The sequence below is a fragment of the Neolewinella marina genome, assembly GCF_002631205.1.
Lineage (GTDB): Bacteria > Bacteroidota > Bacteroidia > Chitinophagales > Saprospiraceae > Neolewinella > Neolewinella marina.
Genome location: NZ_PDLO01000001.1, coordinates 1 through 115,343, shown reverse-complemented (window position 1 = coordinate 115,343; position 115,343 = coordinate 1). Strand labels below are relative to the sequence as shown.

Annotated in this window: 79 protein-coding genes and 3 tRNA genes (1 of these 82 running past the window's edge); 39 read left to right on the top strand and 43 right to left on the bottom strand. The window is 61.6% G+C overall.

The window, feature by feature from the left end:
* A protein-coding gene (gene ccsA / locus CGL56_RS00410; protein WP_099104531.1) for a cytochrome c biogenesis protein CcsA crosses the window boundary here: on the bottom strand, window positions 1-1,432 show its start. Its footprint begins 1,433 nt before the window's first position; only the first 1,432 of its 2,865 coding nucleotides appear in the window; its start codon is at window positions 1,430-1,432; its stop codon lies beyond the left edge, outside the window.
* A 7-nt stretch (window positions 1,433-1,439) separates the two neighbouring features.
* A complete protein-coding gene (locus CGL56_RS00405; protein WP_099104530.1) occupies window positions 1,440-1,838 on the bottom strand; it encodes a cytochrome c maturation protein CcmE domain-containing protein in 399 nt (132 codons plus the stop codon).
* Window positions 1,839-2,058: 220 nt separating this feature from the next.
* Between CGL56_RS00405 and CGL56_RS00400 the strand changes: the two genes are divergently transcribed.
* On the top strand, window positions 2,059-2,754 hold the full coding sequence (locus tag CGL56_RS00400) for an L-type lectin-domain containing protein (protein WP_099104529.1): 696 nt from the start codon (window positions 2,059-2,061) through the stop codon (window positions 2,752-2,754).
* On the opposite strand, the gene CGL56_RS00395 is transcribed toward CGL56_RS00400, so the two are convergent.
* On the bottom strand, window positions 2,751-4,325 hold the full coding sequence (locus tag CGL56_RS00395) for a carboxylesterase/lipase family protein (protein ID WP_099104528.1): 1,575 nt from the start codon (window positions 4,323-4,325) through the stop codon (window positions 2,751-2,753). The genes CGL56_RS00400 and CGL56_RS00395 overlap by 4 nt on opposite strands.
* Window positions 4,326-4,440: 115 nt before the next feature.
* Between CGL56_RS00395 and ggt the strand changes: the two genes are divergently transcribed.
* On the top strand, window positions 4,441-6,135 hold the full coding sequence (ggt, locus tag CGL56_RS00390) for a gamma-glutamyltransferase (RefSeq protein ID WP_099104527.1): 1,695 nt from the start codon (window positions 4,441-4,443) through the stop codon (window positions 6,133-6,135).
* A gap of 2 nt (window positions 6,136-6,137) precedes the next feature.
* Here the strand turns inward: ggt and carB are convergent, their stop codons facing one another.
* Entirely contained in the window at window positions 6,138-8,972 is a 2,835-nt protein-coding gene (carB, locus tag CGL56_RS00385; protein ID WP_099104526.1) for a carbamoyl-phosphate synthase large subunit, read from the bottom strand.
* A 225-nt stretch (window positions 8,973-9,197) separates the two neighbouring features.
* Between carB and CGL56_RS00380 the strand changes: the two genes are divergently transcribed.
* Window positions 9,198-9,285: transfer RNA gene (locus CGL56_RS00380), tRNA-Ser, on the top strand.
* A 63-nt stretch (window positions 9,286-9,348) separates the two neighbouring features.
* On the opposite strand, the gene CGL56_RS00375 is transcribed toward CGL56_RS00380, so the two are convergent.
* Both CGL56_RS00375 and CGL56_RS00370 read right to left on the bottom strand, forming a co-directional pair.
* Window positions 9,349-10,872 (bottom strand): hypothetical protein, encoded by a 1,524-nt coding sequence (locus tag CGL56_RS00375; RefSeq protein WP_099104525.1) that lies wholly within the window; start codon window positions 10,870-10,872, stop codon window positions 9,349-9,351.
* A gap of 345 nt (window positions 10,873-11,217) precedes the next feature.
* Window positions 11,218-12,051 carry an alpha/beta hydrolase gene (locus CGL56_RS00370; RefSeq protein WP_167641541.1) on the bottom strand — a complete coding sequence of 278 codons (834 nt, stop codon included), beginning with the start codon at window positions 12,049-12,051 and terminating at the stop codon, window positions 11,218-11,220.
* A 91-nt stretch (window positions 12,052-12,142) separates the two neighbouring features.
* Between CGL56_RS00370 and fmt the strand changes: the two genes are divergently transcribed.
* Together fmt and CGL56_RS00360 are read left to right on the top strand one after the other, a co-directional pair.
* Window positions 12,143-13,087: a methionyl-tRNA formyltransferase gene (gene fmt, locus CGL56_RS00365; protein WP_245183952.1), complete on the top strand. Its 945-nt coding sequence runs from the start codon at window positions 12,143-12,145 to the stop codon at window positions 13,085-13,087.
* A 47-nt stretch (window positions 13,088-13,134) separates the two neighbouring features.
* The gene (locus CGL56_RS00360; RefSeq protein ID WP_099104522.1) at window positions 13,135-16,239 is read left to right on the top strand and encodes a S41 family peptidase; all 3,105 of its coding nucleotides are present in this window, start codon (window positions 13,135-13,137) and stop codon (window positions 16,237-16,239) included.
* On the opposite strand, the gene bshC is transcribed toward CGL56_RS00360, so the two are convergent.
* Window positions 16,236-17,825 (bottom strand): bacillithiol biosynthesis cysteine-adding enzyme BshC, encoded by a 1,590-nt coding sequence (gene bshC / locus CGL56_RS00355; RefSeq protein ID WP_099104521.1) that lies wholly within the window; start codon window positions 17,823-17,825, stop codon window positions 16,236-16,238. The two genes, CGL56_RS00360 and bshC, sit on opposite strands and share 4 nt — an antisense overlap.
* 70 nt (window positions 17,826-17,895) lie before the next feature.
* On the opposite strand from bshC, the gene CGL56_RS00350 reads away from it, so the two are divergent.
* A complete protein-coding gene (locus CGL56_RS00350; RefSeq protein WP_099104520.1) occupies window positions 17,896-18,990 on the top strand; it encodes an endonuclease/exonuclease/phosphatase family protein in 1,095 nt (364 codons plus the stop codon).
* Window positions 18,991-19,008: 18 nt separating this feature from the next.
* The gene (locus CGL56_RS00345; RefSeq protein WP_143470559.1) at window positions 19,009-19,803 is read left to right on the top strand and encodes a hypothetical protein; all 795 of its coding nucleotides are present in this window, start codon (window positions 19,009-19,011) and stop codon (window positions 19,801-19,803) included.
* Here CGL56_RS00345 and CGL56_RS00340 read toward each other — a convergent pair.
* Window positions 19,800-22,463 (bottom strand): AAA family ATPase, encoded by a 2,664-nt coding sequence (locus CGL56_RS00340; protein ID WP_099104518.1) that lies wholly within the window; start codon window positions 22,461-22,463, stop codon window positions 19,800-19,802. The genes CGL56_RS00345 and CGL56_RS00340 overlap by 4 nt on opposite strands.
* Before the next feature lie 159 nt (window positions 22,464-22,622).
* On the opposite strand from CGL56_RS00340, the gene CGL56_RS00335 reads away from it, so the two are divergent.
* The 5 genes from CGL56_RS00335 (at window position 22,623) to CGL56_RS00315 (ending at window position 26,835) form a co-directional block, all read left to right on the top strand.
* Window positions 22,623-23,093 carry a ribonuclease H-like YkuK family protein gene (locus CGL56_RS00335; RefSeq protein WP_099105479.1) on the top strand — a complete coding sequence of 157 codons (471 nt, stop codon included), beginning with the start codon at window positions 22,623-22,625 and terminating at the stop codon, window positions 23,091-23,093.
* A 45-nt stretch (window positions 23,094-23,138) separates the two neighbouring features.
* Window positions 23,139-24,437 (top strand): amidohydrolase, encoded by a 1,299-nt coding sequence (locus CGL56_RS00330; RefSeq protein WP_099104517.1) that lies wholly within the window; start codon window positions 23,139-23,141, stop codon window positions 24,435-24,437.
* A gap of 85 nt (window positions 24,438-24,522) precedes the next feature.
* The gene (locus CGL56_RS00325; RefSeq protein ID WP_167641542.1) at window positions 24,523-25,383 is read left to right on the top strand and encodes a DUF4421 family protein; all 861 of its coding nucleotides are present in this window, start codon (window positions 24,523-24,525) and stop codon (window positions 25,381-25,383) included.
* 6 nt (window positions 25,384-25,389) lie between these two features.
* Window positions 25,390-25,740 carry a DoxX family protein gene (locus tag CGL56_RS00320; protein WP_099104515.1) on the top strand — a complete coding sequence of 117 codons (351 nt, stop codon included), beginning with the start codon at window positions 25,390-25,392 and terminating at the stop codon, window positions 25,738-25,740.
* A gap of 123 nt (window positions 25,741-25,863) precedes the next feature.
* On the top strand, window positions 25,864-26,835 hold the full coding sequence (locus CGL56_RS00315) for an energy transducer TonB (RefSeq protein WP_099104514.1): 972 nt from the start codon (window positions 25,864-25,866) through the stop codon (window positions 26,833-26,835).
* A 7-nt stretch (window positions 26,836-26,842) separates the two neighbouring features.
* On the opposite strand, the gene CGL56_RS00310 is transcribed toward CGL56_RS00315, so the two are convergent.
* From CGL56_RS00310 to CGL56_RS00295, 3 genes are read right to left on the bottom strand one after another with little or no spacing between them, the layout of a single operon-like run.
* A complete protein-coding gene (locus tag CGL56_RS00310; protein ID WP_143470558.1) occupies window positions 26,843-29,005 on the bottom strand; it encodes a hypothetical protein in 2,163 nt (720 codons plus the stop codon).
* A gap of 38 nt (window positions 29,006-29,043) precedes the next feature.
* Window positions 29,044-31,062, bottom strand: a complete 2,019-nt coding sequence (locus CGL56_RS00300) for an adenylate/guanylate cyclase domain-containing protein (protein WP_099104511.1) — start codon at window positions 31,060-31,062, stop codon at window positions 29,044-29,046.
* 11 nt (window positions 31,063-31,073) lie between these two features.
* Window positions 31,074-32,408 carry an FAD-binding oxidoreductase gene (locus tag CGL56_RS00295; protein WP_167641543.1) on the bottom strand — a complete coding sequence of 445 codons (1,335 nt, stop codon included), beginning with the start codon at window positions 32,406-32,408 and terminating at the stop codon, window positions 31,074-31,076.
* A gap of 344 nt (window positions 32,409-32,752) precedes the next feature.
* Here CGL56_RS00295 and CGL56_RS00290 point away from each other — a divergent pair, with 344 nt between their 5' ends.
* A complete protein-coding gene (locus CGL56_RS00290) occupies window positions 32,753-33,325 on the top strand; it encodes a hypothetical protein (protein ID WP_099104509.1) in 573 nt (190 codons plus the stop codon).
* Here the strand turns inward: CGL56_RS00290 and CGL56_RS00285 are convergent, their stop codons facing one another.
* The 4 genes from CGL56_RS00285 to trxA form a co-directional block, all read right to left on the bottom strand.
* Window positions 33,326-34,084, bottom strand: coding sequence for a succinate dehydrogenase/fumarate reductase iron-sulfur subunit (locus tag CGL56_RS00285; protein WP_099105478.1), 759 nt, complete (start codon window positions 34,082-34,084; stop codon window positions 33,326-33,328).
* A gap of 15 nt (window positions 34,085-34,099) precedes the next feature.
* Window positions 34,100-36,094, bottom strand: coding sequence for a fumarate reductase/succinate dehydrogenase flavoprotein subunit (locus CGL56_RS00280; RefSeq protein ID WP_099104508.1), 1,995 nt, complete (start codon window positions 36,092-36,094; stop codon window positions 34,100-34,102).
* A gap of 21 nt (window positions 36,095-36,115) precedes the next feature.
* Window positions 36,116-36,859: a succinate dehydrogenase cytochrome b subunit gene (locus CGL56_RS00275; RefSeq protein ID WP_099104507.1), complete on the bottom strand. Its 744-nt coding sequence runs from the start codon at window positions 36,857-36,859 to the stop codon at window positions 36,116-36,118.
* Window positions 36,860-37,126: 267 nt separating this feature from the next.
* A complete protein-coding gene (gene trxA, locus CGL56_RS00270) occupies window positions 37,127-37,453 on the bottom strand; it encodes a thioredoxin (RefSeq protein ID WP_099104506.1) in 327 nt (108 codons plus the stop codon).
* A gap of 156 nt (window positions 37,454-37,609) precedes the next feature.
* On the opposite strand from trxA, the gene CGL56_RS00265 reads away from it, so the two are divergent.
* A complete protein-coding gene (locus CGL56_RS00265; RefSeq protein WP_167641544.1) occupies window positions 37,610-38,668 on the top strand; it encodes a DUF3810 family protein in 1,059 nt (352 codons plus the stop codon).
* Here CGL56_RS00265 and CGL56_RS00260 read toward each other — a convergent pair.
* The 3 genes from CGL56_RS00260 to CGL56_RS00250 are packed head-to-tail and all read right to left on the bottom strand — an operon-like array spanning window position 38,652 to window position 41,781.
* Window positions 38,652-39,626, bottom strand: coding sequence for an OmpA family protein (locus CGL56_RS00260; protein WP_099104504.1), 975 nt, complete (start codon window positions 39,624-39,626; stop codon window positions 38,652-38,654). The genes CGL56_RS00265 and CGL56_RS00260 overlap by 17 nt on opposite strands.
* Window positions 39,627-39,641: 15 nt before the next feature.
* Window positions 39,642-40,490: a septal ring lytic transglycosylase RlpA family protein gene (locus CGL56_RS00255; protein WP_099104503.1), complete on the bottom strand. Its 849-nt coding sequence runs from the start codon at window positions 40,488-40,490 to the stop codon at window positions 39,642-39,644.
* A 34-nt stretch (window positions 40,491-40,524) separates the two neighbouring features.
* Window positions 40,525-41,781, bottom strand: a complete 1,257-nt coding sequence (locus tag CGL56_RS00250) for a PDZ domain-containing protein (RefSeq protein ID WP_099104502.1) — start codon at window positions 41,779-41,781, stop codon at window positions 40,525-40,527.
* A 364-nt stretch (window positions 41,782-42,145) separates the two neighbouring features.
* Between CGL56_RS00250 and CGL56_RS00245 the strand changes: the two genes are divergently transcribed.
* The 3 genes from CGL56_RS00245 (at window position 42,146) to CGL56_RS00235 (ending at window position 47,550) form a co-directional block, all read left to right on the top strand.
* Window positions 42,146-45,226: a SusC/RagA family TonB-linked outer membrane protein gene (locus CGL56_RS00245; RefSeq protein WP_099104501.1), complete on the top strand. Its 3,081-nt coding sequence runs from the start codon at window positions 42,146-42,148 to the stop codon at window positions 45,224-45,226.
* A 100-nt stretch (window positions 45,227-45,326) separates the two neighbouring features.
* Window positions 45,327-46,901, top strand: a complete 1,575-nt coding sequence (locus CGL56_RS00240; protein WP_099104500.1) for a RagB/SusD family nutrient uptake outer membrane protein — start codon at window positions 45,327-45,329, stop codon at window positions 46,899-46,901.
* Window positions 46,902-46,998: 97 nt separating this feature from the next.
* Window positions 46,999-47,550, top strand: coding sequence for an NUDIX hydrolase (locus tag CGL56_RS00235; RefSeq protein WP_099104499.1), 552 nt, complete (start codon window positions 46,999-47,001; stop codon window positions 47,548-47,550).
* Window positions 47,551-47,745: 195 nt separating this feature from the next.
* On the opposite strand, the gene kdsB is transcribed toward CGL56_RS00235, so the two are convergent.
* The 4 genes from kdsB to CGL56_RS00215 all read right to left on the bottom strand — a co-directional run bounded on the left by kdsB (window position 47,746) and on the right by CGL56_RS00215 (window position 51,267).
* Window positions 47,746-48,483: a 3-deoxy-manno-octulosonate cytidylyltransferase gene (kdsB, locus tag CGL56_RS00230; protein WP_099104498.1), complete on the bottom strand. Its 738-nt coding sequence runs from the start codon at window positions 48,481-48,483 to the stop codon at window positions 47,746-47,748.
* 2 nt (window positions 48,484-48,485) lie between these two features.
* Window positions 48,486-49,145 carry a 3-oxoacid CoA-transferase subunit B gene (locus CGL56_RS00225; protein WP_099104497.1) on the bottom strand — a complete coding sequence of 220 codons (660 nt, stop codon included), beginning with the start codon at window positions 49,143-49,145 and terminating at the stop codon, window positions 48,486-48,488.
* Between the two features lie 3 nt (window positions 49,146-49,148).
* Window positions 49,149-49,838 (bottom strand): CoA transferase subunit A, encoded by a 690-nt coding sequence (locus CGL56_RS00220; protein WP_187305557.1) that lies wholly within the window; start codon window positions 49,836-49,838, stop codon window positions 49,149-49,151.
* A 91-nt stretch (window positions 49,839-49,929) separates the two neighbouring features.
* Window positions 49,930-51,267 (bottom strand): DNA recombination protein RmuC, encoded by a 1,338-nt coding sequence (locus CGL56_RS00215; RefSeq protein WP_167641545.1) that lies wholly within the window; start codon window positions 51,265-51,267, stop codon window positions 49,930-49,932.
* 70 nt (window positions 51,268-51,337) lie between these two features.
* On the opposite strand from CGL56_RS00215, the gene CGL56_RS00210 reads away from it, so the two are divergent.
* Window positions 51,338-53,269, top strand: coding sequence for a serine hydrolase domain-containing protein (locus CGL56_RS00210; protein ID WP_099104496.1), 1,932 nt, complete (start codon window positions 51,338-51,340; stop codon window positions 53,267-53,269).
* A gap of 14 nt (window positions 53,270-53,283) precedes the next feature.
* On the opposite strand, the gene CGL56_RS00205 is transcribed toward CGL56_RS00210, so the two are convergent.
* Window positions 53,284-53,934, bottom strand: a complete 651-nt coding sequence (locus CGL56_RS00205) for a protein-L-isoaspartate(D-aspartate) O-methyltransferase (RefSeq protein ID WP_099104495.1) — start codon at window positions 53,932-53,934, stop codon at window positions 53,284-53,286.
* A 1-nt stretch (window position 53,935) separates the two neighbouring features.
* Complete coding sequence (locus tag CGL56_RS00200; RefSeq protein ID WP_099104494.1) at window positions 53,936-54,400, bottom strand: pyrophosphohydrolase domain-containing protein; 465 nt, start codon at window positions 54,398-54,400, stop codon at window positions 53,936-53,938.
* A 414-nt stretch (window positions 54,401-54,814) separates the two neighbouring features.
* On the opposite strand from CGL56_RS00200, the gene gltB reads away from it, so the two are divergent.
* The 3 genes from gltB (at window position 54,815) to CGL56_RS00185 (ending at window position 62,009) form a co-directional block, all read left to right on the top strand.
* Window positions 54,815-59,368 (top strand): glutamate synthase large subunit, encoded by a 4,554-nt coding sequence (gene gltB, locus CGL56_RS00195; protein WP_099104493.1) that lies wholly within the window; start codon window positions 54,815-54,817, stop codon window positions 59,366-59,368.
* Window positions 59,369-59,390: 22 nt separating this feature from the next.
* Window positions 59,391-60,872 carry a glutamate synthase subunit beta gene (locus CGL56_RS00190; protein WP_099104492.1) on the top strand — a complete coding sequence of 494 codons (1,482 nt, stop codon included), beginning with the start codon at window positions 59,391-59,393 and terminating at the stop codon, window positions 60,870-60,872.
* 150 nt (window positions 60,873-61,022) lie between these two features.
* Window positions 61,023-62,009, top strand: coding sequence for an aldo/keto reductase (locus CGL56_RS00185; protein WP_099104491.1), 987 nt, complete (start codon window positions 61,023-61,025; stop codon window positions 62,007-62,009).
* Between the two features lie 14 nt (window positions 62,010-62,023).
* Here the strand turns inward: CGL56_RS00185 and CGL56_RS00180 are convergent, their stop codons facing one another.
* Entirely contained in the window at window positions 62,024-62,239 is a 216-nt protein-coding gene (locus CGL56_RS00180) for a hypothetical protein (protein ID WP_099104490.1), read from the bottom strand.
* Between the two features lie 312 nt (window positions 62,240-62,551).
* Here CGL56_RS00180 and CGL56_RS00175 point away from each other — a divergent pair, with 312 nt between their 5' ends.
* Window positions 62,552-63,430 (top strand): hypothetical protein, encoded by an 879-nt coding sequence (locus CGL56_RS00175; protein ID WP_099104489.1) that lies wholly within the window; start codon window positions 62,552-62,554, stop codon window positions 63,428-63,430.
* Between the two features lie 5 nt (window positions 63,431-63,435).
* On the opposite strand, the gene CGL56_RS00170 is transcribed toward CGL56_RS00175, so the two are convergent.
* Window positions 63,436-64,665, bottom strand: coding sequence for a DEAD/DEAH box helicase (locus CGL56_RS00170; protein ID WP_099104488.1), 1,230 nt, complete (start codon window positions 64,663-64,665; stop codon window positions 63,436-63,438).
* 113 nt (window positions 64,666-64,778) lie between these two features.
* On the opposite strand from CGL56_RS00170, the gene pncA reads away from it, so the two are divergent.
* Entirely contained in the window at window positions 64,779-65,408 is a 630-nt protein-coding gene (gene pncA / locus CGL56_RS00165; protein WP_099104487.1) for a bifunctional nicotinamidase/pyrazinamidase, read from the top strand.
* 66 nt (window positions 65,409-65,474) lie between these two features.
* Window positions 65,475-66,674: a redoxin domain-containing protein gene (locus CGL56_RS00160; RefSeq protein ID WP_099104486.1), complete on the top strand. Its 1,200-nt coding sequence runs from the start codon at window positions 65,475-65,477 to the stop codon at window positions 66,672-66,674.
* A gap of 252 nt (window positions 66,675-66,926) precedes the next feature.
* Here the strand turns inward: CGL56_RS00160 and CGL56_RS00155 are convergent, their stop codons facing one another.
* Together CGL56_RS00155 and CGL56_RS00150 are read right to left on the bottom strand one after the other, a co-directional pair.
* Window positions 66,927-68,579 (bottom strand): RagB/SusD family nutrient uptake outer membrane protein, encoded by a 1,653-nt coding sequence (locus CGL56_RS00155; protein ID WP_209280272.1) that lies wholly within the window; start codon window positions 68,577-68,579, stop codon window positions 66,927-66,929.
* A gap of 24 nt (window positions 68,580-68,603) precedes the next feature.
* Window positions 68,604-71,723, bottom strand: a complete 3,120-nt coding sequence (locus CGL56_RS00150) for a SusC/RagA family TonB-linked outer membrane protein (protein ID WP_099104485.1) — start codon at window positions 71,721-71,723, stop codon at window positions 68,604-68,606.
* Between the two features lie 472 nt (window positions 71,724-72,195).
* On the opposite strand from CGL56_RS00150, the gene rimO reads away from it, so the two are divergent.
* The 3 genes from rimO (at window position 72,196) to CGL56_RS00135 (ending at window position 73,799) form a co-directional block, all read left to right on the top strand.
* A complete protein-coding gene (rimO, locus tag CGL56_RS00145) occupies window positions 72,196-73,509 on the top strand; it encodes a 30S ribosomal protein S12 methylthiotransferase RimO (protein ID WP_099104484.1) in 1,314 nt (437 codons plus the stop codon).
* Window positions 73,510-73,551: 42 nt separating this feature from the next.
* A tRNA-Leu gene (locus tag CGL56_RS00140) sits at window positions 73,552-73,633 on the top strand.
* A 79-nt stretch (window positions 73,634-73,712) separates the two neighbouring features.
* A tRNA-Leu gene (locus CGL56_RS00135) sits at window positions 73,713-73,799 on the top strand.
* Between the two features lie 71 nt (window positions 73,800-73,870).
* Here CGL56_RS00135 and CGL56_RS00130 read toward each other — a convergent pair.
* Both CGL56_RS00130 and CGL56_RS00125 read right to left on the bottom strand, forming a co-directional pair.
* The gene (locus tag CGL56_RS00130; RefSeq protein ID WP_099104483.1) at window positions 73,871-74,887 is read right to left on the bottom strand and encodes a hypothetical protein; all 1,017 of its coding nucleotides are present in this window, start codon (window positions 74,885-74,887) and stop codon (window positions 73,871-73,873) included.
* A 59-nt stretch (window positions 74,888-74,946) separates the two neighbouring features.
* A complete protein-coding gene (locus CGL56_RS00125) occupies window positions 74,947-75,519 on the bottom strand; it encodes a YqgE/AlgH family protein (protein WP_099104482.1) in 573 nt (190 codons plus the stop codon).
* Between the two features lie 139 nt (window positions 75,520-75,658).
* On the opposite strand from CGL56_RS00125, the gene CGL56_RS00120 reads away from it, so the two are divergent.
* The 3 genes from CGL56_RS00120 to CGL56_RS00110 all read left to right on the top strand — a co-directional run bounded on the left by CGL56_RS00120 (window position 75,659) and on the right by CGL56_RS00110 (window position 79,444).
* Window positions 75,659-76,816 (top strand): cytochrome c biogenesis protein, encoded by a 1,158-nt coding sequence (locus CGL56_RS00120; RefSeq protein WP_099104481.1) that lies wholly within the window; start codon window positions 75,659-75,661, stop codon window positions 76,814-76,816.
* A gap of 4 nt (window positions 76,817-76,820) precedes the next feature.
* Complete coding sequence (locus tag CGL56_RS00115; RefSeq protein WP_099104480.1) at window positions 76,821-78,386, top strand: S8 family serine peptidase; 1,566 nt, start codon at window positions 76,821-76,823, stop codon at window positions 78,384-78,386.
* A gap of 140 nt (window positions 78,387-78,526) precedes the next feature.
* A complete protein-coding gene (locus tag CGL56_RS00110) occupies window positions 78,527-79,444 on the top strand; it encodes an OmpA family protein (RefSeq protein ID WP_099104479.1) in 918 nt (305 codons plus the stop codon).
* A gap of 39 nt (window positions 79,445-79,483) precedes the next feature.
* On the opposite strand, the gene tilS is transcribed toward CGL56_RS00110, so the two are convergent.
* The gene (tilS, locus tag CGL56_RS00105; protein ID WP_099104478.1) at window positions 79,484-80,815 is read right to left on the bottom strand and encodes a tRNA lysidine(34) synthetase TilS; all 1,332 of its coding nucleotides are present in this window, start codon (window positions 80,813-80,815) and stop codon (window positions 79,484-79,486) included.
* The gene (locus CGL56_RS00100; RefSeq protein ID WP_099104477.1) at window positions 80,812-81,285 is read right to left on the bottom strand and encodes a 23S rRNA (pseudouridine(1915)-N(3))-methyltransferase RlmH; all 474 of its coding nucleotides are present in this window, start codon (window positions 81,283-81,285) and stop codon (window positions 80,812-80,814) included. The genes tilS and CGL56_RS00100 overlap by 4 nt, the downstream gene beginning before the upstream one ends.
* 303 nt (window positions 81,286-81,588) lie before the next feature.
* Between CGL56_RS00100 and prmA the strand changes: the two genes are divergently transcribed.
* Both prmA and CGL56_RS00090 read left to right on the top strand, forming a co-directional pair.
* Window positions 81,589-82,416: a 50S ribosomal protein L11 methyltransferase gene (gene prmA, locus CGL56_RS00095; protein WP_099104476.1), complete on the top strand. Its 828-nt coding sequence runs from the start codon at window positions 81,589-81,591 to the stop codon at window positions 82,414-82,416.
* The gene (locus tag CGL56_RS00090) at window positions 82,416-87,128 is read left to right on the top strand and encodes a hypothetical protein (protein ID WP_099104475.1); all 4,713 of its coding nucleotides are present in this window, start codon (window positions 82,416-82,418) and stop codon (window positions 87,126-87,128) included. The genes prmA and CGL56_RS00090 overlap by 1 nt, the downstream gene beginning before the upstream one ends.
* Here the strand turns inward: CGL56_RS00090 and CGL56_RS00085 are convergent.
* Entirely contained in the window at window positions 87,125-88,051 is a 927-nt protein-coding gene (locus CGL56_RS00085) for a DUF58 domain-containing protein (protein ID WP_099104474.1), read from the bottom strand. The two genes, CGL56_RS00090 and CGL56_RS00085, sit on opposite strands and share 4 nt — an antisense overlap.
* Window positions 88,052-88,126: 75 nt before the next feature.
* Here CGL56_RS00085 and CGL56_RS00080 point away from each other — a divergent pair, with 75 nt between their 5' ends.
* A complete protein-coding gene (locus CGL56_RS00080; protein WP_099104473.1) occupies window positions 88,127-88,591 on the top strand; it encodes a hypothetical protein in 465 nt (154 codons plus the stop codon).
* Between the two features lie 51 nt (window positions 88,592-88,642).
* Here the strand turns inward: CGL56_RS00080 and CGL56_RS00075 are convergent, their stop codons facing one another.
* Window positions 88,643-89,536, bottom strand: a complete 894-nt coding sequence (locus tag CGL56_RS00075; protein WP_099104472.1) for a dienelactone hydrolase family protein — start codon at window positions 89,534-89,536, stop codon at window positions 88,643-88,645.
* A 966-nt stretch (window positions 89,537-90,502) separates the two neighbouring features.
* Between CGL56_RS00075 and CGL56_RS00070 the strand changes: the two genes are divergently transcribed.
* From CGL56_RS00070 to CGL56_RS00060, 3 genes are read left to right on the top strand one after another with little or no spacing between them, the layout of a single operon-like run.
* Window positions 90,503-91,555 (top strand): pyridoxal-phosphate dependent enzyme, encoded by a 1,053-nt coding sequence (locus tag CGL56_RS00070; RefSeq protein ID WP_099105474.1) that lies wholly within the window; start codon window positions 90,503-90,505, stop codon window positions 91,553-91,555.
* 9 nt (window positions 91,556-91,564) lie between these two features.
* Window positions 91,565-92,653 (top strand): DUF1611 domain-containing protein, encoded by a 1,089-nt coding sequence (locus tag CGL56_RS00065; RefSeq protein WP_099104471.1) that lies wholly within the window; start codon window positions 91,565-91,567, stop codon window positions 92,651-92,653.
* A complete protein-coding gene (locus CGL56_RS00060; protein ID WP_099104470.1) occupies window positions 92,634-93,680 on the top strand; it encodes a mandelate racemase/muconate lactonizing enzyme family protein in 1,047 nt (348 codons plus the stop codon). Before CGL56_RS00065 ends, CGL56_RS00060 begins: the two co-directional genes overlap by 20 nt.
* 8 nt (window positions 93,681-93,688) lie before the next feature.
* On the opposite strand, the gene CGL56_RS00055 is transcribed toward CGL56_RS00060, so the two are convergent.
* From CGL56_RS00055 to CGL56_RS00020, 8 genes are all read right to left on the bottom strand, one after another.
* The gene (locus tag CGL56_RS00055) at window positions 93,689-95,395 is read right to left on the bottom strand and encodes an RluA family pseudouridine synthase (RefSeq protein ID WP_099104469.1); all 1,707 of its coding nucleotides are present in this window, start codon (window positions 95,393-95,395) and stop codon (window positions 93,689-93,691) included.
* 20 nt (window positions 95,396-95,415) lie between these two features.
* Window positions 95,416-97,122, bottom strand: coding sequence for a CRTAC1 family protein (locus CGL56_RS00050; protein WP_099104468.1), 1,707 nt, complete (start codon window positions 97,120-97,122; stop codon window positions 95,416-95,418).
* The gene (locus tag CGL56_RS00045) at window positions 97,104-98,360 is read right to left on the bottom strand and encodes a vanadium-dependent haloperoxidase (protein ID WP_245851887.1); all 1,257 of its coding nucleotides are present in this window, start codon (window positions 98,358-98,360) and stop codon (window positions 97,104-97,106) included. The genes CGL56_RS00050 and CGL56_RS00045 overlap by 19 nt, the downstream gene beginning before the upstream one ends.
* 89 nt (window positions 98,361-98,449) lie before the next feature.
* Window positions 98,450-101,761: a VCBS repeat-containing protein gene (locus tag CGL56_RS00040; protein WP_099104466.1), complete on the bottom strand. Its 3,312-nt coding sequence runs from the start codon at window positions 101,759-101,761 to the stop codon at window positions 98,450-98,452.
* 86 nt (window positions 101,762-101,847) lie between these two features.
* Window positions 101,848-103,740 carry a RagB/SusD family nutrient uptake outer membrane protein gene (locus CGL56_RS00035; protein ID WP_099104465.1) on the bottom strand — a complete coding sequence of 631 codons (1,893 nt, stop codon included), beginning with the start codon at window positions 103,738-103,740 and terminating at the stop codon, window positions 101,848-101,850.
* Between the two features lie 20 nt (window positions 103,741-103,760).
* On the bottom strand, window positions 103,761-106,946 hold the full coding sequence (locus CGL56_RS00030) for a SusC/RagA family TonB-linked outer membrane protein (RefSeq protein WP_099104464.1): 3,186 nt from the start codon (window positions 106,944-106,946) through the stop codon (window positions 103,761-103,763).
* Window positions 106,947-107,246: 300 nt separating this feature from the next.
* A complete protein-coding gene (locus CGL56_RS00025) occupies window positions 107,247-108,725 on the bottom strand; it encodes a M14 family zinc carboxypeptidase (RefSeq protein ID WP_099104463.1) in 1,479 nt (492 codons plus the stop codon).
* Between the two features lie 7 nt (window positions 108,726-108,732).
* Entirely contained in the window at window positions 108,733-109,599 is an 867-nt protein-coding gene (locus CGL56_RS00020; RefSeq protein ID WP_245183955.1) for a 3-keto-disaccharide hydrolase, read from the bottom strand.
* Window positions 109,600-109,964: 365 nt separating this feature from the next.
* On the opposite strand from CGL56_RS00020, the gene CGL56_RS00015 reads away from it, so the two are divergent.
* Entirely contained in the window at window positions 109,965-112,703 is a 2,739-nt protein-coding gene (locus CGL56_RS00015) for a TonB-dependent receptor (protein ID WP_099104462.1), read from the top strand.
* Window positions 112,704-113,096: 393 nt separating this feature from the next.
* Window positions 113,097-113,432: a hypothetical protein gene (locus CGL56_RS00010; RefSeq protein ID WP_099104461.1), complete on the top strand. Its 336-nt coding sequence runs from the start codon at window positions 113,097-113,099 to the stop codon at window positions 113,430-113,432.
* A gap of 739 nt (window positions 113,433-114,171) precedes the next feature.
* Here CGL56_RS00010 and CGL56_RS18595 read toward each other — a convergent pair.
* Window positions 114,172-114,384 carry a DUF6364 family protein gene (locus CGL56_RS18595; RefSeq protein WP_406603289.1) on the bottom strand — a complete coding sequence of 71 codons (213 nt, stop codon included), beginning with the start codon at window positions 114,382-114,384 and terminating at the stop codon, window positions 114,172-114,174.
* A 232-nt stretch (window positions 114,385-114,616) separates the two neighbouring features.
* Here CGL56_RS18595 and CGL56_RS00005 point away from each other — a divergent pair.
* Window positions 114,617-115,343 (top strand): hypothetical protein (locus CGL56_RS00005; protein WP_143470557.1); only part of this gene is annotated, 727 nt, incomplete at its 3' end.

The following is a 115,343-nucleotide window of genomic DNA, read 5'->3' as shown; positions in this document are numbered from 1 at the left end:
GGGCCAGTCCGGTGTGGCGGGCAAACCACCGGAAGTGGTTGCTGAATTTCCTTTCCCGCCAGCGCAGGTACTGGGCCGCCCCGCTCAGGAGGCCGACGAAGATGCCGATCCAGATCTGGAAGCGGTTGTGGTGGGCTTCCGGATCGGTGAGGGTAAGCCCGTCGAAAACGGGGTCGAAGGCCTGGCGGATCTCATTGTACACCGGCAGGCTTGTCGATCCGGTGATGAGCACCGCCGACATGAACAGCGTCAGGCTGCCGATGAACATCCAGAATTCACGGCTGCTGGTGGATTCCTCCTTTTCCGGTACCGGAATGTGGCGCCACCGCCAGATGACCAGGCCCAGGCTCAGTACGAAATAGAATCCGAGGAAGAACAACAGCTGGGCCTCCAGTCCCATCTCCGTGAAGGCGTGGACGCTGGTGTCGCCCAGCACGCCGGAGCGGGTGAGGAAGGTGCTGTACACGATCAGCACGAAGGTGAACAAATAGAAAAGGTAGGTGGCGCGGATGCCCTGTCCGGTGGCCCGGCTGATAAGGTTTGTGTGGATGCCGGCCACCAGCATCAGCCAGGGTACGAGGCTGGTGTTCTCGACGGGGTCCCAAGCCCAATAGCCCCCGAAGTTCAGGGCTTCGTACGCCCAGGCGGCGCCCATCAGGATGCCAATGCCGAGGATTCCGGCACTGAACAGGCTCCACTTCAGTCCGGGGTTGAGCCACTCCTTGTGGCGGCCCGTCCACAGGCCGGCGACGGCGTAGGCGAAGGGCACGACGGTGCTGGCAAATCCGAGGAAAAGGGTGGGCGGGTGGATGGTCATCCAGTAGTTCTGCAGGCTGGGGTTGAGCCCGTTGCCGCGCAGCAGTTCCACGTAGTCCGCCTGCTGGAAGATGGGGGCATTGACCGTTTCCCGGAGCAGCAGCAGCGGATTGGAGCCCAGCTTCACGAGCAGGTCACCGAAACCGAAGTGGACCCCCAGTAGCATGGAAACAATGATGACCTGTACGGAACAGACCACCGCCATGACGGGCTTCTCCCAGCTGCGGGCCGTAACCATGAGCACGTAGCCCAGGATGACGTGCCAGAAACTCCAGAGCAGGAAACTGCCTTCTTGTCCTTCCCAGAAGGCGGAGAAAATGTAGCGTTGCTGCAGCTGTCCGTCGACGTGGGCCGTCACGTACTGGTACTCGTAGTACTGGTTGAGCATCGCGTAGAAGATGCAGCCGATCACGGTGAACACGGCCGCACCGTGCGCCAGGAAGCTGAGCTGACCCAGGCGCTGCCAGCTGCGGCTGCGCAGGACCTCCCCCCGGTACTGGGTGGCGAGGAAGTAGCTCACCATGCTCAGAATAGCGGCGAAGAAGGAGAGCAGAATGGCAAAGTGGCCGATGTAGCGGGGGCCGAGGTGCTCGTTTAAATACTGTATTTCTTCCATGCAGGGGTTAGCTCTCGGTGAGGTTCTTGATCATTTCCTCCTCATCCTTGTATTTGCTCGGGCACTTCATCTGGATGTCGCTCGCGATGAAGCGGTCATCCTGCATCCGGCCCGTGAGCACGATGCTCTCGCTCATCTCAAAATCCTGGGGCTTGCCCTTCAGCAGGATCACCTCCCGCTCGGTGCCGGTAAGGTCCTCGAGAAAAAAGCTGAAGTAGTTCGGGTCGGTCAGGGGGTCGTAGATGGTCGGCTTGTCCTTCACGTAGGTGCCCACCAACTGCACCTTGTCCCCACTCTCCGCCGCTTTGGTGAAGTTGGCGTATTCGGAGGTCGCATTGCCGGTTTGCAGCAGAAGGACGACGGCGATCACTACGAGAAGCACGGCCAGCAGATAGGACTTTTTCATTCTTGGAACGACTGATTTGACAAGGGTATACACGGAGCAAACGCTAAGGTAACCGGAGCGTTGTCGCGCTGGGTCAGGACAGGGTAAAATGGCAGGATTCGTCGCTTGTTTCGCCGTGCTCCCCAAAGGCTGGCGGGGCGGCAGTCCGGCCTCGAGAATTAGCCCGCAACATTCTGCGACTTTCCGTATTTTACTGCAAGCCGTTGTAAACTAAGGACCTATGCACTTTCGCTCCCTGCCTGCTCTCCTGGCGCTGTCGCTGTTTTTCCTGGCACCCGCGCTCGCCGCCCAGAGCAGCGTGAGTGAATTCCGGCTGGGAGGAAGTGCCGCCGTGCTAAACGATGAATGCATCCGGCTGACGCCGGCCACGCCCTACGTCTCCGGCTCGGCCTGGTTCCAGAACCCGATGGACCTGGAATACCCTTTCGAACTTACGGTGGACCTGGTGCTCGGCGAGAACGATGAATTGGGGGCGGACGGCATCGTTTTCGTCTTCCACCCCAATATGCAAACCGGCTACCGCGGCGAGGGCATGGGCTTTGCGGGACTGTATCCCTCCCTGGGCATTGAATTTGATACCTACCAGAACTTCCACCTTGGCGACCCCTCAGGGGATCACGTGGCCATCATGCCCCACGGGCAGGCCCACCACGCCCGCAGCATGGTGGGGCCGGTGGAGGTGCCCAACCTCGAGAACGGCGCGAAACGGCCCCTGACGATCAGCTGGCACCCGGGCAAGCATACGCTGGAGGTGCGCCTCGACGGACAGCTCCGGGCGAGCTATACCGGCGACATCGTGGCCGAGATCTTCGGCGGCAACAGCAAGGTGTACTGGGGCGCCACGGCCGCTACCGGCCGCAAGATCAATTACCAGGACGTTTGCATCCGCAAGCTTGTCTACGCCATGGTAGACTAGCGGCGCGCGCCTTCCGCCATTTTCCTCAGGTAGCGGTAGCGGGGCTCGGCGGCGAAGGGCTCGGCGCGGCTGTCGGCGTCCAGGATCATCACCCGGGGCGTTTCCCCCTCTTCCAGCGCCGGCCACTCCGGCAAATTCTCCCCGTTGGGGTTCCCACTTTTTACGAAGTTGGCCAAGTAGGTCAGCATGGTTGCGGCGGCGGCGTGATCGTCTTCTTCCCAGCTGTACTGGTCGGACAGCTCAAGGTTGTCCAGGAAGTACTCGATGTCGGTGGCGTGGGCCGCCCCGGGGGGTTCCTGCTGGCGGGTCTCTCCCTTCAGCGGCGGGCGGATCTGGTCGAAGCGGTAGCGGTAGACGGGCTGGTCGCTGTAGCGGCGTTGGAGGTCCGCCCAGTTCCAGGTGCCCAGCACGATCCACATGTCGGAGACCAGCTCGATGGCCGAAAGGGAGGGGCGGTCGGCGGGGTAGTACTTGACCAGTTCATCGGCGTTGCCGGGGTATTGCTCGGCCACCATCTTGCGGTAGGCCTCCGGGGTAGTGGGGAATTGTCCCCAGGGGCGCTCGGTGCTCGTCCATCCGGCCATCAGCGGGATCTGGGCCTGCTTGCGGTTACGGAAGGTGACGGTAGGTTCCTCCGTAATGAAATGGCCATCTACTACCACCGGTGGACCACCCAGGTTCCCGTATACGTAGGCTTCGTAGATGTCGCGGGTGGGAGCTTTGCGGAGTTCGGCGATCGCGGAGTAGCCGGTGGCTTCCAGGAATTTCTTGCCCCATTCCTCGCCCTCGGCCAGGGGAGGGACGGGCCGCTGGGGGTTCACCGCGGCTCCGCTTTGGCCGACGGCCCCGGCCAGCAGGTCGCGCGACAGGGGGGATACCATCTGCAGGCTCACCGACATCGAACCGGCGCTTTCCCCCGCGATGGTGATCCGCTGCGGGTCGCCGCCGAAAGCGGCAATGTTGTCCCGGACCCACTGCAGGGCGGCCGCCTGGTCCAGTAATCCGTAATTGCCCGAACTGCCTCGAGCCGATTCCGCGGTCAGTTCCGGGTGGGCCAGGAACCCGAATACGTTCAGGCGGTAGTTCGGGGTAACCACCACTACGCCCTCCTGCGCCAGCCGCTCACCGTCGTAGCGGCCCTCGTCGCCGGAGCCGGCACTGAAGCCGCCTCCGTAGAAGTACACCAGCACCGGCAGTCCAGACTCGCCTTTTTTTGCGGGGGTCCAGACGTTCAGGTACAGGCAGTCTTCACTCACCTCCGGGGAACGGAAGCGCATGTCGTCGTAGATGTAGCGTTGCACGGGGCGGGGACCAAATTCCTTGGCCGGGCGTACTCCTTCCCAGTCGGCTGCGGGCTGGGGCGGACGCCACCGCAGGTCACCTACCGGCGGGGCGGCAAAGGGAATGCCCAGGTAGCGCTGGACGCCGGTCCGGGTGCTGTAGTGTCCTTCAAGCACGCCGTTGGCTACCTCCGTCTGTACGGGGAAGCCGAAGTTGATTTCCTGGGCGCGGACGCGGGTGCCAAGGCCCAGGATTAGTAGCAAAAGGATAAGGTTGAGGGGGGTACGCATATCGACGGTTTGACTGCAGCCCAAGATAGGGTATGTCAGGGTGAGGCCCCTCCGGAATTAAACGCTGTAGAGCATCTCACTGGCGATCACTACCTTAGGCAGCCAACCCTCAACCATGCGCTACCCCTTACTCCTCTCCACCCTCCTTTTCGTACTGCAATCTCCCCTGACCGGGCAGGACCGGGTCACCGGAGCACTCCACGCTACCCGTTCGGAGGTCCTCGCCGCCAACGGAATGGTGGCTACCAGTCATCCCCTGGCTACCCAGATCGGATTACAGATCCTGAAGGACGGCGGCAACGCCATCGACGCGGCCATCGCCGCCAACGCCGCGCTCGGGTTGATGGAGCCCACGGGCTGCGGCATCGGAGGCGACCTCTTCGCCATCGTCTGGGATGCGGAAACCCAACGGGTGTACGGACTGAACGCCAGCGGTCGCTCTCCCCTTGGCATGACCCTGGCCGATCTGCAAGCCAAGGGGTTGAACAAGATACCGGCCCTTGGGCCACTGCCGGTGAGCGTGCCGGGCGCGGTGGACGGCTGGTACAGCCTGCACGAGCGCTTCGGCTCGCGGCCGATGCCTGAACTTCTGGCACCGGCCATCCGCTACGCCGAGGACGGCTTCCCCCTGACCGAACTGATCGCCTGGTATATGCAGCAGTCAATCACCCGCTACATGGATGAGGGCTTCCCCAACATCAGGGAGACCTACATCGCCCAGAATGGCGGGACGCTTCCCGGAGAAGGGGATATCTATCGCAACCCCTACCTGGCCAATACCTACCGCCGGATCGCCCAGGGCGGGCGGGATGCCTTCTATAAAGGGGAGATCGCCGCTACCATCGCCGGCTTCATCCAGCAGCAGGGTGGTTACCTGTCGGAAGAAGACCTGGCCGCCCATCAATCCGAGTGGGTGGAGCCCGTCTCCGTTAATTACCGCGGCTACGACGTCTGGGAGCTGCCCCCGAACGGACAGGGAATCGCGGCCCTCCAGATGCTGGCCATCCTCGAGGGTTTCGACTTCAGCGGCATCGATTTTGGCAGCGCCGAGCACCTGCACCTCTTCACCGAAGCCAAGAAGTTGGCCTTTGAGGACCGTGCCCGGTACTACGCGGATATGGACTTCGCGGATGTGCCCGTCGACTGGCTCATCAGCGAGGAGTACGCCGGCCAGCGGCGGGAACAGCTGAGCGACCGGGCCTCCGTGTATACGGCAGGTCAGATCAGCGCCGGTGAAACCATCTACCTGACCACGGCCGACAGCGCCGGCAACATGGTCTCCCTGATACAAAGTAATTACCGCGGCATGGGGTCCGGCATGGTGCCCCCGGGACTGGGGTTCATGCTGCAGGACCGCGGCGAACTATTCAGCCTCACCCCCGGGCAGGCCAATACCTACGCCCCCGGGAAGCGGCCCTTCCACACCATCATTCCGGCCTTCATCAGCCAGGACGGCAAGCCGTGGGTCAGCTTTGGCGTCATGGGCGGTGATTTCCAGCCCCAGGGACACGCCCAGATCGTGATGAACCTCATCGATTTCGGCATGAACCTCCAGGAGGCCGGCGACGCGCCGCGCTGGGACCACACCGGAGGTTCCTCACCCACCGGCGCGGGGCCGGAGGAGGGACAGGTCCGGGTCGAGTCGGGCATTCCCTACGAAACCATTCGCGGCCTCATGGACCGCGGGCACTCGGTTGGGTTTACCCGCGGCAGCTACGGCGGATACCAGGCCATCCTGCGTGACCCCGCAAACGGGGTATACCACGGCGCTTCGGAAAGCCGAAAGGATGGACAGGCGGCGGGCTACTAGCCCTAGCGGGTCAGGTACTGGCTGCGGTTGCGGTCGAGTTCGCGGAAGAAAGGATCGGTCATGTCCTTCACGAAGCGGATGGCCTCACCGGTGGACTTCATTTCCGGCCCCAGCTGCTTGTCGACGTTCGGGAACTTGTTGAAGCTGAACACCGGCACCTTGATGGCGTAGCCGCTGGGCTGGGGGTTGATCTCGAAATCCTTCAGCTTGTGGGAGCCCAGCATCACCTTGGTGGCGATGTTGAGGTAAGGCACCTTGTAGGCCTTGGCAATGAAGGGCGTGGTACGGGATGCCCGCGGGTTGGCTTCGATCACGTATACCCGCTCTTCCCCGGTCTCCTTGTCGGTCTTGATGGCGAACTGCACGTTCAGCAGGCCCTGGATCTTGAGGGCGTAGGCGAGTTTCTCCGCGTACTCCCGCATCTTGTTGACGGCCGAGACGCTCAGGGAATAGGTGGGCAACACCGCCGAGGAATCACCGGAGTGAATGCCCGCGGGTTCGATGTGCTCCATGATGCCCATGATGTGTACCTCGTCTCCGTCGCAGATGGCGTCGATCTCGGCCTCCTTGGCGCGGTCGAGGAAGTGGTCCACCAGGACCTTGTCGTCGGGGGCCTTCTTGAAGATCGAGAGCACGTGGCGCTCGAGCTCGGCGTCGTTGATGACAATGCGCATGTCCTGACCGCCGAGTACGTAGCTGGGGCGGACCAGTACGGGGTACTTCACCCGATTGGCTACCTCCAGCGCCTGGTCGGCGTCCTTGGCGGTGCCGAAGTCGGGGTAGGGGATTTCGAGTTCCTTGAGCAGTTCGGAGAAGCGGCCGCGGTCCTCGGCCAGGTCCAGGGCGTCGTAGCTGGATCCCACGAGGCGTACGCCGCGGCGGGTCAGTTCCTCGGCCAGCTTAAGGGCGGTTTGTCCGCCGAGCTGGACGATCACTCCGTCGGGTTTCTCCAATTCAATGATCTCCCACAGGTGCTCCCAGAACACCGGCTCGAAGTAAAGCTTGTCGGCCGTATCGAAGTCGGTCGACACCGTCTCCGGGTTGCAGTTGACCATGATGGCCTCGTAGCCGGCTTCCTGCACTGCTTTCAGTCCGTGAACGCAACAGTAGTCAAACTCAATGCCTTGGCCGATCCGGTTGGGACCAGATCCCAGGACGATGATTTTCTTCCTGTCGGAAACCACGCTCTCGTTCTCCCCGTCGAAGGTGGAGTAGAAATAGGGGGTGTTGGATTCGAATTCCGCGGCGCAGGTGTCCACCATCTTGTAGGTCCGGCGAATGCCCAGTTTGTAGCGTTGTTTGGTGACGGCCTCCTCCTCGACCCGCAGCAGGTAGGCGATCTGGATGTCGGAGTACCCCACTTCTTTGAGTTCCCGGAACAGTTCCTCCGGCAGGTCCTCCGGCACGTTGTACTTCAGTACCTCGGCGTCGTAGTCGACCAGTCGTTTGATCTGGTTGATGAACCAGGGATCAATCTTGGTCAGTTTGTGGATGGTCTTGCGGGGCACACCCAACCGCAGGGCATCCTTCAGGCGGAAGATGCGGTCTTCACTCACGTTCTCCAGCCGGTCGAGGATGTCGTCGGTCTTGATCCACTCCTTCATGTCGGAGCCGAGTCCGGCGCGGCCGTTTTCCAGCGACTGACAGGCTTTCTGCAGGGCTTCGAGGAAGTTGCGGCCGATGCCCATGACCTCACCTACCGACTTCATCTGCAGTCCCAGGCGGTGATCGGCGCCGGGGAACTTGTTGAAGTTCCAGCGCGGGATCTTTACGATTACGTAGTCCAGGGTGGGCTCGAAGAAAGCCGAAGTGGTTTTGGTGATCTGGTTTTTAAGTTCGTCAAGGCGGTAGCCGAGCGCCAGTTTGGCGGCAATCTTGGCGATGGGGTAGCCGGTTGCCTTGGAAGCCAGGGCCGACGAACGGCTTACCCGGGGGTTGATCTCGATGACGATCAGCTCCTCGGTCTCCGGATTCTGGCTGAACTGGATGTTACAGCCCCCGGCGAAGTTGCCCATCGAGCGCATGGCCAGGATGGCCTGGTCGCGCATATCCTGGTAGGCGGTGTCGGACAGTGTCATGGCCGGAGCCACCGTGATGGAGTCGCCCGTGTGGATGCCCATCGGGTCGAAGTTCTCTACCGTACAAATGATCACCACGTTATCGGCCGAGTCGCGCAGCAGCTCGAGCTCGAATTCCTTCCACCCGAGTACGGCCTTGTCGATTAGTACCTCGTGGGTGGGGCTGGCGTCGAGCCCCCGCCGCAGCATTTCCGGGTATTCGTCCTCATTGAAGCAGAATCCGCCGCCGTAGCCCCCCAGGGTGTAGGAGGGGCGGATCACCAGTGGGAAGCCAATTTCCTGGGCCGCCTCCATACCTTCCAGGAAGGAGTTGGCGATCATGGCCGGGGCGCACTTCAGCCCGATGGACTCCATATGCTTGCGGAACAGTTCGCGGTTCTCGGCCAGCTCGATGGCCTCCAGGTCGACCCCGATCAGCCGGGTCTTGTACTTGTCCCAGAGCCCAACCTCTCCGCACTCGATGGCGAGGTTCAGGGCCGACTGCCCGCCCATGGTGGGGAGCACGGCGTCGATTTTCCTTTCCTTCAGGATCTGTTCGACGCTTTCGATCGTCAGCGGCAACAGGTAGACGTAGTCGGCCGTCATCGGGTCGGTCATGATCGTGGCCGGGTTGGGATTGAGGATGGTCACCTCAATGCCTTCCTCCCGCAGGCTGCGGCTGGCCTGGGTTCCGGAGTAATCGAATTCACAGGCCTGGCCTATGATGATGGGTCCGGAGCCGATGATCAGTACGGAGGTAATGCTAGTATCCTTTGGCATGGGGGAGTGGGTAGGTCAAAATTCGGGCAAAGATAAGCTACCGCGCCGCAATCGGGGCGACGGAGCGCGGGTGCAATGTTTCCGCTTCCGCCCGCCCGCAACCGGTTTGAAACCGGAAAAGCCCGGAAAAAAGGGGGCGGGCCCCGAACGCAATTGGTCCAGGCCGGTGGCTTGCAACTTCCCCGGCCCCGTGCTACCTTTGCCGCCCGAAGCGATCACCCTTCCGGAGGAATGGCAGAGTGGTTGAATGCACCGGTCTTGAAAACCGACGTACCGCAAGGTACCGGGGGTTCGAATCCCTCTTCCTCCGCCACTACACGCTAACACCCCGTACGCCCGGCCACGCCGGCTCCGTACGGGGTGTTTTCATTTGTACTCAGGGCTTATCCTTCGGCCCGTTTCGGACGCGTTTGTAGCCGAGTTGCTGCAGAATGAGGTCCCAGAGTACGTCGTAGGGCACCAGCTCCATATAGTAATCCAGCCGGGACTCATTCAGGGGGTGCTGGTTCATGAGGGTGATGTACCGCCGGGTATGCCGCTCCACGGCCGCGCGATGGTACTGCTGCACCGACAGTTGGGCCAGCGCCTTGAGGAAGTACCTCACCCGACGGTAGTCCCGCCCCCGTAGGTGGCGGCTGGCGTATTTCCCGATGGCCTCAATGCTGTAGGATGCCTTGCGGTGTTTCCGGTTCACGATGCCCTCCACGATCTCTACGATGAGGAGGTGAACGTTGCGGTGACTCTTTTCGCCGGGAACGTGCTCAAAGGAATTGATGAAGCGACTCACCCGAAACCCTTCGAAGGTCTGGTCGTCAGGCCGGGGCTCAACCTGCCCGAGCTGAATCAGTATATAGAGGTAGGCCTCAATGATGTGGAAGGTTTCCCGGAAGTAGCTGCGCAGGTTCCGGGAAAGCATCTCGGGGCGGATCGTCAGAAAGCTTTCGTAGGCCTCCTGAAACTTGCCCGCCCGCAGGGATAACATCAGCATCAGCTCGTATACCTTGATGTAATTGTAATCCTTAGGGCTGGTTTTGGCCAGCAGGCGGCGGGCGAAGGCCGTGCCCCGGTCGTAATCGTTCAGCTGGGTGTAGGCCAGGGACAGGTTGGCCTCGAAGACCTGGAACATGGTCGGCCGGGCGGTGGGGCGCGATTCGAGGTACGCCAGGGCTTCCTCCGCCACCCGGATCACACCCTCGTAATCACTGACGGCCAGGTAAATATTGAGCTCCAGCAGGAAAACGATGTAGCTGATGATCGGCAGGTCGTAACGTTCCACCAGACTGGCGTGACGGGCGTGACCCCTGATGGCCGCAGCCTGCACCACCTCCGCGGGTTGGTGGGTATTGCGCAGAAAGATGACCTCGTTGAAGGCCGCTACCGCATCTTCGTAGCGGCGCAGCCGCCGCCCGTACCACCGCGCCCGCTCCGCGTAAAACTGATACTTCGCCCGGTCGAACCGGCGGTTCACGTACTGCCGCCGCAACATCGCGGCGGCCTGATAGGCCGCATCCAGCATTTCGTAGCGGTCCGCCAGGCGGAACGCCTCTTCCAGATACCCCAGCAGAGCCGTAGAATTAGTTGAGGTGCGCAGTTGCTTGCCGACTGCGATCAGCTTCCATACGTAGGCGTAGATCCGCTTGTCGCGGTCCTTCGACTTGGCCAGCGGACCCAGGGCGGTGGCGGCGTTGAGTACCTCCAGCTTGAGGTGGTGCTTCAGTTTCCGGAAGCTGGCGCTTCCGGCCACCATCCCCAGTTCCCCGGCCGCCGCCTCGGCGGTCGGGTGTTCGGTTCGTTTTACGTAATCGTAGAGGCGGCGCAGCGCCGCGGCATCCCGGTGGGTGTCCAAACACGGGGATACATCCTTGTCCAGCAGCCCAATGAGCTCGGAAAGTTGTTTCATATACCAGCAACACGCCGGGGGGACAACCTAGCCTGGTCCGGCCCCGGCCACGAAGAATAGGAGAAAACCGGCGGGAATACGGTGCGCATTCCCCGGGTAGTGAATGATGGGCGATACCAAGTTACAAATGAATTTATCGGACATGTATTGGCGTTTGACCACCCAATTATCGCTGTTTAACCACCCTGTCAGCCGTGTTTACGGTTGCGCCATCAGTTGGGCGGGGGATGGGAAAGCGGATGTCCGGGATGAGCACGGCATCGCCGCTACTTCCTACTGTATGGGGAAAAGGTTCGCAAAGGTTAAAACTGAATTATTTCTCACATCTGCGAAATCCCTTGACGGTCATTTAGTCCCCTTTATGTGCCGGTTTAACCACCCAAGTACCAGGAAGTGGAACTTCTCCCGGTCGGGTTCGTGGTGCAGTTCGTGGTAGGCGCCGGGGAAGCTGTGAAAGGTGACGTGTTCCGGGTTGCGGCGAGCGAAGTCCGCGGTGGCCGCATGGGAAGTAACGCGGTCCCCGGTGCCGTGCAGCAGCAGGGTCGGGACTGGCAGCCCTCCCGCATATTGTTGCAGGAAAGCGGCGCGCTCCAGCATGTCGATACCGGTCTGGCTGCTCAGCCGGTCGTGATTGTGCGGATCGTTTCGGAAGTCTTCCACCACCGCCGGATCCCGGCTGAGGTCCTGAGGGTCCAGCTGGTTGTGCAGGCTGAAGGTGGGGGAGAGGCGGCGCATCAGCTTGCCAATAGCGACCACCAGGGGATTGGGCCGGAACGCCTCCGCGATGTGGGGGGAAGCGACGATGGCACCCCGAATGGCGGGCTTGCGGTGGATCAGGTAATGGAGCAGCAGTTGACCGCCCATGCTCTGGCCGTACAGGAATACGGGTGCCCGGGGGTAGCGTTTCTCGCACTGCACCCTCAGCTGGGCCACGCCGTCCAGGTAATTCCGGTAGTCGGGGGTGTACCCCCGCCGCCCCTCGCTGCGGCCGAATCCCTGGCGGTCGTAGCCGATCACGGCGATGCCCCGGGCGTTCAGGAACGCCGCCAGCCCGTCGTAGCGACGGCAGTGTTCGCCCAGGCCGTGGATGATGCCCACCACCGCCCGGGGGTTGGCGGTCTTCCAGTCCACGGCGTAGATCTGCAAACCTTGCTCGTTCTTCCAGCTGAATTCTTCCATGGCGATAAGGTAAGTGCTGGACGGATTATTCCAGCGCGGCGGCGCGGCGTCTCGCTGGCCCGGACTGTATCCATGTCCTACCTTTGCTAGCATGAAAGACCATCCGCGCATCGTTTTCATGGGTACCCCCGAATTTGCCGTTCCCAGCCTGGAGCGACTAGTGGACGCCGGCTACCCGGTGGTGGGGGTGATCACCGCGACGGACAAGCTGGGCGGCCGGGGCGGCAAGCAGTTGTTGGAATCCCCGGTGAAGCAGGCCGCCATTCGCCTCGGCATCCCCGTCCTTCAGCCCCGGAACCTCAAGTCCCCCGAGTTCCAGGGTGAACTGCGTGCCCTCAGTGCCGATCTGCAGATCGTGGTCGCTTTCCGAATGCTGCCAGAAGCCGTGTGGAATATGCCCCCGCTCGGCACTTTCAACCTTCACGGTTCCCTCCTGCCCAAATACCGGGGGGCGGCCCCGATCAACTGGGCGGTAATTCGCGGCGAGGAGGAAACGGGCGCCACCACCTTCTTCATCCGCCACGAGATCGATACGGGTGACGTACTGCTGCAGTGCCGCATCCCCATCGGGGAAAACGACACCGCCGGCGACGTCCACGATCGCATGATGGTTGAAGGAGCGGATCTGGTCCTGCAAACGGTTCAATTGATCGAGGGGGGCGATTACAAACTCCGGCAACAGGACGATGCCCTGGCCACTTCCGCGCCGAAGCTGAACCGGGAGATGGCCCGCATTGACTTTGATCAGCCAGTAGGTGAGGTGCACAACTTCATCCGCGGCCTGAGCCCCTGGCCGGCGGCCTGGACCACCCTGGAAGACAAACAACTGAAGTTGATCCGGACCCGCGTGGAGAAAGGAGATCACGACCTGGCTCCCGGGACCATCCGTACCGACGATAAATCCTACCTGCGGGTCGCCGCCCCCGGAGGCTTCCTCGTCGTAGAGGAACTGCAACTGGCGGGCCGCCGCCGCATGCATACGGAAGAGTTCCTGAGGGGAACGGAGCTGCCAGTGGATACCCATCTGGGGCAGTAGTTCCTCCCGCCCGGGCCTCCGTACATTGGTGGCCTAACCCGGGCAACATGAAACTGACCTTCTTTCTCCTCTTTCTCTCTCTTGGACTGTGCGCCCAGGAGAGCCCCTATTTTGTAGATGCACCTGCGCTTACCCCCGACGGAGGCGCCATCATCTTCAGCTACCACGAAGACCTGTGGCGGGTGCCGGCCGCGGGTGGCACCGCCGTACGGCTTACGGCCCTCGAAGGACGGGAATCGAATCCCGCCGTAAGCCCCGACGGACGCTTTCTGGCTTTCACGTCCAGCCGCTACGGCAACCAGGACGTAATGGTAATGCCCCTGGCCGGCGGACAGATCACCCAACTCACCTTTCACGAAGCCGACGACAAGGTCGAGGGCTGGTCCTGGGACGGACAGCGGGTTTACTTGACCTCCGACCGCCACAACCGGATGTCCACCTACGCGGTGGAGGTCACTGGAGGGACGCCCCGGCGGCTGTTCGGCGACCACTACTTCAACAACATCCACAATGCGGCGGAGCACCCCGACGGCAGCATCTACTTCAACGAAAGCTGGGAAAGCAGCCTGTTCGCCCACCGGAAGCGGTACCGCGGCCCGTTCAACCCCGACATCAAACGCTACGACCCCGTCTCTGACAGCTACCAATCGCTGACCGGGTGGGACGGCAAGGACATGATGCCCGTCATCGACCGGCAGGGAACGGTTTATTTTCTCTCCGATCGCGACAACGATCAATACAACCTGTACCGGCTGACCGCCGACGGCACGGCTACCCGCCTGATGAGCAGTGCCGAGTCCGCCTATGCACCCACCGTCAGCGCCGACGGCAGCCGGCTGGCCTACGTAAAGGGCTACCAACTCTACACCCTCGACCCCGCTGGCGGGGAAGAGCGCAAGGTGCCCGTGACCATCATCGATCACGAAGGACTGAGCAAGGACCAGGACTTCAACACTAAGGGAAAAGTGACCGCATTCGACGTAGCCGGCGACGGGCGGAAGCTGGCCTTCGTCTCGCGGGGAGAACTCTTCGTATCCGATCTCAAGGGCAAGTTCATCCGCCAACTGTCGACCGGCCCTGGACGGGTGCGGGAAGTCCACTGGCTGAAAGACCACCGTACGTTGCTCTTTAACCAGACCGTCGACGGTTACCTCAACTGGTTTACCATGAGCGCCGACGGCAGCGGGTCGATGGTGCAGCGGACGGACGTGGGGCGCAACAACCGTAACCTGGTCATCAGCCACGACTCCACCCGCGCCGTATACCTCAGCGGGCGGGACGAATTGCGGTTGTTGGACCTCGAAGATTTCAGTGACCGGCTGCTGGTAACCGACGAATTCTGGGCCATCCAGAATACCCTGCCGCGGTGGTCGCCCGACGACGCTTACCTGGCCTTTAACGTCCGCCGCAATTTTGAGATGGACGTGATGGTCTATGCGGTAGCCAGCGGGGAACACTATAACCTCACGCGCACCGGCGTTTCCGAATGGGCCCCGTACTGGTCGCCCGACGGCCGCTACCTCTATTTCCATTCCGCCCGCCACCAACCCGGCTACCCGCGGGGTGGGGGTGACGCCAACGTGTACCGCCTGCCGCTGCGGCGCATCCAGGAGCCCTTCCGGGGAGACCGGCTGGCACAGTTGTTCCGGGACGAAGAGGTGAAACCGGATTCGGTTACCGTCATTGAGCCCGAGAACATCATGGAGCGCATGGAGCAAATCGGCACCGCCTTCGGTGACCAGGGCAGCGTAGCGGTTATCCAGGACGGGGAGACCCAGATCATACTCTACGGGGGCGATCAGGAGGGCGGAAAAACCAGGCTTTTCAAAACGTTGCTCGAACCTTTTGAGGAGCCCAAGACGGAGTCCATCGCAGGCAAGGGGCTGGGTGGGGCCGCGGACCTGGTTTCCGTAGACGGCAAGCACTACCTCCTCGGCGACGGCAAGGTGGTCCGGCTGAACCTGGAAAAGAACGAGACGGAAGAAATTGAACTGGACTTCTCCTTCCGCCGCAGCCTCCGCCCGGAGTTCGAGCAGATGTACTACGAAACCTGGGCCAACCTGGAGGAAAACTTCTACGACAAGGAGTTCCACGGCGTCAACTGGCGGGAGGTGCGCGAACACTACGCCACCTTCCTGCCCCACGTCACCAGCCGCCACGACCTGCGCCGCCTCATCAATGATATGCTCGGGGAGTTGAATACCTCCCACTTCGGCTTTTACTCTACCGGGGAGGAAGAAGAGACCACCTTCGGCACGAAGTCCATGGACCTCGGGCTCGCATTTGCCGACGATGACCCCTACCGGGTGACCGGCGTACTGACCGACGGACCGGCGGACTACTACGGCGTGGACATCCGCCCGGGAGATCGACTGGTAGCCATCGATGGCGAGCGGACCGACGCCGACCGCAACCGCGAAGCCTACCTGGCCCGACCCAGCGTGGCGGAGGAGGTGGTGATCACCCTGTCGCGCGACGGTCGTGAGCAGGCGGTAAGGGTGCACCCCTGGCCCTTCGCCCGGGCCCGGAACCTGCGCTACGACGCCTGGGTAAAGGAAAACCAGCGGCGGGTGGATACCCTGACGGATCGGTCGGTGGCCTACGTGCACATGAAGAATATGGGCGGCGGGGAACTCGACAACTTCCTCAACGAGATGATCAGCGAGGGGCACCAGCGCAATGGGCTCATCCTCGACCTGCGGTACAATACCGGCGGCAACGTTCACGACGCCGTACTCCAGTTCCTGAGCCAGCGGCCCTACCTGCGGTGGGGCTACCGGGAGGGGGAGACGACCCTGCAGCCGAACTTCACCCCCGCCGCCAAACCCATCGTCCTGCTCATCAACGAACAGAGCCTGAGCGACGCCGAAATGACGGCCGAGGGGTTCAAGCAGCTCGAACTGGGTACCGTGGTAGGCATGCCCACCTACCGCTGGATCATCTTCACCAGCGGGCAGGGACTGGTCGACGGATCATCCTACCGGCTGCCCAGCTGGGGGTGTTATACCCTGGAGGGCGAAAACCTGGAAAAGACGGGCGTGGAACCGGACATCCAAGTGAATAATACCATGCTCGACCGGCTGCACCGCCGTGATCCCCAGCTGGATAAGGCTATTGAGCTCATCCAGGCGGACAGTCGCCTGCGGCGCTAGGGCTGAATGACGACCAGCCCTTCCTCGAGCGGGTTCAGCTCTTCGATCAGCACCTCGAAAAAGGCGTCCCCTTCCTGGAGGTAGAAGTTCAGGAAGCTGTCGTAGCGCTCCTGCATGCCGTTCCGGGGGAAGAGCTTGTCGCGCAGTCCCCGGATCTGGTTCATGGCGGTTTCGAAGCGTTGCTTTTCGGTGCGCCGCAGCCGTCCTTCGAGGTTCTCCACGGCCTTGGCCTGGCGGGCGTGTTCCCCCATCACGGCCTTGGCCAGGGTGGGATCGATGCCCGCCGCCTTTTCGGCGATGCGGTTGAAGAGTTGCTCCAGCTCCTGCAGCTCTTCCGCCAGGCTCAGTTCGTTTTCGGACTGCCGGGCCACGTAATCGCGGATGATGAGGTCGGCTTCCCGGAACAGCTCGCGGTAGTCCAGTTCCAGCTTGTCCAGCTTCTTTTGGTTGCCCTTGTCGATCCAGAGAACGGAATTGCGGCGGATGAGCATCGGGAAGTTGATGCCGAAAGCAGCAAACTGCTCCTTGCGTTCCAGCCAGTAGGCCAACTCGCCGCCGCCGCCGATGTAGGCCAGGTTCGGGAAGATAAGTTCCTCGAAGAGGGGGCGCATGACGACATTGGGACTGAAGCGCTCGGGGTGTTCCTTCAGCTCCTGGCGCAGCGCGTCGGCGGTGAACTGCAGATCAGTATCCAGCACCCGGAAAGTATCGCCTTCACGCACGATGCGGTCGCGGCGGTGGGGCGTCAGGTAGAAGAGGTTTATCTCCCGGGCGTGGGCCTGTCCGCTGTAGCCCAGCTTTTCCAGCTTCTGCTGGGCGGCCTCGATCAGGGGCTGGCTGACGGATTCGAACAGTTCCCGCTCCATATAGGGCTGGAAGGCACGCTTGAAGGCGGTGCGGCTCATGTCGGCCACGACGAGTCCGTAGCGCCCGAACAGCTCGTGGACCAGGGCCAGGGTCGCGGTGCCGTAGCGGCCGTGGGTGGTGTAGGCCTGCTCAATCTTCTGGTAGATCTCCCGGGCCGTGTCCCGGTCGCCGAGCACCTCCCGGAGTTGTTCCAGCACGGGGGCCAGGCTGTCCGTTGGGTAGTCGGCCACCGGCCCGCCGATCTCGTTGTCCCAGCTGATCCGGTTGCCGTAGACGTGGGTGTGGTTCACTTCCGGGAAGTCGTGGTCCTCGCCACCACTGATGAATACGGGAACGACCTTTCGCTCCGGGTAACGGGCGTTCAGCTGCCGGGCCAGGTTGATGGTCGAGCAAATTTTCAGCACGAAGTAGAGGGGGCCAAAGAAGAGGGAAGGCTGGTGGGCGGTGATCACCGTATAGGTTTGCCGGGAACGCAGGTGCCCGAGGGCCTCCGTAACCGCCGGGTGTGGCGGAAGGTCGGCGAACTGCTTCGTCAACTCATCGACCAGGAGCTCCCGGTCCGTCGCGTCGCGGTCCTTGTCTTCCATCACCTGGGCAAAGGCCTCCAGGGAAACGGGATACTTCTGGAAGGGGAGCAAATCCTCGCTGCCGGTAGCGTAGGCAACATCGCGCTTGGAAAACTGGGGAACCTCGGAAAAGGGCAGGCGGTCTACTTTCATGGCTTAGGGTACAACTTTTGCCCGTAAAGGTTTGCTATGGCCGGCCGCCGCGCTACCACTACCTTTGGGCATGCGCAAGATCTGGCGGGTGCTGCGGTACCCAATTTATTTCGCGGCGGTATACGTGGCCGCCATTCTGCTCTACGGCACCCTCACCGACTGGCAGCCCCGGGGCACGGCAGACCTGACCCCGGAACCCGCGTCCCCCGCCGCCCCAACCGTCATCGAAGACTCGGTGCTTACGTTCGTGACCTGGAACGTCGGTTACGGCGGCCTGGGCTCCGAGGACTACTTCTTCTACAACCGGGGCGACGTGCTGTGGACCGAACTGGGCCGCGCGCGCACTTCCCGCGAAAACGTGGACCGCTACGTGGACGGACAGCGGCTCACCCTGACGAGCACCCTCAGCGACTTCTTCCTGCTGCAGGAGGTGGACACCGCCAGCCGCCGCAGCTACTTCACCAACCAGCTCGATACCGCCCGGCGGGCCCTACCGGGATATTCAGTTACCTACGCGCCCAATTTCCAGAGTAACCTGGTGCCCATCCCCCTGTTCCAGCCCTGGGACCACTACGGGCAGGTGCAGAGCGGGCTGGTCACCCTGAGCCGCTACGCCCCCGCTGCCGCCCAGCGCATCCAGCTGCCGGGGGAATTTCCCTGGCCCACCCGACTGTTCCAGCTCGACCGCTGCGCCCTGCGGCAGGAATTCCCCACCGCCTGGGGCACCCCGCTGGTGGTGTACAACATCCACCTGTCGGCCTACGACAGCGATGGCAGCCTGCGGCGGGAGCAGATGAACTACCTGCGCGAGCTGGTGCTGGCGGATTACGCTGCCGGCAATTACGTAATCGTAGGGGGGGACTGGAACCAGGTGCCCCCGGGCTTCAACTGGTTCAGCCTGAACCCAACCGTGGAGGAAACGGTGCTGCCCCCGGCCGTTGACTTCGACTTTCTGCCCGACGGCTGGGCCTGGGCGTATGCGCCCACCGTGGCTACCGTCCGCAAGTCCGACGAAGCCTACGACGCCCACCGCTCGGAACGCAGCGTGATCGACTATTTCCTGACCAGCCCCAACGTTCGGTTGCGACAGGTGAAAACCATCAACCAGGACTTTCGCTTCAGCGACCACCAACCCGTCTACCTCGCCGCCGAACTGCTGCGCTAGTTTACTGTTATGGCCCGTATGAAATTCAGCACTCCCTTATCCCTGCTCACTTTTCTCTTCCTGGCCGCCTGCGGATCGCCGGACATCGAGCCTACGACGGAAACCGTCGAGGTCACCGATCCGAACCCGGCGGCCGAGGGCTTCGACGAGGCCGGCTCCGACCCGGAGGCCATCGCCATTGCCGACAGCGTCATGGTACGCCACGGCGGACGGCAGGCTTACGACGCGGCCCGCTATTTCAAGTGGGACTTCTTCGGCGCCCGCCAGCTCACCTGGGACAAGCGGGACGACCGGGTGCGGATCGAAGTACCCCAGGACAGCATGGTGTACCTGCTGGACTATAGCGACCCGGACCGGCTGACCGGAGCCGTACAAAAGAACGGAGCGGAAATGACCGATCCGGACAGCCTGAAGATTTATCTCCAGTCGGCCAACTCTATGTTCATCAACGACAGTTACTGGTTGCTGCAGCCCTTCAAGCTGAAGGACAGCGGGGTAACCCTGAAGTACGTAGGCCAGGAAACCGACCCGCGGCAGAGCCGGCCTTCGGAAGTCATCGACCTCACCTTCACCGATGTCGGCGATACCCCGGGCAACCGTTACCGCCTGTTCGTAGATCAGGAGAATTACCGCATCAACACCTGGCAGTTCTACCGCAACGCGGCCGATACCACGGCGGCCCTGGAAACTCCCTTCAACGGCTACCGGGACTACGAGGGCTTACTGCTCTCGGGCGACCGGGGCGGCCGCTTCCAGCTCAGCAATATCGTGGTGACCGACACCCTCCCCGAAACCGTATTTACGGAATTCTAGAAGCCGATGCTCTTGCGCTGGATGGACAGGGCGCGGGTATCCAGCAGCAGGTGCTCCACGTCGGCCTTCGCGATGCGCGGCTTGGCCGACCTTTTTGGGCGGCCCGTTTCGGCGGCTTGCCGCAGGTCGTGCCGGCGGATGACGTCGTCGACCAGCTGCCGCACCGTGCGGGCGTTACCGAAGTAGGCGTCGCGGTACTTGTGCAGGAACGTGAGGTAGTCGCGCAGGTGCTGGCGGGCGGGCGGTGATACCTGGGCCTTGCGCTGGCGGAACATGCGCTCCGAGATCTCGATGAGCTGCTCGGGGGAGTAATCCTCAAACCGCAGGATTTTGTCGAAGCGGCTGCTGAGTCCGGGGTTGGCCTTGAGAAAGCTTTCCATATTGTCCGGGTAGCCAGCTACGCACACGAAGAACTGTCCGCGCTGGTCTTCCATTCGTTTCAGGAGGGTTTGAATGGCTTCGTCGCCGAAGTCGCCCCGCTGCCCGGTGCTGTTCTGCGTCAGGGCGTAAGCCTCGTCGATGAAGAGCACCCCGCCCAGGGCGTTCTCGATCACTTTGGCGGTTTTCTCGGCGGTTTGTCCTACGTATCCAGCCACCAGCCCCTGCCGGTCCGTTTCCACGATGTGGCCCCGCTCCAGCACCCCGAGGGCGTTGTAGAGGGTAGCCAGGATGCGGGCGATGGTGGTCTTGCCGGTACCGGGGTTGCCGACCAGCACGGTGTGCAGGTGAAAGGCATTGAGTACGTCCTGCCCGGTCTGCCGGTAGTAGCGTACCAGGCTCACCAGTTCGTGCAGCTGGGCCTTTACGTTTTCCATACCCACCAGGGCGTCGAGCTCCTCCAGGGTAGCGGCTAGCAGGGCTTCGTTGACCGGAATGAGGGGGCGGGCCCGTTCGACGAGGGGGTGGATGCCCATCACGTCCCCCACCTCGATGGTGCTCAGGTATTCATCGGAGAGGCTTTCCCCGGTATCGTCCTTCCGCATGATGCGCAGCGCCATCTGCACCTTGGCCTTTTCTACCAGGTCGTGGACGTAGCGGGCGTTGCCGAAGGTGCGGTCGCGGCTGCGGAAGGCCTGGGTGATGGTTTCGTCCACCAGGGCCTTGGCTTCCAGGGTGAACTTGACGCCGAGCCGCCTGGCGGCGTAGTCGGCAATGAGGCTCAGCTCCTGTGGCAGGAAATTGCGGAACTCGTAGTAGTGCTTGAAGCGCGACTTCAACCCCGTGTTGCTGTCCAGGAAGCGGTTCATCTCCTCGGTGTAGCCGGCCACGATTACGGCCATATCACCGGGGCCATTCGACATCTCTTTTACCAGAATTTCGATCACCTCGCGGCCAAAGTCCTTGCCGTCGTCGTTGCTGCGGGCCAGGGAGTAGGCTTCGTCGATAAAGAGCACGCCGCCGCGGGCGCTCTCAATCACCTCCCGGGTTTTGGGGGCGGTCTGACCGATGTATTCTCCGACGAGGTCGACCCGGTCGGCGATTACGGTGTGGCCGCTGGTCAGCAGCCCCATCTTCTTGTACAGCTTGCCCATCATGCGGGCCACCGTGGTCTTGCCCGTACCCGGGTTGCCACTGAAGACGGCGTGGACATCGATGCCCGTATCCATCTCAAAGCCACGCTTCTGCCGCAGCTGGAGGAACTGGATGTAGATGGCGTGGTCCCTGACCTGTTGTTTGACTTCCTGGAGGCCGATGAGGTCGTCCAGCCCGCTCATGATGTGCTCGAAGGTTTCGTTGCCATCTTCGGCGGGTCCCAACTGAACTGGCCGCGGGGAATCCGGGAGATATACCTGGGGGGTGCCCTCCTGGGCCTCGTCGCCCACCACGAATGGAACGGAGGCGAGCAGGCTGTCGAGGAAGACCAGGTCCGCCACGTACTGGTCCGGTTGCCAGAGGTTCGGGGCGGCGGAACCCCAGCCGGCGGCGAGGCGTACGGTTTCTTCCCCTTTCCGGACGTGGGTGAGCCGGCTGACCTGCCCCTTGAGGTCGCGGGCCTGGTTGTGGAACTTGGTGAAAAGCTCGAGGTACCAGTCGCGCTCCGGCTGCAGGTTCTGAAATTCCACCTCGAGGTAGACGTAGCGGGTTTCCTGACTGGAGAATGCCTTCAGGTACACCCGGTCCTCGGCGGGCAGGTCATCGTACGGTCCTTCGTAGAGCCGCACGGAGTTGAGCTTCAGGTATTTGTCGGCAATGTTCCCTCTCTCGTCCGGTTCGGGGTCCCCCTCTTCCGACAGGTTTCGCTCGGGTTCGATCACGTAGAAATATTTGGAGCCGATGCGGTGTCCGTCTACGTAGGCTTCCCAGCAGTAGGTCCCCGATTTCCAGATACTGCCCTTTTTCTGGTTGCCCCAGCCCTCCCGGATCAGCACCAGGTGGTCGAAACGGCTTACCTCCTTTTCGATGTTCAGGCAGCACATTTCCGTACGGCCGCTGTCATCGGTATTGAAGCATTTGAGGGTAACGTGGAGGGTCCAGTCCTCCACGTCAAAGCGCTTGTTGAAGAGCGACAGCTCGGTGTACACGTAAGCCGTCTCGAAGCGATCGAAGACCTGCCGGTACTTCTTTACGTTGTCCCAGAGGTATTCGGTTGAATTATAGACCTTAAGCTCCTTGAACTTAAAGCTGGGAATGACGGCCTCCTTTTCCTTGCTTTCGCGCATACGGGTAAAGTAAGTGTTAAATCTCATACCTGCCACCTTGCATCGGTTGAAATATGTCGCTCGCCGGTCGCGATCAGCGGCCCGCGGGTCGGTTGATTAGTGTATCTTCACGGAGACCCTCAAAAACGCAACCCCATGTATACTAAGGCATTAACCGATATGCAGTGGCGACGCTACGATGGACGCCGCATCGAGGCGCCCATCACCAAGGCCGTGGAGGAAACCGTGGCGCGGGAGATCGGGGAAGGCCACCGGCTGAAGGTGTGCATCGGTACCGACAGTCAGGTAAGGGGAGCTACCGTGGAATTTGCCACCGTGATCGTGTTCCTGCGCGAGAAGCGGGGCGGCTTTATGTTCATTGCCAACTACAAGAGCAAGATGGAAATCGGGCTACGGGAACGGATGATCCTTGAAGTCGGCCGCTCGGTGGAAATCGCCTACGCCCTTTGCGGTATCCTCGACAAATACAAGGTCGAACTGGAGGTCCACGCCGACATCAACACCGATCCTCACTTCCAGAGCAACGTAGCCCTGAAGGAAGCCATGGGCTATATCCTGGGCATGGGCTTCGTGTTCAAGGCCAAGCCGGACGCCTTTGCGTCCTCGGCCTGCGCCGACAAGGTCTGCTAGGGGCACTTCGGGAATTACGTATCTTCCGCGGCAAATGTAACCCTGATGCGAAAGCTGTTTACCGCCCTGCTCGTGGCCACCTGCGCCGCCCTCACCGCCCAAGCCCCTTACGCCCGCACGGCGGCTGCGGCCCAGGACCTTGAAGAGAAGGTCATCGAGTGGCGCCGCCACGTCCACCAGTACCCGGAACTGAGTAACCGTGAGGTAGAAACTGGGAAGTACATCGCCGAGCACCTGCGCAAACTGGGGATGGAAGTCCGCACCAACGTGGCCCACACCGGAGTGGTGGGCATCCTGAAGGGCGGCAAGCCCGGTGGGGTAGTAGCCCTCCGCGCCGACATCGACGCCCTGCCGGTCACCGAGCGGGCCGACCTGCCCTTCGCCAGCAAGGCCGTCGGGGAATACCGGGGAGAGCAGGTGGGCGTGATGCACGCCTGCGGACACGATACCCACGTGGCCATGCTGATGGGAGCCGCCGAGATCCTGACGAAACAGCGGGAAAATATCCCGGGCACGGTAGTCTTCCTCTTCCAGCCCGCCGAGGAAGGTGCCCCGGAAGGAGAGGAAGGGGGCGCCGAACTGATGGTCAAGGAAGGGGTGCTGTCCGACTACGGCGTGGAGGCCGCCTTTGGTATCCACATCAACAGCCAGACGCCGGTGGGCCACGTCAACTACAAACCCGGTGGGGCCATGGCCGCCAGCAACAGCTTCTCCATCGTTGTGAAGGGCAAGCAGGCCCACGGCTCGGCCCCCTGGTCGGGAGTCGACCCGATTACCGCCGCCGCCCAGATCGTCACCGGCCTCCAGCTCATCGTAGCCCGGCAGACGGAACTCACCAAGGAAGCCGCCGTGATCAGCATCGGCAAGATCCAGGGCGGCGTGCGCAGCAACATCATCCCCGAGGAGGTGACCCTCATCGGCACCATCCGCACCCTGGATGAGGACATGAAGGCCGACATTTTCGACAAGATCCGCCGCACCGCCACCAACATCGCCGCCAGCTCCGGCGCCGAAGCCGTGGTGACCATCGACAAGGGCTACCCCGTAACCTACAACGACCCCGAGATGACGGAGCGGATGCTGCCCACCGTCAAGGCTACGGTAGGCGAGGAGAACGTCCACCTGGTGAACGCCGTCACCGGAGCGGAAGACTTTTCCTTCTTTGCCCGGGAGGTGCCCTCCGTCTTCCTTTTCCTCGGCGGCATGGCCCCCGAAATGGACCGCAGCGAAGCGCCCGGCCACCATACCCCCGATTTCGTGATCGACGAGCGGGGGCTGATCCACGGCGTCCAGCTGTACACCAACCTGGCCCTGGATTACCTGCGCGGGGAAAATGGAAAGTAGGACCCGTCGGTGGATCCAAAGCGCTTGCCTGTTCTACCTTCTGCTAGGGGGCGGCTGCCTGCCTGCGCAGTTTGATTCTACTTTCGTGGAGACCTTTAGCAGCCGCACCCGCGTGAACGGGGGGCTGCGCTACCGCGACAACTCCGCTTCCTTCCTGGTGGGGGAGGAGGAGACCCTGAAACTGTCCAACCGCGGCCTGGCCCTCCGGCTCGGCGGCCGGTACAAGTGGCTGGGGTACACCTTCAGCATCCCGGTAAGCGACTTGGGTACCGACAGCGAGGTCGGCAACGCCCGCTCCCTGGGGCTCAACCTCCAGTTTTACCGCGACAAATTCTACCTCAACGCCAATGGCCGGCGCACCATCGGTTTCGAGCAAAGGCGGATTGACGAGGAAGTCTCTTTCCGCGACGACATCCGCTTCTTCAACGTGCTCGTCTTCGGCTTCCGGGTACTGAACTCCAGACACTTCAGCCTGGGATCATCCTTCAAACAGCACGGCCGCCAGCTCAAGAGCTCCGGGTCGCTGCTGGTTGGCGGGGCCATCAACCGCCAGGTGCTGCTGGCCGACAGCCTGCGGTTGCCCTTCAACCGCCAGGGGGAGGTGGTCATCGAGCGTTATGCCCAGTCCAAGATTACAGCCGGCCTGGGGTACGCCCACACTTTTGTGATTGCCCGTGATTTCTTCCTAACGCCGCTGGCGGTGGCCGGGCCGGAGATGCGGTTCATTACCTATGACCCGCGGGGGGCCAGCCGGCAGATTGAAAAGAACATGGTCAGCGTGCGGGTGCGGGGCCGGCTGGCCCTTGGCTACAATGGCCGGCGCAACTACACGGCCTTGACCGTGGCCTACCTGCCCAGCATCGACAATACCGAAAACCTGGATACCCGGGTGGATGAAACCCGGATCGAACTTACCATCGGCCACCGGTTTAACGTTGCAGACTGATTGCCCATGACCCTTATCGCCTATGCTTTTGCCGTTGTACTGGTAGCCGCTGGTATTTACCACTTTGTGAACCCCCGCTTCTACTATTCCATCATACCACACTGGATGCCGAAGGCGGCGGCCAACGCGGCGGGGGGACTGGCGGAGATCGTAATCGGGCTCGCCATGCTCTGGCCCGCCACCCGGGTGTACGGACTGTACGCCGCGGCCGCATTGATGATCCTCTTTTTGCCCATCCACGTCGTGGACCTGCAGCGCCCCCGGCCCGTCATCGGGTCCAAGGCGGTGGCCGCTGGTCGGCTGTTGCTGCAGTTCGTCCTCATCGGTTGGCTATATTGGGAGGCCCGCCGCGCGTAGTTTTGGGCGGCGCGCGCGGGTGCCGCATAATTACGCCAGTACCAGGGGCCGGTCGCGCGAAAAGTCAAATTTGTCACACTATTATACCGCCGATCGCAGTTTTGCATCTTAGAAACAAAGGACATGAACAGGACCCTCACTGAAAGCGAAATCCGCGGCGACCGCACCGGAAAGATCACGGCCGGCATCGGAACGGTGCTGATCCTGGTACTGCTGATCTGGCCCATTTTCTTCTTCCAGAACCCACCCCCGGGACAGCCCGGTATCCTGGTGAACCTGGGCTTCGTGGATATGGGGCAGGGGGAGGAGAACGCCGCCGCCCCCGTACAACCCGAGGTGAAGGAGGTCACGCCTACGCCCCCGGCACCCGCGGACCCGCCGCCCCCCCCGCCGCCCGCCGCGGATCCTACCCCCGCTCCCCAGCAGCGCGACGTAGTAGTGACCGAAGATCCGGCCGAGGTAGCCCTGCGCAAGCAGAAGGCCCGCGAAGAAGCCGCCCGCCAGGCTGAGCAGCGCCGCCAGCGCCAGGAAGCCGATGCCGAGCAACGCCGCCGGCAGCAGGAGGAGGCCGCCGAACGCCGTCGCCAGCAGGAAGAAGCCGCCGAGCGCCGCCGTCAGCAGGAAGCCGCTGCCGCCGCCAAGCGCGCCGCCGAAGAAGCCGAACGCCGCCGGCAGGCCGAAGCCGATGCCCTCAAGGGACAACTCGGGGGAGCCTTCGGACAGGGCAGTGGCAACGGAAATACCGGCCGGCCCGGTAACCAGGGCGTCGACGACGGCGACCCCAACGCCGACCGCCTGAGCGGCATCTCCACCGGCAGTGGCCGGGTAAGTGGTGGCCTGGGTGGCCGCGGGGTACTGGCCAGCCCGCCGGTACAGGAAAACAGCCAGGTGTCCGGCACGGTAGTCGTAGAAGTCTGCGTGAATCCCGACGGTGAAATTACCAAAGCCAACTACACCCAGAACGGCAGCAGCACGGCCGATCCCACCCTGGTAGCCGCGGCCACCAAGAACGCCCGCCGCTGGCGCTTCGCCGCCAACCCCATGGCCCCGGCCGAACAGTGTGGCCGGATCAGCTACAACTTCAAGGTGCAGTAGCCGGCCTTCAGGTGGGATAGTCCGAATTAGGATTGTCCCTCTGCTGCACGTAGGCCGACCACGCCAGGATAAGTTCCCGCTGGCTCTTGCTCAGGATCCGGTTGGGCGGCATGTAAGTGACGCGATTCCACAAGGCGGGGTCCGTCAGAGCCACCACCTGCTCCCTCACGTACGGGTCTTCGTATACGCCCTGCTCGAAGGGAATCACTTTGCCCATCGCGGGGAACAGGATATGGTACAGCTTGAAGACCTCCTGGTACACCACTTCCCAGGTGGGGGGCGAACGGTTCCAGTTTGCGGATGAGAGGTAGCGGGAGTAGTCCTTGTTGTTTACCACGTTCAGGGTGACAAAAGCACTGGTATCCTGGATGGTGTAACCTTTCCTGGCGATAGCGAACGGGGGAATCCGGTTGTCGGCGTACTGACCGTCGTAGGCGAAGTAGTAGATGCCGGTATCTTCCGGCCGCAGGGCATTGTTGACCAGGGGAACGGCGTCGCCATCCTTAAGCGTGAGCACCTCCTGGCGGTCGACCGGGCCCAGGGGGTTATTGCCCGTGCCCGGCGCGCGGTACACGCCCATATGAACATCGATCGGCCGGATTACCGGCTGTCCACGTTGGAGAATGCGGAGGATACAGGGTTCTCGCTGTGCGTCGTACACCCGGTACCCGGCCTGTGGTGCTTCCCCCGCCTCCCCGAACAGTCCTTTGGTGTCGGAGGTGATGTAGTAGTCGGTCTCCCGAAACAGCAGGTCTTCACCCAGGTACACCCTGATCGCTTCGTCCTTGAGTTTTGCTACCTGCCCTTTGCTGAGGAAGCAGTCGAACAGGCTACCCCGGGCGAATACTGAATCCAGTGGAGCGACTGCTTCGTTGACCGTGATGTTAAAGAACTCGTCCCGCAGATCATCGCCATACCGGAAGCTCATCTCCCCGAGTCCGTAGGTAGAAAACTGCCGCACCCCGCTGGCGGATTGCTCCATCCGTTCCGGCCAGGTAGCCGCCAGGTCGACGGAAAAGAGCCCCGACCCGTCCGCAAACTCCCTGATACCGGACATCATGGTGCCCAGGGGGAGAGATTCCGTCTTGTGTGATGGCGGCGCGGCGTTGAAGGTGGCCAGCTGGCGACCCAGTACGTTGGACCGCAGGTCGCCCGCGTACCAGGGGGCCAGGGTGGCGACTACGGTGGACTTCGCCGGTTTCGCCCGGTCTCCGTGCGTTTCGTAGTATTCCGGGTCCCGGTTTTGTAGGGTCTGCTCCAGCGTAAGTGATACGAACACTCCCCGAAGCTCACGCTCGTCGGAACCTTCCAGAAACGATTTCAACTCCTCGGAAAAAACCTCCATTTCCTCCAGGGGGATGGCGGAACAGAAACGGGCGGCTGAGGCCATCGGCGGCTTCAGGCCAGCCAGTACCTTCCAGGCTCCGAAAGAGAGGGGAGCGAACCGGAAGGGCGTACCCCGCAGGATATCGGCGCCAGTCCTCCGATTGGTGAGTTGGAGACCGGAACAGAAAATGTAGGTGTGAATGGCCTGATTACCGATGGTGTCGCAGATCACCGCCTTCTTGGTTCTGGCAGCGGGAGAATGAAAATCCAACCGGAGATTCATCAGTTGCTGGACAACCGCCGGAGCCTCCGGATCATCCTTTTCGTATTCTACCACCCGCGAACCACCCTTCGAGTCTTCCAGCCGCTGCACACCCACGGCATCCACGGTGGACAGGGTCACGCTCATATCCCCGAACATATTCCAGTAGGCGGGGGGCTGATCCAAGAGAGGGACTTTGAGCGGCGGAAATTCGTGACACGATTGATTTTGGTAGAGCAGAACGACTGCATCGTAATAGGGTCGGTATTGCCAATCGACGGCCGATTGGTTGTGGCACAGGCGCTTTTTGCACCACTTGTGCACCTCTGCGACGTCTTTAAGAACCTCAATCTCGATATAGAAGAATCCATTGGTGGGATCTTCATGAGGGGTAGGGCTGATGTCCGCCCGGACGTTCAGAATGGTTTCCCGACTGTGGAAGTATAATCGGGGGGGAAGGAATGGCTCGGAACGAATGGTGTCATACAGTACCAGGGGCCAGGTGGCGGAATTGTTCAGGGTAGACGGATTGATCTCCGCCGTACCGCGGAAATGGAGGCGGGGTAAATCGAAAAGTGCCATGAATGGGTGCAATTAGTGGGTGACCAAGGGGTAGTGGCTCAGGTGGTGATGGGTATCAGGTTCGGATTGTCGTCGTCGGCATCAGACCGGGCGGCGTGGCGGCTGCCGTTGGCGCTGAAGGGGCTGCCCACGAGGTACATATCCAGCTCGCCGAGGCCCTTTGCGGCCACCCTGCCCCGACTGCTGCAGTGGAAGTGAGTAGCGATCAGGTCGCGGGTAGACTGACTGATGTTGATCTGTCCGATGACGCCGTGGGCTTCCATGCGGCTGGCGAGGTTGACGGTGGACCCCCAGATGTCGTAGGCGAACTTGAGGTGACCTACCACGCCGGCGACCACGGGGCCACTGGCAATGCCGATCCGGATCAGCAGGGGCTCCTTGCCTTCCCTCAGCCGCCGCCGCGCCTGCCGGGCCGTGTAGGCCTGCATGTCGAGGGCCGCCCGGGTTATTCTCAGGGCATGGTCGGGACAGGGGGTAGGCAGGCCGGCCGCGGCCATGTAGCAATCGCCGATGGTCTTGATCTTTTCGATGCCGTGCTTGCAGGCGATGTGGTCAAAGGCGGTGAACAGGGTATTGATCTCGGCGACCAACTTCTTCGGGGACATCCGGGCCGTGTACACCGTGAAGTCTACCACGTCGGTGAAAAGGACGGAAACGCTCTCGAAGTACTGGGCATGGGCGGTGCCGGTGGCCTTCAGTTCCCGGGCCGTTTCTTCCGGAAGGATGTTGAGCAGCAGCGCGTCGCTCAGGTTGCGTTGCTTGACCGCTTCGTTGCGCTGCTCGATGACTTCGATGGTGCGTTCCGTGACCAGCCGTTCCAGCTTGTCGTTGGCCACCTGCTGCAGGCGGTGATTGGCTTCGAGTTGCCGGATGATCTCCTCCTGCTTTTCGTCGTTGCTCGCTTTGAGGTAGTTCACGCGGGCGGCCAGGGCGTAGGAAAACAGCAGTACCTCAAGTGCATTCCCGACAAACAGGGAATGGGTGGTAAAGGGAGTACTGGCAATGAGGCCGTTGTCGGCCAGGATGTACACTACGACCATGACCAGAAACTGTACCCACCCCAGCGCAAAGAAGCGGGCATTGGGCACCCGCCGCAGTAGCGCGAAAGTGGCCAGGTACAGGTAGTACAGGGAAGTTACCAGGCTGAGCGACTGGGCCATGATCACGGTGACTCCGTAGCGGCCCGTGAGGTTAATGACGATCGCCACCACGAACAATCCCATCAGCGACCACCCGCCGTAAAAGGCAAACCGGTTGCGGCGGGTGATCTGCAGAAAGGTGATCGAGAACAGGAATACCGACAGGTGGGTGAGGCAAATCAGGATTGGCAGGTAGCGGTTCAATTGCGGTAAATCGGGCCATATGTACTGGAAGGTGTACCCCTGTAATCCGGCGTAAAAAACCGAGCCAAAGAAGACGTAGCAGCAGTAATACAGGTAAATCCTTTCACGGATGCTGAACAGCAGGAAGAGGTTATACAGAAGGGCAAACACCAGAATGCCCAGGTATAGTCCCCACAACAGGTTGAACCTGGCCACCTCGGGGATGTACTGCTGCTCCCCACTAATGCTCAGAGGTACCTTCAGGGGGAAACTGGTGTGCACTCGGATGAGGTAGGTCTTTTCCTCCCCGGCCTTCAATTCCAGGGGGAACAGCCAGCGGTTGGTAGGAATCAACTTTTCGTGAAAGGGTTCCTCAAATCCCCCCTTGAACATCCGCTGCAAATTTTGGGCGTCGGTACCCTCATACACTTCAATCAATTCCAGGGAGGGGTCAGTCAGCTCCAGAATGACTGTTCGCGCGGATGGTGAAATCAGGCTAAACCGAATCCAGACCGGGTAATTGATCATGCTGAAATTCAGCGGGTAGGAGAGGGGTGAACGGAAGGATTGGTTCACCGCCCCGGCGGAGGTAAGGTTGGTTGAAGTATCGATGAAGTACTGCACCCCGTCTTCCAGCTGCTGCCGGTGTCCATCATTCGACACCACAATGGGTTGGCCGCCCGCCACGGCGAGCCACGCGAGGGAAAACAGCAGGAGGAGGGCTTGGCGCCGCATGGCTGGAAGGGTTAGGGACCGGTGTAGAGGGGAGAGGTCGTGCGCTCAGTGGCACCGCGGCCGTCAATGGCCTGTCCGTAGCGAAAGAATTGGTCCGGATCGTATTTGCGCTTGATCCGCTGAAGCTGTGGGTAATTTGGCCCCCAGTAGGCCCACGCATGGTTGGGCAGTTCCCGGCTGGGGTAATTCTGATACGCGTGACCGTTGCCGATCGGCTGCAGAAAGTCATTGAGTTGGGCTATCCAGTTGTGGGCCAGGGACTGCTGTTCTTCGGGTTCATCAGTAAAAAAGCCGAAGGCGAAGATGTCAAACAGCGCCTCGCGGTGGTAGAAGGCGGTGGCGTCGGAGGGTACGGTGTTGATCTTACCCCCGTAGCATTCCATGGCGACGATCGCGAAGGCATTCGGCACGGAAGCGACGTAGAAGTCCAGCAAGGCCTCCATTTGCGGCAGATCGAGGGCCTGATCTACGTAGTGACTGCAGCAATAAGCCCGGATGCCCGGGGGGATAGCCTCCATTTTGGACAGTAGTCGGGCATTCACTTCCGAGTACCCCGCGTGGAGAGACAGGGTGACATTGGTGCCCGGCAGTGCCAACAGGGGGGCAACCGCCTCGTCCAGTCCGCTCCGCTGGCCCACCCAGGTAAGGCAGGCAATCAACTTCTTTCCCCCGCCGTCGGGGTCCGTTTGAATCAGCAATTGCATGCCCAACTGGGGGTAGGCGTGGGACGGGAGGAACCGCTCCTGAATCAGGAAAAGGGCGGCGGCCGCTTCCCGGCGCTGCATCGTGCGTTGGAGGGACCATTCCAGCCGCAGCCCGTGCAGTTTCCCCAGCCCGTGCACCCGGTAAGTAATATCGAGGAGTACCCCGAAGTTGCCACCACCTCCGCCGCGGAGGGCCCAGAACAGATCTCCGTTTTCTTCCGCGCTTGCTCTGACGATGGTGCCGTCGGCCAGCATGACCCTGGCCGACAATACGTTGTCGCAATTGAGCCCGAAGTACCGGGAGGTGAAACCGTAGCCCCCGCCCATCATGTATCCGGCCACGGCGACGGTAGGGCAGCCGCCCCCGGGTACGTGGAAACCTTCGGCTTCCAGCGCAGCCTCCAATTCATATATCTTGGTTCCCGCCTGCACTACGGCGGTGCTGCTTTCGGTGTCCACCGTAACACGGTTTAGCCCGCTCACGTCGATCACCAATCCTTCGCATACCGAATACCCAGCCATGCTGTGTCCACCTGCCCGGACCACGGTAGTCAGGTCGTGCGATCGCGCAAAGTGCAGGCAGTGCCAGATATCCGGTTCATGGGCGGCGTACACCACCACCTTGGGGTAGGTAGGATACAAGTCATTAAACAACCGACAGCTTTCCTGATATTGAGGGGATCCGGGGCACACCATTCTCCCCGACAGGTTCTCTTCTAAGTATTGGAGGTCCATGGGAGAGCATCAAGTTTGAGAAAGTGATATAAGATACGGGGGATAGTACTCGACCCTGAATATTATTTATCGACAGGGACATAGCCGGGATGACCTATAGCCCGATGTTCTCGGACCAGGCATCTGTTACCCCACCGGCTATTGAAATGGTACGACTCATGTCCCGGCTGTAAGCGGGCCGCCCGGGTACGTCGGGTCTATGGCTTCAGGGTACGCTGACGTACCTTCGTTTCCCATTAATCCCCGCCAAAATGAAAAGTAACCTGTCGCTGTTTTTCCTCCTCTTTATTCTGCTGCTTACCACGGCTTGTCAGGACGATGATGCCCCGGTGGCACCCGTCAACCAGCTCAGCCGCTTCGATGGGTGGCAGCTGGTTTCCGTTGAAAGTGATTTTGCCGAAAGGGTGACCGCAGCGGTAACGGCCCTCCCGGACTCTACGGTGGAGAAGTCCGGACTCACGCGGGAGGAAATCCGCGGCAATTATGATGTCCGCATTGCCGCCGTCACCGGGGTGGAAGACTGCGAGCGCGACGACGTGCTGTTCTTCGACGCCGGATGGGTGGTCCTCATAAAAAACGGGGCGGACTGTCCGGAGAACAGCCCGCCCCATGTACTGGCAGGTTTTGACCTGAAGCGTTATTCGACCGATTTCTCGGTTACCCGTCTTACGCTGACGGATGACGCCCGGTCGGAATCCTCGGAGTACGAGGTAGTAGAACTTGACGACGAACGGCTGGTGGTGCGGCAGTCGCGGCGGGTAGAAAACAACCTGATCCTGCCGTCTTTCTCCTACACCATCACCTACACCTTCCGGGGCCGGTAATTAGTTGGCGATCTTTTCGCTGCCGAGGGTAGAAGCGATGTACTCCCGGTTGAGGCGGGCGATATGCTCTACGCTGATGCCTTTGGGGCATTCCGCCTCGCAGGCCGTGATGTTGGAGCAGCGGCCGAACCCTTCGGCGTCGTGCTGGGCTACCATGCGCTGGGCGCGGGTGGCGGCTTCAACCTTGCCCTGGGGCATCTGGGCCAGGTGGCTCACCTTGGCACCGACGAACAGCATGGCTGAGGCATTGGGGCAGGCGGCCACGCAGGCACCGCAGCCGATACAGGTAGCGGCGTCGAAGGCGTGGCTGGCCTGGTCCTTTTCGATGGGAATGGCGTTGCCGTCCTGGGCCTGACCGGTATCCACGCTGATGTACCCACCGGCCTGGATGATGCGGTCAAAGGCGTCACGGTTGACCACGAGGTCCTTGACGATCGGGAAGGACCGCGAACGCCAGGGCTCGATGGTGATGGTCTCCCCGTCGCGGAAGTTCCGCATGTGGAGCTGACAGGCCGTAGTCTGCTGCATCGGCCCGTGGGGGTAACCGTTAATGACCAGGGAGCAGGTTCCGCAGATCCCTTCGCGGCAGTCGTGCTCGAAGGCGATGGGGTCTTCCTTCTCGCTGATCAGTCGTTCATTCAGGACGTCGAGCATCTCCAGGAAGGACATGTGGTCATTGACGCCGGCGATATCGTAGCTGACGAACTGGCCTTTGGGGTACTTTCCCCCCTCGCGCCAGATCTTGAGCTTGAGTTTCATATTTTCCAAGGCCAGTTATTTGTAGGATCTGGTTTTCAGTTCCACGTTCTCGAAAATTAGTTCTTCCTTGTGCAGGATGGGTTCCACGTCGTCCCATTCCCAGGCGCTGACGTAGGCATACTCATCATCGCGGCGCAGGGCCTCTCCGTCTTCAGTCTGGTATTCCTCGCGGAAGTGACCGCCGCAGCTTTCGTTGCGGTCCAGGGCGTCCATCATCATCAGTTCGCCGAGCTCCAGGAAGTCGGCCACGCGCAGGGCTTTCTCCAGCTCAGGGTTGTACTCCTTGATGCGGCCGGGGACGTAGACGTCGCGCCAGAATTCCTCCCGCAGTTCGCGGATCATGCGGCGACCCTTCTTCAGGCCTTCGGCGTTGCGCGCCATACCGCAGTATTCCCACATGATCTTGCCGAGTTCGCGGTGGAAGGTTTCGGGCGACTTGCTACCCTTGATGGCCATGAGTCGATCGATGCGGGCCTGGGCCTTTTTCTCGGCCTCCTGGAAGGCGGGGCCTTCGGGGTCGACCATGGGGCTACGGATTTCCTCGGAGAGGTAGGTGCCGATGGTGTAGGGGAGCACGAAGTAACCGTCGGCCAGTCCCTGCATCAGGGCCGAAGCACCGAGGCGGTTGGCGCCGTGGTCGCTGAAGTTGGCTTCACCGATGGCGAACAGGCCGGGGATGTTGGTTTGCAGGTTGTAGTCCACCCAGAGTCCGCCCATGGTGTAGTGGACGGCGGGGTAGATCTTCATCGGCATGACGTAGGGGTCTTCGCCGGTGATCTTCTCATACATCTCAAAGAGGTTGCCGTACTTCTCCTCGATGACGCCGACGCCGAGTTCGCGGATGCGGGCGGGGCTGGCGTTGTGTTCGTTCTGGCTGTGGGCCTTGGACTTGCCGTAGCGGTTGATGGCCGCGTCGAAGTCAAGGTAAACGGCAAGGCCGGTGGGGCTCACGCCCAGTCCTTCGTCACAGGCCGTCTTGGCGGCGCGGCTGGCCACGTCGCGGGGCACCAGGTTGCCGAAGGCGGGGTAGCGGCGCTCCAGGTAGTAGTCGCGGTCGGCCTCCGGAATGTCGAGGCCCGTCTTGCGGCCCTCCCGGATCGCGGCGGCGTCCTCCAGCTTCTTGGGTACCCATACCCGGCCGTCGTTGCGGAGCGACTCGGACATGAGGGTGAGCTTCGACTGGTATTCACCGGATACGGGAATACAGGTGGGGTGGATTTGGGTAAAGCAGGGGTTGGCCATGTAGGCGCCCTGCTTGACGGCGCGCCAGGCGGCGGAGCCGTTGGAGTTCATGGCGTTGGTCGACAGGTAGAAAACGTTGCCGTAACCACCGGTGCCGAGTACGACGGCGTGGGCAGCGTGGCGTTCGGTTTCTCCGGTGAGCAGGTTCCGTGCGATAATCCCGCGCGCCTTCCCGTTCTCCATGACGAGGTCGATCATCTCGTGGCGGTTGAACAGCTCCACGTTACCGAGGCTGATCTGCCGGCTGAGCGACTGGTAGGCACCGAGCAGCAGCTGCTGGCCGGTCTGTCCGCGGGCGTAGAAGGTCCGCGATACCTGCACGCCACCGAAGGAGCGGTTGGAGAGGAGTCCGCCGTACTCCCGGGCGAAGGGAACCCCCTGGGCTACGGCCTGATCGATGATGTTGACGCTCACCTCGGCCAGCCGGTGTACGTTGGCTTCGCGGCTGCGGTAGTCGCCTCCCTTGATGGTATCGTAGAACAGGCGGTAGACACTGTCGCCGTCGTTCTGGTAATTCTTGGCGGCGTTGATGCCGCCCTGGGCGGCGATGGAGTGGGCGCGCCGTGGGCTGTCGTGGAAGGTGAACACCTTCACCTTGTAACCGAGCTCACCGAAGGTGGCGGCGGCGGCACCTCCCGCCAGGCCGGTACCCACGATGATTACTTCCAGCCGCCGCTTGTTGTTGGGGGCGACCAGGGGCATGGAGGACCGGTACTGCTTCCACTTCTGGGACAGCTCACCGGGGGGAACGTTGGGTTGGAAGGGCATAACTGCTAGCTTCAGGTAAGGTTAAAGGATGCCGCGGGAACGCAGGTACATGATCACGGGAATAGCGGCAAAGCCCAGCGGCACCAGGACGCTGTAGGCGTAGCCCACACTCTTGATCAGCGGGGTGTATTTCTTGTGGTTGAGGCCCAGCGTCTGGAAGGCCGACTGGAAGCCGTGCCACAGGTGGAAGGCGATGAATACCATAGCCACTACGTAGAAGATGACCATGCCGATGTTCTCGTAGGTCTGGCTGACCAGGGCGTACAGGTCCTTGGCACCTTCGTAGCCTTCGGCGGTGAAGGGGCCTACGTTGTCGGTGAAGTGCATCTGCCCCCAGAACTGTACCATATGTACGATGATAAAGGCAAGGATGACCATGCCGAGGGAGCCCATATAGATGGACGACTTGCTGCCGCCCGCGGTACGGTCCACCTTCACGGCGTAGCGTACGTTGCCCCGGGCCTTCCGGTTCAGGTTCCAGAGGTAGATGCCCTGGATGGCGTGCAGGATGATGAAGGCGTAAAGGAGGAAGGAGGTCGTCTTGATCACCGGGTTGGTGGTCATGAAATAGGCGTAGCTGTTGAAGCTGTAGCCTTCATCGTTTGCCAGGATCAACTGTAAATTGCCGATAAGGTGAACCACCAGAAAGACAATAAGGAAGAGGCCGGTCAACGACATGATCACCTTCTGCCCGATACTGGAAGAAAGAAACTTGCCGAACCAGCCGACGCTGGAGGTGGTACGATTCGCGGTGCTTGTAGCCATAGGAAAATGCCAGATTTTAGCCTTGGGCGCCAAAGTTAACAGGAAATGAAAGATGGCCTACTTTAGTTGGGGGGAGTAGGGGAGTCTGGCGTCTGTTTAGATTTATTCTATACAATAAGCGAGTTTTTCGTCGGCTTTCCCCGAACAGGGATCGTAAATCCGAAGTCCCACTCTGGGGACTGCTGAACTGGAGTGGCAGCGGAAAAAGAAAGCCCCTACCGCCGGGGGCGATAGGGGCTGATTCACTTGGTAAGGGCGGAACTGTTTCTAGGCAGTTTCCAGTTGGGCCTCGATCTTCTGGGCCAGGGCTTCCTTGGTGGCGAACCCAACGTGCTTGTCGACCACTTCTCCGTCCTTGAGGATCAGAATGGTGGGGATGTTCCGCACGCCGTACCGCTGCGTCAGTTCGGCGTTCTCGTCCACGTCGACTTTGGCGATGAGCGCCTTGCCGTCGTATTCTTTCGCCAGCTCCTCTACTACGGGGCCGATCATTTTACAGGGGCCACACCATTCCGCCCAAAAATCTACCAGGGCAATTCCTTTCTTTTCCAGCACTTCCTGTTTGAAGTTGCTGTCGGTTAATTCAAAAGCCATATTGCTTTAGTTTACGTTTACTGTGCAAATCACACGTCAATCAAACGCAGGAAATCACCCATAGTTGAGTCCCCCGCGGGGCGGTCCGGGTCTCCGGCACCCGCTTCCAAGGCCTGGCACCCGCGCCCCGCCGCCCTCTACACCCTGCTGGCCCTGGTGGCAGCTAGCGTCCTGCTACGGCTGCTGCTGCCTTTGAAAGTACTGGAAAGCGTCTACAGCCGGGGGGTCTTCCTGGCGGTACGCGCGGGCTGGGATGCTACCCTTTCCCGCCTTCCCTTTCCCCTGTTCTACCTTTTCTGGGCGGGCGTTGGGTACCTGTTGGTGAGCGAAATCTTCCGGCTACGCCGCCAACGTCGCGAACGTCGAACCCTTGGCAAGCGGTACCTGCTTTCCGGACTGGCATACCGGTTGCTGACCGCCGCAGCCTCGTTGATACTGGCCTTTCTCTGGCTGTGGGGCTTCAATTATGGGCGGGTAGCGGTGGAGGACCACATGAGCTTTGCCACCTACGAACCGGAGGTGGACGAACTGCGCCAACGGGTTTACGGTACGGCGGAGGAACTGTCCCGGTTGCGGGCCCGCATCACCCGGGATACCGATGCACTGCAGGCGGAACATTTTCCGGCGGATATGGAGGCTGCCGTACGCCCCCTGGTGGTAGATGCCTTGCTGCGCCACGACTATCCCGCCCCCGGCCGGCCCCGCGGCTGGGAGCTGCTGCCCAGAGGGGTGCTCCTGCGGCTGAGTACCGCCGGTGTGTACTGGCCCTGGGCCGCCCAGGGAAATATCGACGCCGGCCTCCACCCCCTGCAGAAGCCCGCCGTGATGGCGCATGAACTGGCGCACGCCTACGGGTTCGGAGACGAGGGCACCTGCTCTTTCTGGGCCTATTTGGCCGCGCGGGAATCAACTGATCCACTGCTGACTTATACCCTGGAGCTGGCCTACTGGCGGCACCTGGCCGGACTGCTGCGATACGCCGACCCGGAGGAATACCTGCGGTGGCGGACGGAGCGCCTGGATCCCGGGATCCGCAACGACTTGCAGGCCATCTACGACAATGGGGAGCTGTACCGCGACATTGCCCCGGCGCTGCGCGACGCCACCTATACGGCCTACCTGAAGGCCCAGGGCATTCACGACGGGCTACTCAATTACGGCCGCGTGGTGCAACTGGTGGAGGGTTATCGACGGTCGTTTAATCCGGAAATGTAATCTCGATTTCCACCCGCCGCTTTCCGCCCTCGCCGGAGAAGGCTGCACCCCCTTCGGAACCGTAGAAACCCTTGCCACCGGCAACCACCCGACCGGGGTCCACTCCGAATTGGGCCAGCTGGACAGCTACCCGGGCGGCGCGGCGGGCGCTGCCGTCGTAGGCGGCCAGGGGGGTGGCGTCACCGCCTTCTCCCGCGTGGCCCACAATGGTATATCGTGCCTGGGGGTAATTGCGCAGGGTGCCCCCCAGGCGGCGCAACAGCCGCTGGCCGGGCAGGCTGACGGTGGTGCTGTCCGAGAACAACAGGTCGCCACCCATTACGAGGTGCAGGCGGTTCGGGGCCGGCCGCTCAATGGTGTATCCACTGTCGGTAATGGCCAGCAGCAATTGCTTGAGTTCGTCGTAAAGGATACCGGCAGTTACCGTGGACGGTGCCGCGGCGTCGGTGGGGGTGGTCCCCTGGGGGTTGGTGCCACTGCCGTAGGTAGCCGGTCCCGGTTGGGTGCTGCGCATCTCGTCGATGCTGGACATTCGTTGCTCGCGCGCCTGGAGGTTCAGCTCGGCCTGCCGCAGGGCGCTTTCCCGCCGGTTCAGTTCCGCCTGCCGTTCGGTGAGTTGCTGCTGCAGCAGCATGGCCTGGCTTCCCCCGGTGGCCACTTGTTCGCGATTCTGGGCGACGAGGGCTTCGTAGCGGCCCCGCAGATCGGTTACTTGTTCAGCCAGGGAGCGGTTGGTGGCTTTCAGGTTCTCGATCTCCCGCAGTTGTTGCTGGCGGGCGAAGGTGAGCTGGTTCAGGCTGTCGGTTTCCGCCCGGCGGCGGGCGTTGGCTAGGCTGTCGGCCTCCATGGCCTGGTTGTGGTAGAAGTTACGCTCGACTACCAGGGCATCGAACTGCGACTTGGGTACGCAGGCGGTGAAGGCCAGGAAAAACAGGAGGAGGGAAGGAATGAATTTCATGGCTTGCGGTTTTCGCTAACGGTGTTCTAATGCAATGGTAAACCCCTCGATCTGGTAGCGGCTGCGGAGGTCCGATGCATAATTCTGAGCGCTGGCCTGGTCGGCGAAGGGGCCCAGTATAACCTTGTAAGTGAAGGTCTTGTCGGACAGGGCAGTTTTGTGGAGGAGGATGTCGTCGAAATAACGCCCCTGAAGTTCAGCTACTTTATCGAGGGCGCTTTCCAGTGAGCGATAGTTTCCCACCTGTACGCCGTAGGATCCCGTAGTCACCTGCTCCAGGCCCACCCGGTAAAGGCCCTGGGCGAAGGTCTTGGCCTTGGCGGCCTTGCGGGCGGGTGGCGCTGCCGGGGTGCGGGGAGCCGCCGGCGGTGGCGGACTGGGCTCGGCCGAGCGGGTCGTCGCCGGCGCGGGCGGGGTGGGGCGGGCAGCGGCGGGTGGCGTTGCCGGTGGGGTAGGGGCCGGGGTCGCCGGTTCCGGATCGGCCTGGCGCACGGGGCGCTGGTCGGGGGTCGACAGTAACGTCAACTCTACGGGTACCGTCCGCTGACCCAGCATCCCCAATTCCGCGGCGGCTCTTTCGCTGATTTCGATAATGCGGCCGCGGATGAAGGGGCCCTTGTCGATGATGCGGACGACCACCGACTTGCCGTTCTCCTCGTTGGTCACCCTTACGGTGCTGTTGAAGGGATAGGCCTTGTGGGCGGCTACGAGCTCATCCTTATTATAGATGGCTCCGTAGGCGGTTTCGGCTCCGTGGTATTCGGTGGAGTAGTAGCTGGCCAGGCCGCTTTGCTTGTCGCCCACTAACTGAGCGGACAGTCCGGCCGTCCACAACAGCAGCAGGATGAAGGTCAGTTTTTGCATAGTGGTGGAGTAAGGCACGGCGGGGGGCAGTTGTTTATATCAGGTCTTCGAGCACGAAAGTAACGTCCTGCAGGCGGCCGCTGCGGTAGATTCTCAATTTGATTTTTTTACCCACCCGCCCCTGGAATTTGCGGATGATGGATTCCAGGCTCAGCAGGCTGGCCGGCACCCCGTTTACCGCCCGGATGCGGTCCCTCACCTGGATGCCGGCCCGGTCGGCGGGACTGCCGGGCACCACGTAGCTGACGCTGTATTTGCGCAGGTTGTCGCCGCCGGCCAGGAGTCCGAGGCCGGAACGGTCGTAACGGAACTTTTGCTTCCACCGCTTTCCTTCCGGCCGGAGGTACACCTTTTCCCGGGGGTAGTGAATCACGGCCCGGAAGCGCTTTAAGATCCGGTTGCCGACGATGCCTTCCCGGTCGTTCATAAAGGTCGCGCCCACCGTATCGACTTCCTGGAAGTAGGTGATCACGTTCGTGAGCTTGCGGTCGGCGAGGTGGACCACCCGGCTCCGGCCCACGCTGCCGCTCAGGGTGCCGCCCAGGCCATTGGCGATGTAGGCCGGAATGGTCTGTTCGGGCAGGTCAACGTCGTCGGTTGGGCCGGGGTAGGTGTGGATCAGCAGGCTGAGTCCCGCGCCGGTGTCCAGCAGCAGGCGGCGGGTGGTGGGTTGGTCGCGGATGATGCCTACCTCCAGGTTGAGGTAGGGCCGGTGGCGGACGAAGTCGGCATCAATCTCCACGAAGCTGCGGCGGTGGCGGTACTTCGCGGGGTCGTGGAGCGTCATCACCTGCTTGCGGAAGTCGAATTCCACCACGAAGCGCATCAGGAAATCGGCCCCCAGGATACCGTGGACGTTGGTGCCCGTTACCCGCTCGAAGTTGAAGTAGTTCTCCTCCAGCACCAGCACCGTGCGGTTGCGGGCCAGCAGGCGATCGGCAAGCCGCAGGCTTACTCCCGTGGCCAGGTAGGCGGTGAGCTCCGATTCCAGGTCCGCCCCCCTCACCTGGAAAGTACGGCGGTAGCTCACGTTCAGGAGGTCGGTGACGGTCTTGTCGAGGATCACCGTGTTCTCCGCTCCGGTGTCGATGATGAAGCGCAGGGGGACGGCGTTGTTCAGCAGCACCGGAATGACGATAAAGTCATTCTCCAGGTCGAAGGGAATCTCGATCAGGGTACGGTTCCCCAACACCTTCATGTCCAGCCTTTGCGCCTTCGTCACCCACGAAAGCAGCAATCCCAGAATAACCAGGGCGCTGACGCGGGTGCCGGAAAATCGGATTAGGTACAAAGGTTGAAATGACAATTTATGCGTGGAAAACTATCTCTTAAACATTAGGCAGCGATCGGAGTTTGTGACCGTTATTAGCGTGTCGGTACATTGGACAATATGGGTGTAAAACCTGGATTTTCCCGAAAAATCAAGCCCTTACACCCTCCAGCAGGAAATGCTTTAGTCTCAGTTCCTGGTCCAATGGTCCCGACGCTTTGAATCGATCATGTAAATCCTGACTCCCCATTGCCGGTCCATCCCTATCCGGTCGATAACCGACACCAAGACAACCCAATAACGTTGCCCGAACGCGCCCCCCGGCGTGGCTTGGGCGCTTGTGTTTGTCGTGCGCACACATTCCTTAACAATTTCAATCTATAGTATGAAGCTCAACATTAACCATGTCCATCGTGGTTTTCTATTTCTGTTGTTCGTACTGTTTGCTTCGTCGGCGGCCCTGGCCCAGACGACGGTAACCGGCACGATCACGGATGCGGAGAACGGCGATCCCCTGATCGGTGCCAGTATTCTGGTCACCGGCACCTCCACGGGTACGGTGACCGACTTCGACGGAAACTTTACCCTGAACGTTCCCGCGGGCGCGGAATCACTTACCGTTTCCTACACCGGTTACGCTACCCAGACCATTCCCCTCACCGGGCAAACTGAGCTGGACATCACCATGACCTCCGGAGAATTGCTCGATGAGGTCGTCGTAGTAGGCTACGGTACCGTCACCCAGAAACAGGTGACCAGCGCGGTAACCTCCATCGATTCCGAAGACTTCAACGCCGGTAACATCAACGACCCCACCCAGCTCATCCAGGGCAAGGTGGCGGGTCTGACCATCTCCAAAGTGGGCGGCAACGCCAACGGTGGCTCAGTCATTCGTCTGCGTGGTCTGTCTTCCTTCGGTGGTAATCAGAGCCCCCTCATCATCATCGATGGCGTAGTGGGTGCCAACCTCAACACGGTTGATCCGGCCGACATCGAGTCGATCAACGTACTGAAGGACGGTTCCGCCGCGGCTATCTATGGCATCCAGGCCTCCGCCGGGGTAATCCTTATCACCACCAAGCGCGGTGCCGCCGGCGATGCTCAGTTCAGCTACCGCGGCTACGTGACGGCCGAGGAGATCGCCAAGCGCCCCGAAGTGGCCGACCGGAACCTCTACCTCGAGCTGGTGGAAGAAACCGGCCGCCTGATCGGTGCCGATGACCCCATCGCTTTCCGCAACAACGTCGATTACGGTGGCAACACCGACTGGATTGACCGGGTAACCCGCACCGGCATCAGCCACGTCCACAACCTGAGCTACTCCGGCGGCGCCGGAGGTATGACCTACCGGGCATCGGTAAACTACCGCGACATTCAGGGCATCGGTGTGGACAACGACGGATTCCGGCAGATCAACGGACGACTGAACATCAACCAGTCGGCCTTCAACGACAAACTCAACCTGAGCGTTGACGTGACCGCTACCGACCGTGACGCCGATATCTTCAATAACAACGTCTTCAAGTACGCCATCACTTACAATCCCACGGCTCCGGCCCGGGTGGATGAGGCTGGTTACACGGTACCGGACGCCGTTGCGGCCAACAGCCTGGACACCTACGGAGGTTACTTCGAGATCGACAACTTCGATTACTTCAACCCCGTCGCCATTGCCCAGACCACGGCCAGCGAGCGGCAGCAGACCAACATCCTGTACAACCTGCGTGCCTCCTACGACATCCTCGAGGATGTATCCCTCTCGGCCAGCTATTCCCGCAACCGCGAGGACGGCATCAATGGCTCCTTCGGCAGCCGCTTCAGCCGCTTTGGTGGCGGTGCCGCGGGTTCCCCCGCCCGTCGTGGTTTCGCCTCCCGGTCGGTTAATGACAACCGCAACGACCTCTTCGAGGTGACGGCCACCTACAACACCGACCTGGGTAACAACGGACTGGAACTGCTGGCCGGCTACAGCTGGCAGGAGTACCAGTTCCAGGGCTTCAACGCCGGCGGTGCCGGTCTTCCCTCGGACGCCTTCGGCTTCAACAACCTCAACGTGCTGAACGACATTGCCGCCGGACAGATCGCCGTGGGCAGCTACCAGGCCAGCTACCGGGTTATTGGCTTCTTCGGCCGCGCCCGCCTTAGCCTCGGTTCTGCCTACAACATCACCGCTTCGGTGCGCCGTGACGGTACCAGCCGCAACGGTCCCGAGAACAAGTGGGACTTCTTCCCCGCCGTTTCCGCCAGCGCCGACCTGGTCGACGCCCTGAGCCTCGAAGGTCCCGATCAGCTGAAGTTCCGCGTAGGATACGGCATCACCGGATCGCTGCCCAATGGCAACTACGCTTACTTGCAGACCTTCGGTACCGGCCCCCAGTTCCCCCAGAACGGCGGCTACATTCCGACGATCAGCCCCTCCAGCAACGCCAACCCGAACCTCCGCTTTGAGAAAAAGCAGGAATTCAACGCTGGCCTTGACTTCGCCTTTGACGATTACCGCCTGACGGGTTCGCTGGACTTCTACGTCCGCAATACCGGCGACCTGATCACCTCGGTGATCGTGCCCTCGCCCCCCTTCCTCTTCTCCTCGGTTGAGGCCAACCTGAACAACGTTGACCTGATCAATACCGGACTGGAACTCGCCCTGGGCTACAGCTTCGGCGATCTCGGTGGCGACGGCTTCAGCTACGAGCCCCGCCTGACCTTCTCGACCTTCTCCACCACCCTGGAGGACAACGGCGAGAACCCCGACTTTAACTTCGGAGCCGGTGGGGTGCAGGAGTTTGAAAGCTCTTCTCCCGGATCTCCCGGTCAGAACCTGGACCCCGTGAGCCGCGTCATCATCGGTGAGGACTTCGGCGGAATCTATACCCGCCGCCTCGACGTCGATGCCACCCTCGCCTCTGGCCAGTATGTGTTCCTCGGTGATGGTGAAGCCGACAAGGTTTTGGTGGGTAACGGTCTGCCCGACTTCAGCGCCAGCCTGTCGAACACCTTCCGCTACGGCCCCCTGGACCTGAACATCTTCCTGCGCGGCGACTTCGGCCACGACCTGGTTAACATGCCCCGTAACTTCTACGGTCAGCAGGGCAACCTGGCCACCCGTGCCATCGAGAACGTGATCGTAAACGACCTCTTCCTGCGCGGGGTGACCAGCGCTCCGAAGGTATCCGACTACTTCGTGGAAGATGCCAGCTTCCTGGCGCTGGACAATGCCCAGCTGGGGTACACCTTTGACCTTGGTCCCGGCACCGGCTTCAACGACCTCCGGGTATACGTGGCCGGCCAGAACCTTTTCTACATCACCGACTACAGTGGCGTGGACCCCAACGTACGTTTCTTCGACGACCAGAACTCCAACGGAATCATCGACGGAGGCGAAAACGCGCTGACCCCCGGTATCGACCGCCGGTCGACCTTCTTCCGGACCCGCAGCTTCACCTTCGGCGTGAACGTAGGCTTCTAACCACAACCATTACCAATTGCAACCCGGAAGACGGGGGCGGAAAAGCTGCCAGTGTATCTTTCCCCTCCGCCTTCCGGGTTAGCCAAATCATATCTTCTATATGTTTACGACAACCAAACTAAGGCTGTTCAGCGGCGTCCTCGCGGGCTTGCTGGCCGTTCCTTTCTACTCGTGCACCGATCTGGAGCCGGAGGTATTTTCCGACCTGACGCCGGCCAACTTCCCGACAAGCGAATCGGATATCATCTCCAGCTACCTGTCGGTCTACACCACGCTCAACTTCATGGGCAGCCACAACACCTACCTCAGCATCAATGAGGTGGCATCTGACGAAGCGGCGATCCCCCACCGGGGCTCCGACTGGTTCGATGGCGGCAACTGGCTGCGCAACCACCGCCACGAATTCCTCCCCACCGATCAGCCGTACAACAACGCCTGGATCAACCTCTACCGCGGTGCCCTCCAGGCCAATTCGGTCATCAGCGTGATCGAGAACACCGATGCGGTTTCCGACGCCACGAAGGCTGGCTTCCTTGCGGAACTCCGTTCCCTGCGGGCCTACTACTACTGGCTGTTGCTGGATGCCTTCGGCGATGTTCCCCTGATCACCGAGGACAGTGACCCCACCGATCTCGAACCCGTAGCCACCCCCCGTGCGGAAGTCTATAACTTCGTGGTCAGCGAACTGAACGCCGCCGCCCCTGACCTGAGCCGGGAGACCGGATCGGAAACCTACGCCAAGATCAACTTCTGGGCCAACCGCGCCCTGCTGAGCCGCATTCTGCTGAACAGCGAAGTGATCACCGGCACCGCCCGCTGGGCCGAGGCTGAAGCTGCCGCTGATGAGGTCATCAACGGAGGAGCGTACATGCTGAGCGACAACTACTTCGCCAACTTTGACCCCAACAACGACGCCGGCCTCACTGGTGGCGTGGAGAATATGTGGGTCATCCCCTACGACGCCCCCGCCGTCTTCGGTGGCTTCAACCTCGTGCAGATGACGCTCCACTACGCCAGCCAGGAAACCTTCTCCCTCCAGGATCAGCCCTGGAACGGTTACTGTACCCTGCAGGAATTCTACGACAGCTACGACGATGACGATCTCCGGAAAGGCGAGTATGGCAACCAGGAAGTGCGTGGTAACTTCCTGGCCGGTCCCCAGTACAAGCCGGACGGAGAGACCCCCCTCATCGACGGTACGGCCGACGATCCCGGTGGACTCGAACTGGTCTATACCCCCGAACTTAATGCCCTGGAGCCAAATGCCTACCGCCAGGCCGGTGCCCGCATCTGGAAGTACGGCTTCGAGATCGGCTCGCCCAACAGCATGAAGAACGACTTTCCCATCATCCGCTACGCCGAGGTCCTGATGAACAAGGCCGAAGCCATGATGCGGCAGAACAAGGGCGGTTTTTCCATGTACGTGAACATGATCCGCAACCGCGCCGGACTGGATGACATCGACGACAGCATGAGCATGGAGGAAATGCTGGCTGAGCGTGGTCGCGAGTTCTTCTACGAAGGTACCCGCCGCCAGGACCTGATCCGCTTCGATGCCTGGAACGATGCCTGGGACTTTAAACCTGCCCGTAGCACCGACCAGTACGAGATCTTCCCCATTCCGTCTCCCCAGCTGAACGCCAACCGGAACCTCCAACAGAACCCCGGTTACTAATCAGTCCACCGTCGGGTATACCCCGACGGCAACCGACGACGCCCCGCTTCCGACCGGAAGCGGGGCGTTTTTTATTAGTGACTTACCTTCACTGACCATGAATTTCTGTTCCCACTGTGGTTCCGCCGACCTGCGGCACGAGGTCCCCCCGGGCGATACCTACCCACGCTACGTTTGCGGGGGCTGTGGTACCATTCACTACGAAAACCCGAAGGTGGTCACCGGCTGCCTCCCCGTCTGGGAAGACCGGGTACTCCTTTGCCGCCGCGCCATCGAACCCGCCTATGGCCGCTGGAACATCCCGAGCGGCTACCTGGAGAACGGTGAGACGGTCGTGGACGGCGCCTTGCGGGAAGTGCGTGAAGAGGCTGCGGCGGAGGTGAAGGTGAGCTACCTCATCAGCCTCTACAACATCGAGCGGATCAACCAGGTCTACCTGCAGTTCGTCGGGGAGCTCATCGATGGGTCGTACGGGGTAGGTCCGGAAAGTCTGGAAACCCGGCTGTTTACGGAAGCCCAGATCCCCTGGGAGGAGATTGCCTTCACTTCCTCTCTGTTCACCCTGCGTGCCTACTTCCGCAACCGGCGGACGAATGACCACCGCCTTCACCGCAGCAGCTACCCGGATGTGGGGGAGGGGCTGAGGTAGGCGGGGGTGGCAGACATCGGATGTTGTCGGGGTGTCAAGTTGTCAGACATCGGATGTCTGACAGGCGATATATCACCATCTAGGTGATTATTGGTACAACTGTACTGAGGAAACGTAGGAAAATAAAGGGTGACATTATGTCAGACATCCGATGTCTGACATTCCGTCAGGAGCACAACATCCGATGTCTGCCACCTACCCCCGCAGTCGGCGAATAGCCTCCTCCAGGTCAGCAGGAGTATCCACTCCCAAGCTGGGACTGTCGGTCAGGGCGACGTGGATGCGGTATCCCGCCGCCAACCACCGCAGTTGTTCCAGCGATTCTTCTCCTTCCAGGCGGGCCGGGGGCAGGGCCGTCAGTTCCTCCAGTACCGCCGCACGGAAGGCGTAAAGTCCGATGTGCTGCAGATGCTTGCCCGCGTCGATCCACCGCCCGATGGGCACGTCGCGCAGGTAGGGGATGGCGTGGCGGCTGAAGTACAGGGCCTGGCCGGCGTCGCCGCGGACCACCTTGACCACGTTCGGAGATAGTAGGGCGTGTTCGTCGCGAATGCGGGTGGCCAGGGTGGCCACCGATACCTGGTCTTGGGCAAAAGGGTCGGTAACGGCCGACAACTGCTCAGCACTTACGAAGGGTTCGTCGCCCTGTACGTTGATGACGATGCTGGCGTCGGGAAACTGCCTGGCGGCTTCGGCTACCCGGTCGGTCCCGGAAGGGTGGTCGGGGGAGGTCATTACGACCTGCCCCCCGAAACCCGTTACGTGGTCGAAGATGCGCTGGTCGTCGGTGGCGACCACCACCTCGTCCGCCACGCCCGCCCGGCGCACCGCACCGTAAACGCGCTGCACCAGCGTTTCACCGCCCACGTCGACGAGGGGCTTGCCGGGCAGCCGGCTGCTGGCGTACCGGGCGGGAATAACGGCTAGGACCATAATTAGTCCAGTTGCATTTCCGGCACATCGCCCTCGATGACGAGTCGACCGGCGGTAGCGTCCTTAATTTGCTGCACGGTCACCCCGGGGGCGCGTTCCAGCAGGCGGAAACCGCGGTCGGGGGTCACCTCGAGTACCGCCAGGTTGGTGACAATTTTCTTGACGCATTTGACGCCGGTGAGGGGGAGGGAGCACTCGGAGAGCAGCTTGGATTCCCCGGCGCGGTTGGTGTGCATCATGGCTACGATGATGTTCTCGGCGGAAGCTACTAGGTCCATGGCGCCCCCCATGCCCTTGACGAGCTTGCCGGGGATCTTCCAGTTGGCGATGTCGCCGGTGTCCGATACCTCCATGGCTCCGAGGACCGTGAGCTGGATGTGCTGCCCGCGGATCATGGCGAAGCTGGTGGCGCTGTCGAAGATGGCCGCGCCGGGCAGGGCGGTGATGGTTTGCTTTCCAGCGTTGATTAGGTCGGCGTCGACCTCCTCTTCGGTGGGGAAGGGGCCCATGCCGAGGATGCCGTTTTCGGACTGGAAAGTGACGTCAATGCTCTCGGGCACGAAGTTGGCGACCAGGGTGGGGATGCCGATGCCCAGGTTGACGTACCAGCCATCCTGGAGCTCACGGGAAATTCTTTTGGCGATTCCGGTTTTATCTAGCATGGCTTAGCGGGTTGTGCGTTTTTCGATGCGTTTTTCGTAGTCCTGTCCCTGGAAGATGCGCTGGACGAAGACACCGGGGGTGTGGATGTGGTTGGGGTCGAGCTCGCCGGGTTCCACCAGCTCCTCGACTTCGGCGATGGTGATGCGGCCGGCCATGGCCATGACGGGATTGAAGTTGCGGGCCGTGCCCTTGTAGATCAGGTTGCCATCGGTGTCGCCTTTCCAGGCCTTCACGATGGCGAAGTCGGCCGTCAGGGCCATTTCCAGGATGTGGGGCTTGCCGTTGAATTCACGGACTTCCTTTCCTTCCCCGACTTCGGTGCCATAGCCGGCGGGGGTGAAGAAGGCGGGGATACCAGCACCGCCGGCGCGGCAGCGCTCGGCCAGGCTCCCCTGGGGGATAAGGTCCACCTCCAGATCGCCGCTCAACATCTGCCGCTCGAACTCGGCGTTTTCGCCCACGTAGCTGGCGATCATCTTGCGGATCTGCCGGCTCTGGAGCAGAAGGCCCAGTCCGAAGTCGTCCACTCCGGCGTTGTTGGAGATACAGGTCAGGTCCTTAATGCCGGATTCGGCCAGGGCGGCGATACACTTTTCGGGGATGCCGCACAGGCCGAAGCCCCCCAGCATGAGGGTCATGCCATCGGTGATTCCCGCGATGGCGGCGCGTGCGTCGGATACGCGTTTTTGCATGATCAATCGGTTTTGGTTAAGGTGGGCAGGGCTTTGCCCTAAGTATAAGGTTTACGGGACGATCCGTCAGGTTAACCCGGCCACAATATCATCATTCCTCCTCGAGCAGCTGACTGTCGAGCCGCTTTTTGGTCTTGGCGCCCAGGCGGCGCAGTTTTTCCGCCCGGCCGATGAGGGTGGCCCCGTATTTGCCGCCGGTGCTGAGCTTGTTGAAGGCCGCCTGGTAGGAGGCCTGGGCCTGGTCCAGCCGGTGACCCACCTTGCGCAGGTCGTCGGTGAAGGCCACGAAGCTGTCGTACAGCATGCCGCTCTGGCGGGCGATTTCCAGCACATTCTTCTTCTGGTTTTCCTGCTTCCAGATGTAGCTCACGGTACGCAGGGTGGCCAACAGGGTAGAGGGGGTGACCAGCACGATGTTCCGGTTCAAAGCCTCCAGGAAGAGGTTCTGGTCGGTGGTCAGGGCCAGTCCCAGCGCCGGCTCGATGGGTACGAACAGCAGGAGGTAGTCCGGGGAATTGATCTGATAGAGGCGGGTGTAATCCTTCGACGCAAGGTCCACCACGTGTTGCCGCAGGCTGCGCAGGTGGGCGGCCGCCTCCGTGCGCCGGCGGGCTTCCTCCTCCGGGGGGCAGCTGCAGTAGCGCTCGTAGGCCGTCAGGGATACCTTGCTGTCGATGACCAAGTGCTTGTTCTCCGGAAGGTTGATGATGAAGTCGGGCCGCTTTTGTCGCCCGTTCTCATCCTGGTAGCTGGCCTGTGCGTGGAAGTGGACGCCCGACTGCAGTCCGCTGGCTTCGAGCAGGGTCAGTAACTGCCATTCTCCCCAGTCGCCCTGGGTCTTGGTATTGCCGCGCAGGGCGCCCGCGAGGTTGTTGGCTTCGGCACTGATCTGCTGGTTGAGGCGGTGGAGGTGCTGGATCTCGGTGCGCAGGCTTACCCGGTCTTTCGTCTCTTCGAGAAAGCGCTTTTCCACCTGGGCCTCGAAGCCCTGGATGCGTTCCTTCAGGGGAGCCAGGATGCCGTTGAGCTGCTGGACGTTCTGCTGGGTGAAGCGGGCCGATTTCTCTTCCAGCAGCCGGTCCGCGGTGCGCTCGAAGTGGGCCACGGAGGCTTCCTGCAGCCTTTCCATTTCGGCCTGCTGCTGTTCCAGCCGTTCCTGCAGGTTTTGGTGGTGGGCAGACAGCGTGGCCAGCTGAGACTTTAGTTCGGACTCGGATTGTATCCTTTCCTGGAGGTTCTCGTAGCTTAGGTCGGCGTCGCTGCGCAGCTGCTCGTACAGCTCCCGGCCGACAAAATCGCGTTTGACTTCCTCCAGGGCCAAGTGGGTCCGGCTGATGCTCATGCGGGCGTAAAACCAGGCCAGGGCCGCTCCCATTACCATACCGAGGGCCGCGGCGAAGAATAAGGGTAGGGCGGAGGTTGCTTCCATGGGGGCAAGGTACCAACTCACCCGGTTCCCGGCTGCAATACACTCGATTTAACGAACGTTCCTAACCGCAATGAAATCCTACTTCCTTTCCGCAATCGCCTGTTTCTCCCTGCTTTCCGTCGCCTCCTCCGCCGGAAGCTCTGCCGGCTGGGGGCAGTGGGTGGTGGAGTGGGTCTCGAGCTGGTTTGTCTCCGGGGAGGAAGTGGCAACGGAGCCCAAGGCCCGGCCGGCAGATCCGGCATTGCTTGATCTCCTGAACCACTTTCCGGCATCGGATACCCTGACCCTCACCGAGGGCTGGCCGTACCTTAGCCTGGACGTGGCCGCCGACCTGGACCGCCGCCAACGTCTTCTTGACGCGACGGTACTGTTGCACAATCCCAACCGACAGTTGCCGCTGTCGCCCGGCCGGCGGGTACGGGTGATCTACCCGGACGGACAGCGGCCGGAGCGGTTCATCCAGATGGCGCGGCGGTTCACGGACGTGCAGGACGTTGCCTTCACCGACCGCCTGGCACCCGCGCTCGCCGCCGCCCCCCCTGTCCCAACGGTGGTCGTAGCCAGTGACCCCGCCGGCGGATTGGGTGAAAATCACTGGTACGAATCCCTCTACACCCTCGGCAGCTATACGCTCATCCACTTTGGGGACGACAGCCACCTTGACAGTGTCCCCGCCCACTGGGGACTGATCCAGTCGCCACTACGCAGCAAGGAAAGCGAAGCCTTTGTAGCCCAGGCGCTGTTCGGTGCCCAGGCCTTGTTGGGAAGACTACCTTCTGGCCGGGGCCTGGACCTGCCTCAACTCCGGCCCGGTTTCCGGGAACCCGAGGTGCTGGGCTTCGACCGGGCGGCCCTGGAGCGCGCCGACGAAACCCTGTACCGTGCCATCCGTTACGGCGCCACCCCCGGGGCCCAGCTGACCGTGCTCAAGGACGGTGAAGTGGTGTACGAGCGGGCCTATGGCAACCACCGCTACCGGGGAGGAGAAGCCGTCCGCGTCAGCGACCTGTACGACCTGGCCTCGGTGACGAAGGCCGCCGCGACCTCGCTGGCCGTGATGAAGCTGTACGATGAGGGGCGGATCGACCTGGCCGCCCGCGTCAAAGATTATCTCCCCGAATACGAGGGACAGGTGCCGGGCAACTTCCGCATCGACCAACTGCTTACCCACCATACGGGGCTGGAGCCCAGCCTGCCCCTTTACCCGTATATCCGGGAACCCTACGTCAGCGACGTACCCGATGACCACCACCGCAACGCGCTCAGCGGTACCCGCTGGGCGGACGAGGGCGTGGCTACTCAGTTGAGAAAGGACATCGCCAGCGTAGGGTATACCCGCCATCCCATCTATCGGTACAGTGACATTAACTACGTGCTGTTACAGTTTGTCGTGGAAGGCATTACCGGCGTTGGGTTGGATGAATACGTTAACCAGGAATTCTTTGTCCCTCTCGGACTTCGTCACCTGGCTTACCGTCCCCTCGAGCGGTTCGCGCCCCGGCAACTGGTGCCGACCATCGTCGACCGGTGGGTGAACCGCGGTGAGCTACGGGGCTTCGTGCACGACGAAGGGGCTGCTCTCATGGGCGGGGTGGCCGGGCATGCGGGACTGTTCGGTAACGCCACCGATCTGGCGCGGCTCTTCCAGCTGCTCGTAGATGGTGGAGCGTCCGGCGGCCAGCAGCTGATCTCGGAGAAAACCGTGGAACTGTTTACTGCCCAGGGGCCATACAACCACCGGGCCCTGGCCTTTGACCGCCTGGAGCGGGGCTACGGCAGCGTAATCGAGGCGGGCGCCTCCGAACGTACCTTCGGACATACCGGCTTCACCGGCACCAGCGTATGGGCGGACCCGGACACCGACCTGGTGTTTGTCTTGCTTACCAACCGGACCTACCCGGATCCCGACAATAAAAAGTTCATGGAGAGCGGCGTGCGGACCCGGTTACACCGTGACGTCTACCGCGCCCTGTATGCCACTGACACCCGGCCCGCGGCCTGAGTTTTGGGTTTTGTTCAGGCAATGCCGCTGCGGAAGGGAACGAAGCGGCACAGTCCGAGTTTCTCCTCTTCGTACTCCGTTTCCGACCGCCGGGTAATGCGGAGCAACTGCTGGATCTCGTTTTCCGGTCCCACGGGGATCACCAGGATGCCCCCGATGGACAGCTGCTCCAGGAGGGCCTGGGGAACGGAAGTGGCTCCGGCCGTGACCAGAATGCGGGCGTAGGGGGCCATTTCCGGCAATCCCCGGTTCCCATCGCGCAGAAAGAAGCGGATGCCCCGGTCAAGCCGGAGTTTCTTCAGGGTAAGTTTTGCCTTCTTGTACAGTGGTTTATGACGTTCCACGGTGAAGACCCGACCGCCGAGGAGGGACAGTACGGCGGCCTGGTAGCCGGAGCCCGTGCCGATCTCCAGCACCCGCTGCCGGGGCAGTAGTTGGAGGGCCGTGGTCTGCCAGGCTACGGTGGAGGGTTGGGAGATGGTCTGTTCGCAATCAATGGGGAAGGGCTCGTCGCGGTAGGCCCAGTCGCTGAAGCTGCTTTCCAGGAAGGAATGCCGGGGAATATTGGCCATGACGTCCAGCACCCGGTCGTCGAACTCACCCCGCTTGCGGAGCTTGTCGATCAACCGTTTGCGTTGCCCGCGATGACGAAAACCATCTTCCATTTTACTTCAGTTGTCCGGCGAGGTCGGCCGGTGAGTAATTAACGTTCTTCAGCACCTTATTATCGGCGGTGCGGTACACCAGGTAGTGATCGCCGCTGCGTTCCACCCGTCCCTCCTGCTGGAGGTTGCGGTAATGTTCCACGGTGGCTTCGGCTTCTTCGGCGCTGCTGCAGGTCTTGCTCATGTTGGAGCGGTGGACTTCGTCGAAGAGGGCCTTGAACTTGTCGCCCAGTCCAAATTCAAGGACGGCCCCGCTGAGGACGTACTGCAGGTCGGCCAGCGCATCCGCTACTTCGACAATGTCGTTGTCGGCAATGGCGGCTTCCAGCTCCTTCAGCTCCTCCCGCAGCAGGTTTACCCGCAGGCGCGACCGTTCCGGGGGCGGGATCGCGGGTGCCGGGCAAACCGGCAGGTGAAATGTGCGGTGGAATTCGGCTACGGCTTCCAGGGCGTCTGGGCTTTTCATACAGCTTGTTTGGATTGAGGCAAATATAGCAACAGGAGGTCGGAAGAAAGCAGTAGATCCGGGGGCGTGAAGTCCGTGGAACATTCCCCATTTGCCTTCAAGGGGCTGCATAGTCCCGTATATCGGAGAACTAGAAATCTACGGGTTCTCCAGGATGGTTCGGAGCGATCAAGTATAATATACCTCAACAGGGTAAAAATAAGGAATATAATTCGGTGGTAACGGGATTTGCAAAACCGGATAAGATGTTTGTGCACGCAACGATTCTTTCGAAGTATCCTTTGCAGGTGTAAATCCCTTTTGATTAATGCCGTGGAACATTGTGAGCACCTTTGCAGCCGGTTATCTTGTGAATCCAATTTGACGTCGTGGCTTTGGCCCCTGCGTCCCTTTCTCCAGCTACCCCATCCGAATATGCAGTACCAATCTACTACCCCCAACGAAGCAGGTCTCTACACTCCCCACCTGGAATCGGATGCCTGCGGTACCGGATTCATTGCCAACCTGAGCGGGGAAGCCAAGCACAGCATCGTGCGGGACGCCCTGAAGATGCTGGCCAATATGGAGCACCGGGGAGCCTGTGGCTGTGAGCCCAATTCCGGCGACGGAGCCGGTATCCTGACCCAGGTGCCCGACGAGTTCTTCCGGCGGCAGCTGGCCGCCCTGGGCAAGGTACTCCCTGAATTCGGCAAGTACGGCGTGGGGCAGCTTTTCCTGCCGGCCGAAAAGGAACTAGCCCGCCGCTGCCGCTTCCTGTTCGAGGACTACTGCGACGAACTGGGATTCGACGTGATCGCCTACCGCAAGAATCCCCACGACGCCGATGAGGTAGGGCCCACCAGCCAGGGTGCCCAGCCCCGGATGGAGCAGATTTTCGTGAAGCCCCGCGAGGAGATGGCGCTGGCCGACCTGGAGCGGAAGCTGTACGTCTTGCGCAAGTTCGCCACCCACCGCATCCACATCACCTACCCGGAGACCCGCGACCAGTTTTACCTCTGCTCCTTCAGCTATAAGACCATCGTCTATAAAGGACAGCTGACCACCTGGCAGCTGCCCGGCTTCTACAACGACCTCCAGGACCTGAGCTACAAGTCAGCCATCGCCCTGGTCCACAGCCGCTTCTCCACCAATACCGTGCCCAAGTGGAAGCTGGCCCAGCCCTTCCGCATGATCGCCCACAACGGGGAGATCAATACCGTGCAGGGCAACGTGAACTGGTGGCGGTCGAAGGAGAGCCTGATCCGGGAAACGTCCAACTTCACGGAGGAGGAGCTCAATATGATCTTCCCGGTGTGTGGCACCAGCCTGTCGGACTCCGCCAACTTCGACAACCTGCTGGAGTTCCTGACCATGAACGGCATCAGCATCCCCCACGCCCTCATGATGATGATTCCGGAAGCCTGGCAGCACGACGAGGCCATGCCCGACTTCAAAAAGGCGTTCTACGAATACAGCAAGGCCCTGATGGAGCCCTGGGACGGCCCCGCTTCCATCTGCTTCACCGACGGTATCCTGGTGGGGGCAACCCTCGACCGGAACGGCCTGCGCCCGAGCCGTTACTGCCTGCTCAACGACAACACCCTGATCGTGGCCTCGGAGGCCGGGGCCCTCAAGGTGGACCAGCGCAAGGTGGTGAAGAAGGGGCGACTGCAGCCCGGCCGTATCCTGGTGGCCGACCTCCAGGAGCACCGCGTCATTGGCGACGAGGAATTGAAGGAGATCATCTGCAAGCGGCTGCCCTACCGCGAATGGCTGGATGAATACAGGCAGGACATCAAGAACCTGCCGCTTTCCCGCAAGGCGGAGGTCACCATGGATCAGCAGACGCTCTTCCGGCGGCTACAGCTTTTCGGGTACACCAAAGAGGACCTGAGCGTACTGCTCGAGCCGATGATCAAGGAGGGCAAGGACCCCATTGGCTCCATGGGCAGCGACACCCCCCTGGCGGTACTGAGCCTACACAGCCAGCACATCGCCAACTACTTCAAGCAACTGTTCGCCCAGGTGACGAACCCGCCCATTGACCCCATCCGCGAGCGGAGCGTCATGTCGCTCTACGCCATGCTGGGCAGTTCGGGCAACGTCATCCAGCCCACTGCGGCCAACGCTACCTACATCCACCTGGACACCCCCATCCTGACGAACGACGAGGTAGCCAAACTGCGGGAACTCCACCACCGCGATTTCCGGGCGGGCGTAATCAGCACCGTCTTCCCCGCCGACGGGCAGGAGGGTCGGCTGCAGGCCGCCGTGGAGCACATCCGTGCCCAGGCCCAGTCCCTGGTCCGCAGCGGCTACAACATCCTGGTGCTGAGTGACCGCGAGGCCGACAGCCACAGCGCGCCGGTGCCGAGCCTGCTCGCCCTCGGGGCCGTACACCACCACCTGGTGGAGCTGGGACTGCGCGCCAAGACCAGTCTGGTCGTCGAGAGCGGCGACATCCGCGAAACCCACCACGTAGCCACCCTGATCGGTTACGGTGCCAGCGCGGTGAACCCCTATATGGCCTACGCGGCGCTGGCCGACCTCCACGCCCGTAACGTCTTCGAGGAGGAAGGTTACGAGTTGAAGGACGTGATCAAGATCTACCGGAAGGCCATCGGAAAAGGACTGCTGAAGATCATGTCCAAGATCGGCATCTCCACCCTCCAGTCGTACCAGGGGGCCCAGATCTTTGAGATCCTGGGACTTAACCGCAAAGTGGTGGAGGAGTGCTTCCGGGGTTCCATCAGCCGCATCGAGGGTATTGGCTACGACGGTCTCGCCAGCGAAGTGCTGGTGCGCCACCGCCTGGCCTACCCCAAGGAATACGTCCCCAATCCCAAGCTGGAAGTCGGTGGCGTCTACCAGTGGAAGCGGCGGGGTGAGGCCCATACCTTTAACCCCAAGAGCATCCACTACCTGCAGGTGGCTGCCCGCAAGAACGACTCGGAGGCTTACGCCAAGTACCGCGACGTCATCAACGAACAGACGGAAAAGGCCCTTACCCTGCGCGGGCTGCTCACCTTCCGCAAGGGCGACCCCATCCCGATCGAGGAGGTGGAACCCGCCGAGGCCATCATGAAACGCTTCGCGACCGGGGCCATGTCCTTCGGCTCCATCAGCTGGGAGGCCCACACCACCCTGGCCATTGCGATGAACAAGATCGGGGCCCGCTCCAACTCCGGAGAGGGTGGGGAGGACGAAATCCGCTACGAGCTGGATGAGCAGGGCCGCAACATGCGCTCCGCCATCAAGCAGGTCGCCTCCGGCCGCTTCGGGGTCACGAGCCACTACCTCACCAACGCCGACGAGATCCAGATCAAGATGGCCCAGGGCGCCAAGCCCGGAGAGGGCGGACAGCTGCCCGGCCACAAGGTCGACGACTGGATCGGCCGCGTACGGAAGTCCACTCCCGGTGTCGGACTGATCTCCCCGCCGCCCCACCACGATATCTACAGCATCGAGGACCTGGCCCAGCTGATCTTCGACCTGAAGAACGCCAACCGCCGCGCCCGCATCAACGTAAAGCTTGTCTCCAAGGCCGGCGTAGGCATCATCGCCTCCGGCGTAGCGAAGGCCCACGCCGACGCCATCCTGATCAGCGGCCACGACGGCGGCACCGGCGCCAGCCCCCTGAGTTCCATCCGCCACGCCGGCCTCCCCTGGGAGCTGGGACTGGCGGAAAGCCACCAGACCCTGGTGCGCAACCGCCTCCGCGACCGGGTGACCCTGCAGACCGACGGACAGCTCCGCACCGGCCGCGACCTGGTCATCGCCACCCTGCTGGGGGCCGAAGAGTACGGCGTGGCCACCGCCGCCCTGATCGTGGAAGGTTGTATCATGATGCGCAAGTGCCACGTCAATACCTGTCCGGTAGGCATCGCCACCCAGAACCCGGAACTGCGCAAGCGCTTCACCGGTGATCCCGAACACGTCATCAACTTCTTCCGCTTCCTGGCCGAGGACATGCGGTCGATCATGGCCGAACTCGGCTTCCGCACCGTCAATGAAATGGTGGGCCGCGTGGAGCACCTGAAGATGAACAGCGAGGTGGAACACTGGAAGTACCGCAGCCTGGACCTGAGCCCCATCCTCTACAAGGAGGTGGCCGACGAATCCGTCGGGCTGTACAAGCGGGTGGAACAGGACCACGGCATCGCCGACGTGCTGGACCGCCGCCTGATCACCGCGGCGAAACTGGCCTTGGAGGAAGTGGAATCGGTCACGGGCTCCTTCGACATCAAGAACACCGACCGTAGCGTGGGCGCCATGCTGTCCAACGAGATCAGCCGCCGCTTTCACGGCGAGGGGCTGCCCGACGGCACCATCAAGTTCCGCTTCCGGGGTTCGGCCGGACAGAGTTTCGGGGCCTTTTCCGCCAAGGGCATTGAATTCCTGCTGGAAGGGGAGGCCAACGATTACTTCGGCAAGGGCCTTTCCGGCGCCCGCCTGATCGTGGTACCCGACCGACTATCCACTTTCGATCCCCACGAGAACATCATCATCGGTAACGTGGCCTTCTACGGAGCCACCTCCGGTGAGGCCTACCTGAAGGGCATGGCCGGCGAACGCTTCGCGGTCCGCAACTCCGGCGTCAAGGCCGTAGTGGAGGGCCTGGGCGACCACGGCTGCGAATACATGACCGGTGGGGTAGTAGTGGTGCTGGGCGAAACCGGCAAGAACTTCGGCGCCGGTATGTCGGGCGGTATGGCCTACATCTACGACCCGGAGCGCACCTTCAAAAAACAACTGAATACCGAGATGGTCGACCTGGAGCCGCTGAACGACTTCGACCGGACCCTGCTCAAGCAAATGGTGCGCAACCACTTCGCCTACACCAGCTCGAAGCGGGCGCTGGATATGCTCAACGCCTGGGAGCGTGAGGAGGGTCACTTCGTAAAGGTGATGCCCCGCGACTACAAGGCGGTATTGGCCCAGAAGGACCAGCAGCCCGACGTCCATGTCAAGGTGGCCGAACTGGTTTAATCACTCAAGAAAAAAGAATACCATGGCAGATCCCAACGGATTCCTGAAACATACGCGTGAGTTACCCGCCAAGCGGCCGGTGGAGATACGCAAAACCGACTGGCAGGAGCTCTACGAGCCCATGCCGGAAGAGAAGACCATCACCCAGGCCAGCCGCTGCATGGACTGTGGCGTACCCTTCTGTCACAGCGGCTGCCCCCTCGGCAACATCATTCCCGAGTTCAACGACGCGGTGTACGAGCAGGACTGGCGCGAAGCCTTTGAGATCCTCAGCTCGACGAACAACTTCCCCGAGTTCACCGGCCGGATCTGTCCGGCACCCTGTGAATCAGCCTGCGTGCTGGGCATTAACCAGCCACCGGTAGCGATTGAATTCATCGAAAAGTCGATCGCCGAAGAGGCCTTTCAGCGGGGCTACGCCCGCCCGAATCCCCCCGCCAGCCGGACCGGCAAGTCGGTGGCTGTGATCGGGTCGGGGCCCGCCGGCCTGGCCGCCGCCGCCCAGCTGAACAAGGCGGGGCATACGGTGACGGTCTACGAGAGAAATTCCCGCATAGGAGGGCTCCTTCGCTACGGCATTCCCGACTTTAAACTCGAAAAGTGGGTCATCGACCGGCGCATCGAACTGATGGAGGCCGAAGGGGTCAAATTCCGCACCAACGCCAACGTGGGCGGTAACGTCGACGCCAAGCAGCTGGTCCGGGAAAATCACGCCGTGGTGCTGGCCGGTGGATCGACCATCCCCCGCGACATCCCCAGCCAGGGCCGGGAAGCCCAGGGCATCCACTTCGCCATGGAATTCCTCGAGCAGAACAACAAGCGGGTGGCCGGCGACGACCTGAGCGATACCTTCGAGATCCACGCCCGCGACAAGGACGTGCTCGTGATCGGCGGCGGGGATACCGGCGCGGATTGCGTCGGTACCAGCAACCGCCACGGCGCCCGCTCCGTGACCCAGATCGAGATCATGCCGATGCCGCCTGCGGACCGGGACCCGGACTCCTGGCCCAACTGGCCGATGATCCTGCGCACCTCCACCAGTCACGAGGAGGGCTGCGAGCGCGAATGGGCCGTCCTCACCGAAGAATTCCTGAAGGACGAAGAGGGAAAACTCAGGGCCGTCCGCACCGTTAACATCCGCTGGGGCCGGGACCAGACCGGCCGCAACACCTTCGTGAAAATCCCCGGTACGGAACGCGAGCTGCCCTGTCAGCTCCTGCTGATCGCGGCTGGCTTCCTCCATCCTCAGCATGAGGGGTTGCTCAACACCCTCGGCGTAGGGCTCGATGCCCGCAAGAACGTGGCCGCCAGCCCCGAGCACAACTACCAGACTTCGGTACCCAAGGTCTTTGCGGCCGGTGACATGCGCCGTGGGCAAAGCCTCGTCGTATGGGCCATTGCGGAAGGGCGGGAGTGTGCCCGTTCCGTCGACGCCTTCCTGCGCGGCGGCGAATCGGTACTGGAAAGCCGGGATGAAGGACGGCTGGAGTTGGATTATGCCTGATTGAGGTTAGTGGCTGTATGACAACGCCTTATGTCATTGAAGTAAAGGGATGATTACGGGTGATGTCTAACCACCTTCCCGTATGGACATTTTTGCGCTTCTTTGCACCTGCGCGCCGCCGCCCCGTGGCCGTGGCCAAAGTCGAACAGCATGCAATACCGGAAATTAGGAAAAACGAACTTTGACGTAAGCGAGATCAGTCTCGGCACCTGGCAGGTGGGCGGGAAGTGGGGGGAACCCTTCGACGACGCCACCGCCGACCGGATCCTGAACGAAGCCATCGATCAGGGCGTCAACTTCATCGATACTGCCGACGTGTACAGCGACGGCCGCAGCGAGCAGGCCGTGGGCAGGGTAGTGGGGCAGCGGTCGGAAGAGATCTATGTGGCCACGAAGTGTGGTCGGCAGATCAACCCTCACACCAATGAGAATTATACCGTAGAAGCCCTGCGCGGCTACGTGGAGGACAGCCTGAAACGGCTGAAACTGGAGCGCATCGACCTGATCCAGCTGCACTGTCCGCCCACCGACGTGTACTACCGTCCGGAGATCTTTGAGCTCTTTGCCCGGCTGAAGGAGGAGGGCAAGATCCGCCAGCTGGGCGTGAGCGTGGAAAAGGTAGAGGAGGCCATCAAGGCGATGGAGTACCCCGACGTGGCCACGGTACAGATTATCTTCAATGTATTCCGCCAGCGGCCGGCGGAGCTCTTCTTCGATCTGGTGCGGGAGAAGAACGTCGGCGTGATCGCCCGGGTACCGCTGGCCAGTGGATTGCTGACGGGCAAGTTCAGCCGTTCCACCACCTTCGGGGCCGAAGACCACCGCAACTTTAACCGCAACGGGGAGGCCTTCGACCAGGGGGAAACGTTCAGCGGGGTGGACTACGAGCGGGGGCTCGCGGCGGTAGACCAGCTCAAGGAGTTGTTCCCGAACGAAGAAAACCTGGCACCCGTGGCCCTGCAGTGGATCCTGGCCCACCCGGAGGTGAGCTGCATCATTCCGGGAGCCTCCCGCCTGGAACACCTCCACTCCAACCTTTCGGTAGAAAACCGGTCACCATTGACCGCCGATCAGCTGCAGCGGATGAACGCCATCTACGAGGAGAACATCAAACCCACGGTGCACCAACGCTGGTAGTCACCGCGGCAGGGTCACCCAATGACGACCAGCAACAGCAGGAAGAAAATCAGCAGGCTGCCGGTGATGGCCATGGCCAGTTCCGTACGGCGAGCGGGCGGCAGGGCGGACCGGCGACCGGCCAGCCGCAGTCCGTCGGAACTGCCCAACTGGGCGGCGCGTACGGCGCGGTAAAGGCGGCGGTTCACCAGGGTGCTGCCGGTGGGCTTTGGGGCTTGGAGAGACTTCATAAACGCGGTATTCCGGGGGTGATTCAAAATCGGCCGCAAAGGTCCGGCTTTCCCCGTTGTTGGACAATAGATGGCGAAACATAATTCTGCCTGATGGAGGAGATTTCGGCTGCGGCCTAATAATGTTTCGAGTTTAACAGGATACTTACGTCTTTGCTATCCCGTTTCATCGTTACGAGTTTCTGATTAATTCAGGGTTACTTTTGCGCCCCTTTTCGATTATGCATTGTACGGCACCGGTTCTCTCTCCCGCGTCGCTCACTAGGTTGATAGTATATGATTGGTAATACTTTGGCGATTCTGGGTCGCCGCATGGGCTGGCATCTGAACGAGGATGCCGTTTTTGGCTTGCACCGAGGTTATCCGGTGATGATTCGCCAGCGGTTGCTGCTGGGGCAGCCCAGACTGGAAACGATTCGCATCAAGACCGATCCCATTTCCGGGGCCCGGCGGCAAGCCCTGCAACTGGCCCTGGAGAGCCTTGATCTGCCCGGGGCCTTTGTCCGGACCCGAGTGACCAGCAGTGCCCTTCACCTGCGTTACCGCCCGCTCTACAGCTGGCGGCGTACCCCCCTCACCCTGACGGCGGTTGAGGCCGTCATCGCCGTAGCCGACACCTTCGGCCTGCAGCCCACCCGGACGGTGGCCTCTAGCCCGGAGGCCCTGCGGCGCTGCTTCTACACCGGCGAGGCCGACACCCTGCTGGGTGAGACGGACGTATTCGAATTCGAGAACCATTACTACAGCCTGCGCGGCCGCCGCGTGGCTTTCGCCCGTCCCTACGTTTACGGGCTGGTGGGAGGGTCGCTCTACGCCCTGGTAGGGGTGGTGCCCACGATTGCGGCGGCCTCTCTGATGGACCCCGTCCCCGGGGTGGTCGGACTTGGCATCGCCTTTCTTTGCTACTATGGCTATCGGCAATTCAATGGCCTGGCCGGGCCAAGGACGAAGCTGACGTTGTTGTCTCTCAGCCTGTTGTGGGCGCTCATCACGGCAGCGGGCTGCGCCATCGTACAGCGGCTGTCCGCGGGCCGTGAATGGGCCGACGTATACCGGTCCATGACGGAGTGGAGTGGGGGCTGCGCCTATGAATGCGCTATTGCCGCGGGCACGGGTTTGGTTGCCAGCCTACTGCTGTCCGAATGGTACCTCACCTCGGCCCGGCGGTTCCGCAAGGCGCTTACCCTGTAGGCAGGCTACTTCTTTTTCTTCTTTTTCGTGATCCGCTCGGCCTCCTCCATGAGTTCCGCGATGCCCATACGGTCCTGTTTGCTCAGGGTAAGCGTTTCCCGGTAGGCACTGCGGTCCAGTTCCACGACCTTGATGTCGTGTCCGGTGTAGGATTCAATCGCCCGGAGCAGCTCGTGCTCCTCGGGGGCGCAGAAGGAATACGCCACCCCGCGGTTTCGGCCGCGGCCCGTGCGGCCCACCCGGTGTACGTAATTGTCGGCCTGCTCCGGCAGGTCGTAGTTGATGACGTGGGTGACGTCGGGGATGTCGATGCCCCGGGCACTCACGTCGGTGGCGATCATCACCCGTTGCTCCCCGGCGCGGAAGGCTTCCAGGGCGCTTTCGCGCTCGGCCTGCTCAAGGTCGCCGTGGAGGGTAATGGTCGGAATGTCCACCCGGGCCATCGCCTTGGCAATCCGTTCACACCGCACCCGCGTACGCGCAAAGACGAGCAGCTTGGCTTCCGGATTTTCCTTCACGAAGCGTTCCAGAAAAAACCGCTTGTCGTCCATGTCGATGAAGACCACCGCGTGGTCGACGTTCTTGCTGACGGGATCCTTGGGGGAGATGCGGATGCGGATGGGGTTGCGGACCAGGGAGTAGGCCAACTTCTTGATCCGCTCATTGATCGTAGCCGAGAAGAACAGGGTCTGGTGCTTGCGCTGCAGGTGGCCGATGACGCCGCGGATGTCATCGATGAAGCCGAGGTCCAGCATGAGGTCGGCCTCGTCGAGCACGAGAATATCCACCCGATCGAGACGCAGGATCTTGCGGCCCAGCAGGTCGTACATACGTCCCGGAGTAGTAATGAGCAGGTCCAGCTCCTTCGTGAGGCCGGCAATCTGGGGCTCGATTTCCACCCCGCCGGTGAGGCCCAGGACCTTCACGCCCGTGCCCTTCGCCAGGGCGGTAAACACCTCGGTGAGTTGCAGGGCGAGTTCCCGCGTCGGCACCATCACCAGGCAGCTGATGCCGGTTTCCCGCCACTGGGTCTGCTTGCGTTCGTGCAGTTTCTGAAGGATAGGGATGGCAAAGGCCGCCGTCTTTCCCGTGCCCGTCTGGGCGATGGCCAGCACGTCTTCCCCCTCCAGGATGGGGCGGATGGCCCGGTACTGGATGTCGGTGGGTCGCTTCCAGCCCTGCTTGCCGATGCTGCGTTTGAGTTCGGGGGAAAGGGGGTAGTCGGTAAATTTCATACGCAAGATATTGGGGCGGCGGCGCGCCGGTGCCGTGCAACTAACGCGGCGCCCCGGCCGTTGGTTAACCGCCGCGTACGCCCGGCCCGTATCTTTACACCTTTTCCCTTCCTATGGCTCCCCAAACCACCGCCTTGCTGCTCGTCGACCTCCAGGTCGATTTCCTTCCCATCGGTATGCTGCCCGTCCCCCAGGGCGACCGGGTTATTCCGCTGGCCAATCGCCTCATGCCACACTACCATACGGTGGTAGCTACCCAGGACTGGCACCCCGCCAACCACGGCTCCTTCGCGGCCAACCACCCCTGGCGCAAGCCCGGGCAGGTCATCGACCTACACGGACTCTCCCAGGTGCTGTGGCCCATCCACTGCGTCCAGGAAACCTGGGGCGCGGAATTTGCGGCGGAGCTGGATACGGACGGTATCGACATGGTGTTCCGCAAGGGCACCGATCCGGAGATTGACAGCTATTCCGGTTTCTACGACAACGGCCACCGCAAATCGACCGGACTGGCCGCGTGGCTGCAGGAAAGGGGCGTCACCGACCTCCACGTCATGGGACTGGCCCTGGACTACTGCGTGAAGTTCACCGTGCTGGATGGGCTGGGGGAGGGCTTCCGCGTAACCCTGATCGAGGACGGTACCCGGCCCGTAGAACTGCAGGATGGCGACGGGGCGGGGGCCATCGCGGCAATGCGGACCGCCGGCGCCCGGGTAATTCCCTCTGCGGACCTGCTCTCCTAGGGGGCTGGCCATACGCTTTCGGCATACGGGGGGAATGACTATTTTGGTTGCCGCTAATTGTCCTCCATGAACCTACGATGCCCCATTGTCGCCCTTTTTTCCTTTCTGCTGATCGGCTGTGCCAGCGAAGCACCCGATGCGGAAACGTCCGTCAGCCAGGAGACCACCGCCGCACCCTCCTTTCAGGCCGATCCCCAGCCCGTGGAAGCCCGGGAGGTGGCTACCCTGGCCGTGGGTAGCCCGGCGCCGGATTTCAATCTACCCGGCGCGGACGGAGAAATGCACAGCATGGAGGATTATGCTGATGCCGAGGTCCTCGTGCTAGCCTTCACCGCCAACCACTGTCCGACCGCCCAGGCCTACGAGCAGCGCCTCATCGATTTCCAGCGCGACTACGCCGACCGCGGCGTGCAGGTGATTGCCATCAGTCCCAACAGTCCGCTCGGACTGCTCTACGAGGAGCTTGGCTACACCGACCTGAACGATGACTATGACCAGCTCGCCGTGCGGTCGGATTACGCCAATTTCAACTTCCCCTACCTCTACGACGGCGACGACCACCGGGTGTCCCTGCAGTACGGTCCGGTAGCCACGCCGCATATGTTTATCCTGGACCGCGACCGCGTGCTGCGGTACACCGGTCGCCTCGACGAGAGCGAACGCCCCGGTACGGCCAACGCCGAGGACCTGCGCGCGGCCACCGACGCCCTGCTGGCCGGCGAGGAAGTACCGACTCCCACTACCCCAACTTTCGGCTGCTCGACCAAGTGGGCCTGGAAGACCGAATACAACGAAAAATCTGAGGCCACCTGGAAGGCCCGCCCGGTAAAGCTGGAGGAAGCCGACGTGGCCAAGGTGAAGGAACTGGTCGCCAATGAGGGCAGCGACAAGCTACGTCTCATCAACGTCTGGGCCACCTGGTGCGGGCCCTGCGTGATGGAATACCCCCAATTCCTGGTGCTCCAGCGGATGTACGGTGCACGGGACTTCGAGTTCGTATCCATCTCGGCCGACAAGCCCGATAAAGGTGACCGCGCCCTGAAGTTCCTGGAGCAGGTGCACTCCGCCGTAGACAACTACCACTTCGTAGGCGACAACATCTACGAACTGGTGGAGGCCCTGGACCCCAACTGGAACGGCGCCCTGCCGTATACCCTGCTGGTGGAGCCGGGTGGCAAGGTCGTCTACGCCCACCAGGCTGAGGTGGACTTCCTCGAGTTGAAGCGGGCCATCGTGGAGCACGAGATGATGGGTAGGGTATACTGACCACCCGGTTAAGTCCTCCCGCCGGTTACTTGGGTTCCCAACCCCATGCTTCGTGTAAACACGTTCCACTGCAGGGTCCTTACCTAAGCGTACTTGCTCATACAGCCAATCAGTGAACGGGGAGTCACGCGCTTCCTGGCGTCATGTGCGCCTGGCAAAAAAACAGCCCGAACTTCGACTGAGTCGAAATTCGGGCTGCTGGTCTATTCCAATCCCGGCCCGGGGGCCGTGGCCAGAATGTGTAGGTGTAAATTAGGGATTCTGGTCGGCGGGGCTGAGGTTGGGGTTGGCATCAATCTCCGCCTGGGGGATCTTGAACACCCAGTCGGGATTGACGGAAGGCTTTTCGACGATGTAAGCATCCTGGTAGAGTACCTGGGAAGCGCCAGAACCGCCATCGGCTGAATGGTCGATGCCTTCGTTCCAGCGGATCTTGTCCTGGAACAGGAAGCCTTCTCCCCACAACTCGACGCCACGCTGGAACTTGATGTGCTCCATCAGGCTTTCCTGGGTGTCGAATACGGAGCTGTCGTATGCGCTATCGCGGCTCTGACCGAGTTCCTGGAGTACGGCCTGGGCGCCGTCAATGTCTCCCATCATGGTGAGGGCTTCGGCCTCGATGAGCAGCATTTCCTCGGCGCGCATGTAGATGATGTCGTCGGGCTCGATACCACCGGGTACTGCTTGCCGCAGCTTCACGTGCATGTAGGGGTGGGTATTATGCCGCGAGGTCCAACCCCATTTGCTGGCCAGCCGGTCGATCTCCGCTTCAAATTCCTCTTCGGTCTCGTACAGCGGGTTGGTATTGTTCTCCCAGCCACCTTGTCCGTTGGCGGCGGACAGGTTGGAATTGGGCGCGTCGATCAGGAACATGTCCTTGCGGAAATCGGTATCCGGAATGGCATCGACCAATCTTCTGTCGGCAATCTTGGGGTTATTCCGGACCTGGCTGCCGTTGAAGGTGTTGGAGGCCAGGTAGAAATAGGAACGGAAATAAGTGGTTTCCGTGGTGATTACGTTGCTTCCCCAGATCACACCGGGAAGCAGGGTAGAATTAAATCCTGCCTTCCAGGCCGATTCGTCCATGATATCATAACCCTCACGCGCAAGGGCAGCGGATTCCGCGGCGAGTTGCCAGTTGCCCGTAGCCAGTGCCATTCGGGCCCGTAGGCCGTAGGCTACGTCTATATTCAGGTTGGCTTTGTCGTAGGCACTACCCGTGGGCCGGGGCGCTCCTTCCTTGAAGTTGTCAATGGCGGCCTCAAGGTCCGATGCAATCTGGTCGTAAACCTCCTGTACGGTCGAGCGGGCCGCACTGGTGAAGGGGGCCTCGGTGGCGTACAGCAGCGGGACCCCCGGATCAGAGGAGGGGTTGCCGATGAGGTAGCCTTTGGCGTAATGCTGTACCAGGGACATATACGCATAGGCCCGGTAGGCATAGGCCTGTCCGAGAATGTTCCGCAAGATGGGGGTATCTGCCAGGTCACCTGCTTCCACCCGGTTGATGATGGAGTTGGCATTAGCGATGATGTTGTAGCGGTGGTACCAGAGCACGCTCACCGTCAGGGAGGTTTCCTGGGTGTGGGAGTTCCACTGTGCCTCGCTCCGCCAGCCCAGGTTATTGGCATTAGCGCTGTGGATCAGCCCGCCGGCCAGGTTGTCGCCCATGGGTACCCAGTAATGCTCATTAGCTCTTTGGGTGCTCGCAATCGCAGAACCACCGGGCATGATAGTTTGGGACTGGGAATACATCGCCCGGTGCATTCCGGCGATAATGAGTTCCATATTGGCCTCGGTGGCCAGGGCGTCAGACGCGGAAATCGCGTCCGTTGGCTTGGTGTCTAGAAAGTCTTCCTCACAGCCTACCGCAAGCAGGGCGGTTGCCACGATGAGGACATATTTCATGTTTTGTAGCATGGATAGGTTCATTTAGAAGTTGGTGTTGAGGCCGAAGGTGATCAGCCGCGCGGGGTTGAAGTCGTTGCCGGGTGAAGTTCCCGCCAGGTTGTACTGGGGATCAAGTCCGTCCCTTTCGGTCATCAAGTACAGGTTCTCTCCGGTCAGGGAGAGCTTGAGGTTGTTCATGCCGATGCTCTTCACGAAGCTGCTGTTGAAGACATACGACAGGTTCACGTTCCTGAGCGAAAGGAAGGAAGCGTCGGTGAGGAAGCGGGTGGATTGCGTCCGTACCAGGTCGATGTTGCCGTTCTCCAGCCGGGGCACGTCGGTAATGTCTCCGGGTTGACGCCAAGCGTTCAGGATATCAGGGTGGAGGGAACGTCCGTAAGAACCGCTGTGCATCATGGCCGAGTAACCGTTGTCCAGGATCTGTCCTCCGATGCCATAGGTAACCAGGATATTCAAGGAGAAGCCCTTGTAAAAGAGGTTATTGGAAACCGATCCGAGGAAATCGGGGATGGAGCTGGCGCCGGTATAAGCCCTCTCGGTCTCCTGCCAGTCGTTGGTGGTCTGGTGTACTCCGTTCTCAATGACGGGGACGCTGTTGCCATCCTCGTCAAACTCGTACATGTAGAACAGCTGATCTCCCGTAGCGGGGTCCACGTTGGCCGTGTGCAGCAGATAGAAGTCGAACCGCGACCGACCGACGTCCCAGCGCTTGGATCCGTTGATGAAGGGGTCCGGCAGGCTGGTGATCTCATTGTTGAAGGTAGAAGCGGTTGCCCGCACGCTCCAACGCAAATCCCGCTTGCTGATCAGGTTACCCGTCAGGCCGAGCTCCACGCCTTCGTTGAACATGTCGCCAACGTTGGAGGGGAAGGAATTATGACCGTTGCTGAGTGCGATTGGTAAATCGTAGAGGAGGTCCGAGGAGTTCCGCTTGTAGTACTCCAGGGATCCGTCGAGGAAGTTGTTGAAGAGGGTGAACTCCAGGGCGACGTCGAAACTCTCGATGGTTTCCCACTGCAGGTTGTTGTTGCCGATGTCCGACCACCAGATGGCCGGGTTACCGGCGTTGGAGGTCAGGCTGTACCGGGGCTGCGACAGGAAGAAATCCTGCAGGTCGTCATTGCCGACTTCCCCGTAGGACGCCCGCAGTTTCAGGCGGTCGATAAAGGAAATATTCTGGATGAACGGCTCCTGGTCAAGGCGCCAGGAAACCCCAGCGGAGTAGAAGGTACCCCAACGAGAGGCGTCAGCGAATACCGAGGATCCGTCGCGGCGGGCGGAGAGGCTCAGGTAGTACTTGGTATCAAAGTTGTAGTTCGCTCTGGCGAAGTATCCCTCGATCCGCTTTACCGAAGTGTAGCCGCCGAGGCTAACCGGAGTGGCGAAATTGGCAAATTCAAAGATTCCTTCCGCGGTCTGGTCGATGGCTGAGGCGCTGTTTTGGCTGTAGTTGCGGTCAAAGCTTTCGTGACCCAGGGTCAGGTCCAGGTTGTGTATGTCGTTGAAACTCTTATTGTAGGTCAGCAACTGGTTGAAGTTTTCAACCTGCCTTCTGTACCGTACCTCACCGTAGCGACCGGTAGGCTGGGCATCCCCGATGATGTTGTTCTCGTACTCTTTCGAAATCCCTTCCTGGATATCCCGGCCGTAATTCAGTCGGAAGTTGAGACCTTCTACCACTTCAAAGTCGGCGAAAAACCGGAAGCCGTACAGGTTGTTTCGGGTCCGTTCGTCGTTCAGCAGGAGTTCCTGCAGGGCATGCCGTCCCTGGTTGATGGGGCGGGAGCCGATACCGTACTCGGAATATCCTTCCCCAGAGTCGAAGATGGGGTTGCCGGCTTCGTCTAGGACGAGGTTGCCATTCCGGTCATTCACGTAGACGGGGTAAATCGAACCGATTCCCTTGGCGAAGCCAAAAGGGTTCACGATACTGCCCGAACCGGCCGAGGAGGGGCCCCTGGAATTGGAAACGGTGACGTTGGCGCTACCGCCCATGGTAAGCCAGTTCGTCGCATCAAAGTCGGCGTTCAGCCGGCTGGTGAGCCGGTCGTACTCCGTGGTCACTACGTAACCACCTTCTTCCAGATAGGAAGACGAGAAGTACACCCGGTGGTCGTCGCCGCCGGTTGCCAGGTTTACGTTGTAGTTGGTCCGGGTACTGCTCTGTTCCATGACGTCGTACCAGTCGAGACTCTGGTAGATGGTGTTGGCGTTCGGATTGAGTTTACCGTCCGTGCCGACGATTTCGTCATTCGCGACGTCAAAGGGGTTGTAGCCCAGGCTATTGAAGATGTTCGCGGAAGCAAAGGCGGGGTCCCCGTTCGCGGCACCCGAGTTTTTCAGGGCTTCCCACATTGCCTCGTAATACTGTCCCGGAGTAACTTCATCGTACAGGGGAATGGCCCGGGAAACAAATCCGTGCTGTACGGAAGCCGATACCTGAGTTCCCCCTTCGTTGCCCCGTTTGGTCGTAATCAGCACCACGCCATTGGCAGCGCGGGAGCCATAAAGGGAGGTTGAGGAAGCATCCTTGAGTACTGTGATAGACTCAATGTCTTCCTGGTTGATGCTCGTCAGGTCGCCTTCGAACTGTATCCCGTCTACGATGAACAGCGGGTCGGTGTCGCCATTCAGGGTACCTACACCACGGATCACAATGCCAGGCGAAGAACCCGGTTGGCCGGAGGCGGAAGTAAACTGAACGCCCGTCGCGTTGCCCTCAATGGCGGCGATTGGGGAAGTCACGTTTCTGGTTTCGAGTTCCTCGGAACCGACTACGTCGGCTGAACCGGAGAAAGCTTCCTTTTTGGTTATACCGTAGGCCGTGACGATCACCTCCTCCAGAATTTCGGAGGCCGGCTCCAGGGTGACGTCGATGGTAGACCGGTTGTTGATTTCTACCCGCTGGGTAGTGAAACCGGTGTAGCTGAAGATTAACGCGTCGCCACCTTCAGGGACGGTCAGGTTGTAGTTGCCGTCCAGGTCCGTGACGGTACCCGTGCTGGTTCCTGCGGCGAGGATGCTAACCCCGATCAGGCCCTCGCCCTCCTCGTCGGTTACTGTTCCGCTAACGGTATTTTGCGCCATGGTAATACCAATGGCAAATAGCGTTAGCCCGAAGACTAATAACAGTCGTCTCATGCTATGTTTAGGTTTAGTTGAAAAAGTTTCAAGGTAAACGGCCGAAAATAGGCAAATTTTGCGGCAATTGTAACCTGATAGCCGATACGAGAACCTTTCAGCGGATATCCCCGACCAAGGTATGTCATTGGTTCTTAGGGGCGTATGTTCAAATTAATCGAAATTAATGACAGGTTCTTTGTTGGCATTATTGAAATTATATGGTATAAATATTGTGGGTCGTCAAGCGATATGTGGATTGTGTCAAAATGCCTTTAATGTATGTGGCATATGATTTTAAAATGCGAAAATTAGCAACAGGAATTATTTTGTTGATTATCAGTATTACCTGACTTTAGGCTGCACCAATTCCTCTTACCCGCGCATGCGCCCGAAACCCCTCTGCCATTCGGCACCATCTACGATGGGCAGTCAAAGTTTGGTGACCGCCGAAACAGAAATGCCTACCTTTGCGCCCCCTAAGCGCAAGCGCATGAAAACCAGAACGCTACGGCCGGATAAGGTCAACGTCATTACCCTCGGGTGCTCGAAGAACCTCGTGGACTCCGAAAACCTGATCACCCAGCTGCAGGCCAACGATTACGAGGTGGGCCACGACAGCAATGATCCGGCCAACATCGTCATCGTGAATACCTGCGGGTTCATCGACCTGGCCAAGGAGGAGAGCGTCAACACCATCCTGGACTACGCCGACCGGAAGAGCCGGGGCGAGATCGACCGACTTTACGTGACGGGCTGTCTCAGCCAACGCTATAAGGACAACCTGGAGGAGGAGATTCCTGAGGTGGACGACTTCTTCGGCACCATGGAGCTACCCGGACTGCTGGCGCGACTCGAGGCCGATTACCGCCATGACCTGATCGGCGAGCGCTTCATCACCACCCCGGAACACTACGCCTACCTGAAGATCAGTGAAGGCTGCAACCGTACCTGTTCCTTCTGCGCCATTCCCCTGATGCGCGGCGAGCACGTCAGCCGTCCCCTGGAGGAACTGGTTCGCCAGGCCGAGCACTTCGCCCGCACCGGCGTGAAGGAACTGATGCTGATCGCCCAGGAACTGACCTACTACGGCCTGGACCTGTACAAGAAGCGGATGCTGCCCGAACTCCTCGAGGCCCTGGCGGCCGTAGAGGGCATTGAGTGGATCCGCCTGCACTACGCCTACCCCTCGAAATTTCCGCGGGAGGTATTCGAGGTGATGGCTGCCCAGCCCAAGGTGTGCAACTACCTGGACATCCCCCTCCAGCACGGTTCGGACGCCGTACTGCAGCGGATGCGCCGACAAGTCACCCGCCAGGACACCACCGACCTGATCCGCTACGCCCGGGAGGTGGTACCCGGCATCGCCATCCGCACCACCTTCCTGGTCGGTTACCCCGGGGAAACCGAGGAGGAGTTCGAGGAGCTCTGCGACTTCGTGCGCGAGATGCGCTTCGAGCGGCTGGGCGTCTTCCAGTATTCCCACGAGGAGGATACCCGGGCCTACGACGTCGAGGACGACATCCCGGCAGAGGTGAAGGCCGAGCGCGCCGAACGCCTCATGGACATCCAGCGCGAGATCAGCTACGAGCTGAACCAGCAGCGGATCGGCGAGGTCATGCAAGTACTCATCGACCGCAAGGACGGGGACCACTACGTGGGCCGCAGCCAGTACGACAGCCCCGACGTGGACAACGAGGTGCACCTGCCGGCCGACGAAGCCTACCTGCGCACGGGTGATATGGTCACCACCCGGGTAATTTCGGCCACCGAATATGATTTAATTGCCGAACGGGTTGTGGAGTAGAAAACCTTAGATTACTTTTGCCACCGCTACGGGTCGTACCATGCCGCTATGGCGGAATTGGTAGACGCGCTGGATTCAAAATCCAGTTCCTTCGGGAGTGTGGGTTCGATTCCCACTGGCGGTACTTTCCCGAGGCGAGCAAAAAAGTTTGCTCGAATAGTTGCAAATAAAAATGGGACGTTTATCTTTGCGGCCCGTTAATCGCCGGAGTGGTGAAACTGGTAGACACGCACGTTTCAGAGGCGTGTGCTTTTACGAGCGTGGGGGTTCGACTCCCCCCTCCGGCACCAGAGCTTCCTAAGTTCTGTTTGGCCCCGATCCTTCACCGGATCGGGGCTTTTTTGTTGGTGGCAATTGCTCGCTAACGGGGCCGCCGATCCTCGCCGTTCACCCGCATTACGAAGGCGTCCTCGGTATACCGCGCGCGGATCTCCCGCAGTACACGGTTCAGCTCTTCCACTTCGTCGTAGGTCACGCGGACGCCCACCCGGGTGTTGCGGCCTTCCTGGTCGGTATACGGGGTGTAGCCCGCCTCCGACAAGCGGCGGGTCTGCTTGTCTACGTTGCGCTGGCGACCAAAAAGGCCAATCGCAATGATGGCCACGTTTTGGGTCGGCGCCGCCGCGGCGGGCGGCGCCGGGGCGGTGACCTCGTCCATTTCCGGGTCGGTGCCCGGCGATTCGTTGATGCGGGGTGGGGGAGCGGGTTGTACCTCGTTGGCGTCAATAGTAGGGGCCGCGGGGCGGGGCGTCGGGGGGGCTACGTTGAGCCGCTCCCGCGGAACGCTGGCGGGGTCTTGCTTGCCGAATTCTTCACTGATTGTGCCGGCGAGGCGGAATAGCAGGAAAATCACGGTAAGGATGCCCACCAACACGGCCGCGTACCAGGCCGCGCTGCCGTACCGTCGGCCGAACTCGCTGCCCTGCAGTTGGCGGACGGGCTTGGGCCGCCGCCGCGGGGGTTCCTCCGGGGTTTTTTCCTTGCGGACGATGGGGCGGACTTCCAGGGTAGGCAGGCCGAAACTCTCCTTGCTGAAGTTGTCTCCCCCGGGGGTGAAGCGGATCTCCCCGTCGGGGTGGCGGAACAACTTGCCCACCCCTTCCAGCAGCACGGTGCGACCGGCGTCCAGACTCTGCCGGGTCTGCCGCAGGAACTGTTCCACCTCGTCGGGGTTGCTCACCTGCCGGGCCAGCCGGCCGTCGTCCACGACCAGGTTGGCGTTGAAACTCACCCGGGCGGCCGGGGCCGAGGCCCGACCTTCAATGAGGCTTACGAGAGCGGGTTGCTGAACGACGAGCAGGGTGCCGATGCCGGGGAGGCAAACGCGGCCTTCCTCCATCAGGATCGACCGTAGGGCGGTGGTAACGGGGGCGTGCATAGGGTAAAGGTAAGCACGCCCGGTCCTACCGCGCTAGCCGGGAGACGGACGCGCCGCGCCTAGTTGTAATTCACCTCATCGCCCATGCGGGCGATGACGCTGAAGGTGCTGCCCTTGTTTTCCATCACCTGTGACCACAGGGAATCCGGGTCGCTCTTGAACAGGTAGTTGGGGTACATCCGGGCGGTTACCCAGCTGCCGCCGTCGAGTTCTTCCTGCAACTGCTGCTCCGACCAACCACTGTAGCCCACGAAAAAGCGGATATCGCGGGGGGTGATGACGCCCTGGTCGATCAGCACCTTGAGTTGCTCGTAGTTGCCGCCCCAGTAGATGCCCTTGACCACTTCGTCGCTGCCTTCCAGCAGGTCGCCCTTGCGGTGGAGGTAGTGGACGGTGTCCGTCCCTACTGGCCCGCCGAAGTAGACCGGAGCGTCGAACTCGGGGAAGTCCTTCACCAGCTCGTCCACCCGCAGCAGGGTACGCCGCTGCTTGTTGATGCGGCGGTTGATGATGAAGCCCAGGCTGCCCTCCTCGTTGTGCTCCACCACCAGCACGGTGGCGCGCTTGAAGTTCTGGTCGAGCATGAAGGGCTCGGCGAGCAGAATCATTCCGTTCTTGATTTTCTGGGACATAACTAGCAGCTTAGGTTATCAAGGAAACGGTGGGGCGGGGGGCTTGGTTTGTTACCCAAACCTTACCGTTTTACAGCCTTAACGCAGCGGGGTCGCTTGCGCTGCCTGCGGGGCCGGTGGCCTTACTTACCTTTGCGGCATGGAAAAACTAATGCGTCAGCACTGGTGGAAAGCCTTGTCGGTACTGATTCTCTTGTACGCCTTGATCGCGGGCCTGCTCGTACCCCTGAAACCCAACCTCCTGGAGGTTAGCCCCAACGCGGCCGTGCTCGGTGAGCGGCAGTCCTTTGAGCTGCTCGGCTACAACACCCACTTCACCCGCGACGCGGACAACCTTGGGGCCTGGCTCAACTACGGCGACGGATACGCGCTGAAGGCTACCGCCGTGGAAGTCCTCGACGACCGCCGGGCCACGGCCACCTTTGACTTTCCCGCTGGCCTGCCCACCGACCGCCCCGAAAACAAGCGGCTTTCCCTCATCGTAAGCGGAAGGACCGATGGAGCCTTCGTTTCCCCCGACGTCGTTATTCTGCGGCAGGAATCCGCCCCCGCCGACCTGCCCGCCGTCCGTGCCGCCTGGGAAGCCGGCGCCATGCAAGCGGGTGACTTGACCGCCCACCCGGGTATGACCTTCCCCTACCGGAGCCTGCTGGCGGAAACCATCCGCAACACCTACTTCCACGTCAGCCTCTGGTTTGCCATGATGTTCCTCTTCATCGCCGCCGTGGTCTACGCCATCAAGTACCTGCGCCGCAAGGCCCGCCTCGAGCGGGGGGGGCTGCCCGAACTCACCGCACTCCACGACGTGAGCGCCCTGGAGCGGGCCGATCACTGGTCGGTAGCCTTCACCGGCGTGGGCATGCTCTTCGGGATTCTCGGGCTGCTCACCGGGGCCGTCTGGGCCAAGTACACCTGGGGCAGCTTCTGGAACTGGGACATCAAGCAGTTTACCACCCTCATCGCCCTGCTGATTTACGCCGGCTACTTCGTGCTGCGGGCCGCCTTCCCCGACCCCGAACGCCGTGCCCGCCTCGGGGCCGTGTACAACATCTTCGCCTTCGCCTGCCTGATCCCCCTGATCTACATCCTCCCGCGCTTGTCGGCCACCAGCCTCCACCCCGGTGCCGAGGGCAACCCGGCCATGGGCGGCGAGGACCTGGACAACACCATGCGGATGATCTTTTACCCCACCATTATCGGCTGGACCCTCTTCGGCGGCTGGATGGCCGGCGTGGCCTACCGCACCCGCCTGGCCGGGGAACGGCTGCTGCGGCGCGACGAAATGCGGCAGGCCTAATCCCATGCGCTGGCTCTTCCTCCTCCTGCTGTTGGGGGTTGTCCGGACCGCGGACGGCCAGCAAATTCCTACCGAACTGATCTGCAGCTGGCGGAACGGCGCGCGGGTGCCGGAGAAGGCAGCAGGAGCCGTCCACCGGCAATTCCTGGGTCGGGACACCGAATTGTTGCGTTTCCCGGACGCGCTGGCGGCCGCGAAAGCCCTCGCGGCCCTGCGCCGCCGCCCTGAGGTGCTGCACCTGCATTACAACTACCGCGTCACCCCCCGGAATACCCCCGACGATCCACTCTACCCGCGCCAGGAAAATATGCGGCGGGCGGGCTTCGAAGCGGCCTGGAACCTGACCACGGGCGGCTTTACCCCCGAAGGCCACCCCATCGTGGTGGCGGTACTCGACGCGGGCTTCGACGCCGATCACCCGGACCTGTTGCCCAACCTCTGGTCAAACCCCGGGGAAGTAGCCGGTGACGACGTGGACAACGACGGCAACGGCTTAGTGGACGACGTCCACGGCTGGAATTTCACCGCCGCCGAACCGGTCTACGACCCCGATACCCACGGTACGGCCGTCGCCGGCCTTCTCGGGGCCGCGGGCAACAACGGCCGCGGAGTAGCCGGAACGAACTGGGACAGCCACCTCATGCTGCTGCAGATCGCCACCGTGGCCGACATCATCGCCGCCTACGAATACGTCATCGATCAGCGGCGGGCCTTCAACGCCTCGGACGGTCGCTCGGGCGCCTTTGTGGTGGCCACCAACGCCAGTTTCGGTATCGAGGGGGCCACCTGCAACGATTTTCCCGGCTGGGGCCGGCAGTATGACCGACTCGGGGAGGTAGGCGTGCTCACCGCCGCCAGCGTGGCCAACGTGGCGGAAGACGTGGACGCCGCCGGGGACATGCCGACCGATTGCCCCAGCGAATACCTCATCGGGGTAACCAACCTGGACGCGGACGACCGGCTGTTCCCCTCCGCCGGTTACGGGCGGGTGGCCGTCGACCTGGCCGCCCCGGGGGAAGGAAGTTATACCACCCGGCCCGGAAACGCATATGGCACTTTTGGCAGCACCAGTGCGGCCGCCCCCTACGTGACCGGAGCCATTGCCTTGCTTTACGCTACCCCGGTCTGTCCGGCCCTGGCCCTTCGGGCGCGCACGGCACCCGCGGCCACCGCCCGCCTGATGCGCAAGGCCGTCCTGACGAGCGTAAGGAAACGGGAAGCGCTGATCGCCCGGACCGCCACCGGTGGGGTACTCGACGTGGCAGCGGCCCAGCTGGTCCTGGTGGAGGAATGTTCCACCACTTCCGACAGTTTTACCATCACTTCCGCCTTTCCTAATCCTACGGCCGGTCGCCTGACCCTCGTGACCACCCTGCCCGCTGTTTCTAATGCAGTAAGCGTGTCGGTTTATGACGCCACGGGGCGCCGGGTTACCACCCTCCAGCCCGAAATCCTGGCCGTTGCCCCGGTGCGGCTCACTATCGACCTGGGCAGTCTGCCCGGCGGATACTACCTCCTGGAGGTGAGCGATGGTGAGCATCGGGCCGTCTTTCCCGGAGTGGTGTTCTGACCCGTGGGAGATTCGCCGTGGCCGTTTGCAAAATTTTGCGAATCTTTAACCTTCATCATTCATTCAGGAACCCGACTTTTGACGCAGGTTTACGTCTCATTTGACGGACATTAACCTCAGTCATTACACAACCTTACGTTATGCACAAATTACCCATTTTACTCCTCGTCATGCTGGTGGGGCTTACCTCCTGCGTAAGCAAGAAAAAGTACGAGTCGCTCCAGACTGACCTCGCTTCCCGCGACGAACTGCTGGCCCAGCGCAACCAGGAAATCAACCGCTACGCCCAGCAGCTGGCCGAGTGTGAGCGCCGCGAAATGCAGGTCCAGAGCCGTCTGGAGACCGCCCAGGCCCAGGCCACCATCCGGGAAGAGCAGATCGCTGACCTCCGCAAGCAGCGTGACGCCCAGCTGGAGCAGGTCGGTGACCTCACCGTACTCAGCCAGGGTGCCAACCAGAACATAGGCAACACCCTCAAGCAACTTGAAGGCAAGGACCGCTACATCCGCCTCCTGCAGGCCGCCAAATCTAAGGCCGACTCCATCAACCTGGCCCTGGCCGTCAACCTGAAGAGCGCCCTGAAGGACGGTATCGAAGACGAGGACGTCAACATCCAGGTCGACAAGACCGTGGTGTACATCAACCTGTCCGACAAGATGCTCTACAAGAGTGGCAGCTACCAGATCACCGACCGCGCCAGCGAGGTACTGGCCAAGATCGCCAGCATCGCCAAGGACCGGCCCAACCTGGAAATCATGGTCGAGGGCTACACCGACAATGTGCCCATCAACTCCGCCTGTGTGAAGGACAACTGGGACCTCTCCGTCCTGCGCGCCACCGCCGTGGTCAAGGCCCTGCAGAACAAGTACAACATCGATCCCAACCGCCTGGTCGCCGCCGGACGCGGTGAGTACAACCAACTGGTCGACAACTCCACCGCGGAGAACCGCTCGATCAACCGCCGTACGCGCATCATCCTGCTGCCCAAGCTGAACCAGTTCTATGACTTGCTCGACCCGAGCAAGGTTCCTGATGTAACCGCGGAGGGAGGAAAGTAATTGCTCCGACACGCCTTCCCGCGCCAGCGCCCTGGTCCGTTACGACGGATCGGGGCGTTCGCGTTTCAGGCGAATCCTGAGCACTTGCTTTTCCTTTCCCGTCAGGGCGTGGGAATCAGCGATGCGGTAGCCCACGACTGCGATGATGGTGCCGCTACCGTCGCACAGCAGTGGGATAAGGTCCTTCTCCCAGGGAGCCACCCCGTCATCGGTCAGCAGGTCCTTAATTTTCTTGGAGCGACCACCCATTCCGAAGGGCCGAAAGCGGTCACCGGGGCGGCGCGCACGTAGGTGCAAGGGACCCTCTGCCAGCCGGCAATACAGGGTATCAGTTACCTCCAACTCCCGGGGGTAGTCGACCACGTCCAACGAAAGCGCGCCCAGGGGGTGGGCAAGGACAAAGGGCAGGTGATGGATCACTGTCTCTGCCCACCGGGGCGGATGGGGCGCAAATCGCAGCGATTGGTTGATGGCGTCGGCCCGGTGGGTAGTCGTGGTCACCACTATGCGGGAGCGGGCATCCACCAACTGCCGGAGCTGTTCGCCCGTGAAGCCCATTTCCTCCGTCAGGTGGTGGAGCAGAGTGAGGATGTCCTTCCGGCGCAGGTTGGCCCGATGCAGGTCCACCATTGTTTCTTCCTCCGATATGGTTACTCCCGGAACGTTGCGAATGCCCCGGTGCACGAAGCGTTCCGCACTGCGCAGGTGGGCGAGGGTGTCGCGGAGGCGGTCGTCCTGCAGTCCCAAGTCACGGAGTACGGGAACCACCCGGTGGCGGAGCGCGTTGCGGCGGTATTTATCCTCGGCGTTGCTGCTGTCTTCCCGCCAGCTCAGTCCGTTTTCCCGGGCGTAGTCCAGCAGTTCCTGCCGTGATACCTCCAGCAGTGGGCGGGCGACCGGAAAACCGGTGCGCGGGGCGATCCCCCGGATTCCGGCAATGCCCGTTCCCCGGATCAGGTTGACGAGCATGGTTTCCAATGAATCATCCAGATGGTGGGCGGTGCAGAGGAGGTCATATTTGTACTCATCCAGAATTTCCCCGAAATAATCATACCGTTTGTCCCTTGCTTCCTCCTGAATCGAGCCTTGGCGGTCTGCGGTGGTCAGCTGGATGGAGGTGGTGTGCAGCGGCACCTGCAGATCCTCCGCCAGTTGGCGGACAAAGGCCGCATCCGCTTCCGATTCCGCGCCGCGGAGATGGTAGTTGCAGTGGGCCAGCGCGAAGGTGTAGCCTTCCTGCTTCAGCAGGTGGGCGAGGGTAGTGCTGTCGAGTCCGCCACTGGCGGCCAGCAGCAGACGGTCGGAAGGGGAGAACAGCCCTTCCCGGCGGACGAATGCACGGAAGCGCGACGGCACATCCGCGGCGCTCATTCGTTGTGGTACTTCTCGTTGCGGATGATCGTCATGGCCCGGTAGAGCTGTTCGGTGAAGAACAGCCGCACCATCTGGTGGCTGAAGGTCATGGGACTAAGGCTGATGAGCTGGTCGGCCCGGTTATAGACGTCGCGGGAAAAGCCGAAGGCGCCGCCGACGACGAAGACGAGGCGGCGGGCGGGGCGGTGCAACTCGCGCTCCAGCCACTCTGCGAAAGCAACGCTGCCGAAGCTGCTGCCGCCCTCGTCGAGGAGCACCAGGCGGTCATCCGGGTTGATCTTGGCGAGCAGCGCCTGTCCTTCGCGGTCGATGAGCTGCTCCGGACTGAGTTTGCCGGCCTGCTTGATGTCCGGCAATACGGTGAAGGTGATGGGCAGATAGTGGCCCAGTCGGCGGGCGTAAATCTCTTCGCCGGTACGGAGATACTGCTCCGACGTTTTTCCCGTATAGTAAACCTGAACCTTCACCGCGTATTCGTTTCGTGGCCGCAAGTTAAGCGCTTGTAGGGGTTTTCCTTTTTTGCCCGAGAGGAAGGATGGAGTACGAAGCACAAAGCAAAAAGGACAAAGGTCATATTCGGTCAAGGCCCATTTTTGCCCGCTGCCTAGGCAGTGGCCCGACCCATGAGGTAACAGGTAGCGTAGGGGCCGTCTCCAGCCAGAAAAACAGGGAAAACCATCCAGTAACTTCTCAGCTCGTAGGGCAGCTAATGGTCGCCAGTGAGCGTGGTCGGGCCTTGCTACCTAACTTGCAACCTCAATCCGTAAGTTATGTACACCGTCTACCAAATCGGCTGTTCCGCCGACCTCACCGACATCCTGATTGCCCGGCTCGCCGACGCCGGTTTCGACAGCTTCCTGGAAGAGGAGGACGGGCTGCTGGCCTACGGAACCTCCGACCGCCACCCGGAGTGGATCCGGGTTCTGGATGAACTGCGGGAAGCTTACACCTTCGATTACAGCTGCGAAGTGCTCGAGGAGAAGAACTGGAATGAAGTCTGGGAGAGTGGCTTTTCTCCTATCCGGGTGGGGGATCGCCTGCTGATCCGGGCCAGTTTTCACCCCCACGATCCGGAGGTGCGCCACGAACTGGTCATCGACCCCCGCATGGCTTTCGGAACGGGCCACCACGCCACCACCTACATGATGTGCGAGCTGCTCATGGACCATTACGCCGCGGGCGGGGCGGGGGAGAGCGTGCTCGACTACGGATGCGGCACCGGGGTGCTGGCCATCCTGGCCAAGCGGCTGGGCGCCCGCGTCGTCGACGCGGTCGACATCGAGGCCCCGGCGGTAGAGAATACCATCGAGAACGCGAAAACGAACGGGGTGGAACTGGCCGAAATCGTCGAAGGAACCCTGGACGACGTGCCGGAAAGACAGCCCTACGACCTCGTGCTGGCAAACATCAACCGGAACGTACTATTGGAAACGGGGGCGGCGTTGAAAATGCGCCTGCGGAGTGGCGGGACGGCCTTTCTGAGCGGCATTCTCGAACAGGACGAAGACCTGATCCGTCAACACTTCACGGACCTGGGCTTCGAGCTGCGCCGGCGGGAAGCCCGGGAAGGCTGGCGGGCCTTTGAATTCAAGCGCTAATGAACAACGACACCATCCGGATTTTCCTGCTGCTGCTAGGGGTTACCCTGCTCTCCTTTCCGCTTTCGGCCCAGTTGTCTGAACTCGCGGAGGATGCCGACGTGACGGCTTTCGAGGAGCAGCTGGAAACGTATATGACCTCCACCCGCAACGACCGGTCCCGCGATTCCTACGCCAACTTCACCGGCACCCTGTACGGCGGCGGACTTACTCCCGAACAGCAACGGACCGTGCAGAAAACCGCGGTGGCCCTGGCCCGCGCCAATGCCCGGGCGGAGTCCGGAATGGCCGACTACCTCGACATTCTGGGTTTCCTGGCGGGCAAAGAAAAGGAAAAGCAGGAGCTTTTCGCCGGCTTCCACGAGGTGTTGACCACCAGCCTGGCCGATCCGGCCTTCACGCCGGCTTCGCTGACCAGCCTGCTGAACAACAGCTTCAACTACCTGAGCCGTGGCCGGCTGGACGCCCGCGCGGACGCTTACGGCTGGAAAGTTGCCGGGGGGAAGCCCTCCTTCGTTTACGACGGCGGTCCCCGCCTCATCGTCGATGAGGTAACCCAGCTGCAAGGCAGCATTGCTACCGACAGCATCAATATCCAGGAAACCAGAATCATCGTCGACCTGGCCAATTCCACCTACGTGGGCAAGGGTGGGCGTACCGACTGGCAACGGGTGGGACTGCCCGGCGACGTTTTCGTGCGGCTGGTCGACTACCGGATCGATCCGCAGCGCAACCACCTGACCTCGGATTCGGCCCACCTCCAGTATCCCACCTACTTCGGCGACCGGATCATCTACGGCACCTTTGAGGACCGGCTGCAATCGGGTGGCCCCCGCGCCGCCGGCGACGTGCCGGAGTTCGTGAGCGACAACCCCATGCTGACGGCCGACAACATCGGGGAGGGCATGCGGATGCGCGGCCGCTTCGAACTACACGGCGCCCGGGCCTACGCCACCACCGAGGCCGAAGGCGAAAGCCGGGTCTTTTTTGAGGTTACCGGTGAAGACGGGAATCACAGGATGCGGGCCCAGGCCACCCAGTTCGTTGTTATCCCCGGGGAACGACTCACCGGGCAGAAGGTACAGGTAGCCCTTTACTTCGGACAGGACAGCCTGGTGCACCCCAGCGCCAGCATTGACGTGGACATCCCCGAGTCGCTCGTCAAGCTCAAGCGCACCACCAGCAGTTCCGACGCGGCCCCCTTCTACCACAGCAAGAACCGTTTCGACATCGACGCCGACAACATCAACGTCTACCTCCGGGGCGACAGCGCCGTGGTGGGCCGCAAGACCGTCAGCTTCCAGGAAAAGGGCGACGTAGCCTTCACCAGCGAGAATTATTTCGACCACCGCGACTACCTCAGGATCAAGGCCCTGGCCGGCTTTCATCCCCTGGAACTGATCTACCGCTACCGGTACCAGATGGCTTTCGGCTCGGACACCCTCTCGGCCAACGCCCTGGCCAATTACTTCCAGGAAGGACTCACGGCAAAAAGCATTGAATCCGCCCTGTTCGATCTTCAGGAAAGGGGCTTCCTGAGTTATGACCGGGAGAAGGATCGCGTGATCCTCCAGCCCAAGCTCGCCCACTACGTCGAATCGGAAAAGGAGGCCAAGGACTACGACAAGCTGAAGATCGTCAGCCGCACCGAAGAGCTGAACGCCTACCTCGATCTGAAGGCCGGCACCATCCTGGTCGAGGGCGTACAACCCATTCAGCTCAACGCCAAAAAGCAGGTGGCCATCCGGCCCTTCGCCGAGCAGGTGGCTATCGTGGGCGACCGCAACCTCGACTTCGGCGGCCAGGTCTATGCGGGCGGGGCCATCCTCAGCGGCAGCGACTTTCACTTTCGCTACGAGCCCTACTACATCCAGTTCGACTCGGTGAAGTACATCGACCTCTTCCTGCCCGAGGGCGGAGAGATCAAGGACGGCGTACGCCGGTTGTCCACGGCCAGCCGGATCGAGAACGTCAGTGGATACGTCCTTCTCGACGCCCCGAAGAACAAGAGCGGATCAGAAGATATCGGCTATTTTCCTTCCATCCAGACGAGAGGGCCTTCCTACATCTACTACGACAAAGCAGACACGGCCTCCCTGTATTCCCGCGACAGCTTCTACTTCGAGTTGGCCCCCTTCAGCCTGAACAACCTGGACAGCCTGACCGAAACCGGTCTGGGGCTGAAGGGCGAGCTGGTCAGCGGCGGCATCTTTCCTCGCATGGAACGCACCCTGAGTATTCAGGAGGATGGAAGTCTGGGCTTCGTTACTACCACCGACTCCCTAGGGCAAATGGCCTACGGCGACCGGGGCAATTACCGGGGGCAGGTGACCCTCAATAACGGTGGCCTGGTAGGCAACGGTACCTTCTCCTACCTGGAGGCCGAAATCACCAGCCCGGAGATCCGCTTTGGCGTCGACAGCGCCACCACCACCGCCCAGTCTTTCGTGCTGCAGCAGAGCGACGACCCCGCCCGGCCCGTACCCCAGGTGGAAGGGCAGGAAGTGGACGTGACCTTTCGCCCCTACGGCGATTCCCTGGTCGTGACGCCCCGCGAGGGGGGGACCTTTGCCATTTTTGGCACCGGCGACCACACCTTCGACGGACCGCTGGTATTACAGCCCAAGGCCCTCCGTGGCGGGGGAACCCTGGACTGGTCGCAGGCGTCCGTCACCAGTGCGGATTTCCGCTTCGGGGCCCAATCCGTGGGCGTCGATACTGCCCTCGTAAACATCAAAAGCCTGGCCGACGACGGCAGTATCGCGCTGACCACTTCGGACGTCAATGCGCAGTTTGACTTTGCTACCGGATCTGCGGAGTTCCGCAACAACGGTACCGCCCAGGTTACGGAACTGCCCTTCATCCAGTTCAAGACCAGCAGCGACCGCTTCTCTTGGGATATGGCCGCGGGCGATATCACCTTCAACACCGAGGAAGGGAAGGACCGCTTCACCAGCATCAACCCCGACCAGGATACCCTCACCTTTACCGGTAACTCGGCCGTCTACGATAACCTGGCCGGTCAGCTGGAAGTCGGCGGGGTGCCCTACATCGTCAGCGCCGATGCCCGCATCATCCCAGGCGACAGCGCGGTAGTGGTTGGTTCCGGCGGCAAGGTGGCCCAGCTCACCAACGCCCGCATTATCGCCGATACCCTGAACCAGTACCACGTCATCGAGCGGGCCACGGTCGACATCGCCGGGCGCAAGGAGTACACCGCCTCGGGCTTTTACCAGTACAACGTCGGGGACCACCAGCAGGAATTCGAGCTTCAAAATATCGTGGGCACCCGCGTAGGTAAGGGACTGATGTCCGAAAAGGCAACGGCCACCCGCGCCCAGGGGGAAATCGATGAGGAGACCGCGTTTTACATTGACGACAAGACCCGCTTTTACGGCACCATCGAACTCGATGCCGGCAGCAAGGAGCTGGCCTTCGACGGATACGCCCGCATTGAATCCGAAAAACTGCCGGCCGCCGAGTGGTTCGTCGTCCAGAGCGAGGGGGACAAGAACAACCTTGTCCTCCAGACCGAAGGCGTACTCGACCCCAGCGCCAAGCCACTCTACACCGGCTTCTACCTGAGCAAGCCGGACCGCCACGTGTACCCGGCCCTCATCCAGACGCCCGACCGCCGGGTGGACCACCCCATCCTGGACGCCGCCGGAGTTTTCACCTACGACGAAGACCGCGACGCCTTCCTGTTCGGCGACTCCACCCGCATCAACGATCCGTCCTCCCACGACGGCAACCTGATGATCTTTGACCAGGAGAGCGGCATCGTCAGCGGCGACGGCGCCCTCGGCATCGGCGGACGCCTGAAGTACATCTCCATGAAGAGTTACGGCACCATCTCCATGGAACTGCCCACCCAGTACGCCCCAGAGCCGGAAGACGAGTTTGCCCTGTCCGAAGAGGAGTCGAACACCGCCGATACCACCGACGCGGAGGACGAGCCGGAGACGTTGACCGACAACATGTTCCTGCTGGAGGAGGAAGCGGAGGATGCCCCGGCGACCGACGTTACCGAGTTGAGCCTTACCGTGGCCGCTCCCGCCGAGGAGCAGTACCCGGAAACCAACGTGGAGATGATGGCGGCGATCGACCTTATCCTGCCCGGGCCGCTGCTGTCGATCATGGCAAATGACATTGTCTCGGGGGCCTACAGTGCTCCCCAGCTGGCCATCAACCAGAAGGTGCCCTTCGCCACGGCGGGCATCACGACCCTCTTTCCCGCCGGCCCGGACCGGGAACGGGCCATCGCCGGACTGACCGCCGACGCCATGGACCTGCCCCCGGCCATCAACCGCCACACCTTCCTGTTCAGCGACATGAAGATGCGCTGGAACACCGATTACCAGTCGTTCGTCAGTACCCAGCCCATGAACGGACTGGCCTCGGTGGCCGGCCGTCCCGTCAGCCGCCGCTTCGAATCCTACCTGGAAGTTAAGATGACCACCGGCGGGGATGACCGCCTCTACCTGTTTCTCAAGTCACCGAGCGAAACCTACTACTTCTTCGGATTCAAGGATGGCATCCTGAACGTGGTGAGCAACAACAACGCCTTCATGAACGAGCTCCGCGATACCAAACCTAAGGACCTGGTGCTGGAGATGCCGGACGGACAGACCTACGAACTCCTGGAGGTAACCCCCGGCACGGCCCAGACCTTCCTGCGGCGGGTGCAGGCGGCCTTCGGCAACCAGAACTAGCGCATCCGCGCCCGCTTTACGAGGTACTGCTGAAGGATGGGCCGGAAGCCCGCCTGGATGTCGGCCTCCACGTAGTCGATCTTGTACTGGAGGCACTTCAGCCGCAGCCGCTGCTGGTAGGCGGCCACCTGGGCCACGTAGTGCTCCCTCACCTGCTGGGGTTGCAGCTTCACGCGCTCCCCGCTCTCCATGTCGATGAACTCATAGGGCCGGTTCTCGAACTCAAAGTCGATTTCCTTGCTGGTATCCACCGTATGGAAGAGGATTACCTCGTGCTTAGCGTGCTTGAGGTGCTGGAGGGCGGCGAAGAGCTCTTCTTCCTGCTCCGCCTCGTCGAACATGTCGCTGAAGAGCACCACCAGTGACCGCCGGTGGATGCTGTCGGCAATCTGGTGGAGGGCCGCCGCCGTGGTCGTCTTCACGTCGTGGGTGGGCCGGTCGATCAGTTGCTGGAGGTAGGTGAGCATCAGCCGGTAGTGGGTGGTGCTCGATTTGGGCCGGGAGTGGAGGTCGACGCCCTCGTTGAAGAAGGTGAGCCCGAAGGCGTCTCGCTGCTTGAGCAGCAGGTTCATCAGGCTGGCCGCGGCCAGGGCCGAGAACCGGATCTTATTGACGTGGTCCTCACTGCGGCTGCTGACCTCCGGAAAGTACATGCTGGAGCTGCTGTCTACCACGATCTGGCACCGCAGGTTGGTTTCCTCCTCGTACCGCTTGGTGTACATCTTGTCGGTGCGGGCGAACACCTTCCAGTCGATGTTCCGGGTGGGTTCCCCCTGGTTGTAGATGCGGTGTTCGGCGAATTCCACGCTGAAGCCGTGGAAGGGGCTCTTGTGCAGGCCGATGATGAAGCCCTCGACCACCTGGCGGGCCAGAAGTTCGAGGTTGCCGAGGTCACGGACCTGTTCGTTGGTAATGAGCTGCATAGTCTAACTTATAAACGCCCGGGGCGTTTGTCGAATACAACGGAAGCGAATCGCTTATCGTACTAACTTCGGGGTATGCTAGGTAAAGTAAAACAATGGTTGGGGATTGAAGGCGTCAAACTGGAATTGGTGCTCTCACCGGACTTCGATCCCGCAATGGGCAGCCTCTCGGGCCGCATCCGCCTGACGAGCAAGCACGCCCAGACGGTTTCGGCCATCAAGATCGTCATGGTCGAAAAGTACAGTCGGGGCCGGGACGAAGGGCAGCTGGTCGACGAATACGAGCTGGGCCGCCAGATCATCACCGATTTGATCGAAGTGCCGGCGGATGGCATTCCCGTAGAGATTAATTTCCGGCTCTTTTTCGAGCCCGTGGCTTCCCCGGTGGACGAGTTCGGCCGCCGCAATCCCCTCTTCGGCGGACTGGCCTGGGCCGCCAAGAAGCTGAGGAACGTGAACAGCGAATACCGGGTAGAGGCCGAGGCCCAGGTACAGGGCGTAGGCCTGAATCCCTTCGACAAGCAGATTCTGAATTCCTAAGCGGCGCGGCCGCGGGTGCCAAAGCGGTGGTGAACAGCCCACCACGCCGGATCAGCTCAGGTAATAATTGAAGAAATCAACGGTGCGGTTCCACGCCAGTTTCGCGGCCATCTCATCGTAGCGGGGCGTGGTATCGTTGTGGAAGCCGTGCTGCACCTCCGCGTACACGTGGGCGGAGTGCTGTTTGCCGTGCTCCAATAGCGCCGCGGCGTATGCCGGCCATCCGGCGTTGACCCGCTCGTCGAGGGCGGCGTACTGCAGCATCAGGGGGGCGGAAATTTTCGGCACCTCCTCCAACGTGGGCTGTCCTCCGTAGAAGGGAACCGCCGCGGCCAGTTCCGGCAGACGCACGGCCATGAGGTTGGCGATGGCACCGCCGAAGCAGAAACCGACTACGCCTACCTTCCCGTTGCCGTCCGCCTGGTTGCGGAGGTAATCGTAGCCGGCGATGAAGTCTTCCAGCATTTCGTCGCGGTCGCGCTGTCGCTGCAGTTCGCGCCCGTCGTCGTCGTTGCCGGGATAACCGCCCAACGGACTCAGGGCATCCGGGGCCAGCACCAGGAATCCGGCCAGGGCAGCCCGCCGGGCCACGTCCTCGATGTGGGGGTTCAGTCCGCGGTTCTCGTGTACTACCAGGACGCAGCCTGCCGGTCCCGGTTTTAGCGGATTCGCCGGCTTCACCTTCAGGGCCTGGACTTCGCCCCCGCCGCGGGGGGAGGGGTAGGTGATGTATTCCTCCTGTAACCGCGGATCACCAGCCGGCACCTGTACCGCCGTATGGTATTTGGGCTGGAGGTAATCCAGGATGCCCTTCACGGTAAGCCCACCTACGGCGAAGGCCCCGAGGCGCTCGATGAAGTCGCGCCGTTCGAGCTGGCTATGTACGTAGCGGTCGAACAAGCGGAATACTTCCGGATCCAGATCTTCTTTCCTGAATTTTGCCATGGCGGTCAGTTTTTTAGTAAGGTACGGAGGCGGGGCATTTGTGTCCTCATTGTGACCTGGCACCGGGTTGTCGGGCCTGTGGCCCGACGTTGGAAGAGAAGTATCCGCCGGGCCGCAGGCCCGACGGCCCATACCCGAGCCTGTAGTCCAACTTGGCATGACAGTATTCGCCGGGCTGATCAGCGGGTAGTCGGGCCTGTGGCCCGACGTTGGGAAAGCTGTATACGCCGGGCCGCAGGCCCTACGGCCCACACCCGATCCTGCAGTTAATCCTGAGCATGACAGTATTTGCCGGGCTGATGACCGGGTTGTCGGGCCTGTGGCCCGACGTTGGAAGAACTGTATACGCCGGGCCACATGCCCGACGGCCCGTGCCCAATCCTGCAGTTAATCCTGAGCATGCCATTACGCGCTGGACGCATCACCGGGTTGTCGGGCCTGTGGCCCGACGTTTGGAAAGCTGTATACGCCAGCCCACAGGCCCGACGGCCCGTACCCGAGCCTGCAGTCCAATCTGGCATGACAGTACGCACCCGACGCAACACCGGGTAGTCGGGCCTGTGGCCCGACGTTGGGTATCCTGTATACGCCGTGCCACAGGCCCGAAGGCCCATACCCGAGCCTGCAGTTCTTCTTGATCATGCCATTCCGTGCCGGATGCATCACCGGGTTGTCGGGCCTATGGCCCGGCGTTTGGAAAGCTGTAAGCGCCAGCCCACAGGCCCGACGGCCCGGGAGGCCCGCAAATAACAATTTGCACCCAGAACCGGGCCGGATATTGGTGGTTGTGCCTACCAAAACGGCTATCCGTGAACGAGGCTATTACAGACCATGACGTGCCGCTGGCTCCCGGGAATCAAACCCGCCCGGCACCGCCTCTTTTTATGGCACCCGCGCCCCGCAAGGGACGCCGCCGCCCAAACCTTGTGCCGCGATGGGGGTTGAAGGGGCAGACCCCTTGTGAATATGACCTTAAGAGACGCCGTGCGTACGGCCAGTAACACCGTATCCCGCCGCGCCATGGACCTGGCCGCGGTGAGCAGTAACCGCGGTGCCCCCCAACTGGAACGCATCGCCGCCTTCTCCGAACTCATCGCCAACGAGATTGGCGACACCTGGCTGCGGCGGTCGCGTGGACTGGAGCGGGACTTCAACCGCGCTCACCTCTACCTGAAATTTGAGGGCGACAATCCCACGGGAACCCAGAAAGACCGCATCGCCTTTGCCCACGTAGAGGATGCCCTGATCGAGGGGCAGGGGACGATAGCCCTGGCTACCTGTGGCAACTACGGGGTGGCCGTTGCCCTGGCAGCCAAACTGGCGGGACTGGACTGCGAGATCTACATTCCGGCTGGCTACCACACCCAGCGGCTGGCTGAAATGGAAACCCTGGGAGCGAGGATCCACCGCCCCCCGGGGACCTACGAAGACATAGTGGCCTACAGCAACGAGCAGGCCCGGGTGCGGGGGTGGTACAATGCCAACCCCGGAAACGGCAATACCGACCTGCAGCTGCGGGCCTATTCCGGCATCGCAGACGAAATCCTGTCTACCCTGGGGCGCCTGCCCGACGAGGTGGCCGTGCCCGTCTCCAATGGTACCCTGCTGGCGGGCATCTACCAGGGGTTTGAGCGACTGCGAGATCAGGGACACACCACCGGTCTGCCGCGGATGGTCGCCGCCTCCTCCACCGACAAGAACCCCATCATCACTTCTTTTCTTGCGGGCAACCGGCGCTGCGTAGATTTGCGGCCCGCCGAAATCCGGGAAACGAAGATCAACGAACCCCTCATCAACTGGCACAGCTTCGACGGGCAGGAGGCACTCGACGCCCTGTACGCCAGCCGGGGTGCCGCCTTCCACATCTCGGACTACAAGATGAAGCGGATGTCTACCTACCTGAGCCAGAAAGAAGCCTTGCAGGTATTACCGGCCTCTACCGCGGGACTGATCGCCCTTACCGAGCGGCCGGATGATGAACAATCTTTAAGCGTGGCGGTACTGACCGCCAAACGATAGTCCAGTTTTATGCAACAGGAACCCCTTGACGGAAACGCCATCGTCTACGCCGACGGCGCCTTCAATACGCCGAACGGCAAAACCGCCCACGGCCTGGCCCGCTTCACGAAGCGCTACCGGGTACTGGGCATCATCGACCAGCGGTACGCCGGGCAGGACAGCGGTACGGTACTCGACGGCAAGCCCAACGGCATCCCCGTGTATGCCAACCTGCAGGATGCCCTGGCGAAAAGCACGGCCCCGCCGCGCTACTTCGTCATCGGACTGGCCCCGGATGGTGGCCGCCTTTCGCAGGCGGGGCGGGAGGCCGTCCGGGAAGCCATCGCCGCGGGACTCAACGTCGACAGCGGCCTCCACGACTTCATCTCCAACGACCCCTCCCTGATGGAAGCGGCCCGCGATCACGGGGTGCAGGTGCGCGACGTGCGCAAAACACCGGACCGCGACCAGCTGCACTTCTTTACCGGCGACATCGAATCCGTAGACTGCCTCAAGCTGGCCGTCCTCGGCACCGACTCCGCCATCGGCAAGCGCACCACTGCCTGGCTGATCGTCCACGGGCTGCAGGAGGCGGGCTACCGCGCCGAGATGATCGGTACCGGGCAAACCGGCTGGATGCAGGGCGCGAAGTATTCCATGATCATGGACAGCTGCATCAACGATTTCGTTTCCGGAGAGATCGAGCACGCCGTGGTGAGTGCCTACCGCAACGAAAAGCCCGACGCCATCGTGATCGAGGGACAAGGCTCGCTGATGAACCCCGCCTACCCGGGGGGCTTCGAGATCCTGGCCGCCGGACGCCCCGACTACGTCATCCTGCAGCACGCGCCCACCCGCAAGGAATATGACGGTTTTCCGGGCTACCCCCTGCATCCCCTGCAGGAGCAGATTAACGCCATCAAGGTGGTTTCCGGGCGGGAAGTCTTGGCCGTAACCCTGAACCACGAAGGACTCAAGGCGGACGAAATCGCGGCCGCCTGCCAGCAGGTGACCGAGGAAACGGGGTTGCCCTGTTTCGATGTCCTCGCCCACGGCAGCGGAGAATTGGTGCAGCTGATTTCGCGCTACCTTCGCTCCCATGCGGATAACCCACATTGAATACGAGCGCTACGATCTTGAGTTGATCGAGCCCTACACCATCGCCTACGAGACGATCGGCAAGGCCACGAATTTCGCCCTGCGGCTGGTGACGGATACCGGCATCGTAGGATACGGATGCGCGGCGCCGGACGTGGCCGTCACCAACGAGCGGCCCGAGGACGTGGAACGGGCCATTAGTGAAAGCATCGTACCCGCCCTTACCAACGCCAAGCCCTTCCACTACGCGCGGTTGGTAGAGGAACTGCGGCCGCAGGTCCGCAGCTCGGCGTTGGCCATGGTCGACAACGCGCTCTACGACCTGGTGGCCAAGGCCGCGGGGGTGCCGTTGTACCAATTCCTCGGTGGCTACCGCAACCGGATCGCCACCAGCATCACCATCGGCATTCTCCCCTTAAAGGAAACCATGGTCAAGGCGCGGGAATTCGTCTCCCAGGGATTTGGCATCATCAAGATCAAGGGCGGGTTGGACGTCGAGGAAGACATTTCCCGCGTCCGCATGGTCCGCAAGGAATTTCCGGACATTCGCCTGCGGTTCGACGGCAACCAGGGGTATACGTTGGAGCAGGCACTACACTTCATCGGCGCGGCCCAGTTGCTTGGCGTTGACATCCTGGAGCAGCCCACCAGCATCAACGAGGAAGCTGTGATGGGTACCCTTACGCGGGATTCCCCCATCGCGGTGATGGCCGACGAGAGCCTCAAAACGCTGGCCGATGCCTTCCGGCTGACCCAGCACGAGCTGACCGACATGATCAACATCAAGCTGCAGAAGGTGGGCGGCATCTGGCCGGCCCTCCACATCAACAGCGTGGCCAAATCGGCCGCGAACGACGTGATGGTGGGCTGCCTGGACGAATGCGGACTCGGCATCGGAGCGGGTCTCCACTTCGCCCTCAGCCGACCCAATATTGCCTACGCCGACCTGGACGGCCACCTGGATTTCAAGGTCGACCCCTTCAGCCACCTTTTCCACCTCGACCGCGGCGTGCTCATCCCCAACGGACTCCCCGGACTGGGCACCTGACCCAGGGCCTAGTCCGCGCCGCTTACCTCAGTGAGGAAGGGTAGGGCGGAGTTGAATTCCATCCGTTCCTTCGTGGTGGGGTGGACGAACGCTATCCAGTCGGCTTGCAGGTAAAGCCGGTCGCCCGGGCGGCCGTATAGGTCATCGCCCACGATGGAAGCCCCCAGTCCCGCCGGGTGGGCACAGTGCACCCGCAGCTGGTGGGTGCGCCCGGTCAGCGGCCAGAGATCAACCACCGTGGTAGTCCCGTTGCGCCGCCGCACGGCCCAGTGGGTACGGGCGACTTTCCCGTGGTCCGGGCAGACGATCTGCCGCGGCCGGTCTACGAGGTCGCCCCGCAGCGGCAGGTCAATGGTTCCCCGCTCCGTGTCAATTACGCCATCCACCAGGGCTACGTATCGCTTCTCGACGGTGCGGCGGAAGAACTGCCGCTGCAACTTCTTGTGGATTTCCTGTCGCTTGGCCACGAGCAGCAAGCCACTGGTGGACATATCCAGCCGGTGGACGATCAACGGGCCGGAAGCCTCCGGGTAGCGCTGGCGGATGCGCAGCCAGACGGAGTCCTCGATGTGCTTGCCGGGCACGGAAAGAAATTCGTGGGGCTTGTCCACCACCAGCAGATCGTGGTCTTCGTAGACGATGTCCAGCCGCTTGCCCCGGGCGGGGTTGACTAGCAAGGGGTTGGGGTCGACAGCCAGACCCTCAAGCATGTGGCCGAGGATGGGTTCGCACTTCCCGCGGCACGCCGGGTAGTAGTGTCCGTGCTGGCGAATCTCCGATGCGGGCGCCTGCCCCCACCAGAATTCGGCCAGCGCCACAGGGTGGAGCCCGTTGGCGTAGGCGAACTGCAGTAGCTTAGGAGCGGCGCACTCACCGGCCCCGGCCGGGGGAACCCCCATTACGGTGTCGGAAAAGATGCTTCCCAGGCCCCGTTCGCCGCCCTCCGCATTCAGGAAGGTGTACTCCCGAAAGATGCGTTGCTGGAGGTCGTTGGACATATTCCTGCGGAGCTCACGCAGTTGCTCGATGCGGTCGGTGAAGGTCCGCAGCCGCTCCTCCGCCAGGGTCACCCGGTGGCGCAGCGCGCGGGTGAGGTCCTTGAGTCCGTAGCTGCGGCGGATGCTTTCGGCGGAAAGCTCCGTGTCGAGTTGGGCGAACTGCTGGGCGTCGAGAGTTTTGGCCGCTTCCTCCCGTTTCCGCTTGCGGTCCGCCTTGGCCTGTTTGACCGCGGCGCGCTCGGTCCGCAGTGCTTCGTCCGTTTCCCGGATCGTGCGCTCGAGATCCTCACGGGCGGTTCGGTAGTCGTCGGCGGTTTCCAGGGCCTCGATCTGCTGGGTTACGGCGTCGACTTCCTGCTCGCCCCGGCGGTAGAAGCCGGATTCGTCCAGGAGGTCGTATACCGGGGGTACGAAGCCAGGCAAGTGGTTGCTGTCGGCCAGTTTTCCGGAATAGGCGGCCAGGTAGCCCAGTTCGCCATCCCCGGTGCGGACCACCAGGACGCCAAACATCTTGCCCTTTTCACCGGTGGATCCTTCATCCAGGCCGAACCCATAGCTCCAGGAGCGAGGCTCCTGCAGTTCTCGCTGCAGGTCACGGGCGGCCGCCACGGCCAGGGGGTGGGGGCGGTAGTAAAAGGGAAATGTGAAGCGGGGCGGGGGAGTAAGTGCCCGGGCTTCCGGCGGGAGGGGGTGCAGGTAAGTATCGGTGGCCGTCATGCGGCCGCAAAGGTAGGTGATTAGCGTCGCCCGCCCCTGCCAGCCCGGCGACGCTTCCAGATGATGGCCCCCACGGAGAGGGCGAGGAGCAGGACGCCCACCACCAGGCTCCACCAGAGCTTGGTTTGCTCGGCAGCGGGTTCCTGGGTGATGGTCAGGGTCCGGTTCACGTCCTGGTCGTAGAGGACCTGGCGGGCACCTCCGTTCCAGTGGACGACGACGGAATCCACCCGTTCGCTGTCTCCGAGGCCGTAATGCAGGGTGCGGCTGTTCTGGCTGATGTGGCTGGAGCCGCCACCGTCCACTTCCCGCAGCAGTTGGCGACCGCCGGCGTAGACGGTGGCGCGGGCGCCAAGTCCCCGCAGGTCTCCGGAAGTACCCACCAGGTCGATCTTCAGCCAGTTGCCCCGGGCTCCGTCGTTGCGGAACAGCCGGGTCACGGAAGGTACCGGGTAGCCGTCCAGGATGGGACCCTGGCAGACGGCGAAGATGTCCAGGTCGCCGTCGTTTTCCAGGTCGAAGGTTACCGAGCCCCGCCCGATGCCGTAATCCGCTACCCCGGCCGCCCGGCCACTTTCCTGGAAGCGGTCGCCGAGGTTCTCAAAGTAGAAGTTGGCCATCGGCACGCAGTTCGGGTTCAGGTCCCCGTTTGAGACGAAGAGGTCCAGGTCACCGTCGTGGTCGAAATCGGCGAAGTTGGCCCCCCAGCTGATGGAGATGTAGTTCATGCCCAGCTCCTTGGCGCGGTTCACGAAGGGTTTGCCGGGCCCCTGGGCGACCAGGAAGTGATTGAACTTGATGTTGGTGACGTAGTAGTCCAGCAGCCCGTCCTGGTTCCAGTCGCCCACCGTGGAGCCCATGGCGTTGATGCGTAGGTCCAGGCCCATCTCCTCGGCGATGTCGCGGAAGTCCTCGCGGGGATAGCGGTTTTCGAGGAGCAGATTGGGGGTGGCCTTGTAGCCGAAATCGTGGTTGACGAAGAGGTCCTGGTCGCCGTCGTTGTCGAAGTCGGTAAACACCCCGCCGAACCCGAAACCCCGGTGGGAAAGACCGTACTCCTCGTAGACGTTGACGAAGCGGCGGCCTTCGTCGTTCAGGAGGAGGTAGCCGTTGGCGGTCTGATTTGCCCCGACGATGGTGGCGTCACTGATGTGATCCAGCGTCTCCTCGTAGCCCACGAAGTAGTTACCGATGTAGAGGTCAGGCCAACCATCGTTGTTGAAATCTCCGAAGCTGGCACCGGTACTGAAGGAGTAGAGGGGAACCAGCCCGTAGGCTTCCGTAGCGTCGCGGAAGGTGTGGTCCGGCTGTCCGAGGAAGAGCAGGTTGCGGGCCCGCGGGATAATCTGCAGGCTGTCGCTGGAGGTGATCGTGGTGATGAAGAGGTCGTCGTAGCCGTCGCGGTTCACGTCGGCGGTAACGGCGCCCTGGGTGACGAAGTGGCGGGTGAGCTCCAGCCCTGATCCGTCGAGTACGTCCGTCAGCGTGCCGTCGCCATTGTTCCTCAGCAACTGGTCGCTGTTCAGTCCGCCGGTTACGTAGATGTCCTCAAATCCATCCTGGTTAAAGTCCAGCACGCAGGCCCCGCCGCCGAACAGCCCTTCGTGCACCTTGAACTGGTGGGCGAGGCCCACCGAATCGGTGACGTCGGTAAAGAGGGGTTGCCCCGTAGCCGTGAGGGAGAGCAGTAAGCCGATTGCCAGCAGCCTCACTTTGAATTTTTCCATTGGAGGGCATTGACGTTCTGGCCGATCTCGGTGCCCTTGAGGAGGCCCTGGTCGTTGTCCTGGGGGGTGTGAATGCCGCCGTAGAATCGGGAATCGGCCGTCTCCCGGGCGATATCGCTCAGGCTTTCGAAGTGGCGGACCGGGAAGCCCACGTCGCGCACCCGGTCGCGCTCCCGGCCCTCGTGGGCGCGGTCGGCGATGGCAATCTCGTCTCCGTGGAGCTCCTGCAGCACGGTGGAGGCAGCGGCGGCCTGAATGGCGTGTCCGGAAGGAAATGCCGGAAAGGGTGGATCGGGCCAGAACGACTCCCACTCGGGGTCAATGAACTGGGGAATGAAGGTGTTGGGGCGCTCGCTGAAGAAGGAAAACTTCCACTTCCAGCAGTTGATGAAGGCGTCGGCTACCGCCATGCCGGTGCGGGCATAGGTTTCGGCGCAGTCCATCAGGGTGGTGGCCCGTTGCTTCAGGACCTCGGTGGCCAGATAGAAGGAGTGACCGGGCGGCGTGAAGGTTTCATCGGGGTCATCCCCCCACCACAGGGCGGCTTCTTTCTCGGCCTGCGTCAGCGTGAGCTCCTTTTCGTACACCGCCCGCATCTGCTCGTAGTAGGGGGAGCCGGGGACGGTATCGTAGGCGATGAAGTCAGGGGCAGGCATTTGGTAGTTCGCCGGCACGAAGGGGCGGTTGGTGCCCCACATGGGATGCAGCGGGTGGTGGCTGAAAGACTGGGCGAACAGTGGCGGCTTCCAGGAGCCCGGAAAGTCGGGATGCACCATGTCCTTCTCGAAGTTCCGCAGGTAGGCGCGGTGGCCGCCGTCGGACTGTGACCACTGGAAAATGGCCTGGGCAATGCGGCGACCGAAGTCGGTGGACCGCTGGGCCACGGGCTCCGGAACGTCGGCGTCCAGGTAGTATTCCTCGATGGCCGCCTCGAGGCTGTCGACGCGCTGTTTGTTGGCGTCGGAGGTGTGGTTATAGAGCGAACGGAGGATGGTGGCCTGGCCGGCGGAGAGCGCCAGGGGCCAGTGGTATTCCACGCCAGGGTCCGGAGTGGGCAGATTGGTCAGTCCGCTGAGTTGGCCCACCAGGGAGCGGTATTCGGGGTGGCCGGGTACGATGGACTCGTACATGGTCAGTCCGAAGTAGCCCAGACAGCGGGAGGCGTAGGTTGGAGAATTTCCCGGGGTGCCTTTTGTCAGGTCCAGGCTAAGGGTAGCCCACCGGGTTGCTACTTCCACCTCGGTGAAGGAGCTTTTGGATTGGCAACTGGACAGAAGAACAATAAACAACAGGCAACACCATCCGGGAAGCCGGAAAAACGTCATGCTTAGGAAGAAGTGAGTTGGTACGCAATAACGTCACTTTTGCCGACTCCAAAAAGGAAATGGTCGCCTAAACGCGTCGCTGCCCGGACCGACCCGCGCAGGTTCAGACCCGACTGCGCCTGGGGAACGTAGCGGAAGGTTCCGTCGCCCCGCCCCAGCAGCAGCACGCCGGTATTGGCGTCCGCGGGGCCGTAGCGCACCCGGGCGGCGGTTTCGTTTCCGGCCAGCAGCATATCGCGGTGACCATCGCCGTTAGCGTCCAGCGTTAGGATGGTGCGCACGGGGGCAAACTGGGCCTGAACGGGCAGGGGATCCGGGGCAAATTTGCCGGAGGCCTGCCGGAGAAAGAGGGTAGTTTCCAGGCGGTCCGCGGTCAATTCCCGCCCTTCCCCGGGCAATCCCGACTGTAGCTCCTCTGTCGTGACGGGGGAGTAGCTGCGGTAGTTGGGGAAGCGCGACCGCTGGCCGGAAAGCTGGTTGAGCAGCTCATCGCGGGTCAGGTCGGGGTAGAGCTTGCCGTCCAGATAGTAGCTGAAGAGGGGATCCACACTGCCGTTGTTGTCGCGGTCGGCGTAGGAAAGTACCGCAGGCGTTTCCGAGGTCACGTTGTAGAGGTTGTTGGTTCCCTCGTTGCCTACGACCAGGTCCGTGCGGCCGTCGCCGTTCAGGTCTTCCAGGTGTAGGGTGGTCCACCAGCCGCGGGGCGAGGCGTCAAAGTACTGATCGGTCACGTTGGTGATCTCATCCCCCGAAAGGGAGAAAACCGTAACGGGCATCCATTCACCTACCACGATGAGTTCGGCGCTGCCGTCGTCGTCCAGGTCGTGCCAGGCGGCGTCGGTGACCATGCCCAGTGCATCGAGGGTAGGGGAGGACAGCCTGGAGTAGCTGCCGCCACCGTCCGCCCGCAACAGGTAGCTGGGCGCGGCCGCGGGATACCGGCCGGGTAGCGAATGCCCCCCGACGAAAATGTGGGTCGCCCCCGATTCAGCCGCATGGATGGCTATGGCCCCCGTTGGGGTGATCAGGTCCGGTAGCAGATCAGTGGCCACCCGGAAGTTGCCCCGGCCGTCGTTCAGGAGGGCACGGTCCGCGAGTTCCGGGCTTTCGGCCGTAAGGGCGTGGTAGCCGCCCCGGCCCACGTAGACGTCGGGTGAGCCGTCGCCGTTCAGGTCGGCGATTTCCAGGGTGGTGATTCGGTGTTCGCTATCCCCGTCGAGGGTGGGGAGGTTGCCGCGGGTGAAGGTGCCGTTGGCATTCTGGAGGTAGCGCTGAATGGGGCGGTTGCCGGCGTCGGCGATCAGAAGGTCTTCCCGGCCGTCGGCGTTCAGGTCGCCGGTGGCGAAGACGGGGCCGCCGGGGGAGAGCTGACGAGGCAGCAGCGGCTGGCGGTCAAAGTCGCGGAGGCTGGTCGAGGCCGGGGTGAAGCTTACCGGTGCCAGAGCGGGGGTGAAGTAGGGGGACGTCGCCGCAACTTCGGGGGGAGAGTCGGTGGCCTCACTTTCGCTCAGCACGAGGCGCTGGTTAGCCGCTACGTCGGTAAGGGTCTGTACCCCACCGCCCGGCCATTGGACGGTTAACCGGGGCACCCGCGTGCGCGCCCCCAGACCGAAATGCAGCAGCTGGGGGCCGGAGGAAAGGTAGCCGCGGTTGGGATAGAACTCCTGGAACTGGGTGGCGTCGTCGAAGTCCAGCGTAACGCGGGCACCGATGCTGGCGGTGTTCGGGCTTGCGCCTTGGAGTTCGAGCTGGAGATAGTGGGCTTCGGCGGTATTGTTGCGGTAGAGGAAGGCCGGCTGGTTGAGGTTATTGACCACCAGGTCGAGGTCGCCGTCGTTGTCCAGGTCGACCGTCAAGGCGCCGTTGCTGTTGGAGGGGCGCTGCAGTCCCCACTGGGCGGTCACGTCAGTGAACGACAGGTCGCCGTCGTTGCGAAAGGCATAGTTGCTCACCTCTGAGGCGGGCATTTCCTGGAGGAGCTCCAGTACGTCGCTGCGCTGGAGGCGTCCGCGCCGGGCAACGAAATCCTCCATGTACTTGATGAAGTCGAGGTTGGTGTAGTCGCGCAGGTAGCCGTTGGTCACGTGGAGGTCCTTGCGGCCATCGTTGTCCAGATCGGAGAGCAGGGCCGACCAGCTCCAGTCGGTGGCTGCCACCCCCGCCAGCTGACCGATCTCGGCGAAGGTGCCGTCGCCCTGGTTCAGCTGCAGCATATTGCGCATGTTCTGGTGGTGGAAGCCACTGGCGAGGTTGAGGTCGTGCTTGGAGCGGTTGTCATCGGCCGCCAGCAGCTTGCGGCGGGCGTTGTCGGCGGGCAGCATGTCCAGGGTGTAGATGTCCGGCAGGCCGTCGTTGTTGACGTCGGCGATGTCGCTGCCCATGGAGAAGTGGCTGGTGTGCCCCATGCCCTCGCCCAGGCGGTCGGTGAAGGTGCCGTCGCCATTGTTCACGTAGAGGTAGTCCGGTACCTCGTAGTCATTGGAGACGTAGATGTCGGTGTCCCCGTCCCCGTCCAGGTCGCTCAGGCCCACGCCCAGCCCGTAGCTCAGGGCCGAGCCGTTGATGCCCGCCTCCTCGGTGACGTCGGTGAACCGCAGTTTGTCGTTGCGGTACAGCCGCAGTCCCCGTTCGGGATCAGGGACCTCCAGCAGCTGCTGCGTTTTCTCCGGATTCAGGATGGGCATGGCCTTCGGATTGTGGTTGAGCAGCAGTGCGTCCAGGTCACCGTCCCCATCGTAGTCGAAGAAGTAGGCCTGGTTGGTAAAGGCCGGGGCGTCCAGTCCGTATTCCGCGGCCGCTTCCCGGAAGCGCGGCACGCCGTTCCCGTCGGTGCCCCCGTTGATGAACAGCTGATTGCGCCGCTTGTCCGGCGGCAGCATGCCGGAGTAGGAAAGGTAGAGGTCCGGCCGGCCGTCGGCGTTGACGTCGGCAACCGCTACGCCCGTTTTCCAGGGGCCGGGGCGGCCCGCGGTCTGGCTCACGGCGGTTACGTCGCGGAAGCGGAAGTTGCCTTCGTTCAGGTAGAGCTTGTTCTCGCCCATGTTGGCCGTGAAGTACAGATCGGTGAGCCCGTCGCCGTTGAAGTCCGCGGCCGCCACGCCGCCCCCGTTGTAGAAGTACTCGTACATCAGGATATTGGTGTTCGGCCCTTCGGTGAGGTCATTGCGGAAGTCGATGCCCGTGGCGGCGGCTTCCAGCAGGGTGAAGCGGGGGGCTTCCGGGCCAGCGGCGGAGGTCGAGATCGCGTCGGAGTCGTCGGTCCCGCAACCATTGAGGGAGGCCAGGACGAGCAGGGGAATAAACAGTCGGTACATCAGGGGCAAGTTAGCGGATGGCGGCCAAAAAAAAGATCCGCCCCCGGGACAAGCCGGAGACGGATCTTCAAATCGTTCGGATGGTACTAGAAACCGGGGTTCTGCACCAGCTGGGCGTTGCGACTTACTTCGTCGCGGGAGATGGCGCGGTAGTACATCTTGTCGGCCCAGGTACGCGACTCGTTCTCGGTGTTGGTGGCTACGGTGTATTCGTAGTCATAGACCGAGGGGTCGTACTTGTAGGGTACCCGGGGTTGCTTGCCGGGCTTCAGCTTGGCGCGGACGTCGATGATCTGGATCGGGCGGCCGAGGGTTTCCTCGGCGATGAGCCAGCGGCGGGCGTCGTGGTAGCGGTGCTCTTCGTAGGCCAGCTCGATGCGACGTTCGTTGCGGTAGCGGTCCACAAGGTCTTCTCCGCTGTCTTCGATGGCGGGCATGCCCACGCGGAAGCGCAGTTGGTTCAGCCAGTCGCGGGCTTCGGCTTCGTTACCGAGCTCGAGGCAGGTTTCAACGTAGTTCAGCACTACTTCCGTGTAGCGGATGAAGGGCCAGGGGATCACCTGGGCGTTCGACTGGTTGTCCTTCAGCGCGGGGTCCGGATCGATGAACTTGCGGACGTAGTAGTGGGTACGGCTGCCGTTCCAGTTTTCTACCGAAGATTCGCGGGTGTCGACACCGGGGATGAATCCACCCTTGCCGTCGTCGTAGTAGCCGGTCTGGATCTCGTCGTAGGGATCGATCGGGGCTACGTCGGAGGGCCGGGGTTTCCAGCCGGCACCGTCGTACATCACGGTGGCGTAGAAGCGGGGGTCGCGGTTTTCGTAGGGGGCCTCGGCGTGGTCGGGGTTATCCCAGTCGAAGGTGGATCCGTCCATCATCTCGTAGTCGTCGACCAGCTGCTGGATGGGGGTGTTGCCCGCCCAGTTGTGGTAGCCGTTGGGGCCGTTGTTGATGCCGAAGTGGATCGGTCCGAGGGGCCAGTTGCTTTCCTGGGTGTAGAGCGGGGTGACGGTGCGCTGGAGGATGAGCTCTACGGCCGCCGCGGCGTCACCGACGCTGCTGCCACCGCCCATCGACAGGGAGATGTAGTTCTGCAGTCCCTGCTCGGGCGAGACGGGCTCGGTAAGTCCGAGCTTGTAGCCGCTGCCTTCCTCGAGGGCCATGCGGGCGGCGTCGCGGGCGGCGCGCCAGCGGGCTTCGCGGTCACCACCGGGGTAGGCCAGCAGATCGAGGTGAGGGTAGCTGGCCAGGGTGGCGGACTCGGCGGAGATGGCTGGGCCATAGTGGAGGTCGCTGGCGGCGTAGAGCAGGATGCGCGACTTCAGGGCCAGGGCCGAGAGGCGGGAGGCCCGTCCGTCGGTTTCCGGCTTGCCGTCGAGCAGCTGGGCGGCCTTGTCGAGGTCGGCCACGATGAAGTTCACCGTTTCCTCCCAGGTAGCGCGGGGGACTTCGTAGTCCTCGTTGAGGCCGTAGGGGCGCTCGATCAGGGGTACGCCGCCGTAGAAGCGGGCCAGCTGGTGGTAGTAGTACGCCCGCAGGAAGTGGGCCTCGCCCATCAGCCGGTCGCGGAGGTCGTCGTCGTTGAAGGTAGAGTTCGGCAGCTCCTGGAGGGCGATGTTGGCCTGGCGGATGGCCAAGTACATATTGTCCCACTGGTAGGTAGCGCTCATCCAGCCCGGGTTGGCGGGGGATTCGGTGCCTTCGGTGAAGGTGTTGATGTTGCGGCCCGCGTGGGTGAACATCGCTTCATCGGTGATGGAGGCCAGCATCTGCTCCTCGAATCCGCCGTAGCCGAGGAAGGAGTAGACGTTGTAGATAAAGGCTTCCGACAGGGGGCCGTCGGCCCAGGTAGCGTCGCTGGAGATGCTGTCCAGGGGCTCGGTATTCAGGAAGTCGGTATCGCAGGCTGAAAAGAGCAGAACGGCTCCAATCCCAACAGCCGACAGTAGGCGATAGACGCCGCGTTGTAGAGTTTTCATGATCGGTTGTGGTTGCATGATTATAGGGTAATGTTGAGGCCGAAGTTGATCACGCGCGACTGGGGGTAGTAGACGCCGCTGCCGGTGGTGGACTCGGGATCGAAGAAATTCAGCGAATCAAAGGTGATCAGGTTCAGGCCGTTGACGTAGGCACGCAGCCCGCGCAGGTGGAACTTCTCCGTCAGGTTGGCCGGCAGGCGGTAGCCAATCTCGGCGTTCTTCAGGCGCATGTAGTTCTTGCTGAAGAGCCAGTAGGTGTTGTTGCCGTAGTTGCCACCCGTGTAGTAGGTGTCGCCGCGGCTGGCCAGGCGGGGGTGCTCGCTGCTGGGGTTGTCGATGCTCCAGCGGTTGTCGTAGCTGTACTTCAGGTAGTTGCCGATGTCACCCGACTCGGTCTGTACGCGCAGGGAAGCGCCGGTAGCGCCCTGCAGCAGCATCGACATGTCGAAGGGACCGTAGCTGGCCGTGAAGTTGGCACCGAAGTTGAAGGTCGGCGTGCCGTTGTCGTCGATGCGTACGCGGTCGTCGCCGTCGATCTTGCCGTCGCCGTTCACGTCGCGGAACTTCAGGTCACCGGGCAGGAGGCGGCCGGTCACGGCGCTGTAGTCGAGCTCGTTGTTGTCGATTTCCTGCTGGTTGAGGAAGACACCGTCGGCCTCGTAGACGAGGTATGCGCCGATGGGCTTGCCTTCCTGCAGCTGGTAGTCGGGTGCGCCGGGGATCTCGTCCATGAAGATCACCTTGTTTTTGGCGTAGCCACCGTTCACGCCGAAGCGGTACTGGAAGGCGTTGTTGGCGTTGCCGTTGTAGCCGATGTTGAATTCAAAGCCCTTGTTCTCCACCTCTCCGGCGTTGACCGGGGGCAGCAGGCTGTTGATGCCCGAGGAGGCGGGGGTGGAGCCCGTCTTCTGGATCAGGATCTGGGTACGCAGGTTGTGGAAGTACTCCAGGGTCACGTCGACGCGGTTGCCGAACAGGACGGCGTCGGCGCCCACGTTGAAGTTGTTGGCGCGTTCCCAGGTAAAGCTGGGGTTGGCCAGCAGTTGCTCACGCAGGGTGGTTTCCACTACGCCGTTGATTGGGTAGCTGCCGAATCCGTAGGTGGAAAGGAAGGCGTACTCCTGCAGCTGTCCTTGGAAGAAGACCTGGTCGTTACCCATCTGTCCGTAGCTGCCGCGCAGCTTCAGGAAGTCGATGCCGGGAACGTTGAAGAAATCCTCGTTGGTCACGTTCCAGCCGGCGAGTACACCGGGGAAGAAGCCGAAGCGGTCATTCTCGGGGAAGATGTAGCTGCCGTCGTAGCGGAAGATGAACTCGAGCAGGTACTTCTCGCGGTAGTCGTACTGGGCACGGCCGTAGTAACCCAGGCGGGCGCGGTTGTAGCCGGAGCCACCGGTGTCCTGGTTCAGCGAGCCGCCGGCGAAGAGCTGGTCGACCGCGGTGGAGATGTAGTTGCGGCGGTAAGCGAAGTAACCCTCGCCTTCGAAGGTTTCGCGGGTCACGCCGGCCATCAGGCCCAGGGTGTGGTCGCCGCCGAACTCGGTGTCGTAGTTCAGGCGGGCCGACAGGTTGGTGTTCAGCACCGTGTTGGTCGACTGCCGCAGGCGGGGGTCGGTGAAGTTGGAGCGGGTAGCGGCTTCGAGCAGGGGCGTCTCGCCGTCGGCTTCGTAGCTCACGCGGTCCCAGTAGTAGAGCTGCCAGGGGGTCTGCCAGGTCTTGGAGCGGTTGGTGTTCTGGTCCACGGCGGCCGAGAGGTTCAGGGCCAGTCCCTCTACCCAGGGGTTGGTGATGTTGATGGCACCGTTGGTCTGGATGAAGTCGGAGGGGTTCTCCACGTAGCCGGTGGCGTTGGTGGTAATCACGTAGGGGTTCTGACCGTTCTCGATGTCGGGACCGGGCAGGCCGTTGGGCCATACTTCGGGCTCGGTGGGGCGACCACGCATCAGCATCCGGAAGATGGAGCCGGCGCTTTCGGTGGGGAAGCGGCGGTCCTCCCGGCGGGCCAGGATGCCCAGGCTGGTGGTGATGTAGTCGCTGACGTCGGCGTCGAGGTTGATCCGGAAGCTGTACTGCTTGTACTTGGTTGCCGTGTTCTTGTAGAAGGCGTCCTGGGTGAAGTAACCAAGCGAAGCCAGGTAGCGCATGTTTTCGCTACCGCCATTGACCTGCAGGTTGTGGCGGCCCTGGGGAGCCCAGGTGTTGAAGGCATCACCGAACCAGTCGGTGTCGGGGTAACCCCAGGGGTCGTCACCGGCGGCGTGGCGGGCAACGGTCTCGGGGCTGTAGTTGGCGTTGATGGTGCCCACGTCCGGGGTGGGGGAGTCGTAGGTGCCGGTGGTCTGGATGGCGTCCCAGGCGGCGTCCCACTCATTGACCGGGATGTTCTGGTAGATGGCCAGTTCGTTCATGATGGTGGCGTACTCCACCGCGTTCGACATTTCGGGCAGCACGGTTGGCTGGGCGAAACCCTGGTTGAAGTCATAGCTGATGGACGGTTTGCCGGTGGTTCCCCGCTTCGTAGTGATGAGGATGGCACCGTTGGCGGCCCGGGCTCCGTAGATGGCGGCCGAGGCGTCCTTCAGTACGGAGATGGACTCGATGTCCTGGGGGTTCAGCCGCGAAAGGCCACCGTTGCGGTCGGGTACCCCGTCGATAACGACCAGGGGGCTGCTGTTGCCCAGGGTGTTCTGGCCACGGATGTTGATCCGGGCGTCGTCGACGCCGGGCTCACCGCTGGTCTGGATGACTACTACGCCAGGCAGGCGTCCCGCGAGGGATACCCCCAGGTTAGCGGCCGGCGATTGCTCGAGGGCTCCGCCCTCCACGCCGACTACCGCACCGGTAACCGTAGCCTTCTTTTGCTTGCCGTAGGCGACCACCACGACTTCGTCGAGGAGTTCTCCGCTGGTCAGGCTCAGGGAAATGGTTTCGTTGTCTCCTACCTGCACCTCACGCGTAGCGTAGCCGGTGTAGGAAATGACGAGGGTTTCGCTTGGGGCAGCCTGAATGGAATAATTTCCGTCCAGGTCGGTGACCGTACCGCGGGTGGTACCCTTGACCAGTACGCTGGCGCCGATGAGGGGGTCACCGGTGCCCTCATCCGTTAAAGTGCCGGTAATGGTTCGCTGTTGGGCGCTCACGGATAAAGTGAGCAGAAAGACGAATAAGCCGAGGCATAGCCTCAGCAACACGTAATGCTGTTTCATAATCTACTAGTTAACATGATCGATGGCGCCCGTGACTGGGCGTTGCTTGTGTGGTCTCAATTGGTCGGGTCAAGAAGACCCCGGGGGCAAAACGGCAAGGGAAAGGCGGCAGGCTGCGGTAAATATATATAGAGAAAAGATAGACGAGGTGTCGGCCAACCAATAATTGACGCCAAGGTCAATATTTTTTGTCTAAATGACAATAGTTAAGGTTAAGTGAAGAGTAAAGTAGGGAGTATAATTTACTCATCCAGCTTTTTCCTTATTTGAGATTGTCGTCTGTCTTCAAATCATACCGACTTACTGGCGGACTTCCACCACCTGACCATCCACCACTACCATCCGCAGTCGGTCATTTTCTCCGTAGACCAGCAAGTCCAGCGACACGCCGTTGGCGACTTCCGCACTGAGCCGATCGTTAGGGCCAAGTATCCGTAGGCCGGGGACCCGCGCGGCATCGGGTGGGGTAGTGGTAGCGGTGACGGCGGTGTACCCCTGACGATAAAGTTCGCGAGCGTCCAGCCGTTTAATTTCTTCCAGACTCAGCTTGCCGGGGTAGACCTTCCCGGGGACCACCCGCTGGCTGTCCAGGTCTACCCGTTCGAAAGCCCCGAAGGTTGACAGGTCACCCAGATCGCTCACGTAGGCCCAGGAAGCATAATCGCGGGCCTTCTTGTCCAGCAACCGTTCGTTGCGGCGGAACCCGATGTCCAAGACGAATTCCCCCTCGGGTCGCACCACCCGGGCATTCTCGAGGACCAGGGCGTGGACGCCATAGGATTCGTTCTCGGGGATGGACAAATAATCTTCTACCGAGTACTGCTCGTAGCGGCCCGTGGCGATGGCGTGCAGTCCGTCGATCAGGGCCAGTACATTCAGCCTCCGGATCTCCTGTTTTTCGGGGTCGCCGGGAAAGCCGCCGGATTCTATCAACACGGTGCGGGTGCCCCACTTCTGGAGGTTGTCGCCGAAGGCCCGGGGCTCGAAGTCGTCGTTGTAGCGCCCTACGCGACCCGGCACATGGTCTTGCCAGCGGGCGTTGAGCAGGGCGATTAGCTGGGCGGCGTCTTCCCGTTTACCGTTCATGGTCTTTTCCCAGTCGTAGGCCGGGGCGAGGATGGACAGCACCGCCCCCGGCCCGGTCGGGAACCCCACCGAGTAGTAGATGCCCTGGTCGTGGAGGTTGAATCCCCAGGCGGCGTCGAGGCGGTCGCGTTCCGCCTTCAACGTCCGGGCTTCCGGACTGGTCAGGTGCAGCGCGTCCCGGTTCAGGTCGATGCCCAGGGCATTGCGGCGCTCAAAACGTTCCGCCCCGTCGGGGTTCAACATGGGCAGAAAGGTGAGGTGGAGCTCGCGGTCCAGGAGCTGCCGCAAGCTGTCCAGCCCGTCGCCGCTGCCGCCCAGCCAGTTGAAGAGGTCGAACAGGGCCGCGGTGGCCGTCGGCTCATCTCCGTGCATCTGCGACCACAGGAGTACTTCTACCGGACCGTTTCCCCAGGTCACGCGGTACAGCGCACGGCCTTCCACTGATTGACCGGCGGTATCCACTCGGAAGGCGTCACCCAGATTCGCCAGCAGGGGCTGCAGGTCGGCATGCTTGAAGCGGCGGGTGGTCAGGGCCGTTTCCCGGTAGGCCTCCAGGGAGGCTTCCACCGCTTCCGCCGGGTAGTCGGGGTAGGAGGGGGCACCCGCGGACGCGCCCACGGGTTGGCCGCAGGCGGATTGCCATAGCACACAAAGCAGGAGGGGGAGCAGGCGCAGGGCGGGAATCTGGGTCATGGACGGACTATTCTTGGGGTAGCTCCAGCAACTCGATATTGCGGAAATCAATGGGATGGCTCTCGGCCTGCAGGGCGATGTATCCTTCGGTGAGGATCTCTCCTTCACGATCGAGCCATTGGGGGTAGCTGTCTTCAACGCCAAAGCGCTTCCAGGCGGCGGCGTCGTCGCGGCGACTGGTAAAACCACCCCCGATCTGGGGTTGCTGGAAGCTCAGCACGGTATCTCCTTCAATCAGGAAGTGCATGGCCTCCCCGCCGAGCACGATGGCCTCCGCCTTTACCCAGCCGTCGCCGTGGTAGGTAGCCGAGTTGGAATTGATGCAGTGGTTGTAGTTAATGGTATCGCCCATGACGACGGCCGTACCCGGAGTGCAGACGTTGCCCGTGGTGCGCTCCCCTTCGCCCAGTCCGCCGAGCAGCTGCAGCTCTACCGAAACCGGGAAGTGCTGACCCATGTCGTTGCTCTCGGCCGACTGGCTGTGCAGCATAACCCCACTGTTGCGCACGTTCCAGTTGGCTCCGCCGGGGGTCTGCTCGCCGGTGAAGCGGTACTCGAAGCGCAGCTTGTAGTGGGAGTACGGCTGCTGGTAATAGAGGTGGCCGTAGGCGTCGTCGAAGTTCTCGTAGTCGTCGTAGCTCACCCGGAGCATGCTGTCTTCCACCCGCCAGGTGTTGCGGAAGTTCTCGTTCAGCGGCCGGCCGGCCATTTTAATGTCCCAACCAGTTAAATCCTTACCGTTGAACAGGCTGATCCATTGCTCCTCTTCCCCAACGGGAGTGGTGGTCGTGGCCGTTTCGGATTCGGGCGCCGGAGCGCAGGATGCCAGGCAAAACATCAGGATCGCCAGGATCGGGTGGGGGAGTGCGTTCATAGCGACGAATATATGATATAAGGCCGAGGCCTAGTGGGCGGTAAACATCCGATGAGGCCAGCTGCTGCGCAGCGCCACATCCGATGACTCCGCCACCACCGGGCTGTGGGCCTCCCGGCCCGAAAATTAGGTAACCACAGCGTGAGGGAGAACCACGGAGCCAGGTCCCAGGCCGAGGGTTCAGGACGGCTACGCGGTCCCATATTTTACCTCCCCCAATTCTGCCATCGATTGCAAGCAAATAATAGGCATATGGGGAAGGGTTTCAGCGAATTACCGCCGCAATTGTACGCTAACTTACGGGGCGATCCATTCCTAACCGGTCCGGGCGAAGCGCATTCAACCGGACCACATCCCTAACCTGTATGAAGCACTTCTCCCTTTCCTTATTGGTGGTCGCCTGCTGGCTGCTCCCCGGCCTAGCCACCGCCCAGACCGTTACCGGTACCGTTACTGAGTCGGGACAGCCCATCGTCGGAGCTACCATCTCCGCCGGGGCAACGGGCACGGTCTCGGACGTAGACGGAACCTACGAGCTCAGCCTCCGGAATGCGGGCACCTACACCCTTACCGTCAGCTACATCGGCTACGGATCACAGACGCGGGAATTCACGCTCGCCGCGGGTGAGACCGTGACCTGGAATGTGTCTCTCGAGGGTGGAGCCACGAACCTGGAAGAATTGGTGGTGGTGGGATCGCGCACGGCCCCGCGCTCCTCGACGACCTCTCCGCTACCGGTAGACGTGTTCACTTCAGATGACCTGACCGCCACCGGGCAGCAGACTTTCGACAAGGCACTGCAGTACCGGGTGCCCTCCTTTAACACGGTGCAGACGCCCGTGAACGATGCTACCTCCCTGCTCGACCCCTACGAGATCCGTAACATGGGTCCGAGCCGCACCCTGATCCTGGTCAACGGCAAACGCAAAAACATGAGTGCCCTGCTCTACACCCAGACTTCGCCGGGTAGGGGAGAGACCGGCGCGGACATTTCCGCCATCCCCACCGACGCCATCAAGCGGGTGGAGATCCTGCGCGACGGCGCCTCGGCCCAATACGGATCCGACGCCATCGCCGGCGTCATGAACATCGTGCTGAAGGACAACGCCGAAGACGGCAGCGTAACCCTGCGGACCGGCATCACCACCGAAGGCGATGGGGAGCAATTCGGCATCGCCCTAAATAACGGGACCAACATTGGCGAGACCGGCTTCATCAACTACACCATTGACCTGTCGAAGATCGGTCAGGCCAACCGCCCGGGCATGGTCGACGCCGCCGGTGAGGCCGCCGATTTCGGCGCCAGTATCGAGGACGTGCGCGCCTTCCTCAGCCGTTACCCCGACGCCCGCAACATCAACGCCTCGCCGGAAACGACCGCCTCGAAATTCGTGGTCAACTTCGGCAGCGATGTGTCTGACAACACCGAATTCTACGGCAACGCCGCCTACGTATACAAGAAGGTGAACAGCTTCGCCAACTACCGCACGCCCTACTGGCGGACGCTGGCCGACTTCCCCTACCTGGCCGATTTCTTCCCCGACGGACCCAATGGCGAATACATCGGCTACGTACCCACCTTCGAGGGCAACCTGAACGACTACCACGGTACGGTCGGATTCCTCACCCGCAAGGACGACTGGATCGCCGACGTGAGCTTCACCACCGGCGGCAACGAGCAGACCTACACCGTCTCCAACTCCCACAACCGGAACAGCACCCTCAACCCCGACGGCACCTTCAAGTACCGGGAGAACAGTCCGATCACCTTCGACCCGGGCGGCACCCGCTTCACCCACAACGTGGGCAACATCGACATCACCCGGCGGCTGTCGGATATGGTGGGCATCGCCTTCGGCGCGGAGTTCCGCAACGAAAGCTTCACCGTCATCGAGGGGGACCTGGCCTCCTACGAGGACGGGGGCGCCGACTCCTTTTCGGGCAACGACCCCCGCAACTCCGGCACCTTCGACCGCTACAACTTTGGCGGCTACGCGGATGCGGCGTTCGACTTCACCGAGGACTTCCTGATCAATGCCACCGTGCGCCTGGAAAACTACAGCGACTTCGGCAACGCCTTCGTGTACAAGGTGAGCTCCCGCTACAAATTTGCTGAAGACCAGGTTACCCTCCGGGCTTCCTTCAGCACCGGCTTCAAAGCCCCCTCCCTGCACCAGATCTATACCCAGAAGGCGCAGTACAGCTTCGTGCCCGGCTCGGGTATCCAGGTGGGCGGACTGATCAGCAACGTCAGCCGCGAGGCCCGACTGCTCGGACTGCCCGCCCTGGAGCCGGAGAAGTCGACCAACTTCACGGTTGGCGTGGGCCTGCGCCCGAACTCCGACCTCAGCATCACTCTTGATTACTACAACATCAAGGTGGAGGACCGCATCATTCTCTCGACCGAGATCGGCTCCACCGACGCCGGGAACACGCCCTTGGATAACCTCCTGGCGCAAAACAACCTCAGCGACCTGAGCTTCTTCGTCAACGGACTGGACACGCGGACCTCCGGCATCGATTTCGTATCCAGCTACCGCGGCCTGCGCTTTGGCGACCGTAGTCTGGTGGTGAACCTGTCGGGCAACTACACCCTGCAAAATGAGCGGATCGGGGCGGTGAAGAACCCGGAGATCGTGGCCGGCGCCGGACAGTCGGTGGCCAACCCCACCCAGGAAGCCCTTTTCTTCACTTCCCGTCCGAAGTACAAGGCCATCCTGGGCATCGATTACGACCTGGAGAAGGTGGGCTTCAGCCTCAACAATACCCTCTTCGGTCCTACGGAATTCCGCCAGCAGGGACTGGCTACCGGACTGTACACCGAGTTCGAGACCAAGGTGGTCACCGACCTCAGCATATTCTACCGCCTCACTGAGAAGTTCACCCTGCAGTTCAACGCCAACAACGTATTCAACGTGCTGCCCGAATGGAACTTCAAATCGGAGAGTCCGGCCGGAGATGCGCTGCTTAACAATCCGGCGGCCCTGCAAAACCAGTCGAACCTGATCACCTTTAATCAGCGGTATTCCCAGATGACGTACGACGGTTTCCACTTCAGCCAGCTGGGTACTATCCTTACGCTTTCCGGCAGCCTGCGATTTTAGGATCGGCGGTAGACATCCGATGTGGTCCGCTGTGCGGCGCCACATCGGATGACCCCGCCGAGGGCTGAGGGCCTCCCGGCCCGATCATTATGGAACCACAGAGGCACAGAGGTTCACAGTGGGGGGGCTAGCAGCTTTGTATACCTGCTTGCCTCTGTGGTTTTCAAAAGTGGTACACGAAGCAGGGTTGAAGGCCTCCTGGCCCGATTCGTACTCGCCCCTGGAGGGGCTCCACCCAGGGGCTGAGGGCCTCCAGGCCCGATCATCAGGTGGCAAGAAGTCAGTGAAAACCTCGGAGTACCACCTATTGATTCCCAATCACAATCTTCGTACATTAAGCAAACGGGCGTGGCAACCGCGTCCCTCACCGCTCTAACTTCCAAACACCCGAATATGAACGACCAAGCAATCCCCCACGTAGGCGTTGTCACTTACCGTCCGCAGCACCAGGATCGCCTGATCGCGAAGTGGTACTCCACCGCGCTGAATTCCGGAAAGATTGGAACCGGCGTGGCCATCGGGCGGACGGATGACGGTTTCCCCGGAACCTACCACATCACTTACCACCTTGCCGACGGCACGGAGCTGGGCACCTACGACCTGGAAATTACTCAACAAGGAGAGGCTTACCAGCTTACCTGGCGTTCGCCGAATGGCGTCGCCTACCGCGGCACAGGTATCCTGATGGGTACCGGCCTGGTGGCTGGCTACCGGCGGGTGGAGGAATAGGGCCTACAAGTAATTTTACCAACCAGAATCAAGGGATGCAGATAGCCTGCTAGTTTTGCCAGACTACCGCAGAGATACAGGAACCAGCACCAATTGACTCAATGACTAGATCGAAAGAGTCGTAGCTGAAACGCATTACTCATCCAATATTTTCTTAAATTACAAAGATTGAAATGCGCTTTATTACTCTGAGCATAGGGTAGGGGCTGCATCAATTACCGCTCAACCTGAATGGCGGAAAACTCATTGTTGAGCATTCCTTGATCCGTGTACCTCACCGTAGGTTCCACTGCAACCAGCGATGGCGGGGCCTTGTAAATCAGAAGCTGCCTGATACAGTATTGCCTGATGGGACCATAGGTCAAATTAGACCTGGACCAACCGTGACTGATGATTTTTGGCTATGGATCTTAGGCGCACACATAAGATTGAATCTGTGCCGTAGTCAATGAACCGATCTGTCTACTTGGTCTGGCCGTTGTTGCGCACGTGTACCTTGCGATGACTGAGATTGGGAAATCAGACAAGCCAAATCCCAGGGTTATTTTGCCGCCCATAATTTATATTATGTTAAGTAGTGTTTCGGCACTGTGTGGCTCCTGTCCCGCCACCTGTAACCAAGGCCTCCCCTATGCAGGGTGTAAGGGTTGTGCTACGCTTAAGTCAACTTAGCACATAAGTCGCGCTTGATACTAGTGGACACGCCCGTAAAAGTTCTCATTGACAAAAACTAACCGGGTCATTGGTAATTGTCACTCAGGTGATCAGCATACCCGGATTGCCATCCATCGACGCCTTCTTCCGGTAAGTCAATCACGCCAATCAATCGGTCCACCAAGGGGGGGGGAATTTCGAACGTCGCTCCCCTACCCTCCGCCGCGGTAAGCGCATCGAGGTACTCTTCAACCATCCTGGTTTCCCGGTCCCTGGCGTACTGCTTTGCCCGGTCGATGGTGGAAGCCCTGTGTGAGGGTTAGTTTGCGTTTCATGGCATTTCATCTGTCTGTACTTACAGTTATACGCCTGGGTTGTGAGGAGCGTTTACAGTCCTCAAAGCAAGGCATTTACGGAGAATTAAACCATGGTCGATTCTCCTTCCCGTCGGTTCCCTTGCCCAGCCAATTCCGCCGGATTATCTTTTCACCATCCCCCCGAGCCAGCAACCCACAACTAACGCTACCGACGTGGCTACCCTGACCATCCACCCAACCAACGAGCGCCTGTTCCTCACCGACGAGCTGGCCCTTCCCTGGGCGGCGACCAACCTGGGCGATGATAACTTCCGCTTCCGGTCGCGGGAACCGATCTACTGGACCGCCGAAATGGTGGCCTACGACCGGCAAACGGGCTCCCTGACCCTCCGCATCGTTGATTACTGTGCCGAACCGGAGGACTACCGACCCCACCGGCCCGTCAGGGCCCCGGTACGCAGCGTCACCTTCGCCCCACTGGACCGCGAGGCCTTCTGCGCCCAACTGACCTTCTACCGCGCGGTTGCACTGCCCCTGGCCGCTCCTGACCTTCCCACTCCCGCCGAGGAATGCACGCCGCCCCCTGCCCCCGCGGAGTCCCCCGGTGACCGCAGCTATCCCCTGTCCTTCCGGGTCCCGATGGCGGAGCTGCGGCTGGAAGACGGCTACGCCAGCGGCAGCTATACCGACTGGTTCGGTACGGTCCCTTACCGGATCGTCAATCCCTGGCTCCGCAAGGAGTTCCACCCCATCCGCACCTACTTCGCCCGTCACCTGCGGCGGTCCACCGTGGAGGTAACCGCCGACCTCTGCTTCGACGGGGCGGATGAGCCCGTGATCCGGCGGGCCCGGTCCCCACAGATCGACCGCATCGACGATAAGACGATTGCCGTACTGCGGGCGCGGACGCTCCGGGACCTTATCCGGACCGAACCGGTGG

Excerpts from the sequence above, each read along its gene's own strand:
- CGL56_RS00345 (WP_143470559.1), top strand. The coding sequence starts at position 19,009 with ATGAAATTCAGCACTCCCTTATCCCTGCTCACTTTTCTCTTCCTGGCC.
- CGL56_RS00240 (WP_099104500.1), top strand. The coding sequence starts at position 45,327 with ATGTTTACGACAACCAAACTAAGGCTGTTCAGCGGCGTCCTCGCGGGC.
- CGL56_RS00340 (WP_099104518.1), bottom strand. The coding sequence starts at position 22,463 with ATGCGCGAAAGCAAGGAAAAGGAGGCCGTCATTCCCAGCTTTAAGTTC.
- CGL56_RS00070 (WP_099105474.1), top strand. The coding sequence starts at position 90,503 with ATGACCTTAAGAGACGCCGTGCGTACGGCCAGTAACACCGTATCCCGC.
- CGL56_RS00285 (WP_099105478.1), bottom strand. The coding sequence starts at position 34,084 with ATGAAACTCAAGCTCAAGATCTGGCGCGAGGGGGGAAAGTACCCCAAA.
- kdsB (WP_099104498.1), bottom strand. The coding sequence starts at position 48,483 with ATGGTCCTAGCCGTTATTCCCGCCCGGTACGCCAGCAGCCGGCTGCCC.
- CGL56_RS00075 (WP_099104472.1), bottom strand. The coding sequence starts at position 89,536 with ATGGCAAAATTCAGGAAAGAAGATCTGGATCCGGAAGTATTCCGCTTG.
- CGL56_RS00130 (WP_099104483.1), bottom strand. The coding sequence starts at position 74,887 with ATGCACGCCCCCGTTACCACCGCCCTACGGTCGATCCTGATGGAGGAA.
- CGL56_RS00080 (WP_099104473.1), top strand. The coding sequence starts at position 88,127 with ATGCTAGGTAAAGTAAAACAATGGTTGGGGATTGAAGGCGTCAAACTG.
- CGL56_RS00030 (WP_099104464.1), bottom strand. The coding sequence starts at position 106,946 with ATGAAACAGCATTACGTGTTGCTGAGGCTATGCCTCGGCTTATTCGTC.
- CGL56_RS00090 (WP_099104475.1), top strand. The coding sequence starts at position 82,416 with ATGAACAACGACACCATCCGGATTTTCCTGCTGCTGCTAGGGGTTACC.
- CGL56_RS00150 (WP_099104485.1), bottom strand. The coding sequence starts at position 71,723 with ATGAGACGACTGTTATTAGTCTTCGGGCTAACGCTATTTGCCATTGGT.
- CGL56_RS00310 (WP_143470558.1), bottom strand. The coding sequence starts at position 29,005 with ATGGCACTTTTCGATTTACCCCGCCTCCATTTCCGCGGTACGGCGGAG.
- CGL56_RS00040 (WP_099104466.1), bottom strand. The coding sequence starts at position 101,761 with ATGTACCGACTGTTTATTCCCCTGCTCGTCCTGGCCTCCCTCAATGGT.
- CGL56_RS00200 (WP_099104494.1), bottom strand. The coding sequence starts at position 54,400 with ATGAAAAGCCCAGACGCCCTGGAAGCCGTAGCCGAATTCCACCGCACA.
- CGL56_RS00375 (WP_099104525.1), bottom strand. The coding sequence starts at position 10,872 with ATGAAACAACTTTCCGAGCTCATTGGGCTGCTGGACAAGGATGTATCC.
- CGL56_RS00180 (WP_099104490.1), bottom strand. The coding sequence starts at position 62,239 with ATGAAGTCTCTCCAAGCCCCAAAGCCCACCGGCAGCACCCTGGTGAAC.
- CGL56_RS00035 (WP_099104465.1), bottom strand. The coding sequence starts at position 103,740 with ATGAAAACTCTACAACGCGGCGTCTATCGCCTACTGTCGGCTGTTGGG.
- CGL56_RS00350 (WP_099104520.1), top strand. The coding sequence starts at position 17,896 with ATGCGCAAGATCTGGCGGGTGCTGCGGTACCCAATTTATTTCGCGGCG.
- CGL56_RS00320 (WP_099104515.1), top strand. The coding sequence starts at position 25,390 with ATGACCCTTATCGCCTATGCTTTTGCCGTTGTACTGGTAGCCGCTGGT.
- CGL56_RS00220 (WP_187305557.1), bottom strand. The coding sequence starts at position 49,838 with ATGCAAAAACGCGTATCCGACGCACGCGCCGCCATCGCGGGAATCACC.
- CGL56_RS00290 (WP_099104509.1), top strand. The coding sequence starts at position 32,753 with ATGAAAAGTAACCTGTCGCTGTTTTTCCTCCTCTTTATTCTGCTGCTT.
- CGL56_RS00120 (WP_099104481.1), top strand. The coding sequence starts at position 75,659 with ATGGAAAAACTAATGCGTCAGCACTGGTGGAAAGCCTTGTCGGTACTG.
- CGL56_RS00205 (WP_099104495.1), bottom strand. The coding sequence starts at position 53,934 with ATGGAAGATGGTTTTCGTCATCGCGGGCAACGCAAACGGTTGATCGAC.
- CGL56_RS00405 (WP_099104530.1), bottom strand. The coding sequence starts at position 1,838 with ATGAAAAAGTCCTATCTGCTGGCCGTGCTTCTCGTAGTGATCGCCGTC.
- CGL56_RS00300 (WP_099104511.1), bottom strand. The coding sequence starts at position 31,062 with ATGCGGCGCCAAGCCCTCCTCCTGCTGTTTTCCCTCGCGTGGCTCGCC.
- CGL56_RS00370 (WP_167641541.1), bottom strand. The coding sequence starts at position 12,051 with ATGGAAGAATTCAGCTGGAAGAACGAGCAAGGTTTGCAGATCTACGCC.
- rimO (WP_099104484.1), top strand. The coding sequence starts at position 72,196 with ATGAAAACCAGAACGCTACGGCCGGATAAGGTCAACGTCATTACCCTC.
- CGL56_RS00125 (WP_099104482.1), bottom strand. The coding sequence starts at position 75,519 with ATGTCCCAGAAAATCAAGAACGGAATGATTCTGCTCGCCGAGCCCTTC.
- CGL56_RS00400 (WP_099104529.1), top strand. The coding sequence starts at position 2,059 with ATGCACTTTCGCTCCCTGCCTGCTCTCCTGGCGCTGTCGCTGTTTTTC.
- CGL56_RS00225 (WP_099104497.1), bottom strand. The coding sequence starts at position 49,145 with ATGCTAGATAAAACCGGAATCGCCAAAAGAATTTCCCGTGAGCTCCAG.
- CGL56_RS00060 (WP_099104470.1), top strand. The coding sequence starts at position 92,634 with ATGCGGATAACCCACATTGAATACGAGCGCTACGATCTTGAGTTGATC.
- CGL56_RS00210 (WP_099104496.1), top strand. The coding sequence starts at position 51,338 with ATGAAATCCTACTTCCTTTCCGCAATCGCCTGTTTCTCCCTGCTTTCC.
- CGL56_RS00330 (WP_099104517.1), top strand. The coding sequence starts at position 23,139 with ATGCGAAAGCTGTTTACCGCCCTGCTCGTGGCCACCTGCGCCGCCCTC.
- CGL56_RS00155 (WP_209280272.1), bottom strand. The coding sequence starts at position 68,579 with ATGAAATATGTCCTCATCGTGGCAACCGCCCTGCTTGCGGTAGGCTGT.
- CGL56_RS00025 (WP_099104463.1), bottom strand. The coding sequence starts at position 108,725 with ATGACCCAGATTCCCGCCCTGCGCCTGCTCCCCCTCCTGCTTTGTGTG.
- CGL56_RS00190 (WP_099104492.1), top strand. The coding sequence starts at position 59,391 with ATGGCAGATCCCAACGGATTCCTGAAACATACGCGTGAGTTACCCGCC.
- prmA (WP_099104476.1), top strand. The coding sequence starts at position 81,589 with ATGTACACCGTCTACCAAATCGGCTGTTCCGCCGACCTCACCGACATC.
- tilS (WP_099104478.1), bottom strand. The coding sequence starts at position 80,815 with ATGAGCGCCGCGGATGTGCCGTCGCGCTTCCGTGCATTCGTCCGCCGG.
- CGL56_RS00360 (WP_099104522.1), top strand. The coding sequence starts at position 13,135 with ATGAAACTGACCTTCTTTCTCCTCTTTCTCTCTCTTGGACTGTGCGCC.
- CGL56_RS00280 (WP_099104508.1), bottom strand. The coding sequence starts at position 36,094 with ATGCCCTTCCAACCCAACGTTCCCCCCGGTGAGCTGTCCCAGAAGTGG.
- CGL56_RS00160 (WP_099104486.1), top strand. The coding sequence starts at position 65,475 with ATGAACCTACGATGCCCCATTGTCGCCCTTTTTTCCTTTCTGCTGATC.
- trxA (WP_099104506.1), bottom strand. The coding sequence starts at position 37,453 with ATGGCTTTTGAATTAACCGACAGCAACTTCAAACAGGAAGTGCTGGAA.
- CGL56_RS00315 (WP_099104514.1), top strand. The coding sequence starts at position 25,864 with ATGAACAGGACCCTCACTGAAAGCGAAATCCGCGGCGACCGCACCGGA.
- CGL56_RS00215 (WP_167641545.1), bottom strand. The coding sequence starts at position 51,267 with ATGGAAGCAACCTCCGCCCTACCCTTATTCTTCGCCGCGGCCCTCGGT.
- CGL56_RS00015 (WP_099104462.1), top strand. The coding sequence starts at position 109,965 with ATGAAGCACTTCTCCCTTTCCTTATTGGTGGTCGCCTGCTGGCTGCTC.
- fmt (WP_245183952.1), top strand. The coding sequence starts at position 12,143 with ATGAAAGACCATCCGCGCATCGTTTTCATGGGTACCCCCGAATTTGCC.
- CGL56_RS00395 (WP_099104528.1), bottom strand. The coding sequence starts at position 4,325 with ATGCGTACCCCCCTCAACCTTATCCTTTTGCTACTAATCCTGGGCCTT.
- ggt (WP_099104527.1), top strand. The coding sequence starts at position 4,441 with ATGCGCTACCCCTTACTCCTCTCCACCCTCCTTTTCGTACTGCAATCT.
- carB (WP_099104526.1), bottom strand. The coding sequence starts at position 8,972 with ATGCCAAAGGATACTAGCATTACCTCCGTACTGATCATCGGCTCCGGA.
- CGL56_RS00175 (WP_099104489.1), top strand. The coding sequence starts at position 62,552 with ATGGGCTGGCATCTGAACGAGGATGCCGTTTTTGGCTTGCACCGAGGT.
- CGL56_RS00085 (WP_099104474.1), bottom strand. The coding sequence starts at position 88,051 with ATGCAGCTCATTACCAACGAACAGGTCCGTGACCTCGGCAACCTCGAA.
- CGL56_RS00255 (WP_099104503.1), bottom strand. The coding sequence starts at position 40,490 with ATGCAAAAACTGACCTTCATCCTGCTGCTGTTGTGGACGGCCGGACTG.
- bshC (WP_099104521.1), bottom strand. The coding sequence starts at position 17,825 with ATGAAAGTAGACCGCCTGCCCTTTTCCGAGGTTCCCCAGTTTTCCAAG.
- CGL56_RS00335 (WP_099105479.1), top strand. The coding sequence starts at position 22,623 with ATGCAGTGGCGACGCTACGATGGACGCCGCATCGAGGCGCCCATCACC.
- CGL56_RS00065 (WP_099104471.1), top strand. The coding sequence starts at position 91,565 with ATGCAACAGGAACCCCTTGACGGAAACGCCATCGTCTACGCCGACGGC.
- CGL56_RS00050 (WP_099104468.1), bottom strand. The coding sequence starts at position 97,122 with ATGGAAAAATTCAAAGTGAGGCTGCTGGCAATCGGCTTACTGCTCTCC.
- CGL56_RS00115 (WP_099104480.1), top strand. The coding sequence starts at position 76,821 with ATGCGCTGGCTCTTCCTCCTCCTGCTGTTGGGGGTTGTCCGGACCGCG.
- CGL56_RS00245 (WP_099104501.1), top strand. The coding sequence starts at position 42,146 with ATGAAGCTCAACATTAACCATGTCCATCGTGGTTTTCTATTTCTGTTG.
- CGL56_RS00020 (WP_245183955.1), bottom strand. The coding sequence starts at position 109,599 with ATGAACGCACTCCCCCACCCGATCCTGGCGATCCTGATGTTTTGCCTG.
- CGL56_RS00110 (WP_099104479.1), top strand. The coding sequence starts at position 78,527 with ATGCACAAATTACCCATTTTACTCCTCGTCATGCTGGTGGGGCTTACC.
- pncA (WP_099104487.1), top strand. The coding sequence starts at position 64,779 with ATGGCTCCCCAAACCACCGCCTTGCTGCTCGTCGACCTCCAGGTCGAT.
- CGL56_RS00260 (WP_099104504.1), bottom strand. The coding sequence starts at position 39,626 with ATGAAATTCATTCCTTCCCTCCTCCTGTTTTTCCTGGCCTTCACCGCC.
- CGL56_RS00235 (WP_099104499.1), top strand. The coding sequence starts at position 46,999 with ATGAATTTCTGTTCCCACTGTGGTTCCGCCGACCTGCGGCACGAGGTC.
- CGL56_RS00055 (WP_099104469.1), bottom strand. The coding sequence starts at position 95,395 with ATGACGGCCACCGATACTTACCTGCACCCCCTCCCGCCGGAAGCCCGG.
- CGL56_RS00275 (WP_099104507.1), bottom strand. The coding sequence starts at position 36,859 with ATGGCTACAAGCACCGCGAATCGTACCACCTCCAGCGTCGGCTGGTTC.
- CGL56_RS00010 (WP_099104461.1), top strand. The coding sequence starts at position 113,097 with ATGAACGACCAAGCAATCCCCCACGTAGGCGTTGTCACTTACCGTCCG.
- CGL56_RS00170 (WP_099104488.1), bottom strand. The coding sequence starts at position 64,665 with ATGAAATTTACCGACTACCCCCTTTCCCCCGAACTCAAACGCAGCATC.
- CGL56_RS00185 (WP_099104491.1), top strand. The coding sequence starts at position 61,023 with ATGCAATACCGGAAATTAGGAAAAACGAACTTTGACGTAAGCGAGATC.
- gltB (WP_099104493.1), top strand. The coding sequence starts at position 54,815 with ATGCAGTACCAATCTACTACCCCCAACGAAGCAGGTCTCTACACTCCC.